This is a genomic window from Cryobacterium sp. GrIS_2_6 (assembly GCF_035984545.1).
Lineage (GTDB): Bacteria > Actinomycetota > Actinomycetes > Actinomycetales > Microbacteriaceae > Cryobacterium.
This window is the reverse complement of the sequence record NZ_JAXCHP010000001.1, coordinates 3,533,958-3,646,521: the sequence shown is the minus strand read 5'-3', so window position 1 is coordinate 3,646,521 and position 112,564 is coordinate 3,533,958. Positions and strand designations below refer to the sequence as shown.

107 protein-coding genes, 3 tRNA genes and 3 pseudogenes (2 of these 113 only partly in view) are annotated in these 112,564 nt (G+C 66.9%); 49 read left to right on the top strand and 64 right to left on the bottom strand.

The features are described from left to right. Window positions 1-1,654, top strand: the 3' portion of a protein-coding gene (locus RCH22_RS17655; protein WP_327014953.1) for a cation-transporting P-type ATPase. It extends 1,139 nt beyond the left edge of the window; the window shows 1,654 of its 2,793 coding nt (coding positions 1,140-2,793); the start codon falls outside the window, past its left edge; its stop codon occupies window positions 1,652-1,654. 191 nt (window positions 1,655-1,845) lie between these two features. Then, entirely contained in the window at window positions 1,846-2,952 is a 1,107-nt protein-coding gene (locus RCH22_RS17650) for a DNA alkylation repair protein (protein WP_327014952.1), read from the top strand. Here the strand turns inward: RCH22_RS17650 and RCH22_RS17645 are convergent. Further along, entirely contained in the window at window positions 2,930-3,589 is a 660-nt protein-coding gene (locus tag RCH22_RS17645) for a class I SAM-dependent methyltransferase (RefSeq protein ID WP_327014951.1), read from the bottom strand. The genes RCH22_RS17650 and RCH22_RS17645 overlap by 23 nt on opposite strands. A gap of 78 nt (window positions 3,590-3,667) precedes the next feature. Here RCH22_RS17645 and RCH22_RS17640 point away from each other — a divergent pair, with 78 nt between their 5' ends. Beyond that, window positions 3,668-4,273: a helix-turn-helix domain-containing protein gene (locus tag RCH22_RS17640; protein ID WP_174774595.1), complete on the top strand. Its 606-nt coding sequence runs from the start codon at window positions 3,668-3,670 to the stop codon at window positions 4,271-4,273. Between the two features lie 127 nt (window positions 4,274-4,400). Here RCH22_RS17640 and RCH22_RS17635 read toward each other — a convergent pair. The 5 genes and pseudogenes from RCH22_RS17635 to RCH22_RS17615 all read right to left on the bottom strand — a co-directional run. Then, window positions 4,401-4,763, bottom strand: a pseudogene (locus RCH22_RS17635) (CoA transferase subunit A); the annotation flags it as partial. 35 nt (window positions 4,764-4,798) lie between these two features. Next, window positions 4,799-5,668 (bottom strand): fumarylacetoacetate hydrolase family protein, encoded by an 870-nt coding sequence (locus RCH22_RS17630; RefSeq protein WP_327014950.1) that lies wholly within the window; start codon window positions 5,666-5,668, stop codon window positions 4,799-4,801. 11 nt (window positions 5,669-5,679) lie between these two features. Then, on the bottom strand, window positions 5,680-7,296 hold the full coding sequence (locus RCH22_RS17625; protein ID WP_327014949.1) for an FAD-dependent monooxygenase: 1,617 nt from the start codon (window positions 7,294-7,296) through the stop codon (window positions 5,680-5,682). Beyond that, on the bottom strand, window positions 7,293-7,904 hold the full coding sequence (locus RCH22_RS17620) for a VOC family protein (protein WP_327014948.1): 612 nt from the start codon (window positions 7,902-7,904) through the stop codon (window positions 7,293-7,295). The genes RCH22_RS17625 and RCH22_RS17620 overlap by 4 nt, the downstream gene beginning before the upstream one ends. Before the next feature lie 41 nt (window positions 7,905-7,945). After that, the gene (locus tag RCH22_RS17615) at window positions 7,946-10,282 is read right to left on the bottom strand and encodes a pyruvate dehydrogenase (protein WP_327014947.1); all 2,337 of its coding nucleotides are present in this window, start codon (window positions 10,280-10,282) and stop codon (window positions 7,946-7,948) included. 176 nt (window positions 10,283-10,458) lie between these two features. On the opposite strand from RCH22_RS17615, the gene RCH22_RS17610 reads away from it, so the two are divergent. The 6 genes from RCH22_RS17610 (at window position 10,459) to RCH22_RS17585 (ending at window position 15,168) form a co-directional block, all read left to right on the top strand. Then, window positions 10,459-11,085 carry a GntR family transcriptional regulator gene (locus tag RCH22_RS17610; RefSeq protein WP_327014946.1) on the top strand — a complete coding sequence of 209 codons (627 nt, stop codon included), beginning with the start codon at window positions 10,459-10,461 and terminating at the stop codon, window positions 11,083-11,085. Between the two features lie 87 nt (window positions 11,086-11,172). Continuing rightward, window positions 11,173-11,598 (top strand): hypothetical protein, encoded by a 426-nt coding sequence (locus RCH22_RS17605; RefSeq protein WP_327014945.1) that lies wholly within the window; start codon window positions 11,173-11,175, stop codon window positions 11,596-11,598. Window positions 11,599-11,649: 51 nt separating this feature from the next. Further along, window positions 11,650-12,543 carry an alpha/beta hydrolase gene (locus RCH22_RS17600; protein WP_327014944.1) on the top strand — a complete coding sequence of 298 codons (894 nt, stop codon included), beginning with the start codon at window positions 11,650-11,652 and terminating at the stop codon, window positions 12,541-12,543. 5 nt (window positions 12,544-12,548) lie between these two features. Next, window positions 12,549-13,625, top strand: coding sequence for an amidohydrolase family protein (locus RCH22_RS17595; protein ID WP_327014943.1), 1,077 nt, complete (start codon window positions 12,549-12,551; stop codon window positions 13,623-13,625). Continuing rightward, entirely contained in the window at window positions 13,622-14,560 is a 939-nt protein-coding gene (locus RCH22_RS17590) for a zinc-binding dehydrogenase (RefSeq protein WP_327014942.1), read from the top strand. The genes RCH22_RS17595 and RCH22_RS17590 overlap by 4 nt, the downstream gene beginning before the upstream one ends. 263 nt (window positions 14,561-14,823) lie before the next feature. Continuing rightward, complete coding sequence (locus tag RCH22_RS17585) at window positions 14,824-15,168, top strand: FCD domain-containing protein (protein ID WP_327014941.1); 345 nt, start codon at window positions 14,824-14,826, stop codon at window positions 15,166-15,168. A 192-nt stretch (window positions 15,169-15,360) separates the two neighbouring features. On the opposite strand, the gene RCH22_RS17580 is transcribed toward RCH22_RS17585, so the two are convergent. From RCH22_RS17580 to RCH22_RS17570, 3 genes are read right to left on the bottom strand one after another with little or no spacing between them, the layout of a single operon-like run. Then, window positions 15,361-16,356 carry an amidohydrolase family protein gene (locus RCH22_RS17580; protein WP_327014940.1) on the bottom strand — a complete coding sequence of 332 codons (996 nt, stop codon included), beginning with the start codon at window positions 16,354-16,356 and terminating at the stop codon, window positions 15,361-15,363. Between the two features lie 39 nt (window positions 16,357-16,395). Then, window positions 16,396-17,505, bottom strand: coding sequence for an amidohydrolase family protein (locus RCH22_RS17575; protein ID WP_327014939.1), 1,110 nt, complete (start codon window positions 17,503-17,505; stop codon window positions 16,396-16,398). Then, window positions 17,502-18,113, bottom strand: a complete 612-nt coding sequence (locus tag RCH22_RS17570) for a nuclear transport factor 2 family protein (RefSeq protein WP_327014938.1) — start codon at window positions 18,111-18,113, stop codon at window positions 17,502-17,504. The genes RCH22_RS17575 and RCH22_RS17570 overlap by 4 nt, the downstream gene beginning before the upstream one ends. A gap of 53 nt (window positions 18,114-18,166) precedes the next feature. On the opposite strand from RCH22_RS17570, the gene RCH22_RS17565 reads away from it, so the two are divergent. Then, window positions 18,167-19,078 carry a LysR substrate-binding domain-containing protein gene (locus tag RCH22_RS17565; RefSeq protein WP_327014937.1) on the top strand — a complete coding sequence of 304 codons (912 nt, stop codon included), beginning with the start codon at window positions 18,167-18,169 and terminating at the stop codon, window positions 19,076-19,078. Here RCH22_RS17565 and RCH22_RS17560 read toward each other — a convergent pair. Beyond that, window positions 19,035-19,442, bottom strand: a pseudogene (locus RCH22_RS17560) (ATP-binding protein); the annotation flags it as partial. The gene RCH22_RS17565 and the pseudogene RCH22_RS17560 sit on opposite strands and share 44 nt — an antisense overlap. 28 nt (window positions 19,443-19,470) lie before the next feature. On the opposite strand from RCH22_RS17560, the gene RCH22_RS17555 reads away from it, so the two are divergent. Further along, on the top strand, window positions 19,471-19,686 hold the full coding sequence (locus RCH22_RS17555) for a hypothetical protein (RefSeq protein WP_327014936.1): 216 nt from the start codon (window positions 19,471-19,473) through the stop codon (window positions 19,684-19,686). Window positions 19,687-19,741: 55 nt separating this feature from the next. On the opposite strand, the gene RCH22_RS17550 is transcribed toward RCH22_RS17555, so the two are convergent. Further along, window positions 19,742-19,814, bottom strand: a tRNA-Arg gene (locus RCH22_RS17550). Between the two features lie 110 nt (window positions 19,815-19,924). Next, window positions 19,925-21,301, bottom strand: coding sequence for an MFS transporter (locus RCH22_RS17545; protein WP_327014935.1), 1,377 nt, complete (start codon window positions 21,299-21,301; stop codon window positions 19,925-19,927). Window positions 21,302-21,385: 84 nt separating this feature from the next. Between RCH22_RS17545 and RCH22_RS17540 the strand changes: the two genes are divergently transcribed. From RCH22_RS17540 to RCH22_RS17525, 4 genes are all read left to right on the top strand, one after another. Beyond that, window positions 21,386-22,120, top strand: a complete 735-nt coding sequence (locus RCH22_RS17540) for an NAD(P)H-dependent oxidoreductase (RefSeq protein WP_327014934.1) — start codon at window positions 21,386-21,388, stop codon at window positions 22,118-22,120. 102 nt (window positions 22,121-22,222) lie between these two features. Beyond that, entirely contained in the window at window positions 22,223-23,842 is a 1,620-nt protein-coding gene (locus tag RCH22_RS17535; protein WP_327014933.1) for a carboxylesterase/lipase family protein, read from the top strand. Window positions 23,843-24,017: 175 nt separating this feature from the next. Continuing rightward, window positions 24,018-25,802: an APC family permease gene (locus RCH22_RS17530; protein ID WP_327014932.1), complete on the top strand. Its 1,785-nt coding sequence runs from the start codon at window positions 24,018-24,020 to the stop codon at window positions 25,800-25,802. Window positions 25,803-25,913: 111 nt separating this feature from the next. Continuing rightward, a complete protein-coding gene (locus RCH22_RS17525; RefSeq protein WP_327014931.1) occupies window positions 25,914-26,726 on the top strand; it encodes a hypothetical protein in 813 nt (270 codons plus the stop codon). Window positions 26,727-26,823: 97 nt separating this feature from the next. On the opposite strand, the gene RCH22_RS17520 is transcribed toward RCH22_RS17525, so the two are convergent. Then, window positions 26,824-27,966, bottom strand: coding sequence for a glutathione-independent formaldehyde dehydrogenase (locus tag RCH22_RS17520; RefSeq protein ID WP_327014930.1), 1,143 nt, complete (start codon window positions 27,964-27,966; stop codon window positions 26,824-26,826). Window positions 27,967-28,633: 667 nt separating this feature from the next. Here RCH22_RS17520 and RCH22_RS17515 point away from each other — a divergent pair. Then, window positions 28,634-28,900 (top strand): HNH endonuclease signature motif containing protein, encoded by a 267-nt coding sequence (locus RCH22_RS17515; RefSeq protein WP_327014929.1) that lies wholly within the window; start codon window positions 28,634-28,636, stop codon window positions 28,898-28,900. A gap of 127 nt (window positions 28,901-29,027) precedes the next feature. Here RCH22_RS17515 and RCH22_RS17510 read toward each other — a convergent pair whose 3' ends face one another. The 3 genes from RCH22_RS17510 to RCH22_RS17500 form a co-directional block, all read right to left on the bottom strand. Further along, window positions 29,028-29,576, bottom strand: coding sequence for a hypothetical protein (locus RCH22_RS17510; protein ID WP_327014928.1), 549 nt, complete (start codon window positions 29,574-29,576; stop codon window positions 29,028-29,030). Window positions 29,577-29,587: 11 nt separating this feature from the next. Beyond that, window positions 29,588-31,117, bottom strand: coding sequence for an alkaline phosphatase (locus RCH22_RS17505; RefSeq protein ID WP_327014927.1), 1,530 nt, complete (start codon window positions 31,115-31,117; stop codon window positions 29,588-29,590). A 203-nt stretch (window positions 31,118-31,320) separates the two neighbouring features. Beyond that, window positions 31,321-31,770 carry a hypothetical protein gene (locus RCH22_RS17500; RefSeq protein ID WP_327014926.1) on the bottom strand — a complete coding sequence of 150 codons (450 nt, stop codon included), beginning with the start codon at window positions 31,768-31,770 and terminating at the stop codon, window positions 31,321-31,323. Between the two features lie 32 nt (window positions 31,771-31,802). Here RCH22_RS17500 and RCH22_RS17495 point away from each other — a divergent pair, with 32 nt between their 5' ends. Beyond that, on the top strand, window positions 31,803-32,465 hold the full coding sequence (locus RCH22_RS17495) for a TetR/AcrR family transcriptional regulator (protein ID WP_327014925.1): 663 nt from the start codon (window positions 31,803-31,805) through the stop codon (window positions 32,463-32,465). A gap of 38 nt (window positions 32,466-32,503) precedes the next feature. Continuing rightward, window positions 32,504-32,710 carry a hypothetical protein gene (locus tag RCH22_RS17490; protein WP_327014924.1) on the top strand — a complete coding sequence of 69 codons (207 nt, stop codon included), beginning with the start codon at window positions 32,504-32,506 and terminating at the stop codon, window positions 32,708-32,710. A gap of 242 nt (window positions 32,711-32,952) precedes the next feature. Here RCH22_RS17490 and RCH22_RS17485 read toward each other — a convergent pair whose 3' ends face one another. Further along, a complete protein-coding gene (locus RCH22_RS17485) occupies window positions 32,953-33,492 on the bottom strand; it encodes a hypothetical protein (RefSeq protein ID WP_327014923.1) in 540 nt (179 codons plus the stop codon). A gap of 434 nt (window positions 33,493-33,926) precedes the next feature. On the opposite strand from RCH22_RS17485, the gene RCH22_RS17480 reads away from it, so the two are divergent. From RCH22_RS17480 to RCH22_RS17470, 3 genes are read left to right on the top strand one after another with little or no spacing between them, the layout of a single operon-like run. After that, on the top strand, window positions 33,927-35,531 hold the full coding sequence (locus RCH22_RS17480) for an APC family permease (RefSeq protein ID WP_327014922.1): 1,605 nt from the start codon (window positions 33,927-33,929) through the stop codon (window positions 35,529-35,531). Between the two features lie 25 nt (window positions 35,532-35,556). After that, the gene (locus RCH22_RS17475; RefSeq protein ID WP_327014921.1) at window positions 35,557-36,042 is read left to right on the top strand and encodes a DUF1003 domain-containing protein; all 486 of its coding nucleotides are present in this window, start codon (window positions 35,557-35,559) and stop codon (window positions 36,040-36,042) included. Between the two features lie 42 nt (window positions 36,043-36,084). Further along, window positions 36,085-37,581: an alpha-amylase family glycosyl hydrolase gene (locus tag RCH22_RS17470; RefSeq protein WP_327014920.1), complete on the top strand. Its 1,497-nt coding sequence runs from the start codon at window positions 36,085-36,087 to the stop codon at window positions 37,579-37,581. Between the two features lie 187 nt (window positions 37,582-37,768). On the opposite strand, the gene ald is transcribed toward RCH22_RS17470, so the two are convergent. Then, window positions 37,769-38,884, bottom strand: coding sequence for an alanine dehydrogenase (gene ald / locus RCH22_RS17465; RefSeq protein WP_327014919.1), 1,116 nt, complete (start codon window positions 38,882-38,884; stop codon window positions 37,769-37,771). A gap of 191 nt (window positions 38,885-39,075) precedes the next feature. On the opposite strand from ald, the gene RCH22_RS17460 reads away from it, so the two are divergent. Next, window positions 39,076-39,519, top strand: coding sequence for an Lrp/AsnC family transcriptional regulator (locus RCH22_RS17460; protein ID WP_327014918.1), 444 nt, complete (start codon window positions 39,076-39,078; stop codon window positions 39,517-39,519). A 37-nt stretch (window positions 39,520-39,556) separates the two neighbouring features. Here RCH22_RS17460 and RCH22_RS17455 read toward each other — a convergent pair whose 3' ends face one another. Continuing rightward, window positions 39,557-40,153, bottom strand: coding sequence for a hypothetical protein (locus RCH22_RS17455; protein ID WP_327014917.1), 597 nt, complete (start codon window positions 40,151-40,153; stop codon window positions 39,557-39,559). 103 nt (window positions 40,154-40,256) lie between these two features. On the opposite strand from RCH22_RS17455, the gene RCH22_RS17450 reads away from it, so the two are divergent. Then, window positions 40,257-40,946 (top strand): DUF2461 domain-containing protein, encoded by a 690-nt coding sequence (locus tag RCH22_RS17450; protein ID WP_327014916.1) that lies wholly within the window; start codon window positions 40,257-40,259, stop codon window positions 40,944-40,946. 138 nt (window positions 40,947-41,084) lie between these two features. Here RCH22_RS17450 and RCH22_RS17445 read toward each other — a convergent pair whose 3' ends face one another. Continuing rightward, window positions 41,085-42,473 carry an alpha-amylase family glycosyl hydrolase gene (locus RCH22_RS17445; protein WP_327014915.1) on the bottom strand — a complete coding sequence of 463 codons (1,389 nt, stop codon included), beginning with the start codon at window positions 42,471-42,473 and terminating at the stop codon, window positions 41,085-41,087. 58 nt (window positions 42,474-42,531) lie between these two features. Between RCH22_RS17445 and RCH22_RS17440 the strand changes: the two genes are divergently transcribed. Beyond that, window positions 42,532-43,389, top strand: a complete 858-nt coding sequence (locus RCH22_RS17440; RefSeq protein WP_327014914.1) for a PhzF family phenazine biosynthesis protein — start codon at window positions 42,532-42,534, stop codon at window positions 43,387-43,389. 88 nt (window positions 43,390-43,477) lie between these two features. Next, window positions 43,478-44,296 (top strand): shikimate 5-dehydrogenase, encoded by an 819-nt coding sequence (locus tag RCH22_RS17435; protein ID WP_327014913.1) that lies wholly within the window; start codon window positions 43,478-43,480, stop codon window positions 44,294-44,296. A 43-nt stretch (window positions 44,297-44,339) separates the two neighbouring features. Here RCH22_RS17435 and RCH22_RS17430 read toward each other — a convergent pair whose 3' ends face one another. Continuing rightward, window positions 44,340-44,540 carry a hypothetical protein gene (locus tag RCH22_RS17430; RefSeq protein WP_327014912.1) on the bottom strand — a complete coding sequence of 67 codons (201 nt, stop codon included), beginning with the start codon at window positions 44,538-44,540 and terminating at the stop codon, window positions 44,340-44,342. Between the two features lie 145 nt (window positions 44,541-44,685). Further along, entirely contained in the window at window positions 44,686-45,249 is a 564-nt protein-coding gene (locus RCH22_RS17425) for an isochorismatase family protein (protein ID WP_327014911.1), read from the bottom strand. A 99-nt stretch (window positions 45,250-45,348) separates the two neighbouring features. Between RCH22_RS17425 and RCH22_RS17420 the strand changes: the two genes are divergently transcribed. Continuing rightward, window positions 45,349-45,732: a VOC family protein gene (locus tag RCH22_RS17420; protein WP_327014910.1), complete on the top strand. Its 384-nt coding sequence runs from the start codon at window positions 45,349-45,351 to the stop codon at window positions 45,730-45,732. Between the two features lie 96 nt (window positions 45,733-45,828). Here RCH22_RS17420 and RCH22_RS17415 read toward each other — a convergent pair whose 3' ends face one another. The 5 genes from RCH22_RS17415 to RCH22_RS17395 form a co-directional block, all read right to left on the bottom strand. Further along, the gene (locus RCH22_RS17415) at window positions 45,829-46,338 is read right to left on the bottom strand and encodes a GNAT family N-acetyltransferase (RefSeq protein WP_327014909.1); all 510 of its coding nucleotides are present in this window, start codon (window positions 46,336-46,338) and stop codon (window positions 45,829-45,831) included. A 164-nt stretch (window positions 46,339-46,502) separates the two neighbouring features. After that, a complete protein-coding gene (locus RCH22_RS17410; RefSeq protein ID WP_327014908.1) occupies window positions 46,503-47,357 on the bottom strand; it encodes an NAD(P)H-binding protein in 855 nt (284 codons plus the stop codon). Window positions 47,358-47,477: 120 nt separating this feature from the next. After that, window positions 47,478-47,753 (bottom strand): hypothetical protein, encoded by a 276-nt coding sequence (locus RCH22_RS17405; RefSeq protein ID WP_327014907.1) that lies wholly within the window; start codon window positions 47,751-47,753, stop codon window positions 47,478-47,480. A gap of 51 nt (window positions 47,754-47,804) precedes the next feature. Then, on the bottom strand, window positions 47,805-49,118 hold the full coding sequence (locus RCH22_RS17400) for a 2-oxo acid dehydrogenase subunit E2 (RefSeq protein ID WP_327014906.1): 1,314 nt from the start codon (window positions 49,116-49,118) through the stop codon (window positions 47,805-47,807). Beyond that, window positions 49,118-51,304 carry a thiamine pyrophosphate-dependent enzyme gene (locus tag RCH22_RS17395; protein WP_327014905.1) on the bottom strand — a complete coding sequence of 729 codons (2,187 nt, stop codon included), beginning with the start codon at window positions 51,302-51,304 and terminating at the stop codon, window positions 49,118-49,120. Before RCH22_RS17395 ends, RCH22_RS17400 begins: the two co-directional genes overlap by 1 nt. Before the next feature lie 173 nt (window positions 51,305-51,477). Here RCH22_RS17395 and RCH22_RS17390 point away from each other — a divergent pair, with 173 nt between their 5' ends. After that, window positions 51,478-52,011 carry a VOC family protein gene (locus RCH22_RS17390; protein WP_327014904.1) on the top strand — a complete coding sequence of 178 codons (534 nt, stop codon included), beginning with the start codon at window positions 51,478-51,480 and terminating at the stop codon, window positions 52,009-52,011. Next, entirely contained in the window at window positions 52,008-52,700 is a 693-nt protein-coding gene (locus RCH22_RS17385; RefSeq protein ID WP_327014903.1) for a GntR family transcriptional regulator, read from the top strand. Before RCH22_RS17390 ends, RCH22_RS17385 begins: the two co-directional genes overlap by 4 nt. A gap of 21 nt (window positions 52,701-52,721) precedes the next feature. On the opposite strand, the gene RCH22_RS17380 is transcribed toward RCH22_RS17385, so the two are convergent. From RCH22_RS17380 to RCH22_RS17370, 3 genes are all read right to left on the bottom strand, one after another. Continuing rightward, window positions 52,722-53,783 carry a 2,3-butanediol dehydrogenase gene (locus tag RCH22_RS17380; protein ID WP_327014902.1) on the bottom strand — a complete coding sequence of 354 codons (1,062 nt, stop codon included), beginning with the start codon at window positions 53,781-53,783 and terminating at the stop codon, window positions 52,722-52,724. Further along, the gene (gene eboE / locus RCH22_RS17375; RefSeq protein WP_327014901.1) at window positions 53,780-54,988 is read right to left on the bottom strand and encodes a metabolite traffic protein EboE; all 1,209 of its coding nucleotides are present in this window, start codon (window positions 54,986-54,988) and stop codon (window positions 53,780-53,782) included. Before eboE ends, RCH22_RS17380 begins: the two co-directional genes overlap by 4 nt. Before the next feature lie 169 nt (window positions 54,989-55,157). Beyond that, window positions 55,158-55,805, bottom strand: coding sequence for an XRE family transcriptional regulator (locus RCH22_RS17370; protein ID WP_327014900.1), 648 nt, complete (start codon window positions 55,803-55,805; stop codon window positions 55,158-55,160). A 263-nt stretch (window positions 55,806-56,068) separates the two neighbouring features. Between RCH22_RS17370 and RCH22_RS17365 the strand changes: the two genes are divergently transcribed. After that, window positions 56,069-57,154 (top strand): SDR family oxidoreductase, encoded by a 1,086-nt coding sequence (locus RCH22_RS17365; RefSeq protein WP_327014899.1) that lies wholly within the window; start codon window positions 56,069-56,071, stop codon window positions 57,152-57,154. 94 nt (window positions 57,155-57,248) lie between these two features. On the opposite strand, the gene RCH22_RS17360 is transcribed toward RCH22_RS17365, so the two are convergent. From RCH22_RS17360 to RCH22_RS17340, 5 genes are all read right to left on the bottom strand, one after another. Beyond that, window positions 57,249-58,229 (bottom strand): zinc-binding dehydrogenase, encoded by a 981-nt coding sequence (locus RCH22_RS17360; protein ID WP_327014898.1) that lies wholly within the window; start codon window positions 58,227-58,229, stop codon window positions 57,249-57,251. 84 nt (window positions 58,230-58,313) lie between these two features. Further along, window positions 58,314-59,372 carry a 2,3-butanediol dehydrogenase gene (locus RCH22_RS17355; RefSeq protein ID WP_327014897.1) on the bottom strand — a complete coding sequence of 353 codons (1,059 nt, stop codon included), beginning with the start codon at window positions 59,370-59,372 and terminating at the stop codon, window positions 58,314-58,316. Continuing rightward, the gene (locus RCH22_RS17350) at window positions 59,369-60,427 is read right to left on the bottom strand and encodes an alcohol dehydrogenase catalytic domain-containing protein (RefSeq protein ID WP_327014896.1); all 1,059 of its coding nucleotides are present in this window, start codon (window positions 60,425-60,427) and stop codon (window positions 59,369-59,371) included. Before RCH22_RS17350 ends, RCH22_RS17355 begins: the two co-directional genes overlap by 4 nt. 7 nt (window positions 60,428-60,434) lie before the next feature. Further along, window positions 60,435-61,817, bottom strand: coding sequence for a Xaa-Pro peptidase family protein (locus tag RCH22_RS17345; RefSeq protein ID WP_327014895.1), 1,383 nt, complete (start codon window positions 61,815-61,817; stop codon window positions 60,435-60,437). 57 nt (window positions 61,818-61,874) lie between these two features. Beyond that, on the bottom strand, window positions 61,875-62,654 hold the full coding sequence (locus tag RCH22_RS17340; RefSeq protein WP_327014894.1) for a glucose 1-dehydrogenase: 780 nt from the start codon (window positions 62,652-62,654) through the stop codon (window positions 61,875-61,877). A gap of 304 nt (window positions 62,655-62,958) precedes the next feature. On the opposite strand from RCH22_RS17340, the gene RCH22_RS17335 reads away from it, so the two are divergent. Next, window positions 62,959-63,837, top strand: coding sequence for an NAD(P)-dependent oxidoreductase (locus RCH22_RS17335; protein WP_327014893.1), 879 nt, complete (start codon window positions 62,959-62,961; stop codon window positions 63,835-63,837). Window positions 63,838-63,914: 77 nt separating this feature from the next. Here the strand turns inward: RCH22_RS17335 and RCH22_RS17330 are convergent, their stop codons facing one another. The 3 genes from RCH22_RS17330 to RCH22_RS17320 all read right to left on the bottom strand — a co-directional run bounded on the left by RCH22_RS17330 (window position 63,915) and on the right by RCH22_RS17320 (window position 68,777). Then, entirely contained in the window at window positions 63,915-66,461 is a 2,547-nt protein-coding gene (locus RCH22_RS17330; protein WP_327014892.1) for an ATP-binding cassette domain-containing protein, read from the bottom strand. Window positions 66,462-66,558: 97 nt separating this feature from the next. Then, window positions 66,559-67,671, bottom strand: coding sequence for a substrate-binding domain-containing protein (locus RCH22_RS17325; RefSeq protein WP_327014891.1), 1,113 nt, complete (start codon window positions 67,669-67,671; stop codon window positions 66,559-66,561). Between the two features lie 86 nt (window positions 67,672-67,757). Continuing rightward, window positions 67,758-68,777 (bottom strand): ABC transporter permease, encoded by a 1,020-nt coding sequence (locus RCH22_RS17320; RefSeq protein WP_327014890.1) that lies wholly within the window; start codon window positions 68,775-68,777, stop codon window positions 67,758-67,760. Window positions 68,778-69,090: 313 nt separating this feature from the next. On the opposite strand from RCH22_RS17320, the gene RCH22_RS17315 reads away from it, so the two are divergent. Further along, window positions 69,091-69,537 carry a VOC family protein gene (locus RCH22_RS17315; protein WP_327014889.1) on the top strand — a complete coding sequence of 149 codons (447 nt, stop codon included), beginning with the start codon at window positions 69,091-69,093 and terminating at the stop codon, window positions 69,535-69,537. A 192-nt stretch (window positions 69,538-69,729) separates the two neighbouring features. Here RCH22_RS17315 and RCH22_RS17310 read toward each other — a convergent pair whose 3' ends face one another. Beyond that, a complete protein-coding gene (locus RCH22_RS17310) occupies window positions 69,730-69,891 on the bottom strand; it encodes a hypothetical protein (protein ID WP_327014888.1) in 162 nt (53 codons plus the stop codon). A 220-nt stretch (window positions 69,892-70,111) separates the two neighbouring features. Continuing rightward, window positions 70,112-70,456: a hypothetical protein gene (locus RCH22_RS17305; RefSeq protein WP_327015589.1), complete on the bottom strand. Its 345-nt coding sequence runs from the start codon at window positions 70,454-70,456 to the stop codon at window positions 70,112-70,114. Between RCH22_RS17305 and RCH22_RS17300 the strand changes: the two are divergent. After that, window positions 70,390-71,313, top strand: a pseudogene (locus RCH22_RS17300) (EAL domain-containing protein). The gene RCH22_RS17305 and the pseudogene RCH22_RS17300 overlap by 67 nt on opposite strands. 38 nt (window positions 71,314-71,351) lie before the next feature. Here the strand turns inward: RCH22_RS17300 and RCH22_RS17295 are convergent. Then, window positions 71,352-72,341, bottom strand: coding sequence for an aldo/keto reductase (locus RCH22_RS17295; RefSeq protein ID WP_327014887.1), 990 nt, complete (start codon window positions 72,339-72,341; stop codon window positions 71,352-71,354). A gap of 329 nt (window positions 72,342-72,670) precedes the next feature. On the opposite strand from RCH22_RS17295, the gene RCH22_RS17290 reads away from it, so the two are divergent. Together RCH22_RS17290 and RCH22_RS17285 are read left to right on the top strand one after the other, a co-directional pair. Further along, entirely contained in the window at window positions 72,671-73,015 is a 345-nt protein-coding gene (locus RCH22_RS17290; protein ID WP_327014886.1) for a hypothetical protein, read from the top strand. A 70-nt stretch (window positions 73,016-73,085) separates the two neighbouring features. Further along, window positions 73,086-73,727 carry an NAD(P)-binding domain-containing protein gene (locus tag RCH22_RS17285; RefSeq protein WP_327014885.1) on the top strand — a complete coding sequence of 214 codons (642 nt, stop codon included), beginning with the start codon at window positions 73,086-73,088 and terminating at the stop codon, window positions 73,725-73,727. A 114-nt stretch (window positions 73,728-73,841) separates the two neighbouring features. Here the strand turns inward: RCH22_RS17285 and RCH22_RS17280 are convergent, their stop codons facing one another. Together RCH22_RS17280 and RCH22_RS17275 are read right to left on the bottom strand one after the other, a co-directional pair. Continuing rightward, window positions 73,842-74,324 (bottom strand): aldo/keto reductase, encoded by a 483-nt coding sequence (locus RCH22_RS17280; RefSeq protein ID WP_327014884.1) that lies wholly within the window; start codon window positions 74,322-74,324, stop codon window positions 73,842-73,844. A gap of 157 nt (window positions 74,325-74,481) precedes the next feature. After that, entirely contained in the window at window positions 74,482-75,162 is a 681-nt protein-coding gene (locus RCH22_RS17275; RefSeq protein ID WP_327014883.1) for an SDR family NAD(P)-dependent oxidoreductase, read from the bottom strand. Between the two features lie 85 nt (window positions 75,163-75,247). Between RCH22_RS17275 and RCH22_RS17270 the strand changes: the two genes are divergently transcribed. Then, window positions 75,248-75,901: a helix-turn-helix domain-containing protein gene (locus RCH22_RS17270; RefSeq protein WP_327014882.1), complete on the top strand. Its 654-nt coding sequence runs from the start codon at window positions 75,248-75,250 to the stop codon at window positions 75,899-75,901. Here the strand turns inward: RCH22_RS17270 and RCH22_RS17265 are convergent. The 3 genes from RCH22_RS17265 to RCH22_RS17255 form a co-directional block, all read right to left on the bottom strand. Further along, entirely contained in the window at window positions 75,883-77,130 is a 1,248-nt protein-coding gene (locus RCH22_RS17265; protein ID WP_327014881.1) for an MFS transporter, read from the bottom strand. The two genes, RCH22_RS17270 and RCH22_RS17265, sit on opposite strands and share 19 nt — an antisense overlap. Before the next feature lie 68 nt (window positions 77,131-77,198). Beyond that, window positions 77,199-78,218: a VOC family protein gene (locus RCH22_RS17260; protein WP_327014880.1), complete on the bottom strand. Its 1,020-nt coding sequence runs from the start codon at window positions 78,216-78,218 to the stop codon at window positions 77,199-77,201. Window positions 78,219-78,336: 118 nt separating this feature from the next. Beyond that, window positions 78,337-79,278, bottom strand: coding sequence for a LysR family transcriptional regulator (locus RCH22_RS17255; protein WP_327014879.1), 942 nt, complete (start codon window positions 79,276-79,278; stop codon window positions 78,337-78,339). 144 nt (window positions 79,279-79,422) lie between these two features. On the opposite strand from RCH22_RS17255, the gene RCH22_RS17250 reads away from it, so the two are divergent. The 7 genes from RCH22_RS17250 (at window position 79,423) to arr (ending at window position 86,025) form a co-directional block, all read left to right on the top strand. Continuing rightward, window positions 79,423-80,436: a fumarylacetoacetate hydrolase family protein gene (locus RCH22_RS17250; protein ID WP_327014878.1), complete on the top strand. Its 1,014-nt coding sequence runs from the start codon at window positions 79,423-79,425 to the stop codon at window positions 80,434-80,436. Then, the gene (locus tag RCH22_RS17245; protein WP_327014877.1) at window positions 80,433-81,431 is read left to right on the top strand and encodes a cyclase family protein; all 999 of its coding nucleotides are present in this window, start codon (window positions 80,433-80,435) and stop codon (window positions 81,429-81,431) included. The genes RCH22_RS17250 and RCH22_RS17245 overlap by 4 nt, the downstream gene beginning before the upstream one ends. A 44-nt stretch (window positions 81,432-81,475) precedes the next feature. After that, window positions 81,476-82,612 carry an FAD-dependent monooxygenase gene (locus RCH22_RS17240; RefSeq protein WP_327014876.1) on the top strand — a complete coding sequence of 379 codons (1,137 nt, stop codon included), beginning with the start codon at window positions 81,476-81,478 and terminating at the stop codon, window positions 82,610-82,612. After that, window positions 82,609-83,658: an amidohydrolase family protein gene (locus tag RCH22_RS17235; protein WP_327014875.1), complete on the top strand. Its 1,050-nt coding sequence runs from the start codon at window positions 82,609-82,611 to the stop codon at window positions 83,656-83,658. The genes RCH22_RS17240 and RCH22_RS17235 overlap by 4 nt, the downstream gene beginning before the upstream one ends. Further along, window positions 83,655-84,629, top strand: a complete 975-nt coding sequence (locus tag RCH22_RS17230) for a fumarylacetoacetate hydrolase family protein (RefSeq protein ID WP_327014874.1) — start codon at window positions 83,655-83,657, stop codon at window positions 84,627-84,629. The genes RCH22_RS17235 and RCH22_RS17230 overlap by 4 nt, the downstream gene beginning before the upstream one ends. A gap of 39 nt (window positions 84,630-84,668) precedes the next feature. Further along, entirely contained in the window at window positions 84,669-85,457 is a 789-nt protein-coding gene (locus tag RCH22_RS17225; RefSeq protein WP_327014873.1) for an SDR family oxidoreductase, read from the top strand. A gap of 139 nt (window positions 85,458-85,596) precedes the next feature. After that, window positions 85,597-86,025, top strand: a complete 429-nt coding sequence (arr, locus tag RCH22_RS17220; RefSeq protein ID WP_327014872.1) for an NAD(+)--rifampin ADP-ribosyltransferase — start codon at window positions 85,597-85,599, stop codon at window positions 86,023-86,025. Window positions 86,026-86,036: 11 nt separating this feature from the next. Here arr and RCH22_RS17215 read toward each other — a convergent pair whose 3' ends face one another. The 3 genes from RCH22_RS17215 to RCH22_RS17205 all read right to left on the bottom strand — a co-directional run bounded on the left by RCH22_RS17215 (window position 86,037) and on the right by RCH22_RS17205 (window position 89,343). After that, window positions 86,037-86,939 (bottom strand): IS982 family transposase, encoded by a 903-nt coding sequence (locus RCH22_RS17215; protein ID WP_327012721.1) that lies wholly within the window; start codon window positions 86,937-86,939, stop codon window positions 86,037-86,039. Between the two features lie 188 nt (window positions 86,940-87,127). Continuing rightward, window positions 87,128-88,372 carry an IS256 family transposase gene (locus RCH22_RS17210; protein ID WP_323505389.1) on the bottom strand — a complete coding sequence of 415 codons (1,245 nt, stop codon included), beginning with the start codon at window positions 88,370-88,372 and terminating at the stop codon, window positions 87,128-87,130. Between the two features lie 143 nt (window positions 88,373-88,515). Beyond that, a complete protein-coding gene (locus tag RCH22_RS17205; protein WP_327014871.1) occupies window positions 88,516-89,343 on the bottom strand; it encodes an oxidoreductase in 828 nt (275 codons plus the stop codon). Window positions 89,344-89,449: 106 nt separating this feature from the next. Here RCH22_RS17205 and RCH22_RS17200 point away from each other — a divergent pair, with 106 nt between their 5' ends. Further along, entirely contained in the window at window positions 89,450-90,001 is a 552-nt protein-coding gene (locus tag RCH22_RS17200) for a TetR family transcriptional regulator (RefSeq protein ID WP_327014870.1), read from the top strand. Window positions 90,002-90,054: 53 nt separating this feature from the next. Here RCH22_RS17200 and pgi read toward each other — a convergent pair whose 3' ends face one another. Continuing rightward, window positions 90,055-91,782 (bottom strand): glucose-6-phosphate isomerase, encoded by a 1,728-nt coding sequence (pgi, locus tag RCH22_RS17195; RefSeq protein ID WP_327014869.1) that lies wholly within the window; start codon window positions 91,780-91,782, stop codon window positions 90,055-90,057. A gap of 247 nt (window positions 91,783-92,029) precedes the next feature. On the opposite strand from pgi, the gene RCH22_RS17190 reads away from it, so the two are divergent. Continuing rightward, window positions 92,030-92,503: an aromatic ring-opening dioxygenase LigA gene (locus RCH22_RS17190; RefSeq protein WP_327014868.1), complete on the top strand. Its 474-nt coding sequence runs from the start codon at window positions 92,030-92,032 to the stop codon at window positions 92,501-92,503. Between the two features lie 247 nt (window positions 92,504-92,750). Here RCH22_RS17190 and RCH22_RS17185 read toward each other — a convergent pair. From RCH22_RS17185 to serS, 5 genes are all read right to left on the bottom strand, one after another. Further along, window positions 92,751-92,841: transfer RNA gene (locus RCH22_RS17185), tRNA-Ser, on the bottom strand. Between the two features lie 94 nt (window positions 92,842-92,935). Further along, on the bottom strand, window positions 92,936-94,219 hold the full coding sequence (locus tag RCH22_RS17180) for an LCP family protein (protein ID WP_327014867.1): 1,284 nt from the start codon (window positions 94,217-94,219) through the stop codon (window positions 92,936-92,938). Between the two features lie 41 nt (window positions 94,220-94,260). After that, window positions 94,261-94,345 (bottom strand) — tRNA-Ser (locus RCH22_RS17175). A 152-nt stretch (window positions 94,346-94,497) separates the two neighbouring features. After that, a complete protein-coding gene (locus RCH22_RS17170) occupies window positions 94,498-95,307 on the bottom strand; it encodes an HAD family hydrolase (RefSeq protein ID WP_327014866.1) in 810 nt (269 codons plus the stop codon). After that, complete coding sequence (gene serS, locus RCH22_RS17165) at window positions 95,304-96,569, bottom strand: serine--tRNA ligase (RefSeq protein WP_327014865.1); 1,266 nt, start codon at window positions 96,567-96,569, stop codon at window positions 95,304-95,306. Before serS ends, RCH22_RS17170 begins: the two co-directional genes overlap by 4 nt. 48 nt (window positions 96,570-96,617) lie before the next feature. Between serS and RCH22_RS17160 the strand changes: the two genes are divergently transcribed. Next, a complete protein-coding gene (locus RCH22_RS17160; RefSeq protein WP_327014864.1) occupies window positions 96,618-97,610 on the top strand; it encodes a diacylglycerol kinase family protein in 993 nt (330 codons plus the stop codon). 96 nt (window positions 97,611-97,706) lie between these two features. Here RCH22_RS17160 and pheA read toward each other — a convergent pair whose 3' ends face one another. Next, complete coding sequence (gene pheA / locus RCH22_RS17155; protein WP_327014863.1) at window positions 97,707-98,642, bottom strand: prephenate dehydratase; 936 nt, start codon at window positions 98,640-98,642, stop codon at window positions 97,707-97,709. Window positions 98,643-98,677: 35 nt separating this feature from the next. Between pheA and pgm the strand changes: the two genes are divergently transcribed. After that, complete coding sequence (pgm, locus tag RCH22_RS17150; protein ID WP_327014862.1) at window positions 98,678-100,294, top strand: phosphoglucomutase (alpha-D-glucose-1,6-bisphosphate-dependent); 1,617 nt, start codon at window positions 98,678-98,680, stop codon at window positions 100,292-100,294. A 297-nt stretch (window positions 100,295-100,591) separates the two neighbouring features. Here pgm and RCH22_RS17145 read toward each other — a convergent pair whose 3' ends face one another. From RCH22_RS17145 to RCH22_RS17135, 3 genes are all read right to left on the bottom strand, one after another. Continuing rightward, the gene (locus tag RCH22_RS17145; protein ID WP_327014861.1) at window positions 100,592-101,356 is read right to left on the bottom strand and encodes an amidase domain-containing protein; all 765 of its coding nucleotides are present in this window, start codon (window positions 101,354-101,356) and stop codon (window positions 100,592-100,594) included. Window positions 101,357-101,452: 96 nt separating this feature from the next. Continuing rightward, a complete protein-coding gene (locus RCH22_RS17140) occupies window positions 101,453-102,814 on the bottom strand; it encodes an amidase domain-containing protein (RefSeq protein ID WP_327014860.1) in 1,362 nt (453 codons plus the stop codon). A gap of 98 nt (window positions 102,815-102,912) precedes the next feature. Beyond that, window positions 102,913-103,758: a M15 family metallopeptidase gene (locus RCH22_RS17135; RefSeq protein ID WP_327014859.1), complete on the bottom strand. Its 846-nt coding sequence runs from the start codon at window positions 103,756-103,758 to the stop codon at window positions 102,913-102,915. Window positions 103,759-103,912: 154 nt separating this feature from the next. Between RCH22_RS17135 and RCH22_RS17130 the strand changes: the two genes are divergently transcribed. Continuing rightward, the gene (locus RCH22_RS17130) at window positions 103,913-105,697 is read left to right on the top strand and encodes an MDR family MFS transporter (RefSeq protein WP_327014858.1); all 1,785 of its coding nucleotides are present in this window, start codon (window positions 103,913-103,915) and stop codon (window positions 105,695-105,697) included. Window positions 105,698-105,764: 67 nt separating this feature from the next. Beyond that, the gene (locus RCH22_RS17125) at window positions 105,765-106,445 is read left to right on the top strand and encodes an NAD(P)-binding oxidoreductase (protein WP_327014857.1); all 681 of its coding nucleotides are present in this window, start codon (window positions 105,765-105,767) and stop codon (window positions 106,443-106,445) included. Between the two features lie 93 nt (window positions 106,446-106,538). Here the strand turns inward: RCH22_RS17125 and RCH22_RS17120 are convergent, their stop codons facing one another. The 3 genes from RCH22_RS17120 to RCH22_RS17110 form a co-directional block, all read right to left on the bottom strand. Then, complete coding sequence (locus RCH22_RS17120) at window positions 106,539-107,378, bottom strand: carbohydrate ABC transporter permease (protein ID WP_327015561.1); 840 nt, start codon at window positions 107,376-107,378, stop codon at window positions 106,539-106,541. Between the two features lie 86 nt (window positions 107,379-107,464). After that, window positions 107,465-108,592, bottom strand: coding sequence for a sugar ABC transporter permease (locus tag RCH22_RS17115; RefSeq protein ID WP_327014856.1), 1,128 nt, complete (start codon window positions 108,590-108,592; stop codon window positions 107,465-107,467). 83 nt (window positions 108,593-108,675) lie between these two features. After that, window positions 108,676-110,007 (bottom strand): ABC transporter substrate-binding protein, encoded by a 1,332-nt coding sequence (locus RCH22_RS17110; RefSeq protein WP_327014855.1) that lies wholly within the window; start codon window positions 110,005-110,007, stop codon window positions 108,676-108,678. Between the two features lie 305 nt (window positions 110,008-110,312). Between RCH22_RS17110 and RCH22_RS17105 the strand changes: the two genes are divergently transcribed. Beyond that, on the top strand, window positions 110,313-111,341 hold the full coding sequence (locus RCH22_RS17105; RefSeq protein WP_327014854.1) for a LacI family DNA-binding transcriptional regulator: 1,029 nt from the start codon (window positions 110,313-110,315) through the stop codon (window positions 111,339-111,341). Window positions 111,342-111,388: 47 nt separating this feature from the next. Here RCH22_RS17105 and RCH22_RS17100 read toward each other — a convergent pair whose 3' ends face one another. Both RCH22_RS17100 and RCH22_RS17095 read right to left on the bottom strand, forming a co-directional pair. Then, a complete protein-coding gene (locus RCH22_RS17100; protein WP_327014853.1) occupies window positions 111,389-112,312 on the bottom strand; it encodes an LLM class F420-dependent oxidoreductase in 924 nt (307 codons plus the stop codon). A 112-nt stretch (window positions 112,313-112,424) separates the two neighbouring features. After that, window positions 112,425-112,564 carry the end of a DNA methyltransferase gene (locus tag RCH22_RS17095; protein WP_327014852.1) on the bottom strand. Its footprint extends 817 nt past the window's final position, so 140 of the gene's 957 nt are visible here — the last part of the coding sequence; the start codon falls outside the window, past its right edge; the stop codon is at window positions 112,425-112,427.

Below are 112,564 nucleotides of genomic sequence, written 5' to 3'. Positions count from 1 at the left end.
CGACACGGCAACGGCCCGGCTGCGCGCGTTCATCACCGTCGGGGTGTTCGCGAACAACGCCCGCCTGGTCGCCCCCGCCGGGGACGACGGCTGGCGGATCCTCGGCGACCCGACGGAAGGCGCCCTCCTGGTCGCGGCCGGCAAGGCCGGAATCGACCTCGAGGCAATGCGCTCCCGCTGCCCCGAGATCGACGAACTGCCGTTCGATTCCACCCGGAAACTGATGACCAGCATCCGCCGGGACCCGGACGGAGTGCTCACCGCATACTCGAAGGGCGCCCCGGAAAGCCTGCTCGCCCGGGCCACCCTGATCGACGACGGCACCGCAGTGCGTTCGCTCACGGACGCCGACCGGGCGGCCCTGCTCGCCCGGCACACCGAGAAGGCGGGCCGCGCACTCCGCAACCTCGTCTTCGCGACGCGGGTGCTCACCGAAGCGGATGCCGCCAGCGGGGACATCCATGTCATCGAACGCGACCTGACCATCCTGGGCCTCGTCTCGATGCAGGACCCGATCCGCGCTGCCGTTCCCGCCGCCATGACGACCGTGCTCGCAGCCGGGGTGAAGGTCAACATCGTGACGGGCGACTTCTCCCTCACGGCCGAGGCCATCGCACACCAGGCCGGGCTCTCTGGCGACGACGGGCTGCGCATCGTCACCGGCGCGGAGCTTGCGGCGATGCCCGACGCCGAGGTTCTCGGTCACGCACTCGGCGGCGGCACGGTGTTCAGCCGGGTCGCGCCGGAGGACAAGGTGCGTATCGTCGACCTCGTCAAGGCCTCCGGGCACATCGTCGCCGTCACCGGCGACGGCATCAACGATGCGCCCGCGCTGCGGCATGCGAACATCGGGGTCGCCATGGGCGCCTCCGGAACGGATGTCGCCAAGCAGGCCGCCGAGATCGTGCTGCTCGACGACAGCTTCGCGACGCTCGTCAACGCGATCGGCGAGGGCCGCACCATCTATCGCAACATCACCAAGGGTGTGCTCAGCTGCCTCACCTCGAACATCGCGGAATTCGTGGTCAACACCGCGAGCCTGGCCCTGGCTTCCCTGTTCGGCGTGCCTCTCGCCCTGAACGTGCTCCAAATCCTCGCGATCGATCTCCTCGGTGAGATCTTCCCGATCGCGGCCCTCGGCAAGGACCCGGCCGAAGGGGAGACGATGAAGGACCCGCCGAGGGATTCCCACGCCCGGATCCTGAACAGACGGTCGATCGTCGATGTGTTCTGGTGCGGTGCCCTGATGGGCATTTTCGCCATCACGAACTACCTGCTGTTCTACGGCCGGAACGGCATCGACCCGTTCAGCCAGACTGTACCTGCTCTGCCGCTCGCCCAGGCGATGTCGATCACCTACGTCACGATCATGGTCTGCCAGCTCGTCAGCATCATCCAGCGCCGCAGCGTGCACGGGTTCTTCACGAGATACCAGTTCAGCAACCCGTCTTTCTGGTACGCCGTCTACCTCGCTATCGCGATCATGCTCGTCATCGTCTACGTACCGCTGGTTGCGGGTTTCTTCGGCACGAGCGGGCTCGGCGTCCTGGACTGGGCCTTCGTCGTGGGTGCCGCGGTCGTGTTCCTCGGGATCCGGGAGGGTGCTGCGGCCCTTCGGCGGCGGCGCGCGAGCGCACCAGTCGGCCGAGCCTGAGGCATCCGCTTCGCACCCGTCGACAGGCCGCGCCCGCGCCGGTTTCGGCGGCTCGCACCCGCGCCCGCGCCGGTTCCGGCAAACCGCACCCGCCGTTTCGGGCGCGGCCTGCCGAAATCGGCGCGGTGTCCGTGTCGGCCGCAATCTGGCACGCTGGAGGGGTACATCGCTACATCAGCACCAGGAGCCCCATGCCCTTCGCCGACCAACTCATCGGAGTGCCGACCGCGGTCGCCCTCACCGCGGCGATCCAGGCCGTCACGCCGCACGCTCCGCTCACCGCGCTGCGCGCAGCCATGGAAGCGCTCGGCCCACTCTCACTGCGGGAGAGGAGCGACCTGCTGCGCGACGCCCTGCTGGCCGACCTGCCGGGCGATTACGACTCATTCGCCGCGACCATCCGCGCCGCGGCGTCGGGAACCCTGCCATTCACCGGCTGGCTGATCTGGCCGGTGTCGACCGCGATCGCGGTCAAGGGCATCGAGGCGGGCACGGATGCCGCCTTCGATGACGCCCTGGGTATGCTCGCCGAGCTCACCGGCCGGCTCAGTTCAGAATTCGCTATCCGGCTGCTGCTCGACCACGACCTCGACCGGGCGCTCCCGGTCGTGCTGGGCTGGGCCGCCTCGACCGACGTCGACGTGCGCAGGCTCGCGACCGAGGGCACCCGGCCGTTCCTGCCGTGGGCTCGGCGGGTCCCGGGGATCCTCGCCGAGCCGACCGCGACCCTGCCGATCCTGCACGCGCTCTACCGCGACGATGACGAGGTCGTGCGCCGGTCGGTCGCCAACCATCTCAACGACCTCAGCCGGCAGCAGCCAGAGCTCGCGGTCGCCACGACGGCCGCCTGGCTCGCCGAACCGGACGAGCACACCGCCCGGCTCGTGCGGCACGCGCTGCGCACCCTCGTGAAGCGGGGCAACCCTGCCGCGCTCGCCCAGCTCGGCTTCCATGCGGCCGATGTGACGGTGGCCGGCCCGGTGCTGGCCGAGACGAAGGTGGCGTTCGGCGGAACTGTCGACTTCACCGCAAGCATCCGCAACAACGCCCGTGTGGCCACCCGGCTGGCCGTCGACTATGTCCTGCACCACCAGAAGGCGAACGGCACCCTCACCGGCAAGACGTTCAAGCTCGCGACCCTGACTCTGGAGCCCGGCGAGGTCGTGCTGCTGACCAAGGGGCACTCGCTCCGGGCGATCACCACCCGTCGCTATTACCCCGGAGAGCACGCCGTCGAGTTGCAGGTGAACGGTGTGACCCACGGCCGGACGCCGTTCATCCTGCTGCCGGAGGCCTGACCGGCCGGGTCGCCCTGACCACCACGTCTAGCACGGGGGTCGCGCTGTCGTGGGCGGCGGGCGCCTCCCGCTCACGCGATTCGGCGACCTCGACGTCGAGCTCCGTGCCGTCGATCGCGGCGAGCACGTCGTCGACCCCGAACATCAACTCGCGGAAGTGCGCCCGGTGCTCGCCGGCATCAGCCTCGGAGACGTCGTGACCGACGATGAGCAGCGTACCGCCCGGCGCGACGGCCGCCGCGAGGGCCCGGAACAACAGGATTCTGGCGGACCCGGGCAGGTGCATGAACTGCGAAGAGACGAGGTCGAATGAACGGGGTTCTGGCGACCAGGCCGTCAGGTCGTGCTGCTCCCAGCGGATGCGCGCCGCGGCGGGTCCGTCGACGGACTCCGCCCGGGCACGCGCCTTGGCGAGCGCGTTCGTGGAGATGTCGACACCGGTGACGTGCCACCCGCTCATCGCCAGCCAGAATGCGTCACCGCCTTCCCCGCTGCCGATGTCGAGGGCGCGTCCCGGCGCGAGCGGGGTCACTTCGGCGACGAGCACGGGGTTCGGGTCGCCGCTCCACGCCAGACCGGGGGCGGCGTAACGCTCCTCCCAGTAATCGCGGCCGAACGGGTGTTCCTCGTGTGTCATGGCAGACCTCCTGCTCCGATGCTCGGGCAGGATCGACGGAATCGCCAAGCACGTTTGCCGAAGTGGCAAGATCGACCCATGGACGACACTTCCCCCACGACGGAGACGATGCTCGCCGCCGTCGGCCCGCTCCTGCGGGCGCGGCGCAGCGAGCACGGTATGACACTCGCCGAACTGTCGCGCGCCACGGGCATCTCGGTCAGCACGCTGTCCCGGCTCGAATCCGGGCAACGGCGTCCCGCACTCGAACTGCTGCTGCCACTGGCGCGGGCCTATGGCGTTCCGCTCGACGAACTGGTCGGGGCACCGGAGACGGGTGACCCGCGCATCCACCTCCGGCCGACGCGGCACCGCGACCAGACGATCGTTCCGCTGTCCCGCGGCGCCAGCGGCGGGCCGCAGGCATTCAAACACCTGATCCCCGCAACGGTAGCGGAGCGTGAGCCGGATCCGAGGGTGCACGAGGGATACGAGTGGATCTACGTGCTCCGGGGCCGCCTGCGGCTCGTGCTCGGCACGCACGACCTGGTGCTCCCGGCCGGGGAGGCCGCCGAGTTCGACACCCGCACGCCGCACTGGTTCGGCCGGGTCGGACCGGGCGACGTCGAGTTCCTCACCCTCTTCGGCCGCCAGGGCGAGCGGATGCACGTGCGCGCCGCGCCACCCGGGCGCCTGGGCGAGTGAGACGCGACCGGGGGGGGTTCGGCCGCGGATCCCGCGGACAGCCACAAAAAAGCCCCACATCTCATGGAGTGCGGGGCTTTTGTCCTGTGCGCCCGAAGGGATTCGAACCCCCAACCTCCTGATGCCCCCTCGACCAGAACGCAGGAATGCGAGCGCCACCGGCACGCAGCCGCTCGGCGAGAGTCCCCTGCGGGACGAACTCGACATCGAGCACCCCAGAGACGTACTGCTCAGCGAACAGCCGATTCTCCCCGACAGACGAAGCGAGCACCTTGGAAACTTGGCCTTTCTCGATGAGCAGGCCGAGCCCCTTGCCGTCGACGCCCATGTTGTTGGACACGATCGTGAGATCCGTAACTCCCGAGTCGCGCAGCGCGTGGATTAGGCTCGTCGGATTGCCCGACACCCCAAATCCCCCGACCGCGACCGTCATCCCATCGTGGACGATGTCGACCAGCGCGTCAGCTGCGCTGTGACGGAACTTGCCAATTATTTTCACTCCCTTGCCCGCTGGGGCGATGACGATCAGGCTAGGCGATTAACGAAGTGCTGCGTGATCTTCCCGATGCCTTCGATCTCGGTGACGAGCCTTTCCCCGGCAACGAGAAAGCGCTTCGGATCGCGCCCGGCCCCGACTCCGGGAGGTGTCCCGGTGAAGATGAGATCGCCCGGCAGCAGTTCGACGGCATCGGACAGACGGGAGATGAGCTCGTCGACCGAAAAGACGAGCTGATCCGTGTTGCCGTTCTGCATGACGAGTTCCTCGCCGTCAATCGTGACGATCGTCGCGGAGATCGCGAGTGCGTCGGCATGGGGCAGTTCGTCGAGAGTGACGATGGACGGTCCGGTCGGCGCGAAGTTCTCGAAGGACTTGCCGATGCTGAACTGGGGCGGCTGGTCCTGCCACTGCACCGTGCGCTCGGACAGATCCTGCCCGACGGTGTACCCGGCGATGTGGGATGGCGCCTCATCAACGGGGATGTGCCGACCGCCAGTAGCTATGACCACGACGAGCTCCGCTTCCCAGTCGACCGTGTCTCCGGGAAGCGGAACCTCCACATCCGGTCCGGCGACGGAGGAGCTGAACTTGGTGAACACGACCGGTTTCTCGGGAAGTGGCAGGCCGGACTCCGCAGCGTGGTCGGCATAGTTCAGGCCGATGCCGAAAACTTGGCGTGGCCGAGGGGACGGCGCGTCCAGGTTCGCGCCGGCGAGAGCGAAGGCTTCAGCGTGATTGACGATGTCGACCGTGGCTGCCCACGCAGAGAACTCCGCCCAGCGGCTGAATACCGCCATCGGGTCGGTCTGGAAGGTGCCGCCGCTCGCGCGTTCGACATCGAGGAGATTTTCGCCGTCGATAAGCACCAGTCGGCCGGCATTATTCGCGATACGCATGAGCTTGTCCTTCAGGAGATGGGTGATGGAGCCGGAGATCGGCTGACGAATCCGCGCAGCGCGGAGTCGAGGATCGTATCGGGATTCGCGAAGGACGGCCCGACCCACGCGATGTGCTGGTCGGGCCGAACCAGAACGAGTCGGTCAGGTTCGATCGCGCCGAAGCCATCGGAGGACGGATCGACGCAGACGAGTGGGATGCCGCGACGCGACGCGGCATCGACCCATGCCTGCCCCGGCGCACCGATCAGGGTGAGCTCGGGACCAAGGAGGTCGTAGAGCGATTTCCCGGCGGCGCTGCGCGCGTGCGGAAGTCGATTCCCCGCGGCGACGACGGGAAGGTAGACGTCACCCGAGGGAGTCTGATCGGACGAGTTGGGCCCATAGCCATAGCCGAGAACCAGGCCGAGGCTGTAGAACTCCGCGCGCTTGGCATTGTTGATCGGACCCGCAGCGGCGGCGCGCGCCTGGTCGCCGGCCGCACCCTCCGCCATCAGCTCAGGAGACGTCAGGTCGATCGATAACGCCTGCATGTTGGTCGCCGCCAAATCGATCGTCTGCTCCGCAACCGGCATCCGCTCGTCCTCATAACTTTCGAGGAGCTCGACCGGCGCCCACCCGCTGAGGACGGCCGCCAGCTTCCAGGCGAGGTTGACGGCATCGCCCACCCCGGTGTTGAAACCGTGCCCGCCCCATGGCGGGTTCTGGTGTGCGGCGTCCCCGACCAGGTAGGTGCGGTCCGACCCGTAGCAGTCGGTGAGCAGCATTCTCGCCTGCCAGGGGTCGGTGGCGAGGATCTCTACGTCGATGTCCGCGCCGACCAGGCCACGCACGAGGGCGGCCGCTTCGTCGTCATCGGCGATCGTCTCGGTGCCGGTCGAGATCGCCCACCAGGTTCCATCCAGCGAGAGCGGTCCGATAACGCCCGGGAACTCAGGGTTGAGGACCCAGTGATGCACTGCGCGGCGCTTGGGGAGCAGCGCGCCCAGCTGAGCCGAGCGGAAGGTGATGTTCACGTTCGGGCGACCCGCCGCCGCACCGACGTAGTGAGCACCGAGCGCAGCCCGCACCACACTTCGGGACCCATCAGCGCCCACGAGGTAGTCGCAGGTGACCGTCGACAGCACGCCCTCGGCATCCTCGATCCGCACGCGCGGTCGATCCGCGTCGAGATCGACGTCGATCACCCGGGAGCCGTACAGGGTCGCCACCGATGGTCGCTCGGCGAGCAGGGACCGCAACACCTCCTCGACGATCGGCTGCGTCACCTGCTGCGCGCCCTCCGCCGTCAGGTCCGAATTCACCAGTTCGAGCCCGAGCACGCCGGTCAACCGGGTGATCTCGTGCCCGGTCGCCGTCGTGCAGAATCGCACCTCATCCGACCACTCGGCCGGGATCGGGGCGCGGCGGCGGATCTCGGCGGCGGCTCCTGTGCGGCGGTACAGCTCCATGGTACGAGCCGACGTGGTCTTGGCCCGCGGTCGGGAGTGCTCGACCTTGGCGCGCGGCTCGATCAGGAGGGAGCCAACGCCGTGGAACGCGAGTTCGAGCGCCATCGAGAGCCCGACCGGTCCGCCGCCGACGATGACGACGGCGGCATGCCGACCGGCGTCCGGCGAGGCGGTCACCACACCTCGGGCAGGAAGATGTCCTCGGGAATCACCTCGGGCAGATACTCACCCGCTCGCGTGCGCTCGTGAATCTCCTGGAAGCTCAAACCGGACTCGCGGGCGGCGACCAGCTTCTCGGCGTCGAACCAGGTGCCGATCGGGTTTTCGGCGAACTCCTTCGCATTGGCGATCCACTCGCTTGAATCTGCCCAGTCGCCGAAGCCGTCGACCTGGATCTCGACGCCGTTGCCGTCGGGGTCCTGGTAGTACACCGACATCGTGATGCCGTGGTCGAGCTGGAGGAACGGGAGGATGCCGTGGTTGCGCAGGCGGATGTAATTGTTCATCCACATGTCAAAGGTCAAGAACTCGAACGCCGTGTGGTGGATGCCGGTCTCGTGCCCCTTGTCGGTCGGGTGTTTGAGTCCTGGAGGAGAGAGGAACGCAATGCGGTGGTTGGCCTCGTCGTTGGTGAGCCACGACGCCTCGTCGCTTTGGAAGACCGGCCGCAGTCCGCAGACCAGCCCGTACCACGCGACCATCTCGGACATCCGAAGGGTGGTGAACGTGGTGTGATGAAGCTTGGGAGGGTTGACCGGACGATCGGTCATCGTGTTCTCGGGCATTCCTTCTCTCCTTTGAGATGGGTGGTGGATGACGCTGGGCTTCAGTGTGTCGGATCGACCAAGTCGAGGGCAGCCGCGATCTGCGCAGCCGGACCGATGCCATGCAGGCGATACAGCTCCTGCAACGTGCCGGTCTGGCCGAACTCGGTGACCCCCAGGTTCACGCTGCGCACACCGCGGATCGCGGCCAGGAAAGCGAGTGTGTGCGGGTGCCCGTCGAGGACCGTCACCATCGGAACGGCACGGTCGGCCGGGAACACCTGGTCGAGAATCGCTGCGTCGCCGTCGCCCTGCCCGCTCCGAGCCCGCACCGCGCGGTACAGGCGGTCGGCGCTCGTCACGCAGACGACGTCCGCGGCGACACCCGATTGCGCCAACCGGTCCGCGGCTTCGAGCACCTCAGGAATGAGGGCGCCCATGCCGACGAGCGTGACGTCGACGCTCGGCACGCGGCGTAGCGCGTAGGCGCCGGCGCCGACCTGGCGCCGACGGCGATCGCGTGCCGCAGGATCGCTGGGCACAGCGGCCAGCTTCTGATCGATGACGCGAGAGCTCAGACGCAGGTAGCTCGACGATCCGTCGGATCGGCCGAGACGCGACAGCGCATCGAGCATGCACCACTCGAAGTCCTGCGCGAACGCCGGCTCGAAATAGACGACGCCCGGCTGCTCGATGCCGATGGAGGGGCTGATGATCGACTGGTGCGCCCCGCCTTCGGCGGCGAGCGTGACGCCGGACGGAGTTCCGATCAGGATCGACTGCCCACCCCCGTAGACACCGAACGACCATGGCTCGAGCGCCCGGGTGACGAAGGGGTCGTACAGGGTGCCGATCGGCAGCAGCGGCTCGCCCCACCTGCTCCAGGTCGCGCCGAGCTCTCCAAGTAGGCTGACCAGATTGACCTCGGCGATGCCGAGCTCGATGTGCTGGCCCGATGGGCGTTCGTTCCAGTGCAGGATCGTCTCCGCGTCATCCGCGAACCAGTCCCGCTTCTCGTTCGGTGACCACACTCCCGCGCGGTTGACCCAGCCGCCCAGATTGGTGCTGGATGCGACATCCGGGGCGACCGTGACCACCCGCCGGGCGGCGTCGGGGGCCACGCGTACCAGATCGAGGAGCAACCGCCCGAGTCCCTGCTGCGTGGAACTGTGTCCGGTGATCTCGCGGTCGAAGTCGGCGGGGATCGCCGCGGGCTGTGAGGTGGGGACAGGCGGACGGCGCAGGCGCTCGGCGACCTCGGAACAGAGCTCGGCCGCAAGGGACTCCGCGGCGAACCCGCGCCAGGGATCGTCGACGCACTCGCCCAGTTCTGCGGCCACCTGCGCCAGCTGCGCGGGCTTCAGCAAATTGGCGTGATTCTGCGGGTGACCGGCATTGGGCAGGCCGTGCCCCTTGATCGTGTAGGCGAAGATCACGGTCGGTCGGGTATCGTCGATCTCGCCGAACGACTGGATGATGCTCGACAGGTCGTGCCCGCCGAGCCCTCGGATGACCCGCAAGGCCTGCTCGTCATCGAGGCCTTCCAGCAGCGCGGCGATGATGCTCGCGCCTTCGCCGGTGCCCGGGAGCCGCTCGCGCAACTCCGCGGGAGAACAGCGGAGCAGGCGCTGATACTCGGGATTCGACATCCCGTCGATGCGGTTCTTGAGGTGCTCGCCACCGGGCTTCGCGAAGAGTTCGGTGAGGAGGCTGCCGTACTTGAGGGTGATGACCTGCCAGCCCGCGGCGGCGAACATCGCCTGAAGACGGGTCGCCGAGATGTTGGGGACGACTCGGTCCAGCGATTGCCGGTTGAAGTCGACGATCCAGACCAGCTCGCCGAGGTCGGCGACCATCGGGTCGAGCACGGCCTCCCAGACGGCGCCCTCGTCGAGTTCGGCGTCGCCGACCAGACTGAACTGCCGACCCGTGCTGCGGGGAGTGCCCGCGGTATCCGCCGCGTACCGTCGGGCGATGGCGCCCCAGATCGGCGCCGTGGCCCCGATGCCGACCGAGCCGGTCGAGTAGTCGACGGTGTCGGGATCCTTCGAGCGGCTGGGGTAGCTCTGGAGCCCATGAAAGGCGCGGAGCGTGCCGAGCTCGGTCGGGGTCAGCTCTCCCAGCAGGTAGTTGATGGCGTGCAGCACCGGCGAGGCGTGAGGCTTCACCGAGACGCGGTCTTCGCTGGTGAGCTCCGTGAACCACAGGGCAGTCATGATCGTCGAGAGCGAGGCGCTCGAGGCCTGGTGTCCGCCGATCTTGATCCCGTCGGGATCTTTGCGGGCTGGAGAGTTGGCGGCGTCGATGATCGCGATCGCCAACCAGAGCACCTTGCGCTCGACGGCCGCGAGCACGTCGAGATCGACGTCGGACGTCGCCGCGCGGTCCCGTGTCTCCATGACATGCTCCCTCGTTGCAGCAAGATATATCTTATAGCGTAGCGGTGCAACCGGGATGAGAATCGGGCACTGTGCAGCCCGTGGCACTATGTGACCAGAACAGTCGAGGAGATCGCATGACGTTGCAGAGACAGGTACGCTCAGTCGCATCCGCCAACGCGTCCGCGGTCGATCTGGTGACGGCAGAGATCCGCCGAGCGGTGCTGACGGGAACGTTGGTCGCCGGAGAGCAGTTCTCGATCCGCGACCTGGCCGGTCAGCTCGGGGTGAGCCACATCCCTATCCGAGAGGCGCTACGCCGGCTCGAATCGCAAGGGCTGATCATCCTGAAGCAGGCACGAAGCGCCAGTGTCGCCCCCCTGAGCATGGCCGACCTGCATGCAATCTACCGGCTCCGCTATGAGCTCGAGCTTTCGCTGGCCGGCTCCTCGGCCGGGCAGCGTGATGAGCAACAACTGGCCCGATTGGATGCCCTGCTCGAATCGAGCCGCGATCGCGACCCCGAGATCGCCTGGCAGGCGCACTACGACTTCCACGAGGCGCTCGTGCACCCGGCCGCGAACGAATGGGACGACCGCGTGCTGCACACACTGTGGGTCGCGGCAGAGCGCTACACGCATCTGGTCTTCGATCCGACCCAAATCACCGGAGCCGAGCGGGCGCGGCGCTACAGGACTCACCGAGTGCTCCGTGACGCGGCGCTCGTCGCCGACCCTGAGGCCATGGCCGAAGCCCTCCGCCTCCACCTGGTCACAAACGAAGACAAGATCCGCGAGCACATCTTCCCGCTCGAAGGATCCTGACCTCAGCCGCAGATCCGCACTTGTGCGGCGCCATCTCGCGCCATACGATGCAGAATATATCGTAGCGAGTAGCGAGGAGGCTGCCAGGTGAGCGACTGTCTCCCATGTGATCTCGAATCGGCCGACTCGGCTCACGTCGTCTATCGCGACGATGACTGGTCCTGCGAGATCGCCGAAGGCTACGACGTGCCCGGTTGGTTCATTCTCCGACTTCGGCGTCATGCGGAGGGCTGGGCTGGGCCTACTGCCGACGAGCTCGGCGAGTTCGGTCCCGTGTCGCAGCGGGTCTCGGCGGCCATCCAGTCGGCGACCGGCGCGACGGGGGTGTACTTCATGAGCTTCGGCGAGAATTACCCCCACTTCCACTTCCTTGTGATCGCGCGCGAAGCCGATCTCGCAGCGGATCTAAGAGGCGCGGCCATCCTGGCCAGGCGCGCACATAGCCGTGACCTCGACGCCTCGCTCGCCGTCGGCGAGGGCGTCCGATCGGCGCTGGCCGCAGCATCTATTTGAGGCAGGACCTTGCAGTACCCCGCAGTATCCACCCACCCCGAAAGGACAACGATGTCCACACCGTTCACCCACACCATCGTCGGCTCAGGAGCCGCTGCCGGGTACACGTTTACCGGACGCACCAACATCGGCGGTGACCTCGTTCCCCGCGCCGGCGAGCCGCTGATCGTCGCCCTGCACGGCGGTACGTACTCCTCGGAGTACTTCGACATCCCCGGGCACTCGTTGCTTGACAACGCCACCAAGCAGGGCATCCCGGTGATCGCTATCGACCGGCCCAACTACCTCGGCTCCAGCCCGCTGACCTCGGAGGGCTCGATCATCGTCGACAACGCGGAGGTGCTCGGTGACGCGATCGGCTCCATCTGGGACGAGTACGGCGGGGATGCGGCCGGCATCGTGCTCGTCGCCCACTCGATCGGCGGGGCGATCGCCACAATCATCGCGGCGACGCCGCAGTCGTGGCCGCTTCTCGGACTGGCGACGTCCGGATGCCTGGTGCGGGTCCCCGCGGAGTCGGCCGGCGCATGGGCGTCGCTGCCCCCGATCCCGATGATCGATCTGCCGGTGCCGCTCAAGGACCAGCTGATGTTCGGCCCCCCGGAGACCTATGACGACGCGATGCCTGCGGCCAGCTACCCGTCGAACACCTCGGTGCCCAAGGCGGAGCTACTCGACATCACGGGTGCGTGGCTCGAACGCCGCGCAGTTATCACAGCCAAAGTGGCCGTTCAGGTTCATCACCGGCAGGCCGAGTTCGATCACCTCTGGGTGACCGACCAGGGCGAGGTCGATGAGTATCGCGCCGGCTTCACTTCTGCGCTGTCGGTCGACATCGAGCTGCAGCTCGGCGCCGGTCACTGCATCGACTTCCACCTGCCGAGCGACGAGTTCCAGAACTCCCAGCTCGCTTTCGCGCGCTCGGCCGCCACGGCGAAGGTCTGACCGCGATGACGTCGAGCGTGCTGCGCGGTGTCCGCGTCTACCGGAATGGCCGATTCGGCGATCCCGAGGACGTGGTGATCGAGGGGTCGGTCATCGGGACCGACGCTTCCGGTGCGCGCGACGTCGAGTCGGGGGGTTATCTGATTCCCGGTCTCATCGATTGCCATGTGCACGTCATTGGGAGGGAGACCCTGGCGACCTTCGCCTCCTTCGGCGTGACCACCGTGCTCGATATGGGCAACCCGATGTCCCTTCTCAACCCGCTGCGCGGGCTCCCCGGCGTGGCGGATCTCCGCGCGGCGGGCGTTGTCTCGACATCACCGACGAGCGTGCACGCACAACGCATGCACGCCGGGCCCGAGGTGCTCGTCGTAGCTGCTGCTGAGGCGGATGCCTGGGTCTCCGCCCGAGTCGAGGAGGGCGCCGACTACATCAAGGTCGTCATCGACCTCCCTGGCTTCGACCAGGAGACCGTCGATGCCCTGGTGGCCGCGGCGCACGCCCGCGGCAAGAAGGTAGTGGCGCACGCGTCGCGGTTCGACGCCGTGACGATGGCGCAGAGGGCCGGGGTCGACATCCTGACCCAGGTCCCGCTCGATCGTCCGCTCGAGAGCTCTCAGGCTGCCGAGCTCGCCGCGGCCGGCGCGGTCGTCGTCCCGACTCTGACGATGATGAAGGGGATCGTCGAGGGACTGAAGGCGGCTGGTGCCCCCGGGCCCGTGTATGAACCCGCGCGCGCCTCGGTGGCAGTGCTTCACGACGCAGGGATGCCGATCCTCGCCGGCACGGACGCGAACGCGGTCCCCTTCGGCCCGTCGTCGCCGCCGTTCGGCGAGAGCCTGCACCAGGAGCTCGGACTACTCGTCGAAGCCGGGCTCTCTCCGGTCGAAGCGCTCGACGCGGCCACCTCGGTCGCCGCCGACCACTTCGGACTCGATGACCGCGGCAGGATCGCGGCCGGACTTCGCGCGGACCTCGTTCTGCTCGATGCCGACCCGACCGCAGACATCGCCGCCACTCGCAGCATGCGCGGCGTCTGGATCGCGGGACAGCGCATCCAAAAAGGGAGGCTCGACCAATGAAGGCTGCCGTCGTCGCCGATTTCACCCGGCCGCCCGTTTACGGCGACTTCCCCGAGCCCGAACCGTTCGAAGGCGAGGTCGTCGCCGAGGTCCGCGCGGCAGCGGTCTCGAACATCGTCCGGCTCATCGCAGCCGGCAGGCACTACTCGAGCGCCGCCAAGCCGCCGATCGTTGCGGGATTCGATGGCGTCGCGGAGCTTCCGGATGGCTCCATCGTCTACGTGCCCGGCGTGCGCTCACCGTGGGGAACTCTTGCTGACCGCGTCGCCGTGTCGCCGGCCTCGGTCCGGCCCGTGCCCGCGGGTCTCGACGCCGCTCAGGCCGCCGCGGTTGTCAACACGGCGTTCGCCTCGTGGCTGCCGCTCACTCGCATCCTCGAGCCAGGTGCCACACCGACTGTGCTCGTGATCGGCGCGACCGGCGCATCCGGCTCGGTGGCGGTGCAGATAGCGAAGCACCTCGGCGCACGACGGGTGATCGCGGTCGGCCGCGAAGGCGATGCGCTCCGCCGAACCGCGGATCGAGGCGCCAACGAGGTGATCCCCCTCGACGACGGGCTCGACGCGTCCCTTGCCCGGGTCGGGGCCGATGGCGTGGACGTTGTGCTCGACTTCCTCTGGGGCGACACGGCGGCCATCGCGATGGCTGCGCTTGCACGCTCGGCTCCGCACCCGCAACATCGGATTGACTGGGTCAACTTGGGTGCGCTCGACGGCGTGCACGTCTCGCTCGACTCCGCCTTGATGCGCATGAGCGACCTGCACGTCTGGGGCAGCGGCGCCGGCGCATACTCGGCCGAGCGTCGCCGGAATATGGCAGATGCAGCACTTGATCTCGCCGCTCGTGGCGTAATTGAGGTCGACATCCAGCCACGTGCCCTTGCGGATATCCACTCAACCTGGAATGACCGGGGTCGACTCGTTTTTATGCGGTGACCACGGTCGTCAAGGTCGGCGGTCAGACTCGCCGCATCGCGATGAAACCGAGACTGGACCGCCCGCACGGCAGGACCAGGCGGTACTTCGGAATGAGGAAGGGCTGCTCGAAATCGGTGTGCGCGTCCCATTCTGTTCGCGCTCAGTCCATGACGGTCGCACTCTGACAGCCCGATCTTGGCCATTCCGAAGTTATCCCAACGGATCCATCAGCACTTTCGCTTGGTCTTTGCGCAGATCAAGTAAATTCTTGCGCTGACGGTATGGTTGGGATGCGCCTGGAGATAGTCCAGATGGAACGGGCGATGGCGACCGGGGACGTGCGGTCCTTTCTGCATGGAAACTGGCAGTTTCAGGCGTTCGTGGCTAGCGTTTCGCCCAATACCATGCTGCGCACCGTCTTTCTAAGCCTGCTCGATCTGCTTGAACGTCACGCCGTCACGCTGCGTCCGGTGAATGCTCAGCCCCTGCCGGAAGTGCTGAATGCGCGCCTCGACCTGTACGTGCGCATGGCCAATGCGCTCGAGGCCAGGGACCGAACGGCGGTGACGGAGATCATGATCGAGCACAACACCGGCACCCAGCCGGCAGCGGAACCTGCGACCTGATTCCCTTTCGCCGGAGCCGAACGGGTCATTCCGCTGCGGTCCGTCGAGGAGAAGTGCCACTAAGAGTCGCGTACATGCACAGCCATTAGGTCTCGGTCACGGGCCGTTGAACACGAAACACCGATTCTGATTTAAGAGGACGGTTGGGTCTCGTGGACGGCCGTTCGAGGGCACCGGTCACGTCCGGGGCTGCTAGGCGAGGTTGAGGAGGATCTCGGCGGTGCCGTGCGCGATGGCTTCTTTCACGTCCGGCTCGAGCTTTGCTTCGTCGAGGAATTTGGCGGCCCCGCCGTTGTCGAGGAACGGGTAGTCGACGGAGTACATGATCCGGTCGGTACCGAGGGTCTCGATGCAGTACTGCAGCTGGGCGTGGCTGAACATGCCACTGGGGGTGACATAGACGTTCGATTTCACGTACTCGGCTATGGAACGGTCAAGGCCGGTGAGGCGGGTGGGGAAGCCTTCATCGAGCCGATCGAGGAAGAACGGGACCATTTCGCCCCAATGTCCGAGGATGATCTGGAGGGTGGGGTATTTGTCGAAGACACCGCTGAGGACCAGGTGCAGGAAGTGGATTCCTGTTTCCATGTGCCACCCCCATCCCGCAGTTTGGAACCGGGCCGTGACCAGCGGGTCGAGGCCGGCATAGTTGATAGCGCTGCTGGCGGCGGGCGGGACTCCCGGGTGCAGGTAGATCGGCACGTTCAAACTCGCCGCGCGGGCGAGAATCGGGTCGAATCGAGTTTCGCTGAGGAATTGGTCCTCCGTACGCCCCATGATCATCGCGCCGACCATGGACAAGTCCCGCACGCCGCGTTCGAGTTCGTCGGCAGCGTGTTCGGGCAGGACAGTTGGCAGGGACGCGAACGCCGCGAACCGGTCGGGGTGCCTCGTAACCGCTGCGGCGAGTGTGTTGTTAAGGTTTGTCACGAGATCACCGGCGTGCTCAGCGGGGAGCTGTTGTGTGGAGAGTCCAGAGAGGACCTGCATGCTGATGCCGTTGGCATCCATGTTGGCGATGCGGCCTTCGTCGAGGTCTTGTAGGACTTCGGCGGACGGGGACCAGGAAAAGCCCAGCTTCGGATCGAACGTGGCGTGGAAGTCGGGGCTTTGGTGGGATGCAATCCCGGCGCTTGCTCGGGCGATCGATACGTCCAGGTAGTGCTCTTCGAGGGTGATGAGTTTCACGAGGTGGGTCCTTTGAATCGAGAGGTGTGGATCGGATGGTCAGGAGGCGGGGATCCCGGCGGTCCAGACATGGTCGATGTTTCTTGTGGCGGTGATATCGGCGGTGGGGTCGCCCGTGACGAGAAGCAGGTCCGCGCGGGATCCTTCTCGGACGCTGCCGCGATCATCGAGGCCGAAGAGGGCGGCGGCGGTGCTGGTGGCGCTTCGTAGCGCTTCCGTGGGGCTGAGGCCGGCGTCGACGAGAAGCTGCAATTCGTCGTGCATCGATTCGCCGAGAGCCGGACGGAAGGGCACGAAGGGGGCATTGTTGGCGTCGGTGCCCACGGCGATCATCAGTCCGGCTGCCGCCATGGCGGTAACCGAGGCGGATGCGTTGTGGTATCCGGGTCCGTCGCCGGAGTCGGGAAGACCGACCGCCGAGGCGGTGCCCTTCATCATGATCAGGGTTGGAATCGCTCGAATGTTACCGACGGCCATCGAGGCGGCCATCTCCGACGTGATGGGCCCGTTGAGAGGAACATGCGTGAGGATGTCGACGCCGGCGTCGATGCCGAGGTGGAACGCTGCTGTCGAGGAGGCGTGCGCGATGGCCTGAAGACCAACCGTGTGAGCGGCCTGCACGATGGCGGCGATGGTGTCGCCGCCCAGGGCCACGTCGCCGACCCTTGCGGGATCCTCGATGATGATCTTGATGTAGTCGGATTCTTCGGCAACCCGGTCGGCCACGAACCGGGGGGCGTCGTCAGGCCCGCTCACCACCGTGGACAACGCGAAGCTGCCCTTGGTCGTCTGATTGCTTCCTGGGCCGGACGCTGGACTGCCGGAACTTCGCACGTCGGACAGCCCTGTTTGGTCGCGCATTCTGTCCACCAGCGACTTCGGGTGGGTTCCCATGTCCAAGACAGTCGTCAGACCCCAGCGGGTGAATTCGCCCAAATCAGCGTACGAGTCGAAGTGCACGTGAGTGTCGATCAGTCCGGGAAGCAGCGTTTTGCCGGTACCGTCGATGATCGTGTCCGAACCGATCGGTTCTTCGGTGGTTGCGGTGACCGCGCGGATTCCTTGTTCTGTGAACGTCACGTCGAAGGATCCCTCGAGCATGGCTGCGCCGTCGAAGACGCGGACGGTGGTGATCGTGGTGGTGGTCATGCGTTGTGCCTTTCGGTGGTGGATCCCGGTGCGGCTAGCCACGCGGTGGCGTCGGCTTTAATCCGGCGTTCCAAGTCGCTGCCCTTCGTCGCGAAGACCCTCGCTACTGGGAACCCGCTTTTTTCGAGCAGATATGCCCGCGCCGCGTACTCGCGGGGAAATATCCGGGCGAGGGCGCCGTCGATGTCGACCAGCCCGAGGGGGAAGGTGAAGGTGGCGGCGTCGTAGATGCTTTTACGGTCGACGATCTTCCAGAGGCCGTCTCTTTTCTCGATCCGGTCGATGAACCGGTTGTGGCCCATGCACCCGAGGTCTAGAGAAACGTTCTCCGCGATGATGATCGCGTTGGTCTCTGCCACCGCCCGATCCCGGGACTCGTTGAGGGTCACAAGGGGGGACGTGATGACGTGCTTGGTTCGGAATTGCGATGCGCCCATGCGTTCGGACGCGTTCACGAAATCCGTGAATAGGCCGTGGAACCAGGTGATCTCGATCACGCCGTCAGGATGGAACAACTCTCGAAGCGCCGCCCATTCACCGAGGTCTCGGTGGATCCATCCCGTCTCAAGGTCTGCGATCGCCAAGCGATCTTCCACATACGTTGACATGAATACAGTGTGATCCCTGCGACCTCATGAGACAATTAGATTGATTTGACCGATTGATCATTCCAGCTGATGGGCCACGTATGGAGCTGCGGCATCTGAGGTATTTCGTTGCCGTGGCGGAAGAGCGGCACTTCGGCCGCGCCGCGGCCCGCCTCCACGTCGTGCAACCGACCCTGAGCATGCAGATCCAGACCCTCGAACGTGAACTCGGCGGGCTGCTCTTTGAGCGCACGAGCCGTCGAGTCGAACTGACGGAGGCAGGCGAGGTCCTCCTCGTCGAGGCGCGTCGGACGCTCGCTCAAGCGGAACGGGCAGCCGCCGTGGTCCATCAATCTCTCAGCGGTCAGACCGGCACTGTGCGTGTCGGTTTCTCCGGAGTTGCCATGCTCAGCGGAGATCTCATCAGCGCCCTCCGTCAACACCACGACACCTACCCGAACGTCGAAGTGACAGTCCAAGAACTGGCGCCCCTCCGACAGGCGGAACTGATCGGCGAAGGCTCTTTAGACGTCGGCTTTTGCCCACGAAGCAAGTTCGACCCGGACATCCATTGTCGAACCGAAAAGATCAGCGCAATTCGGCTTATCGCAGCCATCCCGAGCGGACACCCATTGGCGTCCCGCGCAACCATCAACTACACGGACCTGAACCGGAAACAGGTCATCGTCTACACCCACGACGACGTTGAAGACCTGTCCCTGGAATACATCCGCAGCCAAGGACAGGAGCCGATAGTCGTGCACCGCGCTGCTACGACGCTCGGAGTCCTTGCCCTAGTCGCGGCCGGCCTCGGAATCGCTGTCGTCCCGGACACAACAGAGCAGATCAGGATTCCCAAGATCACCTTCCGCCCCCTCCTCGACCCCGAGGCCTCGGTCGACTTGCTACTCCTCAGCCGCGCACCAGAAACATCGGGCGCGGTCAACGCTTTTCTGGCAATCGCTCGGGCGGGCATTTCGCTGTAGTAGAGGCTGCAGCGACGATGTCAGGGACGAATCCTCCTGAGTTCTTCCGTGCGCCAGTTATCGCCACTAAACGAGGGCCGTCAAGGGCCCTCAACGTCGGGTGAAAACTGGCCCTTGATCGTCGTCTGAATTCTGACCCCTCGGGTTGGTTTTCGGTGTAGTTCGCGCCCTGTCGGGGTTGCTGCTCGAGCATCTCGGGGCAGCTGCGGGTGCGGCATGAATCCCCGGCAAGGGTGGCGTCCGCGGCATGGTGAACGAGGCGGTCGATCATGGCCGCGGCGACGATCTCGTTGGAGAAGATCTCGCCCCACCGGCCGAATGGCATGTTCGAGTTAGCAAGAACGGCGCCTTGTTCATAGCGGGCGGCGACGAGCTGTTAACACTGGGTCGAAATGAAGACTCTCCGCGCCTCCGTCGCATCCTGGATCGAAGATGAAGACGACCTCGCAGCGGCATCCGCACAGCTGGGGCACGCCCTCCCGCTTGTCGAGGGTTCCAAGGTCACCCTCCGGTACTACATCGGGAGAAAGCGCCGGCGGGTGGTCGTTAATTCAGCCATTCTCAGCGACCTACTGGGCCCCAATGTGGCGAATGAAAGTGGCGACTGAAAATCCCACCAAAAAGAAAACCCCCGCAATCTCAATGATTACGGGGGTTTTTGCGTGCGCCCGAAGGGATTCGAACCCCCAACCTTCTGATCCGTAGTCAGATGCTCTATCCGTTGAGCTACGAGCGCATGTGCCAGGCGAAATCCTTCGCGAAGACAACTTAGAAACTATAACAGATTTCCCGGCCCCTCCCGTTCGAGGGCAGGTGGGAGAGACGCGGATGCCGCGCTCAGGCGAGTTACCCTGCCGCCGGCGCTGCGGCATCCGCCCCGCTCTTCGGGGTGCGGATGCCGAGCCACGACACGAGTGCGCCGGCGAACATGAGCGTGGCGGTGACCAGCAGGACCCGCTGAAACCCGGCGACGCCGAGCTGTTCGCCGGCGATCGTGCCGGCGAAGGCGATCATGATGAGTCCGGCGACGCGGGAGACGGCGTTGTTGATCGCCGAGCCGATTCCGGCCTGCTCGGGATGGATGGAGCCGAGCACGGCGCCGGTCAGGGGTGCCACCGTGATCGAGAGCCCGAGGCCCACGACGGCGATGCCGGGGATAACGGTGCGCCAGACATCCACCGGGGGAACGGCCAGGGTCAGGATCAGGAAGCCGATGCCCGCCACGATCGGGCCCAGGGTCATGAAGAGTCGCGGGCCGAACCGGCCGGCGAGCCCGCCGAACAATGTCGAGAAGAACAGCAACATCAGGGTCGCCGGGATGCCCGCGAGTCCCGCGCTCGTCGCCGAGAGGCCGCCGACCTGTTGCAGGTAGACGGCGAAGATGAAGAAACCGAGGCTCAGCGCGCCGTAGATGCCGACGGTCGCGAGGTTTCCTGCCCAGAAGTTGCGTGCCCGGAAAAGGCCGAGGGGCATCATCGGGTGCGGAGCTCGCGCCTCCCACCAGAGGAACGCGGCGAGGGAGAGCAGCCCGACGACGAGCGGCAGGTACACGATGGGACTGCCCCAGCCGAGCCGACCCTGCTCGATGAGCGCGAAAACGGGACCGCCGAGGCCGACGACGGCGAGGAAGGCCCCGGCGACGTCGATCCGGGCGGCCGGACCGGTGCGCGCCGGTTCCCGCACTCCGGCGAGCACGATGAGGGTCGCCACGATCGGGAGCACGTTGATCGCGAACACGAGCCGCCAGGTGCTCGTGTCGACGAGGACGCCGCCCAGGATGGGCCCGGCGATGCCCGCGATGCCGGTCCAGCCTGTCCAGGCGCCGATCGCCCGGCCCTGGGCCGGACCGGTGAACGTCGAGGTGATGAGCGCGAGGGAGCTCGGGACGAGAAGGGCAGCAGCAGCACCCTGCAGGATCCGCGCAACGACGAGGGCGGCGCCCCACGGTGCGACGGCGCACGCGAGCGACGTGATCCCGAACCAGATCAGGCCGACCCGAAGAACGCGCACCCGGCCGAAGCTATCCGAGAGCGAGCCGGCCACGAGGATCAGGGCACCGAGGGAGAGCAGATAGCCGTCGACGACCCACTGCTGAAGGGTGAGGCCGCCGCCGAGCTCGCGCGAGATCGCGGGGAGTGCGACGTTGATGATCGAACCGTCGAGGAACGCGACGAAGGAGGAGAGGACGGCGACGATCAGGATGCGGCGTTCGCGAGGAGTCACCCGGCAATCTAACCCCGGATCCCGGACGAAGTGAACCCGTGCCCCGGGGTAGCCGGTGCGCGGAGCGGGTGCAACACTGGCGCCATGACCCCGAGCCGCAATACCCAGGCCTCCTACGACTATTCCGGGCTGCGTGCCCTGTTCATCAATTGCACGCTCAAGCGCAGCCCCGAGCCCAGCAATACCCAGGCGATCATCGACCTCAGCATGAACCTGATGCACGAACAGGGCGTCTACGCCGAAACGATCCGGGCGATCGACCACGACATCGCGACCGGCGTCTATCCCGACATGACCAAGCACGGCTCGAAGACGGATGCCTGGCCGGCGCTCTTCGACAAGGTGCAGACGGCGGACATCCTCGTGATCGGCGGCCCGATCTGGCTCGGCGACAACAGTTCGGTGACGAAACGCGTGATCGAGCGGCTCTATGCGATGAGTGGAGAGTTCAACGACAAGGGCCAGTACGTCTATTACGGCAAGGTCAGCGGCGCCATCATCACCGGCAACGAGGATGGCGTCAAGCACTGCTCGTCGAACATCCTCTACAGCCTGCAGCACATCGGCTACTCGATCCCCCCGGCCGCGGACGCCGGCTGGATCGGCGAGATCGGGCCGGGTCCGAGCTACCTGGACGCCGGGTCCGGTGGCCCCCAGAACGACTTCACCAACCGCAACACGACCTTCATGACCTGGAACCTGATGCACCTCGCGGCGATCCTGAAGGCCAACGGCGGCTTCCCCGCCTACGGGAACCTCCGCCGGGACTGGGACGCCGGCGAGCGCTTCGGCTTCGAACCCAACCCCGAGTACCGCTGAACAGAACCCGGCACCCACCAGAACCACCAGAACCCAGACCCAGGCCCACCACCCACACGAAGGACCCAGACAACTCCAGAAGATTCCCACGAGGAGGAGCGCATGTCCACAGCAGTGACCCTCGACGATGAACCGCATCCAGGCCCCGGCCCCGGTTTGGGAGCCCCCCTTCGCTCCGTCTCGCTCCCCCGGGGCCGGCTCGACGTCCGCGTCAGCGGCGGGATTGTGCGCGGTGTGCACGAGGACGGGATCCTGGCCTGGCGCGGCATCCCGTATGCGGCGACGCCGGTCGGCGATGGGCGCTTCCGGGCGCCGCGTCCCGTGGAATCGTGGGCAGGCATCCGTGACGCCTCGAGGTTCGGGAAGATCGCCTCGCAACCGCACCGCGGGCAGTTTCGGGCGCACGGGCCGCGCAGCGCCTCCGGGGAAGACTGCCTGACGATCAATGTCATGCGCCCGGCCGCGGCGCACCCGCGCCGGCTCGGCCTGCCGGTGATGGTGTTCATCCACGGCGGAGGGTACAGCGTGGGGTCCTCCCAGGACTTCACCGGCCGCGGCGAGCGCTTCGTGCGCAGCGGCCGCGTCGTCTACGTGAGCTTCAACTACCGCCTGGGGGCGCTCGGCTACATCGACTTCACCAGATACTCGACGCCGGACCACCCCTTTGAGAGCAACCTCGGGTTGCGCGACCAGGTCGCTGCCCTGCGCTGGGTGCGGGACAACATCCGCGCCTTCGGCGGCAACCCGAACAACGTCACCGTGTTCGGGGAATCGGCGGGAGGGAACGCCGTCATCACGCTGATGGCGACGCCGGCGGCCGAGGGGCTCTTCGCGCGCGCAATCGCCCAGAGCTCGCCGTCCAACGCCGCGTTCTCGCGGGAACTCACGGATGCTTGGGCCGGGGAAGTCGTCGAGGAGTTGCGGACGCTCACGGAAGCCGACGCCGGAGCGGTCGGCCTGGCCCCGGACGAGCTGCTCGCCATGGCACCCGCCGACGTGATCTCCCAGGCTGTCGTCGCGGTGCAGACCCGGACCCCGGACTCGAACCCGGGCACCTTCTGCCTCGTGCCCGTCGTCGACGGCGACTTCCTGCCTGAACGGCCGGTCGATGCCTTCCGCGCGGGCCGCGAACACCGGGTCCCGCTCATCATCGGCTCCAACGAGCGGGAAGGCACCCTCTTCCGCGGCAGGGTGGACATCCTGCCGCATTCGGCTCCCCGGATCAGCGCCATCTTCGACCAGGCACCGGAGAGCTCGCACGAGGCGATGCGCGCGGTGTACGCGGGGTTATCACCACTGCGCGGCTCGGTCGATTTCGGCAGCGACTTCGTGTTCTGGTACCCGAGCCTGCAGCTCGGGGAGCTGCACTCCAGGGTCGCGCCGGTGTACGTCTACCGCTTCGACCTCGCGCCGCGCCTGATGCACATGCTCGGACTCGGCGCGACCCACGGAATCGAGCTTTTCGCCCTGTTCGACCAGACCGACCTGCCCGTCGCCCAGATCATGAGCGTGCTCGGCGGTCGGGAGCTCTTCATCAACGCGGGCGAGCGGATGCGCCGGAACTGGCTGCACTTCGCGCTCACCGGCCGTCCCGACGCCGACTGGCCCCGCTTCACCGAGGAGAACCGCCTGACCCTGATCATCGATGCGGAGGACCGCGTCGAGTCGGATCCCCGCGGGGACCGTCGGGCGGTGTGGCAGGAATTCCTGCCCGACTGGTGATCGCGGGTCCCCTCCCTCGGCCCTGAAACATGCGAAACCGGAACATTGTGCAGGTGCGGACCGCGGGAAACAGGGGTAGAACGGTGTCAATCACGATCGCTCACCGCTGAGGGACCGCGTTCGTCCTGTTCCGCCCTGTTGCCGACCCCGGTCGGCCCTCACGTGGGGAGTACCGATGACCGATAGCGCTTCGTCCCAAGCCGGCGAGAAACGTTCCGACCAGGTCGAGAGCAAGGGGCTGAAAGGCGGGGCGCTCGGCCTGCTGTCGAGCGTCGTCGTCGGAATGGCGTCAACGGCTCCCGCGTACAGCCTCGCCGCGAGCCTCGGCTTCATCGTGGCGAGCGGCGGAGCCCTTCTCGCCGGTGTCAAGGCGCCGGGTATCGTGCTGCTCGCCTTCATCCCGATGTACCTCATCGCGGTCGCATACCAGGAACTCAACAAGGCGGAGCCGGACTGCGGAACGACCTTCACGTGGGCCACCCGGGCATTCGGCCCGATCACCGGCTGGCTCGGCGGCTGGGGCATCATCGCCGCAGACGTCATCGTGATGGCCAACCTCGCACAGGTCGCCGGCTCGTACTCCTTCACCTTCCTGGGCGACCTCGGACTGACGGGTGTCGCCGACCTCGCGAACGACCAGTTCTGGTCGACGGTCGCCGGTGTGCTCTGGATCGTGATCATGACGTGGATCTGCTACCGCGGTATCGAACTCTCCGCCCGTATCCAGTACGTGCTCCTGGGCATCGAGGTTGTCGTTCTGATCATGTTCGCCGTCTTCGCGCTCATCCGCGTGTACACCGGGAGTGCGGAAAGCTACTCGCTGACCCCGACGCTTGACTGGTTCAACCCGTTCACGCTCGACTTCGGCAGCGTGATCGCCCCGGCCGTGCTGACCGCCGTGTTCATCTACTGGGGCTGGGACACGGCCGTCTCGGTCAATGAGGAGACGGCCGACCCGAGCAAGACCCCTGGCCGGGCCGCAATCATCAGCACCCTGCTCCTTCTCGGCACCTATGCCCTCGTGACCGTCGCGGCGGTCGCCTTCGCGGGCGTCGGCACCGAGGGGGTGGGACTCGGCAACGACGCGAACTCGGCGGACGTCTTCGCCGCGATCGGGCCGGCCCTGTTCGGTGACAGTACCCTCGGCAACCTCGCGATGCTCCTCCTCTCGGCGTCGATCCTCACCTCGGCCTCCGCGTCGACGCAGACCACGATCCTGCCCACCGCCCGCACGGCCCTGTCGATGGGTGTCTACCGCGCCCTGCCCGAACGCTTCGCGAAGATCCACCCGCGTTTCCTCACCCCGACCTGGGCCACCCTCGCCATGGGCGGCGTCTCGATCGGGTTCTACCTGCTCTTCACCCTGATCAGTGTCCAGCTGCTCGGGGCGCTGATCGGTTCCGTCGGCCTGATGATCGCCTTCTACTACGGGCTCACCGGTTTCGCGTGCGTCTGGTATTACCGCAGGACGATGTGGTCGTCGTTCCGGAACGTGATCATGCGCGGGCTGTTCCCACTGCTCGGCGGCCTGATGCTGACCGCGGCCTTCGTCTACGGGCTGCAGCAGTACGCCACGGTCGACTGGCTCACCGACGATAACGGGGACAACGTCACGATCTTCGGCATCGGCGCCGTCGCCGTCGTCGGAATCGGCGCACTGGTGCTCGGTGTGATCGTGATGCTGGTCTGGTGGGCGGTCAACCCGATTTTCTTCCGGGGCCGCACCCTGCCGCGCCAGTCCGACGACCTCGTGCTCGCCACAACCGAAGCGGAGTCGATTCCTCGGTTCGGACTGCCGGACTCCAAGCTGATGCCGACGATGATCGCGCCGGACCTGTCGAACCTTCCGCCCGGCCAGACCGCCGTCAACGCCGAGACCGGCGAGGAAGTCAGCACGCCAGGCGACCTCCCCCCTGCCGACGCGAAACGGCATCCGCGCGCCGAGGCCGACGACGAGTAGGGCAGCCGCTCGCAGGGCCGGCTTGTCCTCACCAGATACCTGATCAACGAGAGTTTCCACAGACCTGAGCCATGCTCAGAGAGTGTCGGTGGTTGGTCGTAACGTTGGGGCATGACCAACCTCCCGGAGTCGCCGGCTTCGCCCGATGAGCCGCACGGCGGTGCGTCTTCCAGCACGTCCCTCACCGCGCTGGTACCGGATACTGTGGCGGCGCTGGGTGGGTCGTCGGCGGATTACGACGCGCTCATTGACGAGCAGGTCCTCGCGGGGCAGGCATTGATCGCCGGGTCCCGGCGGGCGCTGGACACCTGCGCCGCGTGGATGGCGGCGACCCTGGCCCGGCGTTCCCGACCAGAGCTCGGCGGGAAGGGTCTGGCCGCCCGGCAGGGGTTCCGTTCTCCGGAAGACCTTCTGCAGGCCATTTCCGGGTCGAGCAAGGGCGACGCGGCCAAACTGCTCGCGGTCAGCCGGCTGCTCACGGAGGCCGACGCCGCCGAGAAGGCCGCCCGGGAAGCCGCCGACACTCAGAGGCTGCTCGACGAGACCCCGCCTCTCGACGGGCAAGACGGGCAGGACGGGCAGGCGGGGCCCGACGGGATCGGCGGGCAGCCACCCCTCGACGGCACGGCCCCAGACGTTGCGCCGGTGCCGGCGGCCGCAGTGCCGCCGTGGCATGCACCGATCGGCCGGGCGCTGGGAGAAGGCTGGCTGAGTGTCGAGAAGGCTGACTCACTCCGCAAAGGCCTCGGCGACCTGGACCGGGCGATCACTCCGGTTCTGGCGGCTCCACACGGGGCAGGTGCGTTTGGTCGGCCTGTTCGCCCCGGAAGACGGCGAACACCTGATGAGCACCTACGACGCCATCACCAGTCCTCGCCGGGGTGGGGACCGAGTCACCGTCTCCTCTTGTGTTTTACACGCTAGGCGGAACGGGTAACTTTGCGGGCTCGTTTCTCGCTGTCGTGTGTCGTTGTGACTTGCGCCGCGAGGGCGGGGTTGACCGGGCTGGTGAAGCTTTGGCCTATTCGGGCTTGAGGATGACTTTTGTCCACCCGTTGGTGCGTTCGTCGAAGTTTTTATAGGCGTCGGCGGCTTTGCTGAGGGGGATCTCGTGGGAAACGATCCAGGATGGCTTGGCCTTGCCCACGGCGATCAAGTCACGCAATTGCCGGTTGTATTTCTTCACCGGGCATTGGCCACTGCCAACATTTTGGCCCTTGAGCCACTGCAGGCCATAGTCGATGGCAAGCTTGCCCTGCTTGGCGTTCTCGTCGAAGCCGCCGGGATCTGCCGGCAGGAAGACACCAACAACGCCGATTCCTCCGGTGATGCGCACGGACTGGATGAGCTGATTCAGCGTCATCGCGGGGTCTTCGGCGCCCTGGGGATCGTGGGCTTGGTAACCCACGCATTCACATCCCCGGTCTGCGCCGATACCCTTGGTCTGGTCCAGCACGAACTGAACCGGGTCCGTCTTCGAGTCATCAATGGCGATCGCACCGATCTGCTCGGCAAGGGCCAGCCGGTCCGGGCGTCGGTCCACGACCCAGACTTTGCTTGCGCCCTTGATCGTGGCAGACAGGGCGGCCATCAGCCCGACTGGACCGGCCCCGTAGATCACGACGGTGTCACCGGGGATCACGCCGGCCATCTCGGTAGCGTGGTAGCCGGTAGGGAAGATGTCCGAGAGCATCACGTAGTCGTTTTGCTTGTCTATGGCATCTTCTCCCAAGCGCAAACAGTTGTTGTCGCCGTAGGGCACGCGCAGCATTTGGGCCTGCCCGCCGGGATACGGGCCCATTCCAGCGAAGCCGTAGGCCGCTCCCGCGCCAATCGGGTCTGGCTGAGTTGTCATGCAGTAATTAGTGAAACCGCGCTCACAGTTCTTACAGAACCCGCAAGAAATATTGAATGGCAGCACGACGAGTTCGCCGACCTTTACCTTGTCGACGCCGTTACCGACCTCGATGACCTCGCCCATGTTTTCGTGACCGAACGTGCGTCCAACCTCGAAATCGGTGCGTCCCTCATACATGTGTAGATCTGAACCGCAAATATTTGTGGCCGTGATGCGTACGAGAACGTCAGTGGGACGTTCGATCTTGGCATCGGGAACTTCTTCAACGTTGACCTCGTTGGGGCCTTTGTAAACGACTGCTTTCATTTCTTTTCACTCCCTGAATTTTTGACCGCGAAAAACGTAGGATCCGTCTTCACTTTCGGAGATGTTCTAAGGATGAATGTCCGAGCAGAGTCTCAGGCTGCGCAGAAAATGTGCATATCTCATGTTTATCACGATCGCACATGACGCGCCACTGCCCGCCTGGCACAAGATGGCGGGGTCCGGTTCGTGGACAAGGAGCAGGTGGCGTGGGCGAAGCGGGTCCAGGACGACCCGCGCACAACCGAGCAACTCACCGCGGACGCGTTCCTGGCCCTGACGAAACTCGGCGTGAAGGCCGACCCGAAACGCATCGCCGGCGGTCGCAGCCCCGCAGTCCGCATGGTCACCATCCGCACCAGGAACACCGCACCCACCAGCACAACGCCCGCCGGCACCACACCCACCGATGCCGCACCAGCCGAGGCTTCGTCACTCGCAGCCGACACTGCGGCGAATCCCGAAACCGAGGCGCACCCGCTCCAGCCGGGCGTGATCGAGGGGACCGCGGTCACGGTCTCCCCCCGAAACCCTCGAACGCACCCTCTGCGACACCGGGATCCTCGACGTCACCTTCGACGACCACGGCAGCGGTATCGACCTTGGCCGCGAACAACGCACCTTCAGCCCCGCCCAACGCACGGCCCTCGCCATTCGCGACGGCGGCTGCATGTGGCCCGGTTGCGACCGACCACCCTCCTGGACCGAAACCCACCACATCCAACACTGGAAGGACGACACCGGGCAGACCAACCTCGACGACGGCATCCTGCTCTGCCGGGCCGACCACCTCAGGCTCCACAACGAACACTGGCGCATCACCCGCGACCCAAACGGCCGATACTGGCTGACCCCGCCACCCGGACTCGACCCCGAGCAGAAACCCATCCTGCTCACCAGCAAGAACACGATCCTCCGCGACGATGACCGGGCCTGATCCCGATGAGGCTCGCGTCAGGTCGCGATGCTCGCACCAGAAATGGCGCAGCGCAGGTGCTTCATGACGGGGAACAAGCCGGCCTGCAAACGCACACGGGGAACAGGCCGGCCCGCGACTCACCGGGTCATTCGTTGACGAGGACCGGGACCCCGATCGACACGGCCACGGCCCGGCCGGAGACATCCCCGGGTACCGCGATTGTGAATTCCTGACGTTCTATCGGCGGCTCGATGTGGGTGGTGTCCTCGCTCAGGTGGTGGACGAAACGACCATTGCCGACCAGGACACCATCGGCGTCGTAGAACCCGGCCAGCACCTCGAGGTCGAGCACGTCGCTCACGTCGCTCGTCACGCGTACGGCACCCCATACCGCACCCCCGTCGAAGGTGAGGTCCTCAAGCACGAACCGGTCGTCGAAGGGACCGGCGGCCGCAACGATCGTCCCCGGGCTCGGATGCACCAGGTTCAGGCTCTCAAGCTCAGGGTTCCCGGTCGACGGTGTCAGTCCTGCAAAGGTCGACTGAGGAGTGAACTGCGTCGCGGGCCCCGCCGTCGAGGCGGCCGTTCGCGCATCCCCGTGGGCGCCGGTCGCCGCCGCATACACGGCAACGCCGACGACAGCACAGATGGCGAAGACACTCAGCGCCGCGGCGATTCCGGATCTGGTCTTCATGCGAGGTCCGACTACACCACTCGGAGCGCGCGCCCGACTATCCCGAAGAGCGCCGTGTTATCGATCGTGCCCTGGAGCTGATCCGACCCGGGCCCCGTGGCGAACACCGGGACATCCGCCCCGGTGTGATTGCCGGAGAGATAGGTCAACCAGAGTCCGGCGTCCGGGGAGCCGTCGACGACACCCGCCGCATCCGTCGGGGTCCGGAAGGTCGCCGGCCCGAAGTTCTTCGGGTCTGCGGCGCCGGCACCGTTCACGATGCCCGTTGAACGGGCGGCATCCTTGGAATTGGAGGGCCGGGTCGGGGCGGAGTTGTTCGCGGAGTTCCCGCTGTCGACGTTGGCCGGCGGAGTCCCGGCCTCGGCGTTCGTGAAGGTGCCTTTCTCGATGATGTTGAATCCGGCGCACTCGTGGTCCGCGGTCACGATGACGAGGGTGTTTCCATCTCGCTGGGCAAAGTCCTTGACGATGGCGACCGCGTCATCAAATGCCTTCATTTCGCCGAGGGTCTGGGCCGCGTCGTTGGCGTGTGAGCGCTTGTCGATCAGGGCGCCTTCAATCTGAAGGTAGAACCCCTGGCCTCCCTTTCCGCTCCGGTCGTTCTTGTCCGCGTTGTTCTTGCCCTTCTGCAGCAAGTCGATGGCCTTGCTCGTCATCTCCGACAGGGTCGGTTCCTGCGCCTGGACCGAAGACGGGTTGTCCTGCTTGGTCTTCTCAACGGTCAGGTTGCCCTTGTTGAAGAGTCCGAAGACCTTGGCACCGGAGGCGGCGGCCAAGTCGGCTTTCGTGGCGATCGACTGGCCGGTGATGGAGCCGAGGACCGAGTAGCCCTGCCCCTTGAGCGCCGTCTCGTCAGCGGCATCGAAACGGCTGAGCCCGCCACCCAGGATGACGTCGGCCGTGCCGTTGCGGGCAATCTGGTCGGCGATGGGGGTGACCCGCAGGTCGCTCGTCGGGAGGAATTCCCCCGTGATGGACAGGTCCTGGCAGGCCGCATCGGAGTACACCGGGCCCTGGCATCCCCTGGCAAGGGCGTGGCTCATCTGGCCGGCGGGAGTGGCATCCGTGATCTCAGCGGTCGAGACGTTGCCGGTGCGGTAGCCGGCCTTCTTGGCCAGTTCCATCATCGTGGGGACGACCGCACCCTTGGCGTCGACGCCGAGGGCCGCGTTGTAGGTCTTGACACCGGACGACCATGCCGTTGCCGCCGAGGCCGAATCGGTCACGGGATTAGGCTTGAAGTCGGCGGCACCCAGCTGGCCGGAGAGCTTCTCGACGGCGTACGTACTAACAAAGCCCTGGGCAGGCAGGGTTTCCATGGCGAGCTTTCCAGCAGCGCCGTAGTAGCGTTCGCGGGCGGCGGTGACGTGGGTACGACCCATGCCATCACCCAGGAGGTAGATGACGTTGGTGGCGCGGGCCCTGTCGTTTCCGTCATCGGCCGAGGCCGTCAACGCGGCACCGCCGAATCCGGTGAGGATGACGCTCGCGACCAGAGTGGTCACAAGGGTGGTCGAGGTGAAAACGGTCTGTCTCTTCATGAGGATTCTCCCAAAACTGTGCGATGGAGCACTCGGAGTGGCAGCTCATGTTGCCACTGCTCACACGGTATGGCGTGCCGGTAACAGTGACGGGTACCCCCGGTGAACAGACTCCGACCGTTGCCCGGTTGACGGTTGCCGGCCCGGCGCTGTCAGGAGCCCGGCCGAGTGCTGCTCGGCCGAGTGCCGCTCGGCGAGCAGGGTCACCTCGCGTCGAGGGTGGCCGCGAGGTGGGGCGCGAGTACCGCCGTCACCTCGGCGATGGCCGCCTCCAGCCTGGCAGGCGCCTTGGTCTCGGCGCCCATCTCGTCGAGGTAGCCGAACAACTCGGGATCGAGTACCGGTGCTTTCTCGGCCACCGGCGTCGTGGGGAGGTCTGCCGCGAGGTCCGGCTCCGGACTCGGCACTGGAGCAAGGACTGGCACTGGCACTGGCACTGGCACCCTACTGGTGAGGGTACGGGCCTCCGCGAGTTCCTCGAACCGGAACGGTTTGCTGAGGTACTGGTCCATGCCCGCGTCGGCACAGGCCCGGCGTGCTTCCGCCGTAACACTCACCGTCAGGGCGATGATCATGGGTTGGCGGACACCGTCGCCCAGTACCCGGATCAACCGGTGAAGCGTCACCAGGGTGATGTACTGTAACGACGCCACCCTCCGAGACTGCCCACCGAGAGAAGAGCCCGATGAGCGACGCAGACGACGCCGGTCACCGCAGGGCCGGAAGGCCGCTTGAGACCGTTCTGACGAAACCGCGCATCACCGCTGCTGCCCTCCGGCTGATCGGGTCGGCCGGCTACGAAAGTTTCACGATGTCCGGCCTTGCCAGGAGTCTGGGAGTGGCTCCCTCCGCGCTGTACAACCACGCGGCATCGAAGCACGTCGTGCTGCAGTGGTTGCAGGACCACGTGATGACGATGGTCGATGTGGCCGGCTTCGGCTCGGATCCGTGGGACACGGCCCTGCGCCGCTGGGCCTGGTCGTACCGGGACATCTTCGCAACGCACGTTCCGTTGATCTCGATTGTGGCGGTGCTCCCGGTCACGGGCGCCCCGCAGACCCTGCGCATGTACGAGACCGTCGCGGCGGGACTGTCCTCCGCCGGGGTGCCTTCGGCACAGATCGTGCCCTCGATCGTCGCACTCGAGTCGTTCATCTTCGGCGCGGCTTTCGACGTGACGGCTCCGGCCGACATCTTCGAGACCGGTGCGCTCGCCGAATCGAGCCCGATCTTCAGCGCCGCGGTGCGGCACGGGCAGCAGAACGCGGGCAGGGCGCGAGCGGATATCGCGTTCGAGTTCGGACTCGAGGCCCTCGTCGACCGGATCGGCGGCCTGCGCCGACCCTGACCGAGGCGCCGCCGAGTTGCAGGCGCAGCCAGAACTCGGTGAGGCTCGTCACGTCCGCCGTCCCGCCCGCGATCTTCACAGTCCTGGTGTGCAGCGTGCGCAGCAGGGCGCCCGTCGCGAGGTCGGGCAGGAGGCCGGCGGTCGGCACCGAGATCGCCGCCGCGGAGGCCGGCAGGTCACCGGGCGCGGATCCCGTGACGCGCACCGAGAGGGCCGTGCCGAGGTCGGCCGCGACCGGCGTATAGGTGGCGGATGTCGCGCCGGGGATGTCCGCGCCGTCACGCAGCCGCTGGTAGGCGAAGGCTGGTGGCCGGCGACCCGGCGCCGGGGACCGCGGTCAGGGCGCTGCCTAAGGAGGCGGAACCGGTCACGGTCGGGGTGGCAGGCACGAGGATTCCCGGGGCGCCGACGCTGTCCTAGAGGGCGTAGTCGTCGGTCACGAGGGTCCCGTTGAGGATCAGGTTGAGGCCGAAGCTCAGTCCGGTCGTTACCGTGCTGAAGGCCGCGGTGTTCGTACCGAAACCGTCGATGGCCCAGCACTGCGGGAGGCCATTGGTTCCCGCTGTCTCGAGCCTCGGATGACCACCCCATTCACGCCGGGACCGGGGGCCGCTGTCGAGGTCGTCGTGACGGGAACAACCGGTTTGACGGCGCCGCCGATGACGTCTCCGACGGTCTTGACCGTGGTGTTGTTGGAGGCGGCACGCGTGGAGAGCCGGGCGACGAACTGGGCGAAAACCGCCGGGTCGACGGAGAGCGCGTCGCAGCTGCCGGCGCAGAGGTGGCGGACGGTGAGCTGCACCCAGCCCCCGCCCGCCGTATCGGCGTTCGTGACGGTGTTCTCGAGGTCTGCGAGGGTCCAGGTCGTGTCGACCTCGTCTGGGGCGCGGGTGAGGCACGGGTCGGTGGGGGGAATGGTTTCGTCGAATCCGCAGCCCGTGCAGCCGAACCGGGTGTCGATGTCGCCGAGCCCGCTCGCGCTGTTGAACCCGCAGGCCTGGGCGATCGCCTCGGTCGCGGCATCCACGGTTACGAAGGGGTAGGCGAAACTTCGCGTCGCGAGGCCCCAGGCGGCGACGAGGACCGCGATGAGCCTGAGCGAGCCTGCAGGGGCCAGCGAGAATCCGGTCAGGGGAGGTGCTCCTCGTGAATCGTGACTGATCCTGTAATCCCAGCACCCGCGTCGAGCGTGCTGAGCGTGCTGAGCGTGCTGAGCGAATCATCCCCGATCAAGCAGTGCGCCGGAAAAAGGCGGTTTACCTGCGAATTACCACGCAAGTTTGCGCTTAACCACACGCGCCGCTCCGGCGCATGCCGGTGAATCTGCGGTAAGTGCTTGCAATCCGCCTGACTCCCCCCCAGAATAAACGAACTCGATTCATTTAGTCCATCGGATACACCGCAGTACCCGAATGGGCCGTTCGCGCGTCGATGCGCCCGGCCCCAGGAAAGGGACCACACATGACCCAGCAGTCCACCCGAGGATCGGCGCCGACCTCATCGCAGCCGTTCACCGACATCCACCTCGTGCACAGCTCAACGCTGCACGACGCGGCGGGGAGCAAGCACGGCATCACGAAGAAGGGCCTCAAAGGCGGGCAGCTCGGCTTGCTCGCCGTCGTCGTGCTCGGCATCTCCTCCGTCGCCCCGGCGTACAGCCTCACAAGCTCGCTCGGCGCGACCGTGGCCGAGGTCGGCAAGCAGCTGCCGGCCGTGTTCATCCTGGCGTTCATCCCGATGATCCTCGTCGCCCTCGCTTACCGGGAGCTCAATGCCGACTCCCCCGACAGCGGAACCTCCTTCACCTGGACCACCAAGGCGTTCGGTCCCTTCGTCGGCTGGATGAGCGGCTGGGGCATGCTCGCGGCCAACATCATCGTGCTCTCGAGCCTCGCCGGCGTGGCCGTCAGCTTCTTCTACGTCTTTCTCGGCGAGGTCTTCGCCAACCCGGATCTCGCCTCGCTCGCGGACAACACCGGCATCAACATCGCAACCTGTCTCGTCTTCGTGGCCCTCGCCGTCTGGGTGAGCTACCGCGGGCTGCACGCCACCAAGCTCGTGCAGTACAGCATGGTCGGCTTCCAGATCGTCGTCCTTCTCATCTTCAGCGTCTCGGCCATCGTCAACGCGACGAACGGTGCGTCCACCACCGCGCTTGCCTTCGACTGGACCTGGTTCGACCCCACCCGGGTCGACAATTTCAGCCAGCTGGCCGCCGGCATCTCCCTCGCGATCTTCGTCTACTGGGGCTGGGACGTCTGCCTCACCGTGAACGAGGAGACCAAGGGAACGAAGGGAACCGCGGGCAAGGCGGGTACCCTGACCGCCCTCGTCGTGCTCGGCCTCTACCTCGTGCTGATCGTGGCCACCATGATGGTGTCCGGTGTCGGCGCCGAGGGAATCGGCCTGAGCAACCCGGACAACCAGGGCAACATCTTCGCCGCGATCGCCGGACCCGTGATGGGCCCGGTCGCGATCCTGATGTCGATGGCCGTGCTGGCCAGTTCCGCCTCCTCGCTGCAGTCGACGATGGCCTCCCCTGCCCGCACCCTGCTGTCGATGGCGCACTATCACGCCCTCCCGCCGCACTTCGCCAGGGTCAGCAAGCGCTTCGGCTCGCCCGGCTTCGCGACGATCGCGGCCGGGTCCATCGCGGCCGGGTTCTACGCCGTCATGACGATCATCAGCGTCAACGTCCTGAACGACACCATCCAGTCGCTCGGGCTGATGATCTGCTTCTACTACGCACTCACCTCCTTCGCCTGCGTCTGGTATTTCCGCCAGAGCCTGTTCTCGAGCGTGCGCAACTTCTTCATGCGGCTCCTGGTGCCGGCGGCGGGTGGACTGATCCTCACCGTCGTGTTCGTGCAGACCGCCGTGAGCGCCTGGAGCCCCGACTTCGGCAGCGGTTCGGAGCTCTTCGGGATCGGACTGGTCTTCGTGATCGGCGTCGGCCTGCTCGTGCTCGGACTCGCCGTCATGGGCCTCACCTTCCTGGCCAGGCCGAGTTTCTTCCGCGGCGAGACACTGCGCCAGGACACCCCTGCACTGGTCGTGCCCGAATAGCAGGCGCGCCGGGTAGCCTCGGGGCATGAGCACCAGCACCGCGGCTACCCCGCACCTGTCGTCCGTCCTCCCCAGGCACATCCTGGCGACCGGCGACCACCACCCGATCGTGCTCGCTGAGGCGAAGCGTCGTGCAGCGAGTGTGCAGCTGCGCATTGCGGATGCCGTCACGGCCTTCGCGGGATCGATGCGGTTCGTCTACCTGCATGCCGTCGTGTTCGCCGGCTGGATGCTGTTCTTCGAACCGAGCCCGTGGCCGACCCTGACCCTCGTCGTGTCGCTCGAGGCCATCTTCCTCTCGACGTTCGTGATGATCGGCCAGAACCGGCAGGCCGGATTCCAGCAAGCGAAGGCCGACCATGATTTCAAGATGAGCGACAAGGAGCTGCTCACCAACACCGAGCTCACCCGGCGCGTTCATGAGCTCACGAAGGAAATCCACGCCCACATCGTCGGAGTCGCTCCCGTCGCCCCGGTCACCGCAGCGCCTCTCGGTTCACCCCCGAGTTGACCGCGCGGCGTAGGGTGGCGGCTCTGGGGAAGGCAGGTACCTGTGACCGACGTTGAACTCCTCGTCTACGCCGACCGCATCGGCGGCACGATCCCCGCGCTGGCCGCGCTCCTCGACGGGCCCCTGCGGGCCTTCGGCAGCGTGCACGTGCTGCCGTTCTACGTGCCGTTCGACGGGGCGGATGCCGGTTTCGACCCGGTCGACCACACTGCGGTCGATCCGCGCCTCGGCACCTGGCCTGAGGTCCGCGATCTCGCCGGCGGCCGCGGGCTGACCGCCGATCTCGTGGTCAACCACGTCTCGGCGTCTTCGGTGGAGTTCACCGACTGGCTGGCCCGCGGCGCGGAGTCGCCCTGGGACGGCATGTTCCTCACCTATGGCACCGTCTTTCCGCGCGGCGCAACCGAGGCCGAACTGACGGCGTTCTACCGACCGCGGCCGGGACTGCCCTTCACTGGGTACCGCGGGTCCGACGGCTCCCGGCATCTGGTCTGGACGACGTTCCTGCCCAGCCAGGTCGACCTCGACGTCGCCAACCCGGTCGCCATCGCCTACCTGCGCCGGGTGCTCCGCGTGCTCGCCGACGGCGGCGTATCGACGGTGCGGCTCGACGCGGTCGGCTACGCCGTGAAGACCCCGGGCACCGACAGCTTCATGACCCCGGAGACCCTCGCCTTCGTCGAGGTCGTCACGGACCTCGCTCGCGCGGAGGCCCTCGCCGTGCTCGTCGAGGTGCACGGGCACTACGCCCAGCAGCTCGCGATCGCGCCCCTCGTCGACTGGGTCTACGATTTCGCGCTCGCGCCGCTCCTGTTGCACTCCCTGGGCACCGGCACGGTCGACCGCCTCGCCGACTGGTTCGAGATCCGTCCGGCCAACGCGGTCACGGTGCTCGATACCCACGATGGCATCGGCGTGATCGACGCCGGTCCGGCCGGAGGACGGCCGGGGCTGCTGAGCGAGGCGGAAATGGCGGAGGTGTTCGCGCGAGCCGCCGAGGCCACGCACGGGCACTCATCCGTCGCCTCGGTCGTGCCGGAATGGTCGACCCTGCCGCACCAGATCAACGCCACGTTCTTCAGCACGCTCGGCGGTGACGTCGTCGCCTATCTGGTCGCGCGGGCCGTGCAGCACTTCCTGCCCGGACGCCCGCAGACCTATTACGTCGGCCTGCTCGGCGGTTTCGACGACCGGGAGCTGTTCGCCGAGACCGGGAGCGGGCGCGACGTGAACCGGCACCGCTACCCGGCCGCCGAGGTCGAGGAGGCGCTCGCGAGCGACGTGACCCGCTCCCAGCTCGGCCTCGTCCGGCTCCGTTCCGCCCATCCCGCGTTCGACGGCCAGTTCACCTGGTCGGCCTACGGCAGGGACGTGCTCGAGCTGCGCTGGGCGAACGCCGCGGACGGTTCCCGCGCGGTCCTGACGGTGTGCACCGCGCCGGGCGCGACGAGTTTCCGCATCCAGCTCGCGGACGCCGACGGCAGCGAAGTTCTCGACACGGTCGAGTCCCTCGCCGCCTGGACCGCCGACACCGCCTGACCCCCTGGCCAACTCAACGGAGTGCATCGCTCGCGGCCGCTCGCGAGAGTGCGCTTTCGGCCGTTAAGGCACGGCCGTTAAGGCACGGTTTCAAGGGCCAAAAGTGCACTCTCCCGGCGGGGCGAGCGGATGTGGGGGCGGTGCGGGGCTGGGCGGGGGCGGATGCCGCGAGCGGGCGGGCGGGCTGCTAGCCGACGATCTCCGCGAGGGTCAGAACCGGGGCGCCGAACGCGGCGGCCACATGCTCGTTCGTGATGCGGCCCGCGTGCACGTTCAGGCCTTTGGCGAGTGCGGCATCGTCGGAGATGGCCTGCTTCCAGCCCTTGTCGGCGATCGCGATCACGTAGGGCAGGGTCGCGTTGGTGAGCGCGCGGGTCGACGTCGCGGGGACTGCTCCCGGCATGTTGGCGACACAGTAGTAGATGCTGTCGTGCACGGCAAAGGTGGGCCTGTCGTGGGTCGTGGCGTGGGATCCCTCGAAGCAGCCGCCCTGGTCGATCGCGATGTCCACGAGCACGGAACCCTGCTTCATCGTGGCGACCATGGCGTCGGTGACGAGCTTCGGCGCCTGCGCCCCGGGGATGAGCACGGAGCCGATCACGAGGTCGGCGCCGCGGACCTGCTCTGCGATCTCGTAGCGGGTGGACGCGCGGGTCTGGATGGCGCCGGAGAACCGGTTCTCCAGCTGCCGCAACCGGGCGATCGAGAGGTCGATGATCGTGACGTCCGCTCCCATACCGAGGGCGTTCGCCGCGGCGTGCTCGCCGGCGACCCCGCCGCCGATGATGACGACCTTCGCCTTGGGGGTGCCCGCGACGCCGCCGAGCAGGATGCCGTTTCCGCCGTTCGCGCTCATCAGGTGGTACGCGCCGACCTGGACGGAGAGGCGCCCGGCGACCTCGCTCATCGGGGACAGCAGTGGCAGGCTGCGGTCGGCGAGCTGGACGGTCTCGTAGGCTATCGCCGTGGTGCCGGAGGTGAGGAGGGCATCCGTGGTCGGGCGTGACGCGGCGAGGTGCAGGTAGGTGAAGAGCACCTGCCCGTCACGCATCAGGGGGTATTCGGCTTCGATGGGTTCCTTGACCTTGATCAGCAGCTCTGCGGCCGCCCAGACCTCGGCGGCCGTGCCGAGGATGGCCGCGCCCGCGACGCGGAAGGCGTCGTCACTGAACCCGGAGCCGATGCCGGCGCCCGCCTGCACGAGGACTTCGTGGCCGCGGATGGCGAGTTCGTGCACGCCGGCCGGAGTGATGGCCACGCGATTCTCGTTGTTCTTGATCTCGGTGGGGATGCCGACCTTCATAGGGAGCTCCGTCTGCGGTTGATGGCCGGACTTACCGGTGGATAGGGAAAATAATGCTTGGTATTCGTTTCGTGCGCGTGACAAGCGTGGAATCCGCGATACTTGGTCGAAAGACAGCGCGATATTCAGTTGAGAGGGGCCCACGCATGACGGAAACGAAGAGGATTCGGGGCGGCGATGAACTCGATACCGTGGACAATACGCTCGTGGCCCTCCTCCAGGCCGACTCGCGGATGAGCAACAGCCGCCTCGCGACCGCCGCGGGGATCGCGGAATCGACGTGCATCGCCAGGGTGCGCTCCCTCGTCACGCGCGGCATCATCACCCGGTTCACGACGCTCGTCGACCCGAAGGCGCTCGGGCTCGGCCTGCAGGCCCTGATCAGTGTCAGCATCCGCTCGGGGGCGCGCACGCAGATCCCGGCGTTCCGGGACGAGATCCGGGCGATGCCGCGGGTCGTGCAGGTCTTCTTCCTCGGCGGCACCGAGGACTTCATCATCCATCTCGTGGCCCGCGACTCCGACGATGTGCGCGACTTCGTGCTCGAGAACCTGTCGGCGAACCCCGCGGTCGCATCGACGCGCACGAGCCTGGTCTTCGAGCACCACTACAACGGGCTCTCCTCGGGCAAGTAGCAGCCGGGCGCCGAGGGACCCCGTCCGTTGGCGCCGGTCAGTCCGCGCTGCGGCTGGGCTTCCAGAAGCCGGTCTTGCCGAGCAGCCGGGTCTCCTTGTCGGCGTCGGCGGGAACCTCGACCTCGGCAGGGAAGACGCCATACTGGCGCCAGTCGTCCACCTGGGGCAGGATCTGCTCCCAGAGCAAGTCGACCAGTGGAGCCGGCAGCGCGTACTCCTGGCCGAGGAAGTTCGCGATCGACCACGCCTGGAAGGCCCGGTAGATGCTCGTGTGCTGCAGGTACTCGGCGAGCGGGTAGTCGCCATATTGGAGGTGCACGATCGCTGCGGGATCGAGGTCCTGGAGCACGGCGGCTGTGGCCGCGTCGTTGAGCCGGTCGTAGCTCGCGATCGGGTCCGCGCCGAGCAGATCGCCGTTGAAACGGTCACCGACCTCCTCGATGGTGCGGCCCGCGAGCACGTCCCCGACCCAGGCCTCGTCGCGTGCGTGCGCGGCGAGGATGTCCCTGATGGTGGGATTCTCTCTGCTGGTCCACTCCGCGGGAGCCGGCAGGGTCAGCTGCTCCGGCGTGATCCGGTCGATGACGGAGCGCAACGCGGCATCCGACTGAAGAAATAGCTCTCTCTGCTCCATGTCGCAAAAAATAGCATGGGCCACTGACGCTGACCAGCGTTCGACCGCTTTCGGGCGCCAGCCCGACCACCGGTGCTGCCAGACTACGAGAGGAGGCAAAATCATGACGACGCACTTTTCCGGTGAGGCGCTGCAGTTCCTGCGCGAGTTGGAAGGACACAACGACCGGGGCTGGTTCGAGGAACACAAGCCGGTGTACCTGAGCGAGGTCCGGGAGCCGATGCTCGACCTGGTAAACCGGGTCAACGAGTCCCTCGCGGGATTCGCGCCCGGGCACGTGCGGCCGCCGCAGAAGGCGATCATGCGCATCTACCGCGACGTGCGGTTCTCAAAGGACAAGTCCCCGTACAAGACGAACGTCGCCGCGTCCTGGCCGCTGGGGGGGTCGGAGAAGACCGGTGCGGGTTACTTCCTCAGCGTGTCCGGCCACGAGGTCCTGGTCGCGGGCGGCAGCTATGCGCCCTCCCCCGAGCAGCTCACGGCGATTCGCGACCACATCGTCGCGCACCATGGGGAGCTTCGCGCCCTGCTCGCCGATCCCCGCCTCACGGGGATGTTCGACCCCGCGGACGGCAATCCGCTCGTGCGTCCGCCGCGCGGATACCCCGTCGATCACCCCGCGGTCGACCTCTTGCGCCGCCGCCAGTGGGCCGCCCGTGCGACCCTGCCTGCATCGGTTGCCGAAACGGATGCCTTCCTCACGCTCGTGATCGAACGTTTCGAGGCGCTGACACCCCTGATCGACTTCCTGAATGTGCCGCTGGCGACGCTCCGCCTCGAGCGGCGGCACTGACCGGGGCCGCGCCGCTTCGGGCGGGCGCCCGGCGGATGCCGCTACGAACGGTCTTATGCCGCCTCGAGCACACGGATCTCGATCTTCGTCATCGCCAGCATGGCCTGCAGCACCCGACCGGCCCTGACCGCATCGGGTCTACCGTGCCGAGTCGTCCGCCGCGGGCGCGAACACCTGCCAGCCGTGTGGCGCGATCGTGGCACGCGGCCCCTGGGGCGCAGGCGTGCCCCAGGGCAGGAGCGGGGCCAGCCCCGAGCGGCCCAGGTCGACGCCGCACGGCTGATCGCCGAGGTTGAGCGCGACGACGAGCGCGTCGTCACCGGCCCGCGCCTCGTAGACGAGGTGGTCGGCGCCGCTGTCCAGGATGCGGGTTCGGGCCTCGTGCAGCCACGGATGCCGCCGGCGCAGCCCGATCAGGTCCTGGTGCAGCCGGAAGACCGCGCGTTCAGTGTCGGTCAGCGCCGGAGGGCCGTCCGCCGGGAACTCCGGCCGGATCGCGTCGTCGCCGCCGTACTCCTCGGTCTTCAGGCCCGCATAGCCGTACTCGTCCCCCGCATAGATCGACGGAGTCCCTCCGGTCGTGAAGAGCACGGCGAGCGCGTGCGCGAGGTGCCGCGGATCCTCGAGGCGGGTCGAGATCCGGGTGACGTCGTGGTTGCCGAGGAAGGTTGCCGGGGTGAAGCTGTCGAGGAAGCCGTTGTGCCTGCCGAGCGACCAGGCCAGCTCGTGCGGGTTGTGATCGTTGAGGCTGCTCCAGATCGCCTTCCAGAGCTCGTACTGCGTGACGGAGTCGAGGGTGGCCGCCGAGACGATCGCCGGGTAGTCGCCGTGGATGACCTCGCCGAGGAACCACGCCTGCGGGTGGCGTTCCCGCACCCGCGGCAAGACCCTGGCCCAGAATTCGGCGGGGACCGCGTATGCGGCGTCGAGCCGCCAGCCGTCCGCGCCGCGGTCGAGCCAGTGCTCGAGGACGCCGGTCACGTAGTCGGCGACCTCCGGGTTGCCGTGGTCGAGACTGATGAGCCCCGGATGCCCCTCGAAGGTTCCGAAACCGGCCTCGCCTCCCGGGAGGCCGGCCCGGGTTCCGGCCTGGAACCAGGCGGCCGCGGCACTTCCGGGGCCCAGCTCGAGCGCCTCACGGTAGCGCGGGAAATCCGGGCCGACGTGGTTGAACACCCCGTCGAGGAGCACGCGCAGCCCGCGGGCGTGCGCTTCGGCGACGAGGGTGTCGAAGTCGGCGTCATCGCCGAGGCGCGGGTCGATGCGGTAGTAGTCGCTCGTATCGTAGCCGTGGCTCGTCGAGGCGAAGACCGGGCCGAGGGCAACGCCCGATGCGCCGAGCTCGATCGCGTGATCGAGCCAGGCCACGATCCGCAGCAGGCGGTGCTCGCCGGCCGTGGGGACGGGTTCGCCCGGTGCGATCGGGTAGCTGCCGACGAATCCGAGCGGGTACAGCTGCCACCAGATCGCGTGGCGCACCCAGTCGGGTTCGACTCGCCCGGCGGCATCCGTGTTGCTGATCATCATGTCTCTCAGCTTTGCACTCCCCTGGGCGGCGTCGCACCGGTGGCCTAGGGTGTTGAGCATGTCCGACGAGACCGAGATCCTGCGCCTGACCGCCTTCGCCGCCGAGCCCACCGGTGGGAACCCCGCCGGTGTCGTGCTCGACGCGAGCACCCTCCGCGACGCCGAGATGCAGCGCATCGCGGCGTCGCTCGGCTACGCGGAGACCGCGTTCCTGACCCGGCCGCCGACCCCGCAGGATCCGGGCCGGGCGGGCATCCGCTACTTCTCGCCTACGGCGGAAGTACCGTTCTGCGGTCACGCGACGATCGCGACCGCCGTTGCGCTCGCCGGCCGCGGTGACGCAGATGCGTTCGTGTTCGAGACGAAGATCGGGGAGGTGAGGATCGCCACCCGGCGCACCGCTGACGGGATCGTGGCCTCGTTCACGAGTGTCGAACCGTGGGTGGAGCCGATCGGGGCATCCGTGCTCGAGCACCTGCTGCGGCTGCTCGGCGTCGACGCCGCCGACCTGCACCCGGACTACCCGCCCCGGCTCGCCTTCGCGGGCAACGTGCACCCGGTGCTCGTCTTCGCGGAGACGGCGACCTTCGACGGCTTCCGGTTCGACCCCGCCCAGGTGCGTGCCCTGATGGACGCAGAGGGCTGGGCGGGCACCGTGACGACCCTGCGCGTGCTGGGGCCGCTCGACTTCGAGGCGCGAAACCTCTTCCCGGTCGGAACCATGACCGAGGACCCGGCGACGGGCTCGGCGGCGGCCTCCGTCGGCGGCTACCTCCGCGCGCTCGGCCTGGTCGATGCCCCGGCGCGAGTGCTGATCCGGCAAGGCCGTCACGTCGGGCGACCGAGCCTGCTCACCGTCGACGTCCCGGCGACCGGCGGCATCGTGGTGTCCGGGACCGCCTCGGTCATCTCCTGAACCCGATCTCCTCAACCCCGTCCTGAACCTTCGGACGGGGCGTCCGGGTTACCGTGGAAAGACCGCACCTCATCCCGGGAGAAGAACCATGAAACCAGCGCTCAACAAGGACACGCAGCTGTGCATCTCGCTCGCGGCCCGCCCGAGCAACATCGGCACCCGTTTCCACAACTACCTCTACGACGAGCTCGGCCTCGACTTCATCTACAAGGCGTTCACGACAACCGACGTCACTGCGGCGATCGGCGGCGTGCGGGCGCTCGGCATCCGCGGCTGCTCCGTGTCGATGCCCTTCAAAGAGGACGTCATCGCGCTCGTCGATGAGATGGATGCCTCCGCGACGGCCATCCGCTCGGTGAACACCATCGTCAACGACCACGGGGTCCTGAAGGCGTCGAACACCGACTACCTGGCCGTGGCGGCCCTCATCGCGGAGCACGGCATCGATCCGGGCACACCGTTCCTGCTCCGCGGCAGCGGTGGAATGGCGAAGGCCGTCGGTGCGGCGTTCCGGGATGCCGGTTTCTCCGAGGGAACCATCATCGCCCGCAACGAGACCAGCGGTCGCCTGCTCGCGGACGAGCTCGGTTACCGGTGGTTGCCTGACCCGGGAGCCGAGATCGCGCCGCTGATCGTCAACGTGACCCCGATCGGGATGAGCGGTGGCGCAGAATCCGCGAGCCTCGCGTACCCGCTCGGCACCGTTGACGCCGCCACGACCGTCTTCGACGTGGTCGCCCTTCCGGCAGAGACGCCCCTGATCCGCGCGGCCCGTGCGGCCGGGAAGCGGGTCGTGACCGGGGCCGAGGCCATCGCGCTGCAGGCCGCTCACCAGTTCGAGCTGTACACCGGGGTACGGCCGACCCCGGAGCAGATCGCGGCGGCATCCGCTTTCTCGCGTCAGTAGAGGAGCGCGGCGCCAAAGGAATCAAGGTCGCCCCTGACGCCGTTCAGGGTGCGGCAGCGGGGACCTTCTCTGACACGCAGTGCGCGGCTACGGCAGCGGTTGCGACTGTCCGGACCTCTGCCTCGGCGCGCGGCGCGGCCGCCGTGACACCGGCGACGATGAGCGCCGCCGCCAGGATGCCGACGCCGACTCGCCGTCCGATCCGGCCCGGTCGCACCATCGAGGCCTGCGTAATCCTTCCCATTCGTCACTCCACATTCGGGTTGTGCGAGGTTTGAGCTTCCGCTCTCGGCGTCCAGTGTGCTGCGCCCCGGCGGGCCACGGACGGCCGTCCCGGCGATTTCCCAGCCTCGAGCAAAGCGCTGTTTCCGTCCGCCGGCCCGGCCGCCTCAGGAGGACGGCGCCGTGAAGTCAAGGTCGGCAGTGGTCACCGTGCCCGCTGTCCGTCCGGGAGCCGTGTGGTATTCCCAGTACAGGTTGGTGTGGGCGATCACCAGGTCCGGCGGCGGCGCACCGTAGCCGCTCAGGTCCTCGGTGGTGTGGGCATCACTGACGAGGATGGCGTCGTAGCCGCGGACGATCGCGCCGTGGAGCGTCGACCGGATGCACTCATCCGTTTGCGCACCGGCGATCACAAGCCCGCCGATGCCGCGTTCGGCGAGCACTGCCTCGAGGTCGGTGTCCTCGAAGGCGTCGGCGTACGCCTTGTGCACGAGCGGTTCCGCCTTGAGGCGCACGAGTTCGGGTACGAGCTGCCAGGGAGCACTCCCCTGAGGCTGGTCGTCGTTGTGGTGCTGCACCCAGATGAGGTCGACGCCGGCGGCTCGCGCCTTGTCGACGACGGTGCTGACGTTCCCGACGATCGCGTCCCGGTCGTAGGCGTCTTTCACGAAACCGGTCTGGACGTCGATGACGAGCAGGGCGGTGTTCGGCCGGTTGTCGAGGGTGGTCACGGTTCCTCCTCAGAAGCTGTTGGTCGGTGTCAACAGGCCACGCTACGCCGCGCCGCCGTTCGCTGCGAGTGGCTGTCGCTCCTTGATACAGTGACGACCATGGACATGCGACTGGAGCTTGTGCCGTTGCCCGTTGCGGACGTCGAACGGAGCAAGGACTTCTACGTGGATGTTGTCGGCTTCCACCTGGATCACGATGTGCAGCCCGGCAACGGAATGCGGATCGTGCAGCTGACCCCGCCGGGCTCGGCGTGCTCCGTGGTCATCGGGACCGGCATGGGGAACGGACCTGAGCACGGCACGGTCAAGAACCTGCATCTGGTCGTCTCCGACATCGGCGCGGCGCGGGACGAACTCGTGAACCGTGGCCTGCAGATCACCGAGATCCACGACATGGGTGGCGTCAAGTACGCGTACTTCAGCGATCCTGACGGCAATTCCTGGGCGCTTCAGGAAATCGGCCGGTACGCGAAGCCTGCCTGACGCGCACCCGAACCCGCTTCGTGCCAGCTCGTGGAGCTTCCCAGGCTGATCTCGTGACCCCGTCGAATTATTTCGGAGAGAGGTCAGGCGAGCAGGTCAGGAGAGCAGGTCAGCGAGCAGCTTCTCGAAGCAGAACGAGTGCGGGATCGCCTCGATGTACGGTTCGTAGATCGGGATCGGCGTGTAGCCGATCTTCTCGTAGAGGGCGACGGCATCCGGTTGCTTGCTGCCGGTCTGCAGGATGAGGCGCGGCACGCCGGCGACGCGGGCGATGCGCTCGAGCTCGTTCATCAGCGCACGGCCGACCCCGCGCCCGCGCTGGTCGTCGGCGACGATCACGCGCTTGACCTCCCAGTCGCCATCGTGCGTGCGCAGGGCCGCGTGGGCGATGGGGGTGCCGTCGCCGTCGACCACGAGCACGGTCGCGAGAATGTCGGCGGGGTCGATCCTGAGCGCCGCGGTCACGGCGTCATCGAGTGCGGGGCTGCCCGGGCCGGCGTAGCGCGCGGTCATCTCCACGTCCATCCGCGCGCGCAGCAGGGCGGCGCGCGGGTCGTCCCACTCCACCCGCTCGAAACGGAACAGGCGTTCGGTACTGCCACTCATCGTCGGGTCCTTCGTCTGCGTCTGCTCGGGTGTGTGCCGTGCGATCTCTGCAATCGCACAGCCTACCGACCCGGGGCGGATGCCGTCGCGTCCACCCGGGGCGCGGCCGGGACGGATGCCGTGGCGTCCACCCCCGGGGCATGGCCGGGCCGGGACAGGCGAGGTTAGACGCTCGCGGCGAGGCCCTCCGCGAGCGGCGTCGTCGGCCGTCCGATCAGACGGGCCAGGTCGCCGCTCGTGTCGCCGAGCAGCCCGTCCCGGATGTTGGCGTCGAGACCAACGACGAAGCCGACCGTGCCCTCGTCGAGCCCGAAGGACGCGAGCAGCTCCGCGTGTGCTGCGGGTGTCAGGTTCCGGAAGACCACCGATGAGTCGATGAGGGTTCCGATCGTGGCGGCGAGTTCGGCGAAGTCCCAGGCGTGGTCGCCCGAGAGCTCGAGGGTTTGGCCCGCGAGCGAGTCGTCGAGGATGGCCGCGGCCGCGGCATCCGCATAGTCGGCCCGGCTCGCGCTCGCGACCCGGCCGTCGCCGACGCTCGCGACGATCTCGCCGACCTGGCGTGCCTTCCCGATCTCGCCGGTGTAGTTCTCGGTGTACCAACCGTTGCGCAGGATGGTGAAGGGTACCCCTGACGCGATCAGGAACTCCTCGGTCGCCTTGTGTTCCGGGGCCAGCAGGAGCGCGGAGGTCGAGGCCTTCGGGGCGCTCGTGTAGACGATCCGGCCGACGCCGGCGGCCTGGGCGGCCGCGATGACGGCGGTGTGTTGCGGCACGCGCTGGCCGACCTCGCTGCCGGAGACGAGCATCAGCACGTCGCCCGGTTCGACGACGGCGGTCACGGTCTCGGGGTTGCCGTAGTCGAGGACTGCGGTGCGCACGCCGAGTGCGGCGAGAGCCGAGAGCTTGTCGACGTTGCGGGCTGTCGCGACGATGCTCTCCGGGGCCGCGCCGCGGGCGAGGAGGGATTCGACGATGAGGTGGCCGAGGCGACCCGAGGTGGCGGTGACGATGTATGACATGTGTTGTCCTTTCGGTGGCGTGTCAGAGTCAACCACGGGACGGCCGAGGACCTTCCCGCGCCCGCTTTCCCTGGCGCGAAAGCGGGTGAATCGTCGTTCTGAGCACGACAGAACGACGATTCACCCGCTTTCGCGGGCGGCATGTGCGCTAGCGGCCAGCTGGCTGTACTGCAGATCGAGGGCGCGGGCGCGCGAACGTACGAGCTTCATCTGCTCTTCATCCGCGCGGCATTGGCGCTCCCGCTCGAAGTCATCCTTGCAGCCCGTCCCGTAGGCGAGGGAGATCGCTCGCAGCGCCCTGCCGCTCCGTTCTGCCGCGAGGAGTGCAGCCAGCCGTTCCGATTCCGCGGCGAGGGATGCCCGCTCTGCTACGAGACGTTCGAGTCGGGTATCCATATGCGCGCCTTTGCTCACGGGGAAGTCGACGGCCATCAGAGCCCGCCGACATCAAATGATTATAGAGAGTGGATTCTCGATACAGGCCACGAACTGCGCCATCCATTCGGCGGCCACCGCACCGTCGACCACACGGTGATCGGCCGAGAGGGTGACGGTCATGACGGTGCCGACCGAAAGCTGTCCCGCGTCGACGACCGGCCGCTGTTTCGCGGCGCCGACGGCGAGAATGCCGGACTGCGGCGGGTTCAGGATGGCCGAGAACTGGTCGACCCCCAACATGCCGAGATTCGAGACGGCAAAGCTGCCGCCCTCGAGTTCCTCTTGCCTCAGCTTCCCCTGTCGCGCCCGTCCTGCGAGGTCGGCGACCCTCTCGCTGATGCTCGTCAGCGTGAGGCCCTCGACGCCACGCAGGACCGGAGTGAGCAGTCCCGTTTCGGTGGACACCGCCACCGAGAGATCGACGTGCTCGAATCGTCTCGTAGCGGTCTCGGTCCAGATGACGTTCGCCGCGGGCACCCGGACAAGCGCCACCGCGACGGCCTTGACCACAAAGTCGTTGACCGAGATCTTCCGCGGCGACGTCGCGTTGATCTCGCTGCGGAGGGCGAGGAGGCGCTCGACGCGGCAGTCCGCCGTGATGTAGAAGTGTGGAACCGTCGACTTGCTCTCGGTCAGGCGGCGCGCGATCGCCCGTCGCATCCCCGTGTGGGGAACATCAGTGAACCCGGAGGCGTCGACCACGGATGTGCCGGCGGTGCGGACCGAGGGTGCCGCTGGAACGGACACCGCAGGAGACGCCACAGGCGTGACGGGCTCCGGCCGGGACTCGGCTGCAGTCACGGGCGCGGGCGTGAGGGTGTCGAGGTCCCGGCGCACGATCCGCCCGTTGGGGCCACTGCCGACGACGCGGGACAGGTCGAGCGCGCGTTCCCTGGCGATGCGGCGCACGAGCGGACTGGCGAATTGACGCTGGCCGTTGGCTGCGACGAGCGGTGCATGCGCCCCGTCCGGGGTCGATTCGGCCGGGACCACTCCGGCCGGCGTCGCCGTCACCGGGGTCGCCGGCCCTGCCTGTTCCGGGACGTCCCCGGCGAGGAAGGCATCGATGTCCGACTCCGCCTCGCCGACGGCGGCGATCACGCCGATCGGCACGCCCACTTCGACGGGCACGCCCTCCGGGACGATGACGCGCGCGAGCACTCCTTCCGTCTCGGCGCGGTACTCGACGACCGCCTTCTCCGTTTCGATCTCGGCGAGCGGCTGGCCGATCGCCACAGTGTCGCCCACCTTCACCAGCCAGGTCTGGATGGCGGCTTCGGCGGCGTTGGCGAGCACTTCCGGCATGCGCACGAGCGTTGCCATCAGCGGGCTCCCAGACCAAGCTTGATGATCTCAAGGCCGGCGACGACGTCCTCGGTACGCGCAATTGCCGCCCGCTCGAGCACGCGTGAGATGCTCGGGCTTGCCTCGCCGCCGGTCACGCGTTCGACCGGCTGGTCGAGGTAGTCGAAGAACCGGCGTTGGATCTCATCGGACAGCCAGGCGCCATACGACGTGCCGCGAGCCCCCTGTTCGACGATGAGCACGCTATTGGTCTTGCGGATGCTCGTGCCGATGGTGTCCCAGTCGATCGAGGCCCGATCGAGCCAGCGCAAGTCGACGACGTCGGCGCTCATACCGGTCAGTTCGACGGCCTCGAGGGAGTGCTTGACCATGGACAGGTAGCTGATCACGGTGACGTCGTCGCCTTTGCGGCGCAGGGCCGCCTTTCCCAGCGGGATGAAGTAGTCGAGGTCGCCCGCGGGCACCTCGCCGCTTTCGGCGTAGAGGTCGACATGCTCGATGACGAGAACCGGGTCCTGCAGGGCCAGCGCGGTGTTCATCAGGCCGATGTAGTCGGCCGCCGATGACGGTGCCACGATGCGCCAGCCGGGACTCGTCGCGAAGATGCCCGCGGGGTCCATCAGGTGCTGCGAGCCGTAGCCGCTTCCCATCGCGACCTTCGTGCGCAACACGAGGGGCACCGGGTTCTCGCCGCCGAACATGTGCCGCGCCTTGCCGATCTGGTTGAAGACCTGGTCGGCGGCCACCCACATGAAGTCCGGATACATGAATTCAACGACCGGGCGGTAGCGCCCGTCGAGCGCCATCCCGCCGCCGAGGCCGGCGAACGCGTTCTCGCTGATCGGCGTGCCGAGCACCCGGCCCTCGAACTTCTTCGCAAGCCCCTTGGTGGCGCCGTTCGTGCCGCCGTTGAGGCGGTGCACGTCTTCGCCGAGCACTACGATCCGTGCGTCCTCTGCCATGCGGCGGTCCATCACGCCGGCGACGGCGTCGACGAACTTCTTCGTTTCGAGCTCGCCCCGGTATTCGGCCGGCTCGAGCGTGCGCAGGCCAGTCAGTTCGCTCGCGTCGCCCCGCACTCCGACATTGACGAAGTCGACGTCCGGCCAGAGTTCCGGGCGAATCCGGCGCTTCCCCGCCGACTCCGGGTCGGCCTCGAGCAGCTGGGCCACTGCATCCCGCATCGCGGACTGGGCCTGCTCGCGCACCGCGGCGATGCCGGCCGTGTCGATCTGGCCGAGCGCGATCATCTCGCGGGCGACCCGGTCCAGCGGGTCACGGGCCCGCCAGGCCACCTCTTCCTCCTTGGTCCGGTAGCCGAAGGCGCTGCCCGGGTACGGTCCGTTCTGGTGGAAGAAGCGGTAGACCTCGACCTCGACGACAGCGGGTCCCTGGCCGGACCGCATCACCTGCTCGGCCTCCTTCGTCGCCAGGTGCACGGCGAGCGGGTCCATGCCGTCGACGCGCCAGCTGGGAATGCCGAACCCGAGCGCGCGGGCCGAGAGCCGGGGCTCACCGGTTGACTCGGCCACCGTGGTCGACACAGCGTAGAGGTTGTTCTCGATGAAGAAGGCAAGCGGCAGCTTCCACGCCGAAGCGAGGTTCATCGTTTCCAGCACCGAGCCGATGTTGGTCGCGCCGTCCCCGAAGTAGCTCACCGTGACATCCGTCGTGCCCGCGTGCTTCTGGGCCCAGGCGTTGCCGGCCGCGAGCGGAACGCCGCCGCCGACGATCGCGTTGGTGCCGAGCGCACCGGCCTCGAACCACTGCAGGTGCATCGAGCCGCCACGGCCCCGGCAGTAGCCCTGGGCGAGCCCGAGGATCTCGGCGAGGGTGCGCTGCAACACGGTCTGAATGTCCGCGGTCACGAGCGCCGTGGGGTCGAGGTCGCCACCGGAGACATGGTTGATCGCCTTGGCGAGGAACTGGTGATGTCCTCGGTGCGAGCCGTTGATCGCATCCGTCGACCCGAGGCCGACGATCGAGCCAACCGCCCCGCCCTCCTGGCCGATGCTGGAGTGCGCGGGCCCGTGCACGAGGCCCTCGCCGGCGAGTTCGAGCACGGTTTCTTCGAAGGCACGGATGAGATGCAGCTGGCCGAGGATGGTGGCCAGGAGTGCCGGGTCCGCACTCGCCCAGTCCTGCGCCGTGGTGCTGAGTTCGACCCACGGGGCCACGGGATCCAAACGTCGTCGTTCAGGCATGTGCCGGTCTCCATTGGTCGTGTCGACCACGGGGATCGACTACATGTGACCAACACTGTATCGTTGATTGAATCCAATGCCAAGGATTCTTTGCAATATCTCCGATCAGGACGGGTACAATTCAAGTCTTTGGATACAATGAGAGAAATCGACGTCGAACAAAGGAGTTCTCGATGGCCCATGGCATCCCCGGTCTGCGCGGTACGGAACACATCGGTTTCACGGTCCCCGACCTCGACGAGGCCGAGCGGTTCCTGGTCGACGTGATCGGCTGCGAGCTCGTCTATTCGCTCGGGCCGTTTGCCCACCCCGACGACGAGTGGATGCTCGAGCACCTCGGCGTGCACCCGCGCACGGTAATGCGCGAACTCCGATTCTTCCGGTGCGGTCACGGGCCGAATTTCGAGGTCTTCCAGTACGAACCGGCGAATGAAGCAGCTCCCGAACCGAGGAACAGCGACATCGGCGGGCATCACCTGGCCTTTTACGTCGACGACTTCGATGCCGCCCTCGAGCACCTGTGGGAACACGGCGTGGAGATCATGGGCGAACCGACGTCGAGCTCCAGCTGGAGCACCGGCCAGCGCTGGGTCTACTTCCGCAGCCCCTGGGGTATGCAGTTCGAGCTCCTGAGCTACCCGGACGGCAAGGCTTACGAAAAGGATGCTGCCACTAAACTGTGGCATCCGGCCCACCCAGCCGAATGACCGACACCACCGACCGGACGGACCCCATGGCCAGCGCCCCCAGCCGCGACGGCAGCGCCGGCAGCCGTATCGCCACGCGATTGCGGGACGAGATCCTGTCCGGCGCCTACACCCCCGGCACCCGGATCCGCCAGGAGGACGTCGCCGAACAGTTCGGCGCGAGCCGGCTCCCCGTTCGCGAGGCGCTACGCATCCTGGAATCCGATGGCCTGGTCACCCTCGTCGCGAACACCGGCGCCTGGGTCTCCCACCTGAGCCTCGCGGAGTGCGAGGAGATGTACCAGATCCGCGAGCGCATTGAACCCCTGCTGCTGCGCTACAGCGTGCCCAATCTGTCGCCGGAGACGCTCGGCCGCCTTCAGGAGCTCGCCGATGAAATGCAAGCCGGCACGGACGTCGAAACGTTCCTGCGCCTCGACCGCGAGTTCCACCTGCTGTCCTACTCCGGCGCCGTGACGTCCATCCTGGGCGAGACCATCCACCGGTTATGGAACTCGACCCAGCACTATCGACGCGCCTTCACGACCCTGATCGGGCCCGATGTCAACCGCGCCGTGCACTACGAACACCAGTTGCTCGTCGGGGCGCTGAGGCGCGGCGACGGAGACGAGGCCGAACGGATGCTGGCCGGCCACATCCGCCGCACCAGGCTCGAACTGTCCACACATCCGGCACTCTTCGCTCAGTAGGCGACTACTCGGGACCTGTCATCACGAGCCGGCGCGCACGAGCACCTTGACCTGGTCGCCGGTCGGCGACAGCAGCGTGTCGAACCCCTGGGCCACGACGTCCTTCAGTGCGATCTGGGCTGTCACGACCTTCTCCACGGGGTACCGGCCCCTGTCGATCAGGTCGATGATGCGCGGCCAGTCGGTGACCGGGAAGCACCAGGTGCCCGAGATCGTGATGTCGTGCTCGGAGATGACCATGGGGTCGATGGCCGCAGCCTTCGTGTGCAGCCCGGTCTGGGAGATCCTCCCGGCAGAACGCACCGAGGCGATCGCCGCCTGCAGCGCCCGCTCGTTCCCCGAGCATTCGATCACCGCGTCGACACCGATGCCGTCTGTCCGGTCGCGAAGCCAGCCCGGCACGTCGACGGCGGTCGGGTCGAGCACCACTCCGACGTCGAAGCTGCGCACAAGCGCGGCGCGCACCGGATTGACCTCCGAGACGAAGACGTTCGCCCCGAGCGAGGCTGCGTAGAGCGAAGCGAGCGCACCGATCGGGCCTGCCCCGGTGATGAGCACGTTGTCGCCGGGGCGCACACGGGCGGTGTCCACCCCGTACGCCGCGACAGCGCCGGGTTCGACGACGGCGCCCTGTAACGCGGAGACGCCGTCGGGGAGCGCCGTGACGTTCGCAGCGGGCACGATGGCAAGATCGGCAATGCCGCCCCACTGGTAGCTGAGCCCGACGGCGGCCATGGTTCGGCAGAGGTGGTTCAGCCCCCTTCGGCAGTAGAAGCAGTGCCCACAGGACAGCAGCGGCATCACCGATACCCTCTCGCCGGGGCGCACCGAAGTCACTCCGGCGCCGACCTCGACCACTTCGGCCGAGAACTCGTGGCCGAGAATCTGCGAGCCGCACGCACTGGTGAGCGGATGCGGCTCCCGCGGAATCACGATCGGTCCCTGCGCGTATTCGTGCAGGTCGGTGCCGCAGATACCGCACCACAACGGCCTCACCAGGATTTCGCCGGCCCGCGGCGCCGTAGGAGCCGTGACCTCCTCGACGCGGATGTCGCCGGCTCCGTGGAAGACGGCGGCCCTCATGGACGGGGGTCCAGCAACTCGCCGCGAACGAACTCGAGCTCGCGGGTCACGTAGTCGGTGATGTCGCCGGTCTTGAGGTGCGCCGGGAGCACGTCCCAGGTATACGTCTCGATTTCCAGGTGGTCGGAGAGTGGTGTCTCACGGTGCATCTGCAGTGCTTGCTGCACGGCGAACCGCGTCGTGACGAACGGGCCGAGTTCCTCGAGGAAGACCGGAACGTGGAAGTGGGTGCGGATCTCGGTGGGCACAGGGTTCGCCTCGAACGCGTCGAGCGCGTCGCCGAGGGTGAGAAACTTCGTGACCGCGCCATCCTGGCGCATCGTCGTCTGGCTCAGGTAAATCGTGTCGGTGAAGACGCGCAGCTGCGGGACGAGCGCCGGAGTGAGGTCCCTGACCCAGAGCGCCGCCGCCTCCTGGAGCTTGAAGATCGGGATCCCGGCGTCGACCAGGCTGCGGAGTGAGGCCGGGATGTCCTCGAATCCGACGGACTGGTGGCCGATGTCGAAGACGATGCCGAGGTAGCGGCCCATCGCGCCTTCGGCCTCCGACAGGGGCAGCCCGGAGAGCCGGGCGAGCTCGGCGATGCCCTGCGGCGAGTAGACCCGATCAGTGAAGAACGCGACGGTCTCCACCGTGGTCTCCAGGAAGCAGGCGGGCTCCGGCTCGAGGGCGAGCTTGACCCGCCGTCCCGTGCGCGCCTCGAGGTCGACGAGGTGGGCGACGACCCGGAACAGGTTGGTGGTGAACCGAGCGACGTAGTCATCGTCCGTGACATTCGGAGCGAAGGCGAGCGGGGCCGTCTGGATGCTGGGGCTCACGTCCGCCGGAGCGATCTCCGCGAGGATGTCCGCGACCGAGTTGGTGTACGCGACCCGGTCGTCCGTCGACCAGTCCGGTTCATAGACCCGTTCCATCACCAGATCGCCCTTGAACGGCCCATACGGGAACGCGTTCACCGTGTAGACATACATGTCGTTGTCGTCGAGGAATGTCCGGAGCTCTGCCCGTTCTCCGGGGCTTGCGGCGAGGGTCTTCGCCGAGTCGGCCGAGATGCGCAGTGAGACGCCGAAGCGCTGATCGGGCGAGACCCGGGCTTTGACGGCTGGGACGAAGGCATGCAGGCTCTCCTTCATCTCCGGCCAGGTGTCGCCCGCGTGCACGAGTGTGGAATATGACAGGTGGCCGAGGCCGCGTCCGAGATCCATGGAGGTCTGGTCCTTTTCCGCCGGTCATCCGGCTCACATCGTCGTGATTCAAGGAAGGGTGTCGTCATCGAAGACGAGAGTGAACATCTGTTAAGTATTCTTTAACACACAGGCTACGACGTCTCCGTGACCGCTGTCAACCACGCCACTGACGTCCGGCGCGGATCACCTACGCGTGCGTACCGTGAACGAACCAGATTCCATGGAAGTCAACGGTTCCGGTGTTCTTCAGGCTGTGCGGGATCGAGGAATCGAAGCCGAGCGACTCGCCCTCATGCAGCGTGAATGCCTCGTCGCCGATCGTCACCTGCAACTCACCCGCGATGACATAGCCGTATTCGTAGCCGGCGTGGGTGACGGTGTCACCCTCGTCCGTCGACGTGGCCCCCGGCGCGTAGACGATCTTCATGAAGTTGACGTCGCGCTCCGGCGTCGCGGCGAGACGTTCCCAATTGACCCCTGCGGCCATGTTGAGCCGCGACCGATGGGATGGATGCACCACAGAGACCCGGTTCGCATACTCGGACGGATGCCACGCCTCCGACGGATTCGTCACGTCGCCCCGGTTCAGGACCTCTCCCGGATGGACTGCAGGAACGGCAGAGTCCAAGGCCGGCTTGCTCTCGAACAGGTCGTCGACGGACACGTTCAGCAACTGGGCGAAAGCATACAGGGTCGCAACGGACGGCTGTGACTTGCCGTTCTCGATCTGGGACACGAAGGAGGGCGAAACGTCGACCTGCCTGGCCAGTTCGCGCAGCGTCAGGCCGGCCTTGAGCCTGATGTCTTTCAGCCGAGACCCTAAATTGTCCATCATGTTCCCCTGTCACACATCAGCATGACAACGACGAGGACCTGCCTCGCATCATCATTGAAGCCCGGCTATACACCCCACGCTCCGGAAAAAAAGGTGAGTACGGTCAAATATACACAGCAAAAGCCCCGAATACCCCGCCACTAGGGCCAAATCGTCGGTTCCGGCGGTTCCTGTGCGGCTTGCCGGGAAACCCATTGTTAAGTAACGTTAAACACCTCAGGACGGCGACAAGGAAGTCCCGCCCATCAGGAAAGGATCGACTTGTGACATCCCCCTCAACAGTCCCCCGGCAGCGTGCGCTCATCGTCGGAGCGACGGGAATCACGGGCCAGACGGTCGCGAAGCAGTTGGTCGACGCGGGCTGGGACGTGACCGGCCTCTCGAGGCGAGGCCATTCCGAGGCTCCGGGAATCACCTCCGTGACGGCCGACCTCCTGGACCCCGAGTCTCTCGCCGCCGCGCTCACGGGCACCCGCCCGGAACTCGTCGTGATCACGGCGTGGGTGAAGCGGGATACCGAAACCGAGAACATCGAGGTCAACAGCGCCCTCGTGCGCAACGTGCTCGCGGCGCTCGACGGCGAGGAGTCGGTCAGGCACGTGGCCCTGATGACCGGGCTCAAGCACTACCTCGGGCCGTTCGACAACTATGCGACCGGCGTCACCGCGGAGACCCCGTTCCACGAGGACGAGCCACGGCTGCCGCAGCCGAACTTTTACTACGCGCAGGAGGACGAGCTGTTCGGGTCCGCCGCCCGCAACGGCTTCACCTGGAGCGTGCACCGCGCCCACACCGTCTTCGGTTTCGCCACGGGCAACGCGATGAACATGGTCCTGACCCTGTCCGTCAACGCCGCGATCTGCAAGGAACTCGGGCTGACGTTCACCTTCCCCGGGTCAGCCACACAGTGGAACGGCGTCACCGACGTCACCGACGTCGACCTGCTCGCCGAGCAGATCATCTGGGCCGGCACGCACCCGGAGGGTGCCAACGAAGCGTTCAACATCGCCAACGGCGACGTCTTCCGCTGGCGCTGGCTCTGGCCGCGGGTCGCCGCGATCTTCGATGTGCCCTGGGCCGGTTTCGAGGGCGAACCCCGCCCGCTGACCGTGCAGATGGCCGGCAAGGACGAGGTCTGGAGCGCCATTGCCGAACGGGAAGGACTCGTCGAAACCGACGTCACCCGCCTGGCCTCGTGGTGGCACACCGACAGCGACCTCGGCCGCAACATCGAGTGCTTCACCGACATGAACAAGAGCCGCCAGGCGGGGTTCCTCGGCTTCCGGTCCACGACGGACAGCTTCCTCGACAAGGTGGAGCGGTACCGCGCTGCGAATATCATCCCGTAGGCCGGTCAGCACGTCTTCCCTCAGGTCACCCCGAACGGCGAATGTCCCGCTCGAGCACAGCTCGTCCGGGACATTCGTCGTTCAGTCCTGTTCGCTATGCGGGCAGCACGGCGTCGAATTCGATGTGCGCCTTGATCGTGGTCGCCGGGTGGTGCGCGGCCTCCAGAGCGCCCAGGGCGTCGGCGGCCCCGAACCTCTGGGTGACGAGCGGACTCAGGTCGATTCCGGTGTGAGCGAGGAAGCGCAGGGTTTCCGGCCACACTCCGGGCGAGCCAACCGAACCGGTGATCTTGAGCTCCTTCGACTGGATGAGCCCGAGCTTCGCCGGCGCCTCGCGCCCGACGTCGATGCCGATGTATGCGATCCGGCCCCGGAAGGCGGCGAGTTCGAGTGCCTGGGCCATGACGGCCGGCCGGCCGCTCGCCTCGACGACGACATCCGCTCCGCGCCCGTCCGTCTGTTCGTTCAGGAACTCGACGATATCGTCCGGGTGCACGGCGTGCCTGGCACCGAGTCGCAGCGCGGCATCGCGGCGTTCGGGCGAAGGCTCCACGACGATCGTCACGGCGCCGAGGGCCGAGGCGGCCGCGGTGACGGCGAGTCCGATCGGTCCGGCACCGAGCACGACGAGGGTATCGCTCGCGTTGACGTTCCCGACCCGCATCAGCGCGTAGAACGCCACGCTGAACGGCTCGACGAGCGCGCCGTTCGTGTACGACACGCTCGCGGGAAGCTTGTGCAGCCATTCGGGCCTGGCCACGAAGAACTCCGCTGCCGCACCGCTGATCGAGAACCCGAAGTGGTCCTCCCCTATGACACACTCGCCGACGACTCGATCGCCGGCCGCGAAGTCCTGCACCCGGTTTCCCACCGCGACCACCTCACCGGACCATTCGTGGCCGGGAATGATCGGGTACTCGAACGGGATGATGTACCGACCCTCGAGCAGGTCGATGTCGGAGTGGCAGACCCCGACGGATCGCGCGGCGACAAGCACTTCGTCGGCTCCGATCGCAGGGATGGGCAGCTCGTCAATCCGGGGAACATTCTGTTCCGCGAAGCGCAGCGCTTTCATAGCGGGATTCCAATCGTGGGGACGGGAGAAGGTGCGCGAGGGGTGCGCATCAGTGTGGATCGAAGTCAGCAGTATGAATCGACGTCAGCGTGCGTTGACGAGGACCTTGACCTGGTCGCCGGTCGGCGAGAGGAGGGTTTCGAAGCCCTTCTCGACGACATCCGCCATGCTGATCTGGGCGCTCACGACCTTCTCGACCGGGTACCGGCCGCGGGCGATCAGGTCGATGATGCGCGGCCAGTCCGTGACGGGATAGCACCAGGTGCCTGCGAGGGTGATGTCGTGTTCGGAGAGCACCATGGGGTCGATGGCCGCCTGCCTGGTGTGCAGGCCGGTCTGCGAGATGCGCCCGGCCGAGCGCACCGAGGCGATGGCCGTCTGGAGGGCCCGTTCGTTGCCCGAGCACTCGATCACCGCGTCGACACCGATTCCCTCGGTCTGGTCCTTGACCCAGGCTGCGACGTCGATCTTGGACGGATCGATCACCTCGCCCACGTCCAGGCTTCTCGCGAGCGCGACGCGGGTCGGGTTGACCTCGGAGATGAACACGCGCGCACCGAGCGCCGAGGCGTAGAGCGAGGCGAGCGCGCCGATCGGACCGGCGCCGGTGATGAGCACGGTGTCCCCCGGCCGGACCTGCGCCGTGTCGACTCCGTATGCGGCCACGGCTCCCGGCTCGACGAGGGCGCCCTGGAGGTCGGAGACGGAATCGGGCAGCACGCTCACGTGACTGGCCGGAACGACCGCGAGTTCCGAGATTCCTCCGGAGGCGAAGCTCAGGCCGACGCAGGCCATCGACTGGCACAGGTGGTTCAGGCCGCGGCGGCAGTAGTAGCAGCTGCCGCAGTACAGCAGCGGCATCACGGACACCCGCTGGCCGACGCGCACCGACCGCACGCCGGAACCCACCTCGAGCACTTCCGCCGAGAACTCGTGCCCGAGAATCTGCGGGGCGGTGGCCCCGGTGAGCGGATGCGGGTGCGCGGGAATGACGATCGGCCCCATGGCGTATTCGTGGAGGTCTGTGCCGCAGATGCCGCACCAGTACGGCCGCAGCAGCACGTCGAGGCTGCCGAGGGGTGGCGGCCCGTCCACGTCTTCGATGCGGATGTCGTGCGCGCCGTGGAAAACTGCTGCCTTCATGCTGTCCCTTGTCGTGGATCGAAGAGTACCTTGCCCTCGAGCCGGCCCGTCGCGAGTCGCTCGAGCTGTTCGGCGAGGTCGTCAAGAGGTCGGACAGAGTCGAGAAGTTCGGTGCCCAGATTGGTCGTCGCCAGAATACCCAGAGCAGGGGCGAGGTCGGTGCCGCACACGTGCGCAAGCGTCGTCCGCACGGTGATCTCGCGCATGACGAGCGAATGGATGTCGACCAGCTGCTCGGCGGATGGCAATCCGACCTGCAGGATGGTTCCGCCCTTGCGCACCATGGCGAGGGCGTTGTTCAGTTGTCCTGGGGCTCCGCTCGCCTCGATCACGACGTCGGCGCCGAATGGCCCGATGGCCTCGGCGACGCGGGCGGCGGCATCCGCACCTGCCTCGACGACCCGTGTCGCGCCGAGGCGACGGGCTCGCTCGAGTCGCGCCCCCGGGAAGTCAATCACGGTCACGTCGGCAGACACGAGCGACTTCAGCCCTGCGAGCACGAAGGAGCCGATCGCCCCCGCCCCGATCAGGACCACGCGGTCGCCGTCACGCACCCCGGACCGACGGGCGGCGTGCAGGCCGACGGCGAGCGGCTGTGCGAGGCCCGCGAGGTCGATCGTGAGCCCCTCGGGAACGAGGACGAGGGTGCTCTCCGGGCAGGAGACGAACTCGGCCATACCGCCGTCGGTGTTCAGCCCCAGGGTGTAGTACCGGTCGCAGAGATTCGTGCGACCTTCCGCGCACCGCTCGCAGACGCCGCAGGACACACCCGCACCGCTCGCGACGACGTCGCCGACGGAAAAGTGGCTCGACTCGTCGACCTCGAGGACCTTCCCGACGAATTCGTGGCCGGGAATCATCGGCCCGGCCTGGCCGGTGACGGGGTGGCGGTGCTGCACCGGGAAGGTGAGCGGGCCGGCCTTCCATTCGGTGGCGTCTGTTCCGCACATGCCGCTGCGCAGCACCTCGAGGAGGGCTTCGCCCGGAGCCCGGATGGGTACGGGCACCTCCTCGAGGCGGACATCGTGATCAGCGTGGTAGACGGCGGCGCGCATCGGCGCCCTACTCGGCTTCGCCGCGACCGGCGGCGGTGTTGAGGTGCGACTGGGAGTCGCGCACCAGGGACAACGGTCCGCCGACGCTGTAGTAGCGCTGGCCGGCGACGAGCAGGTCCTCTGCCGGGAACTTGGTGATCACCTGGCACCCGGTGGCGGTGACGACGACCTCTTCCTCGATGCGGGCCGCCCCGATGCCGTCCGCCGACGGCCAATAGGTCTCGAGGGCGAAGACCATGCCCTCCACGAGCACCTCGGGGTGGTCGAGGGACACGAGCCGGGAGAAGATCGGCTTCTCCCAGATAGAGAGGCCGACGCCGTGGCCGTACTGCAGGGCGAAGGCGGCTTCCTCGTCGGGGAAGCCGAATTCCTGGGCCGTCGGCCAGACCTTGACGATGTCGGCGGTGGTGGCACCCGGGCGCACGAGCGCGATCGCCCTGTCCATGTACTGGCGGGCGATCTTGTAGGCGTCGTGCTGCGCCCGGCTCGCCGACCCGACAGCGAAGGTGCGGTAGTAGCAGGTGCGATAGCCCTGATAGCTGTGCAGGATGTCGAAGAAAGCGGGGTCGCCCGGCCGGATCAACCGGTCGGAGAAGACGTGCGGGTGCGGGGAGCAACGCTCGCCCGAGATGGCGTTCACGCCCTCGACGTACTCAGATCCGAGGTCGTAGAGCACCTTCGAGACGAGGCCGACTGCCTCATTCTCGCGAACGCCCGGCCGCAGGAATTCATAGAGGGATTCGTACGCGGCATCCACCATCGACGCGGCCTGCGTGAGCAGTGCGATCTCGTCACCGGTCTTGACCGCCCGGGCGTTGAGGAACACCTGCTGGCCGTCGACGACCCGGATCCCCTCGTTCTGCAGTGCCATCAGGATGGGCAGCTCGATCACGTCGACGCCGAGCGGCTCGTTCTGCAGGCCGAACTTCTCCAGTTCGCGCTTGATCTTTTTGGCGACGCCCTCGGCGATCCCCGCGTCGGGGTGGAAGGCTCCGCGGAGGGTCGAGATTCCGGCCCGGGCACCGTTCTCGGCCCGGGGCCTGACGGCGCCGTGGTGCGGAGCGTGCGGGTCGGCATCCGCTTCGGCCGTCGTGGTCTGCAGCCAGGGATTGTAGAGCTGGTGGTGCTTGGCCGCGGACCCGAAGTCCCAGACGATCGGGTCGCTGTGCCGGGTGAGCAGAGAGAAGCGGATGAGCTTGTCCATGGCCCAGGTTCCGATGTGGGTCGACGACATGTAGCGAATGTTGGAGAAGTCGAAGGCGAGCACGGCCCCGAGGTCCGAGGTGGCCAGCTCACGCCGGAGTTTGGCGAGCCTGTCCGTACGGAGGCGATCGAACTGGATGCGCTCCTCCCAGTCGACGGCGTTGGTTCCGAAAGTGGCTGTGGTCACGGTCGTGTCATTCCTTTGCTGAGTGTCGTGCAGAGTGTCGGTGGGCGGGCTGCCGGATCAGACGAGGATCATGCCGCCCTCGATGGGGATGACCTGACCCGTGATGTAGTCGGAATCTCTCGCGGCGAGGAATACCGCTGTGGGCACGATGTCTTCGGGCACGGCAGGCCGGCCCAGCAGGATGTCGCCGGCCATCGAGTCGAAGCCGGAGTCGCCGGCCCCCATCTCGGCGAGCTCGGCGTCGAGCTTCGTCCAGAGCGGAGTGGCGACGACACCCGGTGCGAAGGCATTGACGGTGATCCCCTCGGGGGCGAGGGCTCGTGCCGCCGCCTGGGTGAGGGAGATCACTGCCGCCTTGGCCGCGCTGTACGGTGCGAAATTGGGGAAGCCGGTCCTGCCCGCGATCGAAGCGGTGTTGATCACCTTGCCGCCCCCACCCTGGGCGATGTATTGCTTCGCGGCCTCCTGGGTACCGATGAGCACCCCGAGCGCATTGACCTTCATCACGAGCTCGAAATTCCGTTCAGTGATCTCGAGGAACCTCATGGGTGAGTTCATGCCGGCGTTATTGAAGTAGACGTCGAGGCGGCCGAAGCGGGAGACGGTAGCCTCGACGGCGGACCGCACCGCTAAGCGGTCCGTGACGTCCGCCTGCGCAGCCGCCGCCGCACCGCCGTGCGCCACGATGTCATCCGCGATCCGCTGGCCTGCCGCCAGGTCGAGGTCGACGATCATCACGTTCGCGCCTTCGGCGGCCACGCCCCTGGCGATGGCGGCTCCGATTCCGGATGCGCCGCCTGTGACGACGACGGTCTTTTCGGCAAGTCGAATGCCCACGTGTTCTGTTCCTTTGCAGTACGAAGTCTGGTGTCCGGTCGGGGCCGGGGTCTCGCAGCAATACTATTTTGTACAGTCTCACTGCACAAGGTGTTGCTTGACATTCAACTCAGCGGAGTCGGGTTTATCAAGCGACCACTGCCATTCCGGGGGAATCACGTTGAGCAGACCGGGAACTCACGGTAGTGTTCACTGGAACTGCACACAGCGACCGGTTGCGCCACAATCCGGCGCGACGGAGCACCCGGCCGGTGGCCGGCACTCGGGATCCGGAAACCGCAAGACAATCTGGAAGGCGTGAACTATGTCGGACATCAGTGTCATCGGGCTCGGCGAAATGGGCTCTGCCATGGCAGACCGCCTCATAGAGTCCGGCCATTCGGTACACGTCTGGAACCGATCGCCCGGTGCGGTGGACGCCCTCGTCGCGGCCGGCGCCACCCGGGCGGTCTCCATCGCCGACGCCCTCGGCGTCGGTACCGTGATCTCGATGCTCGCCAATGACGCGGCCGCCGAGGCCGTCTTCAGTGCGGAGGCCCTCGCGGATGCGCCGGCCGGCACCCTGCACATCAACTGCGCCACGCTCAGCGTCGAGGCAACGGACCGGCTGACCGACCTGCACTCCCTTGCCGGGATCGACTACGTGGCGGCTCCAGTCCTCGGCCGGTCCGACATCGCGGCCGCGGGGAGACTCAATGTGGTCGCAGCAGGTACGAAGAGCGCAACGGCCCGGGCGCAGTCCTGGCTCGACGCGATCGGTAAGCGCACCTGGGTCGTCGGCGAGCGGCCGAGCACGGCAAGCCTGGTCAAGATCGGCGTGAACTACAACCTCATCCACGCGCTCCAGGCCCTCGCAGAATCGGTGACCCTGGTCGAACACGGCGGAGTCGACGCCATGACCTTCGTCGAGATCCTGACCGATGCCGCATTCACGGGCAGCGTGTACACGGGCTACGGAAGCCTCATCGCCCGCAAGGCATACAGCCCGCCCGGTTTCAGCGTGGGGCTCGGCCTCAAGGACCTGTCCCTCGCGGAGCGGGCTGCTGCTGCGAGCGGCGTCGTGCTCCCGACGGCGCCCGTCCTGCGCGACATGTTCGAGCGGGCTCTGGCCGATCCCGAACTCGCGCCCCTCGACTGGTCGGCCATCGCCGAGATCACCCGGGTGCTCAGCACCTCGGACTGAGCCCTCTCGGGCACGAAGAACCGCCTGGCACAAATCGTGCCCGGCGGTCCTTCGTCTGGAACCAGGGTCCCGACGGCCTACCTCAGCGCGAAAGACCTCTTCCTGCGCTTGTTGTTGCGCCGTGCGACCGAGTAGACGATCGCCGCCACCAGGATGAGTAATCCCTGGAACAGGTACTGCCACATCTGGGACAAGCCGAGGAAAGACGTCGCGTTGAGCACCTGCACCAACAGGATGGAACCGAGGAGCGTGCCGATGAAGGTGCCTCGCCCGCCGAGCAGACTCGTTCCACCGAGCACGACCGCGGTGATGCTCGTCAGCGTGTAGCCGACGCCCTGGGCGGGGTCGCCGACCCCGATCTGCGCCATCAGCATCACAGCACCCACGAACGCGAACAGTGAGGTGGCCACATAAGCGAGGATGACGGTCCAGTTGATATTGATGCCGTTCCTGCGCGCCGATTCCTCGTTGGACCCGGTTGCCCGCAGCCGCCATCCCCAGCGCCGCTTCTTCAGGAAGAACTCGGTCACGAGCGTGGCCGCGACGAGCACGATGAAGGCAACGGGAACCGGCCCGAGCTGCCACCCGATGATTCCGGTGACCGCCGAGTTGATGTAGCCGTCTGGGGAGCTCCTGAGCAGGAAGCTGAATCCCTGCAACGCGATGTACACGGTCAGCGTGGCGGCGATGGGGGTGAACCGGGCGAACCTGATCAGCGATCCATTGATCACGCCGACGATGCCGGCCACGACGATCATGAGCACGAAGCCGAGGACGATCACCATCACGGACTTGTCATCATTGATGAAGAACGACCCGATCACCACGAGGAACCCTGCGAGGGGCCCGACGGAGAGATCGATACCTCCGATCAGCAGCGAAATGGTCTGTCCCAGGGCGATGAAACCGAGCGCCGTGACGAGGGTGAGCACAGAGTAGATATTGAAGTCGGACAGGTAGCGGGCGTTCTGGCTGAACAGGAATGACCCGAGCAGGGCGATGACACCGACCAAGAGCACCGCGGGGGCGTAGTCGCCCTGCAGGAAACGACGGAGACCGGAGTGCTTCGAGGCCTCGGCGTCCGCAACGACGGACACCGATCGGGTCGTCGAACGGACGGCGGCGTGGATCATGCGTTCTTCGCTGATCGCAGCGCCCTGGAGCACTTCGAGCGCGTGCCCCCGCGACATCACGATGACCTGGTCGCACAACCCCTCGAGCTCTTTCGCGTCTGAGGAGGCAACGACGACGGGGATGCCGGAGGCCGAGACCTCACGCAGGATCCGGTAGATCTCGGCCCGGGCACCCACGTCGACGCCCTGCGTCGGCTCATCGGCCACGACCAGCAGCGGCTCGGAGAGCAGCGCCCGCGCCAGGACCACCTTCTGCTGGTTGCCGCCGGACAGGGAGGAGACGACGGAATCCATCGATGCGGCCTTGACCGCGAGAGAACCGAGCGTCTCGGCCACCGTGCCCAGTTCCCGCTTGCGGCTGAGCAACGGTCCCCGCTTGAACTTCGCCAGTGCCGAGACGGCGGCGTTCTCGCGCACCGAGAGGGACATCAGGAGGCCCTCGCGGTGCCGATCGGCAGGCATGTATGCCGCCTCCTGGAGGAGTTGCCGGGAGTTCAAGGTCTTGCCGGCGATGGCGACCGTTCCCGTGAAGTAGTCCAGACCCGCGAGCGCGCGCATCAGTTCGCTTTGTCCGTTTCCGACGACCCCGGCGATGCCGATGATCTCGCCCGGGCGGGCGCTGATCGAGATGTTGGCGAATCCCGATCCACTCAGTCCGTTGATCGAGAAGTTCGTCTCGTCGTCTGGCGAGCCGATGTGCTTGGGCGGGAAGGTCGATTCGAGCTTGCGTCCCACGATCATCGCGAGCAGTTCGTCATCCGTGATGTCGGCGACCCTGGCGCTGCCCCGCACGCGGCCGTCCCGCAGCACGGTCACCTTGTCGGCGAGCTCGCGGACTTCGGCCAGGCGATGGGTGATGTAGACGACGGCCGTTCCGTTCGCAACGGACCTGCGCACGCGTTCGAACAGGAGGTCGACGGATCCCTGACCGAGGGGCGCTGTCGGTTCGTCGAGGATGAGGAGTTTCGGCTTGAGGGCAAGAGCCTTGGCGATCTCGAGCAGGTGCTTCTGGGCAACGGACAGGAGTTCTACGCGATCCTGGAGGTGCACGCTCAGGCCGGCGTCGGCGAGCAGCGCCGTAGCGGTGGCTTCCAGCGACGCACCAGACGCGAGGACTACGGCGGGCAGGGCGACCTGTAGATTTTCCAGGACGGTCATGTCCGGGAGCACGGCGGGATGCTGGTGGACGATCGCGATTCCGAGCTGCACGGCGATGGCCGGTGTCAGCACGCCGATCGGGGTGCCCTCGAAGGTGATGCTGCCCCCATCGGGTTGCGCTGTGCCCGAGGCCACGTTCATCAACGTCGACTTGCCCGCGCCGTTCTCACCGAGGATGGCGTGGACTTCGCCGGGCAGGATCTCGACGGAAACGTCCGAGAGGGCCGCGACGCCGGAGTAGAGCTTCGAGATGTCGGACATCACGAGGGTTGCGGGGGCGCCGGGCTCGACTTTGTCCGGCGTCGTCACGTCGACGGTGTCGTGGTTGTTCACAGTTGTGACCTTTTCCTGTCTGTGCAGTGTGGGGAACGAACCAGCCGTCAGGTCGGTCGCGACAATCGCGACCGACCCGATGGAGGCACCGGTTGGCCTACTTCTTCAGCAGGGCCGCCTGGTCTTCAGGGGACATTTTCGCCGAGAGATAGATGTCGCCGGGCAGGTCCTTCTTGCACTGCACGGTGCTCGGCTTTCCGCTCACGGAGTCTTCGAAGGCCGGGGCCTTGAAGACCGTGTCGGTCGGGAGCACGCCACCGGTCGCCTTCGCGACCGCGTAGTCGACGGCGAGCCGCACGTTGTCGTTTCCGGTGGCGACCGTCATCAGCTTGAAGTCCGGGTTAGCCGCGCTGTTGTCCGCGTAGAAGCAACCGAGGGAGTTGCCGTCGGAGGTGACGATGGCCGGCACGGAACGTCCGCTCTTCGCGAAGGCCGGCAGGGCCCCCACGAGCGACGGACCGAAGTCCGAGACGATGGCGTCGATCTTCGGGTACTTCGCGATGTCCGCGGTGAGCACCTGCTGGGTGAGTGCCGGGTCCCAGTTGGTGACCTCGGGGGTCTCGCCGATGAAGACGTACTTCGGGTCGGTGATCACCGACTTCATGCCCGTCAGCTCGTCGACGGCCTGGCTGTTGCCCTTCGGCCCGCTGATGAAGAGGATATTGCCGCCTTTGGGAAGGTTGGTCTTGAGCCAGTTGCCCCAGTTCTTGCCGTCGGTCACGAAATCCGCGCCGATCCAGGCGTCGTAGTCCACGCCGTCCTTGCCGCCCGGGTCGACACGGTAAGGAACGGTCACGACGCCGGCCTTGTATGCGCTGCGCAGGGCAGGCAGCATGGCCTGGCCGGCGTCCGGGAACACGACGAGCGCATTGACGCCCTTGGCCACCATGCCCTGGATGTCCGAGATGGCCTTCTGGGTGTCGCCCTGGCCGTCCGCGTATTCGTAGCTTGTGACGCTCGGGCACAGCTTGGCCTCATCGGCACCGGCCGCCGTCGTCACCAGGCGCCAGCTGTTTCCTCCGAAGCCGTCGAGCAGACCGAGGGAGATCTTCTTCGGACCGCACCACGATGGTGCCCCTGCCACAGAGGTTCCGGCATCCGCCGTCGAGCCGGAGCCCGAGTTGGATGACGTTCCGCTGCAGCCCGCGAGCGCCAGCGAAGCTGCGGCGAGGGACATAACGAGCATTGCGAGACTCTTGGGACGTTTCATGTTTGATTTCCTCCATTGTGAGAGCGACGCCTCTGTCGCACTATTTCGACCGCTCCGTCGAAAACCTTGTCCCCGGTGTGTAGCAGTCATGCCGGGGTGCCGATCCGGGGGGACCTGCGGATGAACCTCTGGCGGAATGCCGCCCAGTCCACCGTGTACAGCGCCACTCCGATGGCAAGGGCCGCAGCCTGCACGAGGGTGCGCACCGCATAGGGCACGCCGAGCGACAGCACGAACTGGTCGAGCTGGCTCAGAAACAACGCCGCGATGACCGTGGCGATGGGATACCCGCGGCCACCCAGCAACGACGTGCCGCCCAGCACGACGACCGCGACCGCCGGAAGCAGGTATGCGTCGCCCTGGAAGGCAGTGGGCTGGTTGGTGATGCCGGCGAGCAGAATGCCGGCCAGGCAGTACAGCAGCTGGGCCCACACGAAAGCCAGCGACTGATGGATCGTCACGCGCAGGCCCGTCGCACGGGCAGTCAGCGGGTTCGCCCCGACGGCTTCGAAACGCCGCCCGGCTACCGTGCGCTTGACCATGACGGTCACGAGCGCCAGCGCGGCGAGAGCGAAGAAGGCTGAGTTCGGGATGCCCCAGGTCAGGCCGCCGGCAATGCCGGCCAGCAGGCTGGTCGTACTGCGCGGCGTGCCGCCGGAAATACCCAGGACGGCCCCGAAGAGCAGCGCATTCGTTCCCAGGGTGGCGATGATCGAGTTGAGTCCGAGACGGCCGACCATGAAGCCATTGAGCAGGCCGGCCCCGATCGCGTAGGCCAGCGCCAGAACGACCGCGGGCAACAGCCTGCTGTTGTCACCGTCCGGCTCGTGGCTCACGATCACGATGGCGAGCGAAACGGCGCCGGGGATGGAGAGGTCGATGCCGCCCTGCTGCACGACCAGCATCTGGCCGAGGCCGACGATCGCAAGCACGGCGGCGAAGGGGATCATCCCGAGCACGGCCCCGCCAGAGACGCTCGTCGGCGCGACAAGGGCGCAGACCACGAAGAGCAGCACCGTGGATACGCCGACGGTGACGAATCCCTTGGAGACGACAAGTCGCGAACTGAGTAGCTTCGCCGGTTCACGCGCCGTTGCGTCGATCATGCTTTCTCCCAACAATTCTCACCGGGCAACATCGATGTCACGCGCTGTGTGTTGAGCGTCACTTTACAAAAGTCCAGAGCTGTTCACAAGTAGTTGCCGGTAACGATTCGAGAATCGGCAACGCCGAGGTCTGGGGAAGTTCGATCGTCCTTGACCACTGCGAAGGACCATCCCCCGCGATCCGGCGTGCGCGACCGGTGCAGGCTTGTGTAGTGACACTGTACAAATCGGGCCCGACGCAGCAGAATGTGAGTCGAGTGAGAATACGACGACAGCGACCCGCAGTACGGCGGGACGCAGAGGAGAGAGTCAGATGGCCTTCCAGGTTCTCGGAGTGCACCACGTCGGAGTGACGGTGCGCGACATGAAGCGCTCCTTCGAGTGGTATTCGCGAATGTTCGGGCTCACTCCGGGTCCCGTCAGCGAGGGTTCGGGAGAGGCACTCTCCCGCAGCGTCCAGGTAAACGATGCCGCCCTGGCGTTCTCCATGATCCTGATCGGTAACACCCGCTTGGAGTTCCTCGAATACCGGCACCCGGAGGGGCGCGACTTCGATCGAAGCAACGGTGATGTCGGCAGCGCGCATGTGTGCCTCGAAGTGTCGGACCTCGACGCGGCATACCGGGACCTGGTCGAGAAGGGCGCGGTATTCAACGCACCGCCCGTCACTCTCGATTCCGGCGCCCTGATCGGTTCCCGATGGGCCTACCTGCGCGACCCCGACGGCATCCAGCTGGAAATCTGGGAGTCGCCCGCCTGAGCACGCCCCCACACCTCCCCCCTTCCTCGCGAGAGCGGATGAGCCGTTCTGAGCGCGGCAGAACGACGATCCGCCCTCGTCGCCCTGGTGACCCTCTTCTCCGTGGTCCGGTGGTACATGCTCGACCTGCCGGGGCTCCGCCTCGGTGAATCGCCGCCAAGAATGGCGATCGGGACCGCACTCTCGCTCGTGCTACTCTGACTCGCCTTCTGCCTCCGTGGCGTGGCGGGTGCCGCCGTCACCGCCGGCTTCGGCGTTCTCACCCTGTTGCTGGTGCTCCTGACCATCCTCAGCGCCGCGTACGGAGTATCGGCCGTGAGCGACGCCGGCCGGCCGGCCGCTGAACATCTCCACGCTCTCCGTCCTGTGCGTGAGCGCGATCGCCGCGGCCGTCCTGCTCGAACGGCCGGACGTCGGCCTGGTGCGCCTGGTGCGCGATCGTCGGCGTGCGGGCCGGCTGCTCCGAAGCGGCCTCCCCGTCATCATTCTCGGCCCGTTCCTCCTCGGGTGGCTGCGCCTCTGGGCCCAGCGAGAAGGCTGGTTCGATGCCGAATTGGGCGACGCGCTGCTTGTCTCATCCACCATCGGGCGCGTCCTCGGCGTCGCATGGATCGCGGCCGGACGTCTCCGCGCACTCGACGTCCAACGCGACGGCGCTTTCGACGCCCTGGCCGTGGCCAACGCGACCCTCGAGAACGCGGTGCACGACCGCACCCGCGAACTGGCCAGAACAGCCGAGCGAGTGCACGCGCTCATCCGCATCGTGCCCGTCGGCATCGTGCCCGTCGGCATCGTGCCCGTCGGCATCGTGCAATTCGACGCCAGCGGCGGTGTCACCACAACCAACGAGCAGTGGATGCGGATGACCGGCCTGAGCGTCGAGGCGTCGCGGGGAGACGGCTGGGGCCGGAACATCCACGCGGGCGACGCGAAGCGGGTGCCCGAAGCGTGGCGGAAGACCGTCTCGACCGGCTCGACCAGGCACTCCTCTTCGCCGCCAGGGCTCACCGTGGAGTCGGCGTGCTCTTCATCGTCGACACGGAAATCTGGCTTCGCACTGCTGTCGGCCGCAGTGAGATCGAGACCTGGTACCAGCCGGTCGTCGACCTGCAGGACCCGCGGGTCGCGGCGGCTGAGGCCGTGGCGCGCTGGCGGCGACCGGGAATCGGCATCGTCGCGCCGGGCGATTTCATCGCGATCGCCGAGGAGACCGGGCTGATCAGGGACATCGGCCGCGCCGTGCTTCGGCAGGCGTGTTCGGCGGCCACTTCGCTCGATGCCGATCAAGCCGTCAGCGTCAATGTCCCCGCGCGGCAGTTCGTGCGCTCGGACTTCGGCACCGTCGTTCGCCGCGCCCTCATCGAGACCGGGCTGGCGCCCGGCGAGCTCTGGCTCGAACTCACCGAGAGCGCCGTTATCGACGTCATGGATTCGGCGACCCGCACGTTCGACGAACTGCGCGATCTCGGCGTCCGCCTCGCGATCGACGACTTCGGAACCGGCTAGTCCTCGTTCGCCCAGCTCCGTTCGCTGGAGGTCGACCTGCTCAAGATCGACATGACTTTCATCGACAACCTTGTCTCCTCTTACCGCGACAAGGCGATCGTATGGGGAATCCTGCACCTGGCCGATTCCCTCAGACGCGACGTCGCCGCCGAGGGAATCGAGACCAGCGAACAGCTTGAGCTCCTCCGCGACATGGGCTGCCGATACGGTCAGGGCTATCTCTTCGCGCGCCCGCAGCCGGACATTTCGGTCGCGGTACTCGCCCGCTGAGACGGCCTAAGGACGGTGCCAGCGCCCCGCGGGTGAGTTCAGTAGCGCTGGGGGACAGGCGGTTCGTTGCCGAGGATCTCCTCGATCGCGGCGATCACCTCGGCGGTCAGAGCGGCCTTCGAGTCCAGGGCCGCGAGGTTGTCGGCCAGTTGCGCCTTCTTGCTCGCCCCCAGGATCACGGTCGACACCCGAGGGTTGCGCAAGCACCAGAGCAACGCCAGGTGCGTCAACGGCAGTCCGGCATCCGAGGCGACGATCGCCAGTCTGCGGACCTTCTCGAGCTTGGCCTTCCCGGCTTCGGATTCCCACTCCGCCCTGAGCCACTCGTAGCCCGGGAGGTTCATCCGGCTGTCGGCCGGAACCCCGTCGTTGTACTTGCCGGTAAGGACCCCGGAGGCCAGCGGCGACCAGATGGTCGTTCCGAGGCCGAAGGTGTCGTATAACGGCAGGAACTCGCTCTCCACCTTCTGGCGCGTGAACATGTTGTACTGCGGCTGTTCCATTGTCGGCGGCGTGATGTGCAGGGCTCGCGCGACGGCGTGGGCCTCTGTGATCTGCTGCGCACTCCACTCCGACGTTCCCCAGTACAGCACCTTGCCCTGCGTGATGAGGTTGTGCATCGCCCAGACGGTCTCTTCGATCGGCGTATCGATGTCGGGACGGTGACAGAAGTAGAGGTCGAGGTAGTCCACCCGAAGGCGCTTCAGCGCGGCATGGCATGCTTCGGTCACGTGCTTGCGCGACAGGCCTCGCTGGGTGGGCTTCGAGCCGCCCCAGAAGACCTTCGACGACACGGCATAGGAGTCACGCCCCCAGCCGAGCTTCTCCAGCGCGGCCCCCATCAGCGCCTCCGATGCGCCGGCTTCATACCCTTCGGCGTTGTCGAAGAAGTTGATCCCCGAGTCATAGGCGAGCGTCATCAGCGCCAGCGCGTCGTCCTCGCGCACCTGCTTGCCGAACGTCACCCACGACCCGAGGGACACCTCGCTGACCTGCAGCCCGGACTTGCCCAAACGGCGATACTCCATGTTCAATCCCTCTCTGTCGCGACCGGCCCGAACCACACATCCTGGCGATCGAGCCCTCACTGGAACACTACGGTCCGCAGCTGCACGGATGCGCCGCGCGGCCCTCCCGAGCCGGGGCCACACTGTCGTCGTCGCGGGGACGCACGAGGAACCTGACAACGACTCTCCGGAAGGTACGGGCCAGACATGCTGCACACCGACATCCCCAATCCAACGTCGATCCGGCAGCTGGCGGCCGTGCGGGAACCGTTCTGCGTCTCGATCCAACTGCCCACGAGTCCGGTTCCGACCGTCGGTCTTCCGAGGAGCTCGCAGCCACCGTTCGCCCCGTGCTTGACCGGCTCTACGCCGCCCAGCTCGGCGAACTCTCCGATCTGATCGAGGCCCGTTTCAACGAGGGCCGCGGCGCCACCGACCTCAGCGATATCGCCCGTGCCGCAACCCACGGCGCCATCGACACCCTCGTTGTAGACATCGACCGGAAGATCCCGGGGTACGTCGACGAGGCTTCCGGTGCGATCACCTTCGACGACGTCGACGACGCCCACAACTACGGCGTCGTGGACGAGATCGCTCGCCGGGCCCTGCTCTCCGGCGCGCGGGTGCTCGCGGTCCGCGCCGACGACGTTCCCGGCGGCGGGCCGGCCTCGGCCATCACCCGATTTGCCGTCTGAACGATTTCGCCAGGCGCGTACTTTTCGCTGATGCGGGAACATTTCCCGCCCGGACCTCGTTGTCCCGATCATGACAACTATCGGAATCATCGGAGCAGGAAACATCGGCAGCCAGGTCGCCCGCAAGGCGATCGAGAGCGGCTATGACGTCGTGATCAGCAACTCTCGCGGCCCGGAGACCCTCGCGGACCTCGTGGCCGAACTTGGCCCGAAGGCGACAGCCGGAACCGCCGTCCAGGCGGCAGAGGCCGCCGACGTCGCCGTCGTCACCGTGCCGCTCAAGGCATACGCGGACGTGCCCGTCGAGCCACTCGCTGGCAAGATCGTGATCGACACCAACAACTATTACTTCGAACGCGACGGCCACATCGACGCCCTCGACAAGGGCGAGGCGACCGTGAGCGGCATGCTGCAGGCGCACCTGCCCACCTCCCGTGTGGCGAAGGGCTTCAACCACATCATGGCCGTCGACATCACCGGAGACGCGCACCCCGCTGGCGACCCGGCGCGTCGCGCGCTCGCGACTGCATCCGACTTCGCGGATGCCTCCGACTTCGTCACGAAGCTGTATGACGAATTCGGCTTCGACACCGTGAACATCGGCCCGCTCTCCGAGAGCTGGCGCGTCGAGCGCGACCGCCCGGCCTACGTCATCCGCCAGAACACCGCCGAGCTCGAGGCCAACCTCGCCAAGGCCCCGCGCACGGTCTGACCTTCGTGCGGTCTCACCTTCGGCCCCCGCAGCATCCGCCGTGCCGCGAGACAGGTCGGCGATCGTCAGCTGCGGCGCGCAGCCGGGGTGAGTTCGGTCGCGCCGTCGCTGTTGTTATCGGGGTTCAGGGTGACGCCGGGGGGCGACGAGAGCGTCGATGGCGTCGAGGACCTCGGTCGACGGGGTCATGCCGGCGGCCGGCAGCTGGGACGCGAGTTGCTCCATCGTGCGCGGGCCGATGGTCGCCGAGGTGACTCCGGGAGGGTTGATCACGAACGCGATCGCCATCTGGATCAGTGTGAGACCGGCCTCCTCGGCGACCCGGGCGAGGGCGTCGACGACCTCGAGCTTCCGCTGGTTCGCGACGCTCGTCATATCGAAACGGGCGCTCGGGCGTGCCGCCGAGGTCGGGACGGGAGCGGCGTCCTTGCGCCACCTGCCGGAGAGCCACCCGCCGGCGAGTGGGCTGTAGGTGAGGGTGCCCATGCCGTAACGACGTGCCGCGGGAAGGACGTCCTGCTCGATGCCGCGGACGAGGAGCGAATAGGGCGGCTCTTCGGTGACGAACCCGGCGAGGTTCCGGTCGCGTGCGGCCACCTGCGCCTTGACGATCTGGGTGGCCGCACTCGTCCAAGCCGGAGACCGCGCAGGGCGCGCGAATGGGCCACGGATTCGTGGGCCTCGATGACGTACCCGCCGGTTACAGGCGGTGGCCGATCGCCTGGCGCTCAAGATGTTCGTCCGCCCGTAGACGTCAGTAGGCGATGAGACCGTCACGGTCGCTGAACGTTCCGGTCGGACCGTCCGTACCGATTGTCGCCATCGCGATGACGGCATCCGTGCCCTCTGTCACGGTTTGGGGACCGCTGTGGCCGTTGAGCGCGGCGGACGTGTAACCGGGGTCGATCGTGTTCACCCGCATCGACGGCAGCATTTTGCTGTACTGCAGGGTGAGCATGATCACGGCGGCCTTGGACGTCATGTAGCCAAGGCCGGTGATCGTCGATTCGACGCGGGCGGGGTCTGTGACAAAACGCGGGAACCCGAGCCCACTTGCGACTTTGACGATCACGGCGTTGCCGGACGCTCTGAGCAGCGGCAGGGCGGCCCTGGTGACGCGGACGATGGAGTACACGCTGGTGTCGAAGACCGCGGCCAGGTCGTCCGCACCGAATTCGTCGACTCCGGCGTGCGAGCCGACGATCCCGGCGTTGTTGATCAGAACGTCCAGCTCGGGCAGTGAGGCGAGCGCGGATGCGACGGACTCGTCGTCCGTGACGTCCAGCTGCACGACGTGAACGCCGAGAGCCGCAGCATCCGTGCCGTTGGCCGTGTCGCGCATGCCGGCATAGACAGTGTGTGCGGCCCCGAGGAGTAGGCGGGCGGTTTCAAGTCCGAGCCCCTTGTTGGCACCGGTGATGAGTGTTGTTGTCATGATTCCAGCCTGCGGCCGTGCCCGAGACACTTGCCTGGACTGCCAGTACCACCCGCTGCCCAGCAGGGAAGGGCAGAGTGGAGCCATGCCAGAACTTGCTTCCCTGCTTCGCGCGTGGCGCGACCGGATCTCTCCCGTTGAGGCGGGTTTGCCGTCCGGTGGAGACCGACGCTCGCCCGGGATGCGCCGCGAGGAGCTCGCGATGCTCGCCAACCTCAGCGTCGACTACATCGTTCGTCTCGAGCAGGGCCGCGCCACGCATCCGTCAACGCAGGTGCTCGGGTCACTCGCCCGCGCGCTTCGACTCACCGACCACGAACGGGACCACCTGTTCCGCATCGGCGGGGTAGCGGTGCCGACGAAGACCATGGTCCCCCGGCGCGTGACGCCGGGAGTTCAGTACGTCGTCGACCGGCTCAGTGAAGTCCCCGTCGCGGTCTTCTCTGCCGCCTGGGATACCCTGCTGGTCAACGACCTCTGGCTGACCTTGTTCGGTGAGGCTCCGGCGGCGGGACGCGGTTCCAACCTCCTCTGGAACCGGTTCGCCGGGGGCCCGTCGTTCGTCGAGCACAGCCCGGAGCACCTCGTTGAGTTCCATCGCGACCTCGTCGCCGATGTGCACGTGGCCTGGACCCGGTACCCGGACGACACCGCGCTCTCTGCACTCCTCGCCGGGGACTCGCTGTCAGCTACGACTGAGCGAATCCCGGCGACAGTCGATCAGGAAGTTGCCGAGTAACGCACCGTCTCCGCGCGCCGGGGAAGCGCGACGGCCAGCGCTGCGGCCAGAGCGACAGAGGCGAGACCGAGAGCCCCCAGCGCGGCGGGGAGGCCACCCAGAAGTGCGCCGATTCCCAGAAGAAGGAGCGGCGAGGCGAATTGCCCGAAGAAGAGAGCGCCGGTCCACAGGCCGGTTCCCCGGCCGCGCTGCTCGAAGGCCAGGCCCGAAACCGCCCAGGTGAGCAGCGTCGGCAGCAAGATGCCGTTGCCGAAGGACGTGATCACCGCGCCGATAACGGCAATGGGAACGGATGGAGCGAACCAGACGACGACAAGGCCGGCTCCGGCAAGGCCCAGGGCCAGCGGCAGTAGTCTGGCGGCCCCGTGGCGGGCAATCCAGCGGAACAGGATGGCGCCGATCGCCGTGGCCAGTGAGGCCGTCGCGGTAGCTGCCCCGATGATCGCGACGTCTTTCACTCCCAGGCCGTCGAGCACATAGGGGAGTTCCACAATGAGGGCGTAGAACATGACGCCGCCGAAAAGAGTGACCACGAGCGGCAGTGTGAGGCCGCGCCACGGAATGGGTGGCAGCTTCGCCTTCCCAACGCCGGCCCGGGTGGAGGCAGGTTGCCAGATGAAGATGGCCACCGGAATGACGAGCACGAGGCTCGCAAGGTACAGCCAGAACGGTGTGCGCCAGCCGCTGGCCCCGAGGGCTCCACCGATGACGAAGAATGCGGTCGCGGCGAGAGAGGTCACCACTGTCTGCAACCCGAAGTAGCGGTTTCGCCGGTTGCCCACGAAGTAGTCGGCCAGGAGCGTCGTGCAACACGTCATGATCGCAGCCTCGGTGATGCCCACCCCGACCCGGCTCAGTACGATCGCGCCGAGGCCGTTCAGGTACAGGGGCGCGGTGCCCAGGATTCCGTAAGCGATGAGCGCACCGACGAGCAGTCGCTTTCGGCCAAGACGATCGACGATCGCCCCCGCGAACGGCGCGATGATCGCGATCATGAGAGCCGGGATGGTGAGGACGAGCGGAACGAGCGCCTCCGCGCCCGGTTCCGCGGCGAACACCTCGCTGAGGGTCGGCAGGATCGGTGCGAGCAGCACCGCCCCCAGCACGGGCAGACAGCTTCCGATCAGGAGCAAGATGCCCTGCAGTGAGGTAGCCGGCCGGTTGGTCACCGGGATGATCGTCGCATCCTGGACGGTTAGTGGCGCGAAGTTGGGGCTGATGTTCGTCATTGAACGCCTTTCGGGTCGTTGTGTCGCGCTCGCGGGTGCGAGCCGTCGGCGATGGTGCGGTGGGTGCTTCAGCCCTGGCCCTGCACGGCATAGGGATTCAGGAGCTGCTCCTCCGTTCCAGGAACGATGCCCTCTTCTGTGGCCGAGGGCGCGGCATCCGGCGGGAAGGATTCGGTCATCGACATCGGCATCGAACCGTTGCGATAGAAGTTGTTCGAGCCTTCGGATGGGCGCCAGGTGTTCGGTTCCCAGTCCGGCACGTAGTTGCGGTAGCCGCCAGTGTTCACCTCGATGCGCATGCCCCTCGGGTCGCGCAAATAGAGGAAGTTCTGCTCGCCGATCCCGTGGATCGACGGCCCGTATTCCATCGGGAAGCCGTTTTCCATCAGGATGTCTGCGGCCTGCAGCAGGTCCTCACGGGTGTCGACCCAGTACGCGAAGTGGTTGACCCGGCCAAGGCGGCTCGAACTGTCCAGCACCACGCCGAGGTCGTGGGATTTCTCGTTCGTGGTCAGCACGCTGAAGACATTGATGTCAGCGTGCTCGAGCACGGTATGGGCCATGATCCGGAAGCCGAGGACGTCGCTGTACCACGCTGCGAAACCCAGGACGTCGGATGCCGCGACGGTGACGTGGTCGAGCTGGCGGGGGGCGACGCCGTGCTTGCTGCGGCGTTCGGGGCGGTCCGGATAAATCGACTTGTGCTCGCCCTCCCCCACGAATTTCTCAACGTCCCAGAACAGCTCCATGGTGTGGCCGTACGGGCCGGTGAAGGTATAGGAGCGACCGAGCGCAAAGCTGGAATCCTTCCAGGTCCCCGCGATTCCGGCGCTCTCGATGCGCCGCGCTGCCTCATCGAGGGCTTCGTCGCTCGTCGTCCGCCATGCCATGCAGACGAGCGCAGGCTCCGGGCCTTCGGTCAGCGCGAGACTGTACTGGTAGTAGTCGCCCCAACAGCGCAGATAGACATTCTCATCGTCGCGGTGGACCACGCGCACGCCCATCTGCTCTTCATAGAATCGAGCGGATGCTTCAACGTCCGGCGTCGCCAGCCGGACGTGGGACAGGTGGGAAAGCAGCTTGATCATCGTTGATCCTCCGAGTTGCGGCCGCCGGGGAGGTATGGCGTGGCCTGTGTGGAATCACACTGCACTCTCGAAAGCACATTGGGAATGCCTATTCGGTGATAGCGGGAATAGGCCCTGGCTATACCCCTCGGTGGGCTGGCGCCGGAGTCAGTGCGGTGCGTTCGACGGCCGCAACGAGCGCCGAACGCAGCCACGCGTGTTCGGGCTCCCGATCGTGCACGGGGTTCCACCAGAATGCCTCACGGAATGGCACCGCATCGAACGGTGTCGCCAGGAGCCGGAGCTGCCCCGTCTTCTCGAACCGACGAGCGAGGCGCTCCTGCATCAGGGCGATGCGGTTCGTTCCCTCGAGCACGGCCGGCACGGCCAGAAACCCGGGAACTCCGATTTCGACCCGGACGTCAACACCGAGCATCTGCATCTGCTTGGCCGCGGGGGTGAACTCGGTCTGGGCGGCGAAGGACATGACCCAGGGCAGGTCGGAGAGCTGGTTGAGCGAGAGCGTCTCGCCGACGAGGGAGTTGGTGGGCGCCACCACGCACACCCACTTGTCCTCGAAGAGGTCGAGGTGGCTGCTCGTGCCGGTCAGGTACCCGTGGGGCAGGAGCATGCCGTCGTGTTCGCGCAACGAGTCCGGTGCGCTGTTCACAACGCTCGACGACATGCTCTCGAATCGAACCCGCACGCCCATTGACGCCTCCCCGAGCACTGTCGCGAGCGCCCCCCCGAGCATCGCCATGCCGTAATCCGAACTGTAGATCGAGAACTCCCGCCGGCTGGTCGAGGAGTCGAACTCGGCCTGGGCCGCGAACACCCGGTCCACGCTTCGCGTGGCGGTGTAGGACCGCTCAAGGAGTTGCACCGCCAGGGGCGTGAGTTCGTAGGCGTTACCGTTCCGCTGCAACAGCTCGTCGCCGAAGTGCCTGCGCAATTTCGCAAGCGCGGCGGACAGGGACGGCTGGCTCATCTTCATCCGCTCTGCGGCCCGACTGACGCTTCGCTCCTCGAGGAGCGCGCGCAGGGGCAGAAGGAGATTCAGATCGACGTTGATCGTGTGCATGGCTGGAGGCTATATCAGTCACGTCTATAACAGCTATAGCGAGAATCACCTTCCCGAATACTTCGAGCCTTGGCACAGTTGCTCTCGGGCGTCCGGCACGGAGCTGCCCGTCAGGAAGACCGCACGGCAAAGGAGCCCAGCACCATGACCAACCCTGACACGTGGGCCCTCGGCTTCTTTGCCGGGCAGAAGGCTTCTCACCCGGCTCATTTTGTCGGCCTGGTCAGCGGCGATCGGGTTCGCGATCTACGACCTGATGCCGCCGAGCTGGGTACGACGCAGGATGTTCTCAGCACGCCGGCAGGCACCCGCGCCCTGCTGGAGAGCTGGGCGACAGTCTTCGCCACCCTCAGCGGCCTTGCCGCGGCTCCGGCAACCGGTTCCTGGCTGCCGACAGGCTCCGTGATTCCGCAGTCGCCGATCGCCCCGGGCCAGGTGCTGCAGGCCGGCGCGAACTATCGTAAGCACGTTGTCGATCTCGCGGTGTCGCACGCAGATCTCGCAAACGGTCGCACCGAGCAACAGGTCCGAAACGAGACCGCGGCCATGATGGATGCCCGCAAGGCCAGCGGGATCCCCTATTTCTTCATCGGCTTGCCCTCTGCGATAACGGGGCCGACCGAGGACGTCATCTTGCCCGGCTATTCCCAGAAGCACGACTGGGAACTCGAACTCGCCGCGGTCATCGGTGAACCCGCCTTCCGTGTATCACCTGACGCGGCCCTCGCGCATGTCGCGGCGTACACGATCGTCAACGATCTCACGACCAGGGACCTCGTGTTCCGCCGGGACATGCCCGAGATCGGCACGGATTGGTTCCGGGGCAAGAACGCCCCCGGGTTTCTTCCCGTCGGGCCCTGGCTCGTTCCGAGTGCCTTTGTCAGCGACCCCCAGCAGCTGCACCTCACGCTGACCCTCAACGGCAGGACGATGCAGGATGAGGAGGCCGGCGACATGCTCTTCACCGTCGCAGAACTCGTTTCGGCAGCGTCCCAGACGGTCCGCCTGCAGCCCGGCGACCTGATCCTGACCGGTAGCCCGGCGGGAAACGGGGCGGCGTGGGGTCGGATGCTCCGCGACGGCGACGTCATGGAGTCGACGATCACCGGCCTCGGCGCCCAGCGCACCCGGGTCATCGCCGAGGTGGCGGGCGAATGAGCACCGCTCACGAGCATCCGCTCGACCGGGCCAACCCGCTGGCGGCCATCGAGGCGGCCGCGGCCGCGGTGCGCAACTGGGGACGCTGGAGAGACGAGGACGTCCTCGGCACCCTGAACTTCATCGACGACGCCAAGCGCGCGGAGGCCGCCGGGCTGATCCGACGGGGGACCTCGTTCTCGCTCGCGCAGTCCTTCGACGGCGACGGACCGCAGAACGGCTGGCGTCGGCGCACTAATCCGGTGCACACCATGCTCGATACCGGCGCGGATGCCGCTCTCGGCAACCAGGGTTTCCCGCACGGCCTGGGTGGTGCTGACGATGTCGTGTCCATGCCGTTGCAGGCATCCACTCAATGGGATGGTCTCGGTCACATCTTCGACCGCGGTCTGGCCTGGAACGGCCGACCCGCCGAGACAGTGGTCACGAGTGAGGGTGACCTCGTCACGGGCATCGAACACACCAAGGACAGCTTCGTGAGCCGCGGCGTTCTCCTCGACGTCGGCGCCCTGCTCGGGGCGAGCCTCGGCACCCCCGGCGAATTGCCCGACGGGTACGCTATCACCCCTGACGACCTGGATGCCACGATCGCGGCACAGGGTCCGTCTGCCGCCGTCGGACGGGGAGACCTGCTGCTTGTCCGCACGGGTCGGCTCGCCAGGGCACGCCGCGAGGGCTGGAAAGACTATGCGGGCGGGCCGTCCGCCGGACTGTCGTTCACGACCGCGGGTTGGCTCCACTCCCGCGAGGTCGCCGGCGTCGCCACAGACACCTGGGGTTTCGAGGTTCGGCCCAACGAGTTCGATGACGCATTCCAGCCGCTGCACCAGATCGCCATCCCCAACATGGGGCTGTCGATCGGTGAGCTCTGGGATCTCGACGCCCTTGCCGGCGACTGCTCGCGCGACGGTCGGTTCGACTTCTTCCTCGTCGCGGCGCCCATCCCCTTCACCGGCGCCGTCGGCGCCCCGGTGAACCCGATCGCCATCAAATAGGTCGAGAACACCACCAGCAGGACCTGACCCGAAGGAGAGTTGACATGCCAGCAGTACACAAGGTGCTTGTCGTCGGCGGTGGAGTCGCCGGAACGGCCGCCGCCATCTTCCTGGCCGAAGGCGGCGTCGAAGTCCGCCTCGTCGAGCAGAAGCCGGAGGTCAGCACGATCGGCTCGGGGATCACCCTCCAGGGCAACGCGCTCCGCGTGCTTCGCCAGTTGGGCGTCTGGGAGCAGGTGGAGGACCATGGATACGGCTTCGACACCCTGGGCCTGCGTGCCCCGGATCCGGCGGGCACGCTCATCGTCGAGATGCCAGACGCCCGCACGGGCGGACGCGACTTGCCGGCAACCGTAGGGATGCCGCGTCCGGAGCTCGCGCGCATCCTCATCGAACGCGCCCAGGGGCTCGGGGCCACCCTGTCGTTCGGCACGAGTCTGGTGTCGTTCGAGCAGGACGATGACGGGGTCGACGTCGTGCTCGGAGACGGCACGACCGATCGCTACGACCTTGTGATCGGCGCCGATGGACTGCACTCGCACGTGCGTTCCCTGATGGGGATCGATGTCAGGCCTGCGGCCACCGGGATGGCCATCTGGCGGGTGTTCACTCCCCGTCCCGCGAGCATCACCCGTACAGACCTCTTCTACGGCGGCCAGTCCTATATCGCGGGATACTGCCCGACCGGGCGGGACTCGCTCTACGCCTATATCGTCGAGGACGCCGATGCCGCGAACTTCACCCTGACCGGGCCGGAGCGCGTCGCGAAAATGCGTGAACTCAGTACGGCATACCACGGGCCGTGGGATGACATCCGACCGCTGATCACCGACGAGCGGGAGGTGAACTACACCTTCTTCGAAGCGCACACAGTTGAGGAGTCCTGGAACCACGGCCGCGTCGTCATTATCGGCGATGCCGCCCACTCCTGCCCGCCGACGCTTGCCCAGGGAGCTGCGCAGTCCCTCGAGGATGCCGCGGTGCTCGCCGAGCTGCTGCTCTCCGCCGGTGAGCTCTCCCCGGAATTGTGGGCGTCCTTCCGGGCTCGGCGATTCGACCGGGCCCGCGAGGTCGTCGAGGCTTCGGTTCAACTCGGCCAGTGGCTGCTCGAACACAACCGCGACGCAGACGTTCCCGGCCTGATGGGCCGCATCTCGGCGCGGGTGGGGGTTCCGGCATGACTTCCCCCGTCGTCGACTGTCACGCGCACGCGTTGTTTCCCGCTCTCCAGAAACGCGTCGCGGAGACAGACCCCGAGGGGTTCTCCGCCCACCAGAGGCTCGAGGCATCCCGCAACGGGCTCGAGTCCCTGAGGATCTCCGGAGCGATGGTCGGGGCACGCATTCCGCAGCTGACGGGCACTGGCCGCCGCCTGGCCGACATGGACGCGGCGGGAATCGACGTGCAGCTCGTCTCCCCGTCCCCGTCGCACTACTACCCCTTCCTCGCCGAGGATCTCGCCAGGGAGATCGCGCGGGAGGCCAACTCCAGCATTCGCGACCTCGTCGCGGCCGAACCGGAACGGCTGATCGGCCTCGGTCTCGCTCCGCTGCAACATCCCGCCCTGGCGGTGGAGCTTCTCGACCACGCCGTTGTCGACTGTGGTTTGGCCGGTGTCGAGATCTCGTCTTTCGCCCCCGGTCAGGCCGATGCCCACAGCATCGAGCTCTCCGACGAGAGGCTCGAACCGTTCTGGACCCGGGCCGTGGAATTGGGAGCCGTGCTCTTCCTGCATCCTTTCGGCTGCTCCCTCGACGACCGCCTGGACCGTTTCTACCTCTCGAACACCGTCGGCCAGCCCGTGGAGAATGCGGTTGCCCTATCGCATCTGATCTTCTCGGGAGTGCTCGATCGGCACCCCGGACTGACGGTCATCGCCGCGCACGGCGGCGGATACCTGCCGACCTTCCTGGGACGCAGCGACCATGCCTGGGCGGTCCGCCCCGAAGCCAGGGGTTGCGAGCACAAGCCGTCGAGCTACCTCAAGCGGCTGTACTTCGACTCGCTCGTCCACTCCGAGTCAGCCCTCCGCGCCCTCGTCGACGTCGTCGGCGCCGACCGGGTGCTGCTGGGATCGGACTATCCGTTCGACATGGGCGTCACCGACCCGGTAGACCGGGTACTGCAGGGGAGACTCGGGGAGAAGGCGACCACGGCCATCACCTCGGGCAACGCCGCGCTCCTCGGTCTCACGCCGCTTTCCCGCGTCGATCGAGTGGGATCATGAAATTCGCGACCTGGCGTCGCAATGAAATCACTTCCTCGGGCGTCGTTGTCGGCGACAGGCTGCACGCTCTGCCGCACGGAATGTCCATCCTGGATCTGACCCGTCTCGGTCTCGCGAGTGCCCTCGCTGCCGGCGAGCGGGCGGTCGAATCGGCCAGCTCATCCCTCGTCCTTGCCGACGTCACGCTGCTGCCGCCACTGCAGCCACCCGCCATACGTGATTTCGTGGCGTTCGAGGAGCACGTCGAAGGCGTCGTCAGGAGCGTCACCGGGGACGTCGCCGTTGCGCCGGAATGGTACGAGGCTCCGACGTTCTATTTCACAAATCCCCACACCCTGAAAGCGACCGGCGAGGACATCGCCCGGCCAGGCGGCAGCATGGCGATGGACTTCGAACTCGAGGTGGCTGCGATCATCGGAGCGCTTCCCGGCAGCGACGGATCCGACCTTTCCGGTGAGCAGGCCCACAACCACATCTTCGGCTACACGATCCTCAACGACTGGTCGGCGCGTGACCTTCAGCGGCGCGAAATGAAGGTCGGCCTCGGCCCGTGCAAGGGCAAGGACTTCGCGAACACCATCGGCCCCTGGGTGGTGACCGCCGACGAGTTCGAGGGCCGCCATGACGACCAGGGCTTCCTTCCCCTGGCCCTTTCGGTGTCCGTCAACGGCCGCGAGTTCGGCCGCGACCTGCTCTCACACATGGGCTGGCCCTTTGCCGAACTCGTCCAGTACGCGTCGCGCAATTCCCGCGTCGTTCCCGGCGACCTGCTCGGCAGCGGAACGTCCGGCCACGGATGCCTCGCCGAACTCTGGGGACGGAACGGCTCGCAGACGCCCCCGCCCCTGGCCGACGGCGACGTCGTGCGCATGGAAGTCGAAGGCATCGGCGCGATCGAGAACCGGGTCATCGCCGGCAGTGGGCTGCCCGCCGTCCGGCCGGCGCGCATCCGCCCGAAATCATGGTCGTGACGGATGCCTGATGCTCCGCTCCTGACACCGGGCCCGCTCATGGCCCTGCCGGGACTCGCGGGCAAGACCGTGGTCATCACCGGTGCGGCAAGTGGGCAGGGCCTGGCGGAAGCACTCTTGCTGGTGGCAAGCGGTGCCTCCGTGGTCGCGACCGACCTCGCCGAAACCGCTCCCGTCGAGCTGGCGCACCCAGGTATCAGCTACCATCGGCTGGACGTGTCCTCACCGGACGACTGGGAGAGGCTGGCCGGGCGTCTGACCAAAAACGAGCTGCCGGTCGATGGCCTGGTCAACAATGCGGGAGTGCCGTTTCGCGCCCGGCTGGGTGAGATCAAGCTGGAGGACTGGAATCGGGTCATCGCGATCAATCTCACCGGTCCCATGCTCGGAATTCAGGCCATGCTGCCATTCATGCCCCGAGGTGCGTCGATCGTCAATGTCGGCTCTTCTGCGGCGCTCACCCCGCATCACACCGTGGCATACACCGCGAGCAAGTGGGGCCTCCGCGGCCTGAGCGCTGTGGCGACCACCGAGTTCGGCTCGCGAGGGATCCGGACCAACATCGTCCATCCTGGCTACATCCAGACGACGATGATGATGAGCGCTCCTGCCATCATGGCCGAAGCCCAGATCGCGCTCACCCCGCTTGAGCGCCTCGGCCAGGCCGGGGAAGTCGCCGCGGTGGTCTGCTTCCTTCTCTCGGATCTGGCGTCCTACATCAGCGGAGCCGAGATTCCGGTCGACGGAGGCTTCACCTCCTCCATGGGCGTCAAAGTCATGTCCGATGCGATCCGGTCGTCACCCGACCGCCCGGAACACCACCGCTGAAGCTGGCCGGAGTCAGGCAACGGATTTTGCCAGGCTCGACCTGCTGCGGGTAAGCGCCATCCGGGCCTTCGCCTGACCACCCTGTTCTCGCATGGGGTCGGTCGGGTACGATCGTGAATCGACCTTTCAGGGAGTGCGCATGACCCAGGAACCCAGACCATTCGAAATCAACGAATCAGAGGCCCTCTTTCACGGCACGAAAGCGGACCTGGCAGTGGGAGACCTGCTGGTGCCGGGGCGTGGATCCAACTACGAAGCCGGACGAACGACGAATTACGTCTATGTGTCGGGAACCCTGGATGCCGCGACGTGGGGAGCCGAGCTCGCGGCCGGAGACGGCCGCGGCCGCATCTACATCGTCGAACCTACGGGTGCCCTCGAAGACGACCCCAACGTGACGGACAAGAAGTTCCCCGGGAACCCGACCCTGTCATACCGCACCAGGGAGCCGGTCACGATCGTCGGCGAACTCGCAGACTGGACAGGGCACTCCCCCGACCGGCTCCAGGCCATGCGCGACGGCCTCGCCGAACTGAAGTGCCAGGGTCTCGCGGTCATCTACGACTAGATGAGTGAGTCCTAATGGTCGTAGGCGATGAGGGATCGTTTGTTGGGGGTTCCGAGGAGCCAGTTGTGCCAGATTCCGGCTGCGAGGGCGAGTAGTCGGCCTGCGACGCGGGAGTAGACGCCGGGGATGGTGCGTCCGCCGTGTTCTTCGAGGGTGAGTTGGCCTTTGAGGGTGTCGAAGACGGACTCGACCCATTGGCGGATGCCGCCGAGTTTCCCGAAGCGTTTCTTCTCGTCTTTGCGGTCGGGGCGGATTAGGTGTGCGCCGAGTTCGTCGGTGATGAATCCTTCGAACTCGCGCCCGGCGAAGCCTTTGTCGCCGATGATGATTTGGCCCAATTGGATCAGGTGGCGGTCGTGGCGGAGCATCGCCTGAGCGGCTTCGCGTTCGCCGATCTTCGGGTTGGCCAGGCCCCAGATGACGGGCATTCCGCCTGGGGTGCAGATGAGGTAGAGGCGGAATCCCCAGAAGTAGCGGGAGTGGGAAGCGCAGTATCCGTAGCCGGCGTGTCCGGCCAAGTCGGAGCGTTTCACGGTCTCGCGGGACTTGCCGCAGGGCACCGGGGTGGAGTCAATCAGCCGGGTGATCTCGTCCCAGGACGGGGTATCCCGGGCGAGTTCGGTGATCACAGCAGAGAGCAGACCGGTGGCTTGGCGGACGCGTTTGCCCCACCCGGATTGTTGGGGCAGGTTCGGGAACATGCCTTTCAGATGCTTACTCGCGTAGCGGATCCATTTGCGGTCCGATGCGATGCCGAGCAGGTGTTGGGCGACGACGAGGCAGAGCAGCTCGATGTCGGTCAGGGCCGGTGGTCGCCCGGGCCGGCCTTGTCTGGAGAACCCCAGCGCGGGGATGATCCGATCGTCTAGATGGACGTACAGTGTGGTCAGGAGGGTGTTTAGATCTGTCTTCACAAACAGGGTTTAACACCCTCCACCTTCGATTAACAGCGTCCACGCGGGGGAAGTCAGATTCGACTAACCGGGCGCCATCCAAGCCAATCGATTAGGACTCACTCATCTAGGAGCGTCCAGTGCTGAGGAGGGTCACGTCCCGCTGAGTGGTGGAGTTTCTCAACACCATGCGGGTCAGTTGTTCTAGCTTAGGCGGCGGCGAGTTCGGGGAGGATCACCGCCTCGTCGATGACCTCGATGGGGTTGTTCATGGTAACCAGCTCGAGCATGGATGCTTCGGAGAAGTAGCGTCGTTCGCCGGCCTCCCACTCGTCATGCTGCTCGATCAAGACCGACCCGGCCAGGCGCAGCAGGGCGGCAGCGTTGGGGAACACTCCGACGACGTCGGTGCGGCGTTTGATCTCCTTGTTCACTCGTTCGAGCGGGTTCGTGGACCAGATCTGGCGCCAGTGCCGCCGCGGGAACGCGGCGAAGGCGAGTAGGTCGGGTTGCGCGTCGACGAGCATCGCCGCGACCTTCGGGTGCGAGCGGCTGAGCATCGTCGTGACCTCGAGGAACTGCTTCTCGATGTGCTCACGGTCGGGCTGGGCGAAGATGGTGCGGATGATCGAGGCGACCATGTCCTGGGATCCCTTCGGGATCACCGCGAGCACGTTGCGCATGAAGTGCACCCGGCATCTCTGCCAGCCGGCGCCCTGGAACACGGTGCCGATGGCCTTCTTCAGGCCGGTGTGCGCGTCAGACATGACTAGCTTGACCCCGTCGAGCCCGCGGGTCTTGAGCGATCGCAGGAACGACGTCCAGAAGCCCTCGTTCTCGCTGTCACCGACGTCGAAGCCGAGGACTTCCCGGCGTCCGTCAGCGGCCACCCCGACCGCGACGACGATGGCCTGGGACACGATCCGGTGGCCGACGCGGGCCTTGCAGTAGGTGGCGTCGAGGAACACGTAGGGGAAGTCCTGCGCGGCGAGGGTGCGGTCGCGGAACTCGGCCACCTCAGCGTCCAGGCCCGCGCAGATCCGGGACACTTCCGACTTGGAGATCCCGGTGTCCGCGCCGAGGGCCTTGACCAGGTCGTCGACTTTCCGGGTCGAGACGCCGTGGACGTAGGCCTCCATCACGACCGCGAACAGGGCTTGGTCCACCCGCCGGCGACGCTCGAGCAGGGCCGGGAAGAAGGACCCGGCGCGCAGCTTCGGGATCTTCAGGTCGAGGTCCCCGGCGGTCGTGCTGAGGGTGCGCGCTCGGGTGCCGTTGCGGTGGGTGGTGCGGTCGCCGGAGCGTTCGAATGGGGCGGCGCCGATGAACGCGGTCGCTTCCGCGTCGATGAGTTCTTGGTAGAGAGTTTCGGTCGCGACGCGGATTCGGTCGGTGACGTCGGTGAGTTTGAGTTCTCCGAGGAGGTCGAGCAGGGCAGACTGGTTTAGAGCCATCGTGTGGTGTCCTTTGTGAGTTGCTTTAGTCGGTACTCACTGACCATCCCACGGTGGCTCTTTACGTTGACGAAGCAACGCTCAAGAGTGGGAAACCACACCACTCACCGGGACGTAACCCTGAGGAGCGGCCGGGGATCGAGTCAGGCAGCACCGATGGTGCGTGCGATGAAGCGGTCGAAACCGCGATCGGTGAGCAGGCGCTGCACGAAGAGGATGAATCCTGCCCCTCCGCCGACCGCGTAACGGGTGCGCGGTCGCCTGCTGCTGACGGCCTTGCCGATCGCCGTCGCGACGACCTGGGGTTCGGAGGCGAGTCGCTGGTTGTTCGCTCCGCGCAGCGCCCGTGCAACGCCGGCGGCCTGGTCGCTGTATGCGGTGCCGGTGCTTGTCGCCTCAAGGTGGTCTGCAGAGATGTCGCTCCACTCGCTCCGGATGACGCCCGGTTCGATGATGACGACCTTGATGCCGAAACGGGCCACCTCGACCCGCAGGCTGTTGCTGAGCCCTTCGACGGCGAACTTGGTCGCGTGGTACCAGCTACCGAGCGGCTCCCAGATCTTGCCGCCGACCGAAGAGATATTGACGACATAGCCGTCCTTCTGCTCACGCATGTGGGGCAGGACGAGCTGCGTCAGGCGCGCGAGTCCGAAGATGTTCACGTCGAACTGCGCCCGCGCCTCGTCGAGAGAGACGTCTTCGAGAGCGCCGAACGACCCGTAACCGGCGTTGTTGACGAGGACGTCGACACGGCCGGCTTCCCCGATGATGCGATCGACGGCGGCCGTGAGCGAGGCGTCGTCGGTCACGTCCAGCTCGATGGTGCGAGCGCCCGCTTGACCGAGGTCGGCCATCCGCTCGGTCCGTCGCGCCGCGGCGTAGACGATGTAGCCCTTTTCGAGAAACTCACGAGCCGTGGCCTCCCCGATTCCCGACGATGCCCCGGTGACGAGCGCGACTTTCGATGTCATGGCGTGTGTTCCTCTCTAAGGTAACTAACTGGATAATTACAAAGATTCGCACACAGCGATCTGATTGTCAATAACTAAATAGTTACTATCGATCTACACTGGATCCATGCCCCCCGATGCGACAGACACGAAACGGCGGATCCTCGCTGCCGCCCACACGGAGTTCGCCACGTATGGCCTCGCGGGTGCGCGAGTGGATCGAATCGCCGCTGCGGCGGCCGCGAACAAGCGCTCGATCTACGTTCACTTCGGACCCAAGGAAGAGCTTTTCGACGTCGTCATCGCCAGATCGCTCGAGGAACTCGAGCACCAGGTCCCGTTCGATCCCCGGAATCTGACGGAATACGCGGGCGCCCTGTTCGACTTCCTCGTTGCGAATCCCCTGTTCGGGCGCCTTGCCGCGTGGGCGCAGCTCGAGAGGGCCGAGTCGAGCCGGGCCGAGATCGACGCCTACGCACGGAAGGTCGCGAGCCTGGCCAGCGCGGGCGACGGCCATCCGGCCGACACCCTCGCCCTGGTCCTGGGTCTCGTCACCTCGTGGTTCATGGCAGCGCCCGCTCTGCGCGTTCTGGCCGGGGATGGGCAGTGGTCAGTGCAGCGCCTGCGCGACCACCGCGCAGAACTCAGCGCGGCTGTCGCCGCAGTGATTCAGCGCTAAGGACCTCTCGGCGGATCCGTCGGAGTGGGAACCGATGGATCCGCCGTTCGGCGTCAGTTGCGCAGCTCGAGGTACTTCGAGATCAGGGCCTTCGTCGAGGAGTCCTGGGATGCGAGTGCGTCCGCATCCCCGTCGACGGCGGGAGCGACCTGAAGCGCAAGCTGCTTTCCCAGTTCGACGCCCCACTGGTCGAACGAGTCGATGCCCCAGATCGTGCCTTCGGTGAACACGATGTGTTCGTACAGCGCGATGAGCTGGCCGACGACGCTCGGCGTGAGGGCCGGCGCGAGGATCGACGTGGTCGGACGGTTCCCGCGGAACGAGCGGGCCGGCACCACGGACTCATCGGTGCCTTCGGCACGCACCTCGGCGGCCGTCTTCCCGAAGGCGAGCGCCTTGGTCTGGGCGAAGAAGTTCGCCATGAACAGCCCGTGGACGTCCTGTCCTGGCTCGACGGCGGCGCCGTCGCCCGTCTCATCCTTCAACGGGTGGGCGGGATTCGCGACCGCGATGAAGTCCGCGGGGACCAGGCGCGTGCCCTGGTGGATGAGCTGGTAGAAGGCGTGCTGTCCGTTCGTGCCCGGTTCGCCCCAGAAGATCTCACCGGTGTCGGTCGTGACGCTTGTCCCGTCCCAGCGGACGCTCTTTCCGTTCGATTCCATCGTGAGCTGCTGGAGGTACGCCGGGAAGCGGTGGAGATACTGCGCATAGGGCAACACCGCGTGGCTCTGGGACTTGAGGAAGTTGGAGTACCAGACGTTGAGAAGACCCATCAGGACCGGGACGTTCTGCTCGAGGGGCGCCGTGCGCATGTGCTCGTCGATGGCGTGGAAACCGGACAGGAATCCACGCCAGTTGTCCGGGCCGATCGCAACGACCACGGACGTGCCGATAGCGGAGTCGATCGAGAAACGACCGCCCACCCAGTCCCAGAATCCAAAGGCATTCTCGGGGTCGATGCCGAATGCGGCGACCTTGTCGAGGGCGGTCGACACAGCGACGAAGTGCTTGGCAACGGCCGCAGCACGGGCGGCGTCAGTGTCCTCGATGGCGCCGGAGTCGAGCAGCCGGTTCCAGAGCCACTCGCGTGCCAACCGGGCGTTCGTGAGGGTCTCGAGGGTGCCGAACGTTTTGGACGCGACAATGAAAAGGGTGGTCTCCGGGTCCAGGTTCGCGGTCTTCTCGTAGACATCCGTCGGGTCGATGTTCGAGACGAAGCGGCACTCGAGGCCCACCTGAACATACGGTTTCAACGCTTCGTAGACCATGACGGGACCGAGATCGGAACCGCCGATCCCGATGTTGACGACGGTCTTAATTGCCTTGCCCGTTATACCTGTCCACGCACCGGACCTCACCTTGTCGGCGAATGCGTAGACCTTGTCGAGTGTGGCGTGGACGTCGGCGTCGACATCCGCACCGTCGACGAGGAAGCCGGTTGGCGGCACGAGGTGTGCGCCATTCTTCGGGCGGCGGAGCGCCGTGTGGAGAACCGCACGGTCTTCGGTGACGTTGATGTGCTCGCCGGTGATCATGGCGTTGAACCGGCCTGAGACGTCGACGTCCTTCGCGAGCTGCAGGAGGTGGGCCAGGATCTCTTCGGTCAGGAGGTTCTTCGACAGGTCGACGGTGAGGTCGCCTGCCTGAAAGGTGTACCGACCGGCGCGGCCGGGGTCGGTGTCGAACCATTCGCGAAGATCAGGCGAGAATCCCTCGGCGATGCCGGCGAGCTGACTCCAAGCGTCGGTGGACGTGGGATCAACGGGGGCGAATTCGGTCATGGATTCCTCCTGGACAATGGATCAGCAAACCGCCCGCGACTCCCGCAGTTCAGCGAGGCGGACCGCTTACCAGCCTATGGCCGTGGTCGGCGAGCGTGGAACGTTAACCGGTTCAACCAAAACGCAGCAGGGACGGGCGGCGGGCTCGGTGGAATCGGATCGACTCACGTCACAAGCGAGTTTCATCTGGAGTCGGCGTGCAGAACTGTGTGACACTCGGGTGTTGCGCTTTACGAAAGGATGATCGATGTCGTCATTGCCCACTGCATTCGCCCTTCGGCGCATCGCAGGTCTCACCATTGCGGCCGGTTCGCTTTTCGTCGCGGTCGGAGCAGGTGCGTGGCTCACGGTGACGAAGCAGCTACGCGATGAAAAGATCACAGTGCCCGGCAATGCGCCCATTCTCGCGGGCAAGCCGGTGCAGGGGCCGGTGACGGCCTACGTCGAGGCGCTCGTCATTAAGAGCAATGCCGAGCACGGAGCCGGTGGGCGCACATTCGCCGATATCAGTGCGGCCCTGAGAGGTCTTGACGCGACCAGCGACGAGGCAGTCGAGCTACGCAAACGGAGCGCGGCGCTTTCAACAGGGACATCGCTGCGCACCTCGCTGCTGACGTCCGTGCTCGCCTACGGGGTTAGCGCCTTCGCCGGCGGGCTCGGTGCCTTCTTTCTGATCGTGGGTACGCAACTGCGTCGAGTCGACGCAGGTGGATCGCGCTGATTCATCAATCTGCCGCCTGAATTCTCGGGATTGTCGCCGCGGGATCCATATCGCGCCAGGGCTGAATTTCACCCCTGGCCCTGTTGACGCGCCCGTGACGTCCGACGCCCGCTTGAACGCGTTGCCGCCTCCCGAATCAGGACGCCACGTTCTCAAGTGGTGCCGAAGTATTGCCACGAGAGGATTTTGGCCTAGAAAAAACCCCCACATCCCTTGAAAACACTGGGATGCAGGGGGAAGACACGTGCGGAGACGGTGGGATTTGAACCCACGGTACCCCGTGAAGGGTACTCCACCTTAGCAGGGTGGTGCACTAAGCCGTACTATGCGACGTCTCCTTGGCGCCTGCGCAGAATTCACCGAGCAAACACACGAGTGTAATCATAACCGTACCGGCGGAATCCGTTTGCACTGGTACCCGAAGGCCCGCGCCTACTGGTTGTTGAGGGTGCGGCCGACGGAGCAGGTCAGTTCCCCGGCGGTCTGGCCGGTCGCCGACTGCGACAGGGTGGTGGCGTCCGTCGGGGTTGGGGCAGGGGTGGCACCGGCGGATGCCGTGGGAGCGGGCGTCGCGGAAGCATCCGTCGTCGCGGCGGGCGTCGGGGTCGCAGTCGAGCTCGGGTCGAGCGTCGCGCCACGCCCCGTCGTGCCGCCGAGTTTGAGCGCCTTGTCGGCCGCGACCGCGGTGAAGAGATCCTTGAAGTCGGGCTGGAGCGGCAGGACTCCGCCGGTCGTGCCGCCCGTGGGCACCTGCACGAATACGACCTGGTTCAGGTCGATGTCCTTGAGCGCGACGGCGATCGACGCGATCACGGAGACGTTGTTGAGGCTGTCGGAGAGCTTCATGTTGGCGGTCACGGCCTTCGCGAGCGAGTACACCTTGAGCGGGTCCGACAGCGTGCTCGCGCTCTTGATCGTGCGAACCAGGGCCGACATGAAGACCTGCTGATTGTTGATCCGGGTGAGGTCGCTGCCGTCGCCCACACCGTGGCGGGTACGGAGGAACTGCAAGGCCGCAACACCCTCGAGGGTGTGCATGCCGGGCTTGAGGAAGGTGCCGGTGTACTCGTCCTGGATCTCCTCGGCGACACAGACCGGTACGCCGCCGACGGCGGTGGACATCGCCATCACGCCGCTGAACTGCACCTCGGCGGCGAAGGGGATAGTGAGGCCGGTGAGCTTCTCGACGGTGAGCACCGTGCAGGCGAGCCCGCCGTAGGTGAGCGTCGTATTGATCTTCTGGCGGCTCATCGAATTGAACGTGCCACCGCTCGGGTCAGGGCAGGCCGGGATCGGCACGAACATGTCGCGCGGGAAACTGATTACGGAGGCGTTGGTGTGGTCCTGCGAGATGTGCAGGAGCATGGTCACGTCGTTGAGGTCGCCCGTGGAGTCTTCCGGGCCGAAAGCCGGGTCCTGGCCCTTGCGGCTGTCGCTGCCGACGATGAGGAGGTTCACGCCGCCGGTGATGGCGCCGATCTGCGGGACGGGGCCGTTCGTCTCGTTGGCGAGGTGCACCCCGGGCTGCACGCTCGATGCGACGTCAAGGGTGGCGATGGCAGCGACGGAGACGCCGCTGACGAGCACGACGGCCATGGCCGCTGCGAGGAACTTGACGACGGTGACGACCGGGTTCGAGTGCTTCAACCGGCCGTGCCGCGCGATGGTGCTGAGCTTGTGGGATCGTGCGGAACGGAGTCTCGGTTGGTCGCTCACTCAGATCCCTTCTGTGGTGCCGGCCGGGTAACGGGTTCGTGCGGAGGGCGTGGGATTCGAACCCACGAGACATTTCTGTCCACCAGTTTTCAAGACTGGCTCCATCGGCCGCTCGGACAGCCCTCCCGTTCGCGGCCCGGTCCGGCGAAGAACGCCCGGTCGACAACACACGAATACCGACCGATTCTAGCCGATCGCGCCTTCCTCACCCTGCCAGCCGACTGGGACGCCCGCAGCGAGGCGATCCGGAGGAGTGCCGGAGGAGTGCCGGAGGGTCGTCAGAGCGATGCGAGAACCGTGGCGAGGCCGTCCTCGAGCACGGCTCCGGTGATCTCGCCGGCCGCCGCGAGCACTTCACGGGGGGACTGGCCCATGGCAACGCCGCGGCCCTCGAGCCCGGCCCACTCGAGCATCTCGATGTCGTTGCGTCCGTCACCGACGGCCATCACTCGGGAACGGGGGATGTCCAGCTCAGCTCGGACCCGCTCCATCGCGGTGGCTTTGTTGACGCCGTCGGGGGCGATGTCGAGCCACGCGGTCCAGCCGATCGAGTAGCTCACCCGGTTGAGGCCCATCTGCTCGACGACCTGCAGGAAGTCTTCCATCTCATGGTCCGGCGAGATGACGACGACGCGGGTGGCCTCGTGGCGGAGCAGCTCGTCGAACTCGACGTGTTCACTGTCGAGGCCGATGGTGGCATCCGGGAAGGGCTCGGTGTACCGGTAGAAGCCGTGCTCGTCTTCGACGGCGTAGCGTGCGTCGCCGAGGTGCGAGCGGATCGAAAGCAGCACCTCGCTCGGGTCGAAGGTCTCGACCCATTCGCGGCGATACCCGGTCGGCGCGGTCAGGTCCCGGCGCAGGGTGATCGCGCCATTCGAGCAGACCACGTACCGGGGAGTGATGTCGAGGCGCTCGAGCACCGGCAGGGTGGCCGCCGTCGAACGACCGGTCGCGAGCATGATCTCGTGCCCGGAGCGGGTGAGCCGCTGTACTTCTTCGAGCACGGCGGGGCTGATCGAACCGTCTTCGTGCACTGTGGTTCCGTCGATGTCGAGGGCGACGAGCCAGGGCGAGACGGTGGCGGTCATCGGATCGGCTCGAGGACGTCGAGGCCGCCGAGCCAGGGCCGAAGCGCCTCGGGGACGAGCACCGAGCCATCCGCTCGCTGGTGCGTCTCGAGAATCGCGACGATCCAACGCGTCGTCGCGAGGGTGCCGTTGAGGGTGGCGACCGGCGCGGTCTTGCCCGATTCGGTGCGATAGCGGATGTCCAGACGGCGGGCCTGGTACGTGGTGCAGTTGCTCGTGCTGGTCAGCTCGCGGTAGGCGTTCTGGGTGGGCACCCACGCCTCGATGTCGAACTTGCGGGCCGCGCTCGACCCGAGGTCGCCCGCTGCGACGTCGATCACGCGGTAGCTGAGGCCAAGGGACTGCAGCATGCCCTCCTGCAGGGCGACGAGGCGGTCGTGCTCTGCCTCGGCGTTCTCGGGGAGGACGTAAGTGAACATCTCGAGCTTGTTGAACTGGTGCACTCGGATGATGCCGCGCGTATCCTTGCCGCCGGAGCCGGCCTCGCGGCGGTAACAGGTGGACCAGCCGGCGTAGCGCAGCGGGCCATCATTCAGGTCGAGGATCTCGTCGGAATGGTACCCGGCGAGCGCGACCTCGCTCGTGCCGGTGAGGTAGAGGTCGTCGGCGGGAAGGTAGTAGATCTCGTCGGCGTGCTCGCCGAGGAAGCCTGTGCCGTCCATGATCTCAGGGCGCACGAGGGTGGGCGTGATCAGGGGGATGAACCCGGCCTGGAGCGCGCGGTCGAGGGCCATGTTCATCAGGGCGATCTCGAGCCGGGCTCCGATGCCGCGCATGAAGTAGAAGCGCGCTCCGGACACCTTCGCGCCGCGGGCCATGTCGATCGCGCCGAGCATTTCGCCCAGTTCGAGGTGGTCGCGCGCCTCGAAGTCGAAGGTGGGAATCTCGCCGTGGGTGCGGAGCGTGGTGAAGTTCTCCTCGCCGCCGGCAGGGACACCGTCGATGATGGGGTTGGCGAGGGTGCGGACGATCCCGGTGAAGTGCGCCTCTGCATCCGCCGCGATCGCCGCAGCGGCCTTGACCCGGGCGGCGAGGGCCTGGGCCTCGGCGACGAGGGCCTTCTTCTCGGCGGCGGGCGCGCTCGCGACCTGCTTGCCGAACTGGTTCTGCGCGGCGCGCAGGTCTTCGTAAGCCTTGATCGAGGTGCGCCTGGCCGTGTCCGCGGCGAGCGCGGCGCCGACCGCTTCGACCGAAGCGCCCCGCGCCTTCTGCGAACGCTTGATCAGATCGGGATTCTCTCGCAGCAGTACAGGATCAATCACCGTGCCAGTCTACAAGCGCCCGCCGGAACGCCTTGCTAGCCTTACCCCGTGAATACTCCCGGTGAGACTCCGAGCGTCCGTCGAGCGGCCGTCGTGTACAACCCGATCAAGGTTGACGTGGTCAAGCTCCGCGCGAGCGTCGCAGCGGCGGAGTCCGCCGCCGGGTGGTCGGGCACGGTGTGGCTGTCGACGACCGAGACGGATGCCGGGCAGCGGGCGACCCGGACGGCGATCGAGCAGGGGGCATCCGTGGTGCTCGCGGCGGGAGGGGACGGCACCGTGCGCGCGGTCGCCGAGGCCCTGTCCGACACGGGCGTGGCCCTCGCGATCGTGCCGGCCGGCACGGGGAACCTGTTGGCCCGAAACCTGGCGTTGCCGCTCGCGAGCCTCGATGCGGCGGTGGAGATCGCGTTCGGCGGCGTGGACCGGGCGATCGACCTGGGTGTCGCGGTGCTCACCGACACCGAGGGCGAGAAGGCAGAGCACGTCTTCCTGGTGATGGCCGGCCTCGGGCTCGATGCCCAGATGATCGCCAACACGAACGCCGACCTCAAGAAACAGGTCGGCTGGCTCGCGTATGTCGATGCCGGAATGCGGGTGATCCCGAAGTCGAAGCCATTCCGCATCCGATATAGCCTCGAGGGTCGCACCGACCGGCCGGCGCACGTGAGCACGATCCTGGTCGCGAACTGCGGGGTCCTGCCGGGCAACATCCAGTTCCTGCCCGATGCCCAGGTGGACGACGGGATTCTCGACATCGCCGTTCTGCAGCCCAAGGGCGTCCTCGGCTGGCTGACCATCTGGCGCAGGGTGACCTGGGAGAACGGCGTGCTGCGCCGCTCCGCGGTCGGGCGCAGGATCATCGCCCAGAGCGAGTCGAACAACGAACGCGTGATGACGACGCTGCGGGGCTCACGGATCAGGATCGTGCTCGAGCACCCGCAGGAGTTCGAGATCGACGGCGACGAGTTCGGCCCGGTGCGCGCCGTCTCCCTGCGGACCGACCCCGGCGCGCTTACCGTGCGGATGCCCGCCGCCTGACCTCCCCTCTTTCTCGCGAAAGCGGGTGAATCGTCGTTCTGGATAAGCCATAACGACTATTCACCCGCTTTCGCGGAGGGGGAGGGTCAGGCGGAGTCAGGCGCCGCGGAGGAGGGCGTCGAGCCAGGCGCGCGCGCCGATGTAGACGTCATCGTCGTAGCGCTTGGTGTACTCGTTCTGCTGCAGGTCGGCCCGGGGGTACGAGCCGAGGAAGATCACCTTTGGGCTGAACCGGCGCAGGCCCAGCAGGGCGTCGGCGACGCGTTCGTCGTGGATGTGCCCGTCCGCGTCGATCACGAACCGGTAGCGACCGAGCGCGTCGCCGATCGGACGCGACTGGATCAGCGAAAGGTTGACCCCGCGGGTCGCGAACTGCTCGAGCAGTTCGAGGAGCGCCCCCGCGCGGTCCTCCGGCAGCTCGACGATGAGGCTCGTCTTGTCCGCACCGGTGCGGGCCGGGATCACGGTCGTTCGGCTGACCAGCACGAACCGGGTGACGGCGTTCGGGTTGTCGCCGATGTCTGTGGCGAGAACCGTGAGGTCGAGATGGTTCTCGATCCCCGGAGGGGCGACCGCGGCATCCGCCTGTTCGGTCTCGATCAGGGAGGCGGGCGCCGCCACATTGCTCGAGGACGGGATATGGCCGTGGTGCGGAACGTGCGTCTCGAGCCAGTCGCGGCACTGGGCATAGGCCACCGGATGCGCGGCGACGACCTTCACGTCGGCAAGCGTCGTGCCCGGTCTGGTCACGAGCACGAAGTTCACCGGCACGAGATACTCGCCGATGATCCGGAGGTCCGGCACCTTCGCGAGCGCGTCCTGGGTGGCGGACACGCCGCCGTCGACGGAATTCTCGATCGCGATCATCGCGGCGACGCTGCGGCCGGAGACGACGTCGGCGAGCGCCTCGCCCACGTTGTTGACCGAGCGCCAGGCCTGGCCGCGCGCCTCGGGCACCTGGGCGAGTGCCGCCTCGGTGAAGGTGCCCGCCGGCCCCAGGAAGCTGTAGCTGGCTTTGCGCGTCTCGGACATGGCTCACAGCCTACTTGCAGTGCCAGACTGGGGACATGAATGAACGTGCGGGCACTCCGGCCCTGGAATCAGACCTGATCGATGTCGACGCGCTGGTCAAGGCGTACTACGACCTGAAACCCGATGTGACCGTGCCCGCCCAACGGGTGGCATTCGGCACCTCCGGGCATCGTGGTAGTTCGCTGAACACGGCCTTCAACGAGAACCACATCATCGCAACGACGCAGGCCATCGTCGAGTACCGCACCAATCAGGGCATCACGGGCCCCCTCTTCATCGGGACGGACCCGCACGCGCTGAGCGCTCCGGCATATACGACGGCCCTCGAAGTGCTCGTCGGCAACGGTGTGCGCGTGCTCGTCGACGAGTTCGACGACTACGTGCCCACTCCGTCGCTCTCGCACGCGATCCTCGCGTACAACCGGGCCGGGAACACCGATGAGGCCGACGGCATCGTCGTCACCCCGAGCCACAACCCGCCGACCGACGGCGGCTTCAAGTACAACCCCCCGCACGGCGGACCGGCCGACAGCGACGCCACCTCCTGGATCGCCGCGCGCGCCAACGAGCTCATCGCCGGCGGACTCCTCGACGTGAAGATGAGCGAACCGAGCGCGGTCGAGACCTACGACTTCCGCGGCGCGTACGTGAACGACCTCGAGAACATCATCGACATGGCCGCGATCAAGGCGAGCGGCATCCGCATCGGCGCAGACCCCCTCGGCGGCGCGAGCGTCGGCTACTGGGGAGCGATCCGCGACCGCTACGAGCTCAACCTCACCGTCACGAACCCCAAGGTCGACCCGACCTGGCGCTTCATGACCCTGGACTGGGACTCCAAGATCCGGATGGACCCGTCGAGCCCCTCCGCGATGGCCTCGGTCATCGCCCACAAGGACGACTTCGATATCCTCACCGGCAACGACGCCGACGCCGACCGGCACGGCATCGTCACGCCGGACGGCGGTCTGATGAACCCGAACCACTTCCTCGCTGTCGCGATCGACTACCTCTACAGCCACCGTGAGGGCTGGCGCGCGGACGCCGCGATCGGCAAGACGCTCGTCTCCTCGACGATGATCGACCGGGTCGCCGGCTTCCTCGGCCGCGACCTCTGGGAGGTGCCGGTCGGGTTCAAGTGGTTCGTGCCCGGCCTCATCGACGGCTCGGTCGCGTTCGGAGGCGAGGAGAGCGCCGGTGCGAGCTTCGTGCGCTTCGACGGCACGGTCTGGACGACGGACAAGGACGGCATCCTGCTGGCCCTGCTCGCCTCCGAGATCCTCGCCGTCACCGGCAAGAGCCCGAGCCAGCGCTACGCCGAACTCGTCGAGCACTTCGGCGACCCGGCATACGCCCGGGTGGATGCCGCGGCGACGCCCGCTCAGAAAGCCCAGCTCGGCAAGCTCGACGGCGACGCGATCACCGCGACCGAGCTCGCGGGCGAGAAGATCCTCGCGAAGCTCAGCAACGCCCCCGGCAACGGGGCCGCGATCGGCGGTCTCAAGGTCGTAACCGAGAACGCCTGGTTCGCGGCCCGGCCGAGCGGCACTGAGGACGTCTACAAGATCTACGCCGAGTCCTTCAAGGGCCCGGAGCACCTCCGCCAGGTGCAGCTCGAGGCGAAGGCGATCGTCGACGCCGCCATCGCGTAGACGCTTTCGTAGACGGATGCCGTCGCGCACGTTCGCCGGTCGGCGGGCGCGGGCGGCGGCATCCGTCTGTGTCACGCTCGGGGTTGCGGTCGACCGGTTCGTCTCGCCGTCGCGCCCGTTTCGGCGGACCGGCCCACCGTCGCACCCACTTCGGCGCGCCGCTACCGAAACGGCGGGCGCGGCCTGCCGAAACCGGCGCGGGCGCGAACGAGAGAGGGCGCGGCCTGCCGAAACCGGCGCGGGCGCGATGCCCCGAACACGTGGGCGGCGGCATCCGTCGTGTGACGCGACCGGTGGTTAGGGGATGCTCCAGTAGTACGCGGTGGCGCCCGGGTGCTTCACGGTGATCGCGTAGTCGACGGAACGGTAGTCGGTGTCGTCGGTGTGGCCAGCGTAGTAGATGACGATGTCGTCGCCGCTGCCCTCGATGCGGGTCACGACGCCGGTGTGGTCGCGGTCGCCCGAGTTGTCCCAGTCGAACTGCACGACGTCGCCGACCTTGACCTGGTCGCGCTGCTGGTCGGTGAGTGCGGTCGCTCGTCCCGAGCTCGCGAGGTAGTTGCGGAACGCGGTCGAGCTGACCCAGGCGTTCGAGTGGGTGAAGGACGAGCCAGTGCCCTTGGACCACCAGCTGCCGTCCATGGCCCAGCCGCGCTGGATCAGGGACTGGCTCGTGAAGTTGACGCAGTCGTTGTCGGTGATGATGCCGTAGTCCGCCGTGTTGTACTCGGTCCAGTGCGCGATCATGTAGTCGACCTGGGCCTGCACTCCACCGGTCGAGGCCGCCGCGACGGGGGCAGGCGCAGCGGTCGTCACGGGCGCCGGGGCGGGTGTCGGCGTTGCGGTGGCGACAGGCGCGGTGTCGACGGCGACGGGAGCACCGGCATCCGCCGGTGTCGCCCGGGGGGTCGCGGTGTCTGTCGGGGTCGCCGAGGCGGCGGTCTCCGCTCGCGCCGAGTCTGAATCGTCGTTGCCCCACGATGCGACGGCGGCGGTGCCGATCACGAGAGCAGCGAACGCGAGCGCGGCTGCGCTGATGCGAAAGCGTCGGGTGAACTGCACGAATTCCTCGTCTCATTTGGGGGGGATATATCCAGATAATCACACTTCAATGGGAAAACTGCCCGCCAAGCTATGAAGTGTCGCTGAATCGCCGGGCTAGGCGACGCTCCAGTAGCTCACCGTTCCCCCGGTGTTCGCGAGGGATTCCTCGACGGACTTGTCGCGGCTATCTTCGGTGTGACCTGCGTAATAGAGGTGCGTTCCCGAGGAGTCCTTGACGACGCGGGTGACGATTCCGGTGTGGTCTTTGTCGCCGGAGCGGTCCCAGTCGAATTGCACGATGTCGCCCACCTTGACCCGGCTGCTTTCGCCGGCGGTGAGCGGCGTGGCACGCTCGGGGTGGGCGGACAGGTACGCGGCGAACGCGGTCGAGCTCGACCAGGCAGAGCTGTATCCGGCGCCTGCTGCGCTATAGGACCACTCGGCGTCCATCGTCCAGCCGCGCGCGATCAGCGACTGGCTCGTGAAGTTGACGCAGTCATTGCCGCCGATAGAGCCGTAGACGGCGGAATTGTAGGAGTTCCAGTGGGCGCGCACGTAGTCGATCTGAGCCGTGATGCGCGGGTCGGGGACGTACTGGAAGGTGAGCGGGCTCACGCCGGCGGCGGCCACTGCGGGTGAGGTGTCGGCTGCGGCGCCGGTGCTCGCGAGGGTGCTCGGTGCGCCGCTCGGGGCCGGGGTCGCGGCGGCGAGGGGTGCCGCGGCATCCACGAGGGGCGTGATCGCCTGCGAGAGCGACGCGACCGAAGATGCCTTCGACGCGGCGGCTGCTGTAGCGGCCGACGTAGCGGCGTTCGCGGCATCCGCCGGAGTGCTCGCGACGGGAACAACCGCCCCGGTGCTGTCGACGAGCGAGACCGGCACGGAACCCGTGCCGTAGTCGGTCGATGCGGGCGTCGAGATGGTGACCATCGTGTCGGTCGCCGAGAGCACGCTGCCGGCGTTGCCGCCGAAGCTCACGCCCGACACTCCCGCGAGCCCGGAGCCGGTGACGCGGACGACCGTTCCACCGGTGACCGGGCCCGCGGACCCTCCATCGCCGGCGCTCACCGCGCTGTAGATGACGGGGCTGCCGGCCACGACGGGCACGGCGGCCACGACGCTCGCCGGCACCGGGCGCGAGGCGGCGAGTGGGGCGGATGCCGCGTTCGCGGCTCCGGCGGACGCCTGGCTCGAGAGCGGCACGAAGAGACCGAAGCACAGGCTGGCGGCGGCGGCCGAGCCGGCCAGCCAGATCAGCGGGCGGTGGCCGGACGGCGCCTTCTCGAGGCGGTGCCGGGAACGGACGACGCCGAGGGAATCGGAGGAGCGGGAGGCGGTCGCCCGGGAGCCTGTCGACAGGGAGTCCGAGGACGGCGAATCGGTCGGTCGGGTAGGGCTGATGGGGCGGAGTTGCAGTGGATCTTCCCGGCGATGGCGGGAGCGGGCGGGACCTTCAGGACGTGTATGGGGGCGCACAAAATCGTTTCTGGACGGCGAACGGGGACCCGACATGCGAACACGCGCACATGCCAGAACCCTGTGCGGGACCTCCGAAACCGATGCGTGAGCCGGACCTAGTGGTAGGTCGGGGCCGCCGGGAGACCGAAGAATTCCTCGAGAGTGGTCACGCCATCCGTGTGCATTTCGGTCGCGAGGTCGATGCCGATGTAGCGGAAATGCCAGGGTTCATATGCATAGCCGGTCACGGCGACCTTGTCCTCCGGATAACGGAGCAGGAATCCGTACTTCCATGCGTTGTGCGCGAGCCAGATGCCCTGGGAAGTCGCCCCGAAGCACGCATCGAGGGAGCAACTCGCCGGAAGCGCGCTGATGTCGATCGCGAGGCCGGTCTGGTGTTCGCTCGTGCCCGGCCGGGCCGTGCTCGTGTCCGCGACGGCCTGCCCGTGGGCTGAGACGTCGTCGTTGTACACCGAGACCTGGGTGGGATAACTGCGGTAGGAGCTCTGCGACTGGAGTTGCAGCCCGGTCTCGGCCGTGAAGGCGGCGAAAAGGGCCACGACGGCGTCGGATGCCTCCCGGCGGAGCTGCGGTTCCCAGACGTGCGGCACGGGTACGACCACGAGATCCGGTGGGGTGAAATCGGCCGGCTGCAGGGGGCGGTCCTTGTCGACGACGACCCAGATGCTGGCCGGGTCGTCGTGCGAACGCGCCGCCTTGTCGAAGCGCGGAACCAGCGCTATCGGGGTCGGCGATGCGGTCGGGGCCGGGCGCGCGGCATCCGTGGGTGTCTGCCGGTCGCCGGGCGTGTGCGTCGCGGGAGACCCGGGGTCTGGCGTCGCACCGGGGAGCGCCGTTGCGACGGATGCCGGGGCGTGCGTTGCGAAAAAACCGAGCGTAACGGCCCCGCCGGCCACGAGAACGGCAGCGAGGGAGGTAGCCGTGATCCGTCGCCAACCCATCCCGTGTGAACCCCCCGCTTGACCTTCTGTACGCACGCTCATGAGCCTAGTCCCGGGACTCGTCCCACGAGCGTGCCGCAACACCCCCAACGGCCGGGACCGGTGTCCGAGAATCTGTTGATGATTCCCTGCCCGTCGTGTAACTTTGCAGACGATGCAAACTCCTCCCGCTCCCGCCTCCTCGCCCGCCTCCGCCCCCCTGATGTCGCACCGGCAGATCCTGTTCGTCATCTTCGGCCTGATGGCGGGGATGTTCCTGTCGGCTCTCGACCAGACCATCGTCGGGACGTCGATGCGCACCATTGCCGACGACCTCGACGGAATGTCGCTGCAGGCCTGGGTGACGACCGCGTACCTCATCGTCTCGTGCATCAGCACGCCGATCTACGGAAAACTCAGTGACATCTTCGGGCGCCGGCCGCTGTTCCTGATCGCGATCACCGTGTTCCTGATCGGGTCCCTGCTTGCCGGGATGTCGCACTCGATGTATGAGCTCGCGGTGTTCCGGGCCATCCAGGGCCTCGGCGCCGGCGGCCTGATGGCCCTGCCGCTCACGATCATGGGCGACATGCTCGCACCGCGGGAGCGCGCCAAGTACCAGGGCTATTTCCTCGCCGTCTTCGGCATTTCGAGCGTGATCGGCCCGCTCATCGGCGGCGTCCTCTCGGGGGCGACGACGATCCTCGGCATCACCGGCTGGCGGTGGGTGTTCCTGATCAACATCCCGATCGGCATCGTCGCGCTCATCATCGTGATCCGCTTCCTGCACATCCCGCACTTCAAGCGTCCCGTACGGATCGACTGGTGGGGTGCGGTCACGGTCATCGTCGCAGCCGTGCCGCTGCTGCTCGTCGCCGAACAGGGCCGCACCTGGGGCTGGTGGGCATTCACCTCGGTCGCCTGCTACGTGACCGGCGTGCTCGGCATCATCCTGTTCATCGTGGCCGAGCGGTTGATGGGGGACGACGCGCTCATTCCGCTCAAGCTCTTCCGGTCGGCGACGTTCTCGATGGCGACCGTGCTCGGAGTTTTCGTCGGCTTCGGAATGTTCGGCGCGATGATGACCGTCCCGCTCTACCTGCAGCTCGTCAACGGTGCCACCCCGACCGAGAGCGGCTTCATGATGCTCCCGATGATCCTCGGCCTGATGATCTCTTCGATCGTGAGCGGCCAGGTCATCGCACGCACCGGCAAGTACCGCGTCTTTCCCACGCTCGGCACCGCGTTCATGGCCGGCGGATTCTTCCTCTTCACCTTTGCGACCGCGGACAAGCCGGTCTGGTTCATGATGTCGGGCATGCTCCTCGTGGGTCTCGGTCTGGGCCAGCTCATGCAAACGCTGACCATCGCGAGCCAGAACTCGGTGGGACCGCGGGACATCGGCGTTGCGACATCCGCTTCGACGTTCTTCCGTCAGATCGGTGGCACGCTCGGCACCGCCGTGCTGTTTTCGGTGCTCTTCACCCGCATCCCGGACACCCTCGGCGCGGCATTCGGCAATCCGACGATCGTCGCAGGCGTCAAGGCGGCCGCCGCCGATCCCGCTGTGCTCGCCGACCCCGCCAACGCCGGCATCCTGGCGCTGTTGCAGAACCCGGCCGGGCTCGGAACGGCCCTCGACGGGGACACCTCGTTCCTGAACGCGGCGGATCCGCGGCTCTCGCAACCGTTCCTCGTCGGCTTCAACGACGCCACCGTCACGGTGTTCTGGGTGAGCCTCGTCGTTGTGCTGATCGCCTTCGTGCTGAGCCTCTTCCTCAAGGTCGATCCGCTCCGCAAGACGAGCGCCATGCAGGAAGCGGCCGACGAGCACGCCGCGGCGAAGGCAACCGAGCGGGCCTCCGAGGCCATGATCGCGCAGCACGCCGCCGACACGATGGGCGCCCTCGTCGAGCCGGGGCTCGACACCGACGAATTCGAGCGCCCCGGCCGCGCCTGACACGGTCGTTCGACGGGCGGATGCCGGGCGGGGGAATTCGGGAGCGCCCGGCGGCGTTGTCCTTGAGATGCGTATTGTAATTGCAGGTGGACACGGAAAGATCGCCCGGCTTCTGACCCGGGACCTCACGGCTGATGGCCATGAGGTGATCGGACTGATCCGGAACCCGAACCAGGCGGACGACCTCCGCACCGACGGCGCGACCCCGGTCGTGCTCGATCTCGAGTCGACGACTCCCGCCGACCTCGCGGAGGTTCTGTCCGGGGCCGACGTGGCCGTCTTCGCCGCGGGCGCAGGCGGGGGCAGCGGCGACGCACGCAAGACGAGCGTCGACCTGGGGGCATCAGTTCTGCTGGCCGATGCGGCGGAGACCGCGGGTGTGCGCCGGTTCGTGCAGGTCTCCTCGACCGGGGCCGACCTCGTGCGCGACGACGCCGAGCCGGCCGGAGTGCCCGCGGACTTCGTGGCCTACCTCCGCGCCAAGCTCGCCGCGGAAGAGGACCTCGTGCGCCGGGACCTCGCCTGGACGATCGTGCGCCCGGCCGGTCTCACCGACGATCCTGCGACCGGGCTCGTGACCCTCGAGCACACCGGTCCGGGGATCCCGGAGGTACGCGGCACAATTCCGCGTGCGGACGTCGCGGCGGTGCTCGCCGCGCTCATCGTCTCGGGCTCCGGCGCCCTCGAAACCCTCTACCTGGTCTCCGGCCGCACGCCTGTTCCTTCCGCGGTCGCCGCCCTCGCCTGACGCCCGCCACTGGCCGCGAAAGCGGGTGAATCGTCGTTCTCAATGTTCGAGAACGACGATTCACCCGCTTTCGCGTTTCAGATCGAGGAGCGATCAGCCCTTGACGGCGCCCGCCATGATGCCGGAGATGAGCTGCCTGCCCGCCAGCACGAACAGGATCAGCAGGGGCAGAGTCGCGAGCACGGCGCCGGCGAGCACGACGGAGTAGTCCACGTACTTGGCGGACTGGAGCTGGCTGAGCGCGACCTGGAGTGTCGGGTTCTGCGGGGACACGATCATCGGCCAGAGGAAGTCCGTCCAGGCCATCATGAAGGTGAACAGCGAGAGGATCGCCATCGCCGGTCGTGCCGCGGGCACCGCGACGTTCCAGAAGGTGGTGATCATGTTCGCACCGTCGACACGGGCTGCCTCGATGAGCTCGTCGGGGATGACGTCGACGAGGTACTGCCGCATGAAGAACACGCCGAACGCGGTGACGAGGGTCGGGATGATGATGGCACCGACGGTACCGGTCCAGCCGAACTGTCGCATCAGGATGAACAGCGGAATGATCCCGAGCTGGGTGGGGATCGCCATGGTCGCGACGACGAAGACCATCAGTCCGTTGCTGCCGCGGAAGCGCAGCTTCGCAAAGGCGTAGCCGGCGAGCGTGGAGAACGAGACCACCGAGACCGTGATGATCGTCGACACCACGACGCTGTTGAGCAGGGCCTGCCAGAACGGGATCGTGTCGAAGACGGCAGCCACGTTGATCCAGAACTGACCACCGGGAAGGAGCGGCGGCCATTCCTGGCTCAGCACGGAAGACGGGCTGGACCCCACGACGACGGACCACCAGAGCGGATAGGCCCCGCCAAGGAACAGGGCGAACAGAATGCCGTACGTGAGGAAACCGGGTCGTCGGTCGATCCCCAGGCCCTTGTGGCCCTTCATCCGCCCGGCGGGGTTCTTATCGGCGCGGGGCTTGACGGGCCGGGCCGGCCGAACCGGCTCGGTGGGAGTTGGGGTGAGTGTGCCGGTCATGATCTGGGCTCCTTCGCGCCGGTGGGGAGCGTGCTGGATGGAGGGGAATCAACGGGCTCGCCCGCCGCGGATGCCGCCGGGGCAGCCTCCCGGTCGGCCGCGGCCTTGCGCCGCAGCACCCGTTTCGCGGTCTTGACGTCCGTGCGGGAATCAGTGGTGGCGATGCGCTGCGAAATCAGGAAGTTCAGGACGCCGAACGCCACGATGATGATGAACAGGATGAAAGCGACGGCCGAGGCCTTACCGAAGTTCTGCCGCTGGAAGGCCATCTCCCACAGATACAGAACGGTGGTCTGGAATTGCCGGTGGGCACCGCCCGGCGTTGAGCTCGTCGCGTCGTAAAGGCGAGGCTCCGTGAAGATCTGCAGGCCGCCGATGGTGGCGGTGATGATCACGAAGATCATGGTCGGGCGGATGCTCGGCAGCGTGATGGAGAAGAACCGGCGGAAGAATCCGGCCCCGTCGAGGGCTGCCGATTCGTGAATGTCGCGCGGAACCGACTGCATGGCGGCGAGGAGGATGAGGGCGTTGTACCCGGTCCAGCGCCAGTTCACCATGCTGGCGATCGCGATGTGACTGGGGAAGACATCCGTCTTCCACATGACCGGATCGACGCCGACGAAGCTGAGGAGGTGGTTGATCATGCCGTTCTGCTCGCTGAACATGTTCGAGAAGATCAGGGCGACGGCGACCGGAGTCACCACGTACGGGATCAGGACGCTCATGCGCCAGAAGGTCTTGGCCCGCAGGTTCTGGTCCAGAACCGCGGCGATGAAGGTCGCGGCGATCAGCTGCGGGATGCTCGAGAGCAGGAAGATGCTCATCGTGTTGAACAGCGAGTTCCAGAACAGCGGGTCGTTCAGCTCGGCGACGTAGTTGTCGAACCCGATCCACTCCCCCGGGCCGCTCAGCAGGTTCCAGTGGTTGAGCGACACCACGAAGGTGTACACCAGCGGGAACAGACCGACGAGGCCGAAGAGCACGAAGAACGGCGAGATGTACAGGTAGGGCGAGAGCTTCACGTCCAGGCGGCTGAGCCGGTGCTTGTAGGTGAGGGCGCTCTTGCGGCCGGGGCGATCGGGCCGCGGCGGGCTGCTGAGTTCTGGTTCACGTGTGAGTGTCATGGTGGCTTTCTGCATTCAAGCCGGGCCCTCCTGCGCCGGAGTACGGCGTGGGAGGGCCCGGCAAGCGGATGCTGGCTACGTGCCTACTTGTTGACGATCAGCTGGTTGAACAGCGTCATGGCGTCGGTCCAGGCCTTGTCGCCTGACACGCCCTGATCGAGGGAGATCGTGGACGGTCCGAAGACCTTCTCCTGGATCGTGGAGTCATCCGGTCCCTTGTACTGGGCCTTCACGCCGTCGGCGCGCTTGCTCAGGATGGATGCGATCGGCGCGTCGTTGAAGAAGGCCGAGATGCCGGTCCCCGCAGCGAGTGCAGGATCGGTCTGGGCGGCCGTGACGCTCGGGAACGCACCTGCCGCCTGGAATTCAGTGACTTCCTGCTTGGCGTCGGTCAGCCAGGTGGCCAGTTCAGCGGCTTCCTTCGGGTGCTTCGACTGCGTCGGAACGGTCAGGAACGAACCGCCCCAGTTGGCCGCTCCTCCGGGGAAGACGTCGGCGAAGTCCCAGCCGGCCGTCGCGCCGGTGGCGTCGCCGCCTGCGGTCTTGACCTGGCCCTGGACGACTCCGAGCATCCAGCCCGGGCACATGAAGGTCGCGAAGGTGCCGTCGGTGAACGACGTGCCCTTGTTCCAGTCCCACTGGGTCTGCTTGGCGGAGAGGCCGGCCGCGTTGGCGGCGGCGAGCTTCGTCCACGCGGACTTCAGGTCTGCGTTGTTCTCGACGTTGAGCTTGCCGTCCTTGGTGTAATAGCCCTCGGGGAGCTGGTTGACCATCGAGTTCCAGATGAAGCCGGACTGGTCGAACCACGCCTTGCCGGTTGCCTTCTGGTACTGCTCGCCCACCGCGAAGTACTTGTCCCAGGTGGAGCCGCTGCCTCCGAGCAGGGTGGCGACCGCGGCGCGGTCGGTCGGGAGACCGGCTGCTGCGAAGGCCTTGCTGTTGTAGCAGATACCCTCCGGGCCGATGTCCGTGCCGTATCCGATGATGCGGCCGTCCTTGTCGGTGGCCTGGTCGACCTTCCACGAAACCCAACGGTCCTTGACCGCATCTGCACCGTAAGCCTTGAGGTCGGTGAACTGGCTCGAGACGTTCTGAATCGCGCCCAGCCAGCCTTCCTCGACGGCGAGGACGTCGGAGAGGCCGCTGCCTGCCGCGATCTTGGTGAAGGCATCCGTCTGGGCATTGCCACCGGTGTCGATGTTGTTGGCCTTGATGGTGATGCCGGGGTGCGAGGCCTCGTACTGGGCGTAGAGAGCATCCATGCCCATGGTGCCGAACGTCGTGACGGTCAGTTCGACCGGTGCGGCACTGGCTGAGGTGCCGGTTCCTGCCGATGAACAGCCCGTCGCAATGAGGGCGAAGGATGCGGCGCAGGCTACTGCTGCCCCAACCTTGGTGCGTCGTGAGAACTTCACTGTCACTCCTTTGTGTGCGTGTTTGTGCGTGTGTGTAATGCCAGAAATGTGTGCTGCAAGCGACCGGCGCCTGGCGGGTGGCTCTCAGGGAGAGGCACCAACCCAACGGGTTGTGAGAGCGCTCTCATTTTGATATGAGAGCGCTCTCACTGATCAACGCAACACTAAGTCACCCACCGATCCCTTGTCAAGGCGACACGAAACCCATTCGGTCGCGACCCTGCGGAGCGCCCCGCGCACGCCTCGGGAAGGCGCTCCGGCTCCGGTGTGCCAGCGCGCCGCGCGCATCCAAATAGAATGACCCCATGACATCGGGAGTCCGCAACGCGCGTCCGCCGCAGCCGACGCTCGAAATGGTGGCGGCCGAGGCCGGGGTATCCCGCGCCACCGTGAGCCGCGTCGTCAACGGGTCGCCCAAGGTACGGCCGGAGGTCGTCGTGTCGGTCACGGCCGCGATCGAACGGCTCAATTACGTGCCCAACCGCGCTGCCCGCTCGCTTGCCAGTCGGCAGACCCAGTCGGTCGCCCTCGTCGTACCGGAAGACATGACGAAGTTCTTCGGCGATCCCTACTTCGCCGCCGTCGTGCAGGGCATCACCCAGCGCCTCGACGAGAGCGACTACACGCTCAACCTTCTGGTCGCCTCGACCGACCCGCGTCACAAGACCATGCGCTACCTGCGCGCAGGAAACGTCGACGGGGCACTCGTCATCTCGCACCACACCGGGGACAACTTCGTCGCCGACCTCGAATCCACGATGCCGGTCGTCTTCGGTGGGCGCCCCACCAACGACTCCGGCGCGAACAACTACTTCGTCGACGTCGACAACATCGCGGGCTCCATGAGCGGCGTCCAGCACCTTGTCGACATCGGCAGGCGCCGGATCGGCACGATCACCGGGCCCGTCGACATGCCGGCAGGCATCGACCGCCTCACCGGGTTCCGCCGGGTGCTCGAGAACGCGGGCATCGCGACGGATGCCGTCGAGCACGCCGACTTCACGGCCTCCGGGGCCGCGGGGGCCACCCGCCGCCTGCTCGAGCGCTGCCCGGACATCGACGCCCTCTTCGTTGCGAGCGACCTGATGGCGACCGGCGCGCTCGGCGTCCTCGCCGAGCAGGGCCGGGCCGTACCCAGGGACATCGCGGTGGTCGCATACGACGACAGCCCGGCGGCCACCTCGGGGCCGATCGGGATGACCACCGTGAGCCAGCCGTCGAAGGAGATGGGCTTCGCGATGGCGGACCTGCTCCTGCGCCTGCTCGCGGATGACGAGACCGTGCCGCACCGCAACATCATGCCGACCAGCCTGGTGCTGCGCGAGTCCGCCTGACCCGCTCCGCGGCATCCGCCCCGCCGCGCCTGCGCGCGCTCGACCGCTCAGGGAAGCTGGGGTGCGACCTCGCGGGCGATGAAGTCGAGGTGGTCCAGGTCGGCGAGGTCCATGATCTGGAGGTAGACCGTGTCGACGCCCGCGTCGGCGAGGGCGCCGAGACGGTCGACGACCTCCGCGGCGGTACCGGCGAGGCCGTGCTCGCGCAGCTCGGCGGGCTCCCGGCCGACCGCAGCGGCCCGGCGTGCGAACTCGGTCTCATCGCGCCCGGTCACCGCGATGAGCGCCACGGAATAGTGCAACTCCCCCGGGTCCCGCCCGATCGTCGCACATGCCGCCCGCACGCCGGCGAACTTGCCGGAGATATCGGCGAACTCGGGGAACGGCAGGTTGAACTCGGTCGCGAAGCGGGCCGCGAGGGCAGGGGTGCGTTTCGCCCCGCCGCCGCCGACGATCACGGGAACCCGCCGCTGGGCGGGTTTCGGGAGGGCGGGAGAATCGACGAGGGCGTAATGCTCGCCGGTGAAGTTGTACCGGTCATCGATCGGGGTCTCCCAGAGCCCGGTGACGATTTCGAGCTGCTCCTCGAGCATGCCGAAGCGTTTGGCCGGGAACGGGATCCCGTAGGCGAGGTGCTCCTTCTCGAACCAGCCTGTGCCGAGCCCGAGCTCGACCCGGCCGCCCGACATCTGGTCGACCTGGGCGACCTGGATCGCGAGGATTCCCGGCGCCCGGTAGGTCACCGAGGAGACGAGGGTGCCCAGGCGGATGCGGCTGGTCTCGCGGGCAAGTCCGGCGAGCGTCGTCCAGGCATCCGTCGGTCCGGGCAGCCCGCCGCCGTCGCCCATGACCAGGTAGTGGTCTGAGCGGAAGAACCCATCGAACCCGAGCGCCTCTGTGGCCTGCGCGACCGCGAGGATGTCGTCGTAGCTGGCGCCCTGCTGGGGTTCTGTGAAGATGCGGAGTCTCATCCGTCCAGTCTTCCAGATTGCCCGGAATCGCCGTTCCCGCCGAGAATCGACGGCACACCGGCGACGCCCGGCAGGAACGGCGACGGTCGGCGGCTCGTAGGGTGCTGCCCCGCTAGGAAGCGTCGAGGAATTCGACCTCTGTCAGGGTTGCGAACCGGGTGCGCATCACCTGGATCGACTCCGGGTTCTGGTCGACGAGCAGGAAGCGGCGGCCGAGGGACTCGGCGACGGCACCCGTCGTGCCGCTGCCCG

Excerpts from the sequence above, each read along its gene's own strand:
- RCH22_RS17650 (WP_327014952.1), top strand. The coding sequence starts at position 1,846 with ATGCCCTTCGCCGACCAACTCATCGGAGTGCCGACCGCGGTCGCCCTC.
- RCH22_RS17645 (WP_327014951.1), bottom strand. The coding sequence starts at position 3,589 with ATGACACACGAGGAACACCCGTTCGGCCGCGATTACTGGGAGGAGCGT.
- RCH22_RS17640 (WP_174774595.1), top strand. The coding sequence starts at position 3,668 with ATGGACGACACTTCCCCCACGACGGAGACGATGCTCGCCGCCGTCGGC.
- RCH22_RS17630 (WP_327014950.1), bottom strand. The coding sequence starts at position 5,668 with ATGCGTATCGCGAATAATGCCGGCCGACTGGTGCTTATCGACGGCGAA.
- RCH22_RS17620 (WP_327014948.1), bottom strand. The coding sequence starts at position 7,904 with ATGCCCGAGAACACGATGACCGATCGTCCGGTCAACCCTCCCAAGCTT.
- RCH22_RS17615 (WP_327014947.1), bottom strand. The coding sequence starts at position 10,282 with ATGGAGACACGGGACCGCGCGGCGACGTCCGACGTCGATCTCGACGTG.
- RCH22_RS17600 (WP_327014944.1), top strand. The coding sequence starts at position 11,650 with ATGTCCACACCGTTCACCCACACCATCGTCGGCTCAGGAGCCGCTGCC.
- RCH22_RS17595 (WP_327014943.1), top strand. The coding sequence starts at position 12,549 with ATGACGTCGAGCGTGCTGCGCGGTGTCCGCGTCTACCGGAATGGCCGA.
- RCH22_RS17590 (WP_327014942.1), top strand. The coding sequence starts at position 13,622 with ATGAAGGCTGCCGTCGTCGCCGATTTCACCCGGCCGCCCGTTTACGGC.
- RCH22_RS17585 (WP_327014941.1), top strand. The coding sequence starts at position 14,824 with ATGGTTGGGATGCGCCTGGAGATAGTCCAGATGGAACGGGCGATGGCG.
- RCH22_RS17575 (WP_327014939.1), bottom strand. The coding sequence starts at position 17,505 with ATGACCACCACCACGATCACCACCGTCCGCGTCTTCGACGGCGCAGCC.
- RCH22_RS17570 (WP_327014938.1), bottom strand. The coding sequence starts at position 18,113 with ATGTCAACGTATGTGGAAGATCGCTTGGCGATCGCAGACCTTGAGACG.
- RCH22_RS17555 (WP_327014936.1), top strand. The coding sequence starts at position 19,471 with ATGAAGACTCTCCGCGCCTCCGTCGCATCCTGGATCGAAGATGAAGAC.
- RCH22_RS17540 (WP_327014934.1), top strand. The coding sequence starts at position 21,386 with ATGACCCCGAGCCGCAATACCCAGGCCTCCTACGACTATTCCGGGCTG.
- RCH22_RS17535 (WP_327014933.1), top strand. The coding sequence starts at position 22,223 with ATGTCCACAGCAGTGACCCTCGACGATGAACCGCATCCAGGCCCCGGC.
- RCH22_RS17530 (WP_327014932.1), top strand. The coding sequence starts at position 24,018 with ATGACCGATAGCGCTTCGTCCCAAGCCGGCGAGAAACGTTCCGACCAG.
- RCH22_RS17525 (WP_327014931.1), top strand. The coding sequence starts at position 25,914 with ATGACCAACCTCCCGGAGTCGCCGGCTTCGCCCGATGAGCCGCACGGC.
- RCH22_RS17520 (WP_327014930.1), bottom strand. The coding sequence starts at position 27,966 with ATGAAAGCAGTCGTTTACAAAGGCCCCAACGAGGTCAACGTTGAAGAA.
- RCH22_RS17515 (WP_327014929.1), top strand. The coding sequence starts at position 28,634 with ATGTGGCCCGGTTGCGACCGACCACCCTCCTGGACCGAAACCCACCAC.
- RCH22_RS17510 (WP_327014928.1), bottom strand. The coding sequence starts at position 29,576 with ATGAAGACCAGATCCGGAATCGCCGCGGCGCTGAGTGTCTTCGCCATC.
- RCH22_RS17505 (WP_327014927.1), bottom strand. The coding sequence starts at position 31,117 with ATGAAGAGACAGACCGTTTTCACCTCGACCACCCTTGTGACCACTCTG.
- RCH22_RS17495 (WP_327014925.1), top strand. The coding sequence starts at position 31,803 with ATGAGCGACGCAGACGACGCCGGTCACCGCAGGGCCGGAAGGCCGCTT.
- RCH22_RS17480 (WP_327014922.1), top strand. The coding sequence starts at position 33,927 with ATGACCCAGCAGTCCACCCGAGGATCGGCGCCGACCTCATCGCAGCCG.
- RCH22_RS17475 (WP_327014921.1), top strand. The coding sequence starts at position 35,557 with ATGAGCACCAGCACCGCGGCTACCCCGCACCTGTCGTCCGTCCTCCCC.
- ald (WP_327014919.1), bottom strand. The coding sequence starts at position 38,884 with ATGAAGGTCGGCATCCCCACCGAGATCAAGAACAACGAGAATCGCGTG.
- RCH22_RS17455 (WP_327014917.1), bottom strand. The coding sequence starts at position 40,153 with ATGGAGCAGAGAGAGCTATTTCTTCAGTCGGATGCCGCGTTGCGCTCC.
- RCH22_RS17450 (WP_327014916.1), top strand. The coding sequence starts at position 40,257 with ATGACGACGCACTTTTCCGGTGAGGCGCTGCAGTTCCTGCGCGAGTTG.
- RCH22_RS17445 (WP_327014915.1), bottom strand. The coding sequence starts at position 42,473 with ATGATGATCAGCAACACGGATGCCGCCGGGCGAGTCGAACCCGACTGG.
- RCH22_RS17440 (WP_327014914.1), top strand. The coding sequence starts at position 42,532 with ATGTCCGACGAGACCGAGATCCTGCGCCTGACCGCCTTCGCCGCCGAG.
- RCH22_RS17435 (WP_327014913.1), top strand. The coding sequence starts at position 43,478 with ATGAAACCAGCGCTCAACAAGGACACGCAGCTGTGCATCTCGCTCGCG.
- RCH22_RS17430 (WP_327014912.1), bottom strand. The coding sequence starts at position 44,540 with ATGGGAAGGATTACGCAGGCCTCGATGGTGCGACCGGGCCGGATCGGA.
- RCH22_RS17420 (WP_327014910.1), top strand. The coding sequence starts at position 45,349 with ATGGACATGCGACTGGAGCTTGTGCCGTTGCCCGTTGCGGACGTCGAA.
- RCH22_RS17415 (WP_327014909.1), bottom strand. The coding sequence starts at position 46,338 with ATGAGTGGCAGTACCGAACGCCTGTTCCGTTTCGAGCGGGTGGAGTGG.
- RCH22_RS17410 (WP_327014908.1), bottom strand. The coding sequence starts at position 47,357 with ATGTCATACATCGTCACCGCCACCTCGGGTCGCCTCGGCCACCTCATC.
- RCH22_RS17405 (WP_327014907.1), bottom strand. The coding sequence starts at position 47,753 with ATGGATACCCGACTCGAACGTCTCGTAGCAGAGCGGGCATCCCTCGCC.
- RCH22_RS17400 (WP_327014906.1), bottom strand. The coding sequence starts at position 49,118 with ATGGCAACGCTCGTGCGCATGCCGGAAGTGCTCGCCAACGCCGCCGAA.
- RCH22_RS17395 (WP_327014905.1), bottom strand. The coding sequence starts at position 51,304 with ATGCCTGAACGACGACGTTTGGATCCCGTGGCCCCGTGGGTCGAACTC.
- RCH22_RS17390 (WP_327014904.1), top strand. The coding sequence starts at position 51,478 with ATGGCCCATGGCATCCCCGGTCTGCGCGGTACGGAACACATCGGTTTC.
- RCH22_RS17385 (WP_327014903.1), top strand. The coding sequence starts at position 52,008 with ATGACCGACACCACCGACCGGACGGACCCCATGGCCAGCGCCCCCAGC.
- RCH22_RS17380 (WP_327014902.1), bottom strand. The coding sequence starts at position 53,783 with ATGAGGGCCGCCGTCTTCCACGGAGCCGGCGACATCCGCGTCGAGGAG.
- eboE (WP_327014901.1), bottom strand. The coding sequence starts at position 54,988 with ATGGATCTCGGACGCGGCCTCGGCCACCTGTCATATTCCACACTCGTG.
- RCH22_RS17370 (WP_327014900.1), bottom strand. The coding sequence starts at position 55,805 with ATGATGGACAATTTAGGGTCTCGGCTGAAAGACATCAGGCTCAAGGCC.
- RCH22_RS17360 (WP_327014898.1), bottom strand. The coding sequence starts at position 58,229 with ATGAAAGCGCTGCGCTTCGCGGAACAGAATGTTCCCCGGATTGACGAG.
- RCH22_RS17355 (WP_327014897.1), bottom strand. The coding sequence starts at position 59,372 with ATGAAGGCAGCAGTTTTCCACGGCGCGCACGACATCCGCATCGAAGAC.
- RCH22_RS17350 (WP_327014896.1), bottom strand. The coding sequence starts at position 60,427 with ATGCGCGCCGCCGTCTACCACGCTGATCACGATGTCCGCCTCGAGGAG.
- RCH22_RS17335 (WP_327014893.1), top strand. The coding sequence starts at position 62,959 with ATGTCGGACATCAGTGTCATCGGGCTCGGCGAAATGGGCTCTGCCATG.
- RCH22_RS17325 (WP_327014891.1), bottom strand. The coding sequence starts at position 67,671 with ATGAAACGTCCCAAGAGTCTCGCAATGCTCGTTATGTCCCTCGCCGCA.
- RCH22_RS17320 (WP_327014890.1), bottom strand. The coding sequence starts at position 68,777 with ATGATCGACGCAACGGCGCGTGAACCGGCGAAGCTACTCAGTTCGCGA.
- RCH22_RS17315 (WP_327014889.1), top strand. The coding sequence starts at position 69,091 with ATGGCCTTCCAGGTTCTCGGAGTGCACCACGTCGGAGTGACGGTGCGC.
- RCH22_RS17295 (WP_327014887.1), bottom strand. The coding sequence starts at position 72,341 with ATGGAGTATCGCCGTTTGGGCAAGTCCGGGCTGCAGGTCAGCGAGGTG.
- RCH22_RS17285 (WP_327014885.1), top strand. The coding sequence starts at position 73,086 with ATGACAACTATCGGAATCATCGGAGCAGGAAACATCGGCAGCCAGGTC.
- RCH22_RS17275 (WP_327014883.1), bottom strand. The coding sequence starts at position 75,162 with ATGACAACAACACTCATCACCGGTGCCAACAAGGGGCTCGGACTTGAA.
- RCH22_RS17270 (WP_327014882.1), top strand. The coding sequence starts at position 75,248 with ATGCCAGAACTTGCTTCCCTGCTTCGCGCGTGGCGCGACCGGATCTCT.
- RCH22_RS17265 (WP_327014881.1), bottom strand. The coding sequence starts at position 77,130 with ATGACGAACATCAGCCCCAACTTCGCGCCACTAACCGTCCAGGATGCG.
- RCH22_RS17260 (WP_327014880.1), bottom strand. The coding sequence starts at position 78,218 with ATGATCAAGCTGCTTTCCCACCTGTCCCACGTCCGGCTGGCGACGCCG.
- RCH22_RS17255 (WP_327014879.1), bottom strand. The coding sequence starts at position 79,278 with ATGCACACGATCAACGTCGATCTGAATCTCCTTCTGCCCCTGCGCGCG.
- RCH22_RS17250 (WP_327014878.1), top strand. The coding sequence starts at position 79,423 with ATGACCAACCCTGACACGTGGGCCCTCGGCTTCTTTGCCGGGCAGAAG.
- RCH22_RS17245 (WP_327014877.1), top strand. The coding sequence starts at position 80,433 with ATGAGCACCGCTCACGAGCATCCGCTCGACCGGGCCAACCCGCTGGCG.
- RCH22_RS17240 (WP_327014876.1), top strand. The coding sequence starts at position 81,476 with ATGCCAGCAGTACACAAGGTGCTTGTCGTCGGCGGTGGAGTCGCCGGA.
- RCH22_RS17235 (WP_327014875.1), top strand. The coding sequence starts at position 82,609 with ATGACTTCCCCCGTCGTCGACTGTCACGCGCACGCGTTGTTTCCCGCT.
- RCH22_RS17230 (WP_327014874.1), top strand. The coding sequence starts at position 83,655 with ATGAAATTCGCGACCTGGCGTCGCAATGAAATCACTTCCTCGGGCGTC.
- RCH22_RS17225 (WP_327014873.1), top strand. The coding sequence starts at position 84,669 with ATGGCCCTGCCGGGACTCGCGGGCAAGACCGTGGTCATCACCGGTGCG.
- arr (WP_327014872.1), top strand. The coding sequence starts at position 85,597 with ATGACCCAGGAACCCAGACCATTCGAAATCAACGAATCAGAGGCCCTC.
- RCH22_RS17210 (WP_323505389.1), bottom strand. The coding sequence starts at position 88,372 with ATGGCTCTAAACCAGTCTGCCCTGCTCGACCTCCTCGGAGAACTCAAA.
- RCH22_RS17205 (WP_327014871.1), bottom strand. The coding sequence starts at position 89,343 with ATGACATCGAAAGTCGCGCTCGTCACCGGGGCATCGTCGGGAATCGGG.
- RCH22_RS17200 (WP_327014870.1), top strand. The coding sequence starts at position 89,450 with ATGCCCCCCGATGCGACAGACACGAAACGGCGGATCCTCGCTGCCGCC.
- pgi (WP_327014869.1), bottom strand. The coding sequence starts at position 91,782 with ATGACCGAATTCGCCCCCGTTGATCCCACGTCCACCGACGCTTGGAGT.
- RCH22_RS17190 (WP_327014868.1), top strand. The coding sequence starts at position 92,030 with ATGTCGTCATTGCCCACTGCATTCGCCCTTCGGCGCATCGCAGGTCTC.
- RCH22_RS17170 (WP_327014866.1), bottom strand. The coding sequence starts at position 95,307 with ATGACCGCCACCGTCTCGCCCTGGCTCGTCGCCCTCGACATCGACGGA.
- pheA (WP_327014863.1), bottom strand. The coding sequence starts at position 98,642 with ATGTCCGAGACGCGCAAAGCCAGCTACAGCTTCCTGGGGCCGGCGGGC.
- pgm (WP_327014862.1), top strand. The coding sequence starts at position 98,678 with ATGAATGAACGTGCGGGCACTCCGGCCCTGGAATCAGACCTGATCGAT.
- RCH22_RS17135 (WP_327014859.1), bottom strand. The coding sequence starts at position 103,758 with ATGGGTTGGCGACGGATCACGGCTACCTCCCTCGCTGCCGTTCTCGTG.
- RCH22_RS17130 (WP_327014858.1), top strand. The coding sequence starts at position 103,913 with ATGCAAACTCCTCCCGCTCCCGCCTCCTCGCCCGCCTCCGCCCCCCTG.
- RCH22_RS17125 (WP_327014857.1), top strand. The coding sequence starts at position 105,765 with ATGCGTATTGTAATTGCAGGTGGACACGGAAAGATCGCCCGGCTTCTG.
- RCH22_RS17120 (WP_327015561.1), bottom strand. The coding sequence starts at position 107,378 with ATGAAGGGCCACAAGGGCCTGGGGATCGACCGACGACCCGGTTTCCTC.
- RCH22_RS17115 (WP_327014856.1), bottom strand. The coding sequence starts at position 108,592 with ATGACACTCACACGTGAACCAGAACTCAGCAGCCCGCCGCGGCCCGAT.
- RCH22_RS17105 (WP_327014854.1), top strand. The coding sequence starts at position 110,313 with ATGACATCGGGAGTCCGCAACGCGCGTCCGCCGCAGCCGACGCTCGAA.
- RCH22_RS17100 (WP_327014853.1), bottom strand. The coding sequence starts at position 112,312 with ATGAGACTCCGCATCTTCACAGAACCCCAGCAGGGCGCCAGCTACGAC.